Below are 115343 nucleotides of genomic sequence, written 5' to 3' on the forward strand. Positions count from 1 at the left end.
CGGCCAAGACGGCGAGGCCGAGCACCTGAAGATCGAAAAGCCTGACATCAAGGGCGACAAGGCGATGGTCGTCGTCAAGTTCATCAACGGCGTACCCGTGACCTTGTACTACAGACTCGTTCACCAGGCCGACGGCTGGAAGGTCGACGACATCGAGGACAAGGGCGCGCAGTTTCCCTGGAAGATCAGCACCATCTTTGCCGATGCGAAATAGCGGCTCGGGCGCCACGCAGATGTGCATCGCAGCTTGAAGTCAGAGCGCCGATCAGTCATGTCGTTCGCCACGCTGGATGCCGCCGGTCAGCCGTGCGATATCATGGCGCCAAACCAAGGAGGCCGCGATGGCTTTGGACCCGATCAAAGTTCTGAACGACTACGCCATGGCCGATTGCTCGGTCCAGTTCTGGGTTCCGGGCGCGACGGCCGTGCAATTCCGTGGTCTGAAGGCGGCCGTCAGATACGCCAAGGAAAATGCCGGTCGCTGGAACGAAGTCGAGATCACCGTTCACCTGCCGCAGGAAGACATCGTCTACGCGACGGACAAGGTCCACCGCCTGATAGACGCCCTACGCCCGCCCCGTCGCCCGAAATCCTAGCAATTTCTCCAGATCGCGTTGGCGAGGCTCGATAGCCTGGTAGACGATAGGCATGTTTATTCGGGTAGGCCGACGAAGCTGTGAGTCTGATGACGCCTCCTCAGCGATGTTGTGGGACAGCGCTTGATCCCGTCCGCTCGTTTAAAAACGCAAATTCGAGGAGCGTAAAAGGGCGTCATGAAGTCTAATAAAAGGCCAGGGTCAGCCTAAATAATATGCGTTTTGCGGAGTGCGTGATTTTTTAGGCATAAATCTACAATAAATCGTGTGGCTTGCGACAATCGCTCTCATCGGCAACATCGCTAAGCTTCCCTCCGTCGAGTGCAGAACACTGCACCACTCACAAGAACGGAGCGGGAAATGATGAAGCTGAAAAATGGGAGCCGTAATGCGCTGAAGCCATGGCTGGGCCTGTGCATCATGGCGCAGTTGTTTGTAGCGACGGCGACCGGCGCAACGCTGGTTTCAATGGGAAGTGCCGAGGCGGCTTCCGCGACGCCTGCCGCCTGCGCCGATCTGCAAGCCAAATACCCGGCTCTGAAAGGCAAAACGCTCGTCAATGCCATCAATCCCCATACGCCCGGCTACGAGACGATCGACCCCAACAATCCGGACGCCTATATCGGCTTCGACGTCGATTTCGGCGAAGCCATCGGTGATTGCCTCGGCTTCAAGCTGACTTACAAGCCGGTGACATTTGCCGCGCTGCTGACCACGGTTCAGGCCGGCCAGGCTGATATCGTCATCTCCGACATCTACGCAACGAAAGACCGCGCCAAGGCCGCCGACTTCGTTACCTACCTGAAGGTCGTCGACGGCGTGCTCGTCGCCAAGGACAATCCGAAGAAGATCACCGGCATCAACATCTCGCTGTGCGGCGCGGTTGCGGCTGAAAACACCGGCTATGTCGAGGTGCCGCTCATCCAGGCGCTGGAAGCAGACTGCAAGGCTGCCGGCAAGCCGGCGCCTGAAATCCAGCTCTACGACAATAACGACAATTGCATCCAGGCAATCCTCGCTGGTCGTGCCGATACCTACATCAACGATGCCAACACCGTCGACGGTGCGGTCAAGGCCTATCCGGACAAGCTCAGCAAGGCCACCGCAGTGACGCTGCCGTATTCGGTCGGCATCGCTGTGCCGCGCAACAATGTCGCATTTCGCGATGCTGTCGTTGCGGCCGTGACGGAGATCCAGAAGTCGGGCCTGCAGCTCGAACTGATGAAGAAGTGGAGCCTGCCGGCAGACCAGATCGAAGCGCCTTCGCTCATTCTGGCCGACTAATGCACCTTCTCCCGGCCGGGCTCATACGCCCGGCCGCTTTTCCCTGGACATTGCGAAGGCCATCATGGATCTTTTCCTCCACTATCTCAGCCAGCCCTACCTCATGACCGGGATCGTCTACACCCTCCTGATCACGGTTTTCGGTCTCGCCGGCGGCTTGGTCATGGGCCTTCTTCTGGCCGGCATGCAATTGAGCCGGTTTCGCGCCCTCTCGCTGCTTTCCCGCACCTACGCCATCATTTTCCGTGGCACGCCGCTCATTTTGCAGATGATCTTCTGCTACAACGTCTTGCCGATGATCGGCATCAAGCTGACGGCCATTGAGGCTGCCAGCCTTGCCCTTGCTCTCAACGAAGCGCCGTTTATCGCCGAAATCATCAGGGCGAATGTCATCGGCGTCGATCGCGGTCAGGTGAGTGCCGCGCAGGCCCTGGGCATGACGCCAGGTGCCATCATGTGGCGCGTGATTGCACCGCAGGCGATGCGGTCGATGGTGCCGGCGCTCGGCAACGAAGCCGTCAGCGCGCTGAAGAATTCGTCGCTCGCCTCTGTCGTCTCCGTGCAGGAACTGACGCTTCGAAGCACACAGCTGGCGTCTGCAACGTTCGACTTCTTTTCGATCTTCTGCGCCTCCGGGCTGATGTATCTCATATTGACCGGCGCGATTGCGATCATCCAGATTGTCGTCGAAATGCTCCTGGATCTCGATCGCCCGAAACCCAAGGAACAGATAGCACGGTTTTTCCGCGCGCTATCCCCGGGCCGCGCTGTGATAGCCACTACCGCGACGCCCGCTGTTGTCGGCACGGATATCCCGGCAGCGGAATGCGATCCGCTGCCGCCGGCCTCGCCGAAAGTGACGGCAGCGGCGCGCGGCATCGATCGACAGGCCCGCGCCGCACGGCTGGCCGGAAACCAGGTCGCGGTGGACGTGCGCGGCCTGCACAAGGCCTATGGCCCGAATGTTGTCCTCGACGGCATCAATCTGACGGTCAAGGCCGGCGAAGTCGTGGCCCTGCTCGGACCAAGCGGCTCCGGCAAGAGCACCTTGCTTCGCTGCATCAACCGTCTCGAAGGCTGGGAGGAGGGCTCCATCGACGTCGGGGGTCGGTCGCTGGCGTTGAATGAAAACGGCAGGGCCCTGTCGCCACGGGCAATCGCGCAGATGCGCGCCAGTGTCGGCGTCGGCATGGTGTTCCAGCAATTCAATTTGTTCGCCCATCTTACGGCCAGGGAGAATGTCGCCGATCCGCTGCAATGGGTTCAGCGGCTTTCCCGCCTCGACGCAAATCGTCGGGCCGAAGCGCTGCTGCAGAGAGTGGGCCTGTCGCACCGGGCCGATGCCCTGCCGCGCCATCTGTCCGGCGGCCAGCAACAGCGTGTCGCCATTGCCCGTGCCGTTGCTCCCGGTCCGACCGTCCTTCTGCTGGACGAGCCAACCTCGGCACTCGATCCGGAACTGGTCAACGAAGTGCTCGAAGTCATCCGTCGTCTTGCGGTCGAAGACGGCCTGGCGATGATCATCTCCACCCATCAGCTGCGTTTTGCTGCCGAAGTCGCAGATCGCGTCGTCTTTCTCTCTGGCGGCTCCATCGTCGAGGAAGGGCCGGCCGAGGAAATACTGAACAGGCCCCGGCATCCGTTGACGGCGCGCTTCCTTAGCAAAATGGAAGGCGAATGAACCTGCGGTTCCTGCATTCCAGTCTGTATTCTCAAAGAGGTCTTCCATGACGAACCACCATTTGCCAGCGACGTCTTCCACCGTTCACTGGGGCTATTTCAGCAAGACGCTCGCCCCCGTGCTGACGCTGAAATCCCATGACCGCGCCACGATCGAAACCATTACTCACCATGCCAATGATGACTTTGATCGCATGATTGCAGGGGACGCTGCGGCAGAAGAGATTTTTCGCTGGACGAGCGAGGAGAAGACCATGGGCCGTCGTGGCGCAGGTGCTACCGAGGGTCCCTTCACCCATGGTGCCGGTGAAGGCCTCGGCGTGCATCTGCTGACGGGTCCGATCGCCATCGAGGGTGCGGAGCCCGGCGATGTGATCGAAGTCCGGATCCTGAATGCCTATCCACGACCCAGCGCCAACCCCGCCTATGAAGGCCGCTATTTCGGCTCCAACCCATCGGCAAACTGGGGCTTTCAGTACAATGATTTGGTCGAGGAGCCGAAGCAGCGGGAAGTGGTGACGATCTACGAGCTCGACATGAAGGAGCCCGCCACCGTCTCGGCCGTATACTCTTACCTTTGGACACCGCAGACCGATCCGGATGGCATCGTCCATGCGACGATCGACTATCCCGGCGTCAGGGTGGACCACAATACCGTTGTCAAGAAGGACGGGGTTCTCGCAGGTATCAAGGTGCCGGCTCGCCTGCATTTCGGCACGATGGGGCTGGCCCCGGCCGAAGCCGATTTCGTCAGCACGATCCCGCCAAATTATACCGGCGGCAACATGGATGATTGGCGGATCACCTCAGGGGCACGGATGTACTATCCGGTCGCGGTGCCCGGCGGCCTGTTCTCCGTGGGCGATGCCCATGCCTCACAGGGCGATAGCGAGTTGAGCGGCACGGCGGTCGAGATCTCGCTGACGGGAGAGTTCGAGTTCATCCTGCACAAAAAGGCAGACCTGCCTGGCACCGTGCTCGAGGGACTGAACCATCCGCTGCTGGAGAACGACGACGTCTGGTCGGTCTACGGTTTCAGCTATGCCAATTATCTGTCCGAACTCGGTCCCGATCACCAGCAGGAAATCCTGAAACGGTCCAGCCTAGATCTCGCGATGCGCGATGCCTTTCGCAAGCTCCGCCGTTTCCTGATGACCGTGCACAATCTGTCGGAAGACGAGGCAATTTCGCTGATGTCGGTGGCTGCGGATTTCTCGGTGACGCAGGTCGTCGATGCCAATTGGGGGATCACCGGTTCGATCCGGAAATGCGTGTTCGCCGGCAAATGACGAGCAGGCTGGCATTCTCTTCTTCGCATGTGCAATATGGATCCGAAGGGATCCAGGCGGGGGCTGTTGCAGACCCTGCCGCCACTGCAGATCAAGGGATGACCATTAGGCAATTTCTCAGCGAAGCCTATCCGACACGCTCTCGTAAAGGGGCGTGGCAGGATATCCTGTCCGAGTTCGGCCTTAGATCCGATGCTGCCGATCAGGGGCTGGAGAGCTTTGCCACTGCCTCGCTGAGGGGCGACCGTCAGTCGTTGCTCCTGGCGCGACTGACCGCCGGCGACCAGACGTTGTCACCGCTTGCCCGGCGACCCGGCGGCCCGATTGCACTGATCTCCCTCGACGAAAGCCTTGAGATGCGGCTCGGCAGCGAGACGCTGTTGATCGAGGCTGGCAGTCTGGTGATCGTGCCGGCTGTCGGCGAGTGGCAGCTATGCCTTCGCAAGAGCGCCCGGATGATCGTTCTTTCCATTGCGGACAGCCTGTTTCCCGGCCACAAGGCCGGCCTGCAGACCTTGAAGGCGCCGCGGCATTACGTGGCCACCGGGCTTGCGGCAATCTTCATAAAGACTATCGAGGCGGCCGCTGGCGAGATGGATAGCGTTTCGGAGTCGGAGTGGCGCTCGCTCGAAGGCGCCATCGCGGATCTGTTCGTTGCCCTCGTGCTGCAGGCGGAGACATCCGACGCCGCCGCAAGTCCCGGTTCTGCGGCGCTATTTCATCGCGTCACGCTGGGTATCGAGCGCCATCTCCACGAGCCGGAATTGACCGCACTGCGCATTGCCCGCCTCGAAGGCATTTCCGAGCGCTACCTGCAGAAGCTGTTCTTGCAGAACGGCGAAAGCGTCAGCAACTATATTCGTGAACGCCGCCTCCAGCGTGCGAGGGCAGCGCTAGTCGCCCCCGGCGAGATCCGTCTGCCGATTGCCGAAATCGCCTATAGCTGCGGTTTCGGAGATGCAGCCAATTTCAACCGTCTGTTCAAGGAGCGCTTCAGCTTGCCGCCTGGCGCATTTCGCAGCCGGCACGTTGAGCAGCTGGCTGCCAACACGAATGCAGAGCAGCGCGGCTGGCCGTTGAGCGCACTGGTCGCCAAGCGGCTCCAGCAGCGATCGATCGCCACGGGCGATGCATTGGCCGATAGCGATGGCAGCGAGGGCGAGACCGGCTCATCCGTGCGTCACGTTCTTGCCGCCTCTGCTGCGACCGTGCACTGGGGCTATTTCAGCCGGGCGCTACCGGCTGTCCTCGAGATCCGCTCGGGCGATACCGTTGAAATCCAGACGTTGACGCAGCACGCCTCAGACGCGCCTGAATTTATGATCGACGGGGATGCGGCGGCCGAGGACGTGTTTTACTGGACCGCCCAGAGAAAGTCAGTAGATCGCCGCGGTGCAGGTCCGATCGACGCCTCAATTTACGGCCGCGGTGCCGGCGAGGGCTTCGGGGTCCATATCTGCACGGGCCCGATCTATGTGAAGGACGCGGAGCCGGGCGACGTCATCGAGGTTCGCATCAATTCGATTGCGCCGCGTCCGTCCAACAGCCCAGGCTATGAAGGTCGGGCTTTCGGCAGCAGCGTCGCCGCTTGGTGGGGTTATCATTATAACGAGTTCATTCAGGAGCCCAAGGCGCGGGAAAACATCACGATCTATGAAGTCTTTTCAGACGAAGGCTACGCCGAGGCGCTCTATTCCTATCGCTGGCAGCCGCAGACCGATCCCTTCGGGGTCGTTCACCGAACCTATGATTATCCGGGCGTTCCGGTCGATCGAAGCTCGGTCGAGATGTGCTCGCCTGTTCTGGAGGGCGTCCGCATCCCGCTCAGGCCGCATTTCGGCGTGATCGCAGTGGCACCACGCGAGGCGGAGCTGGTCGATTCCGTGCCACCCTCCTATTTCGGCGGCAATCTCGACAATTGGCGGCTCGGCCAAGGATCCGCCGTCTACCTGCCGGTATCGGTGCCGGGTGCGCTGCTGTCGATCGGCGATCCCCATGCGGCGCAGGGCGATGGCGAACTCGGCGGGACAGCCATCGAGTGCTCGATGACCGGCGACGTCACCGTCATCCTGCACAAGAAAGGCGAGCTTTTTGTTGAGTTGAGCTATCCCTTGCTCGAAACGCCGACGGAATGGATTTTGATCGGTTTCAGCCACCCGAACTATCTCGCGGAATTCGGCAAGAAGGGACAGGGAGAGGTCTACGCCAACTCTTCGCTCGATCTGGCCATGAAGGACGCGTTCCGAAAGGCCCGGCGTTTTCTCATGGAAAGCAAGGGACTTACGGAAGACGAGGCGATCGCCTTGATGTCTGCAGCGGTCGATTTCGGCGTGACGCAGGTTGTCGACGGCAACTGGGGTGTCCATGCAATCATCAGGAAATCCCTCTTCAAGTTATAAATTTCAAAGTCTTCAAGGATAAAGGAAATCGATCATGCAGTTTCACATGATAGCCGGCGGCCCCAAGCCCGTTGCACCGTTCAGCCATGCCGTCGAAGTCGATGGCACGGTGTATGTCACAGGGCAGATGCCCGACACGCCGGAAACCCCCGGCCAGCTACCGGAGGGCATCGAAGCCCAGACGCGCAACGTCATGGCTAATCTGCTCACCGTCCTCTCCGGCCTCGGCCTCGGTATGGAGCACATTGCGATGGCGCGCATCTACCTGACGCATTTTGACGACGACTATGCCGCCATGAACGAGGTTTATCGCAGCTATTTTCCGGAAGGCCGCCTTCCCGCCAGAACATGCGTTGGCGTGACAGGCCTCGCCTACAACGCCCGCATCGAGATCGACCTCGTCGCCAAGCGGCCGTCTTGATCGGATAGCGCAGGAGACTGGGGTAGGGGACACTTACATGTGACGCAACGGGGTGACAGGTCATTTCAATCGCTTGATTGGAATGAAACTTGCACCTGTATCGCTCACCGGGTGCCGACCGCCTTGATCGGGCACTAATATTGACGGGAAGAGATTCTATGAAATTTTCGATTGCGATGGCTTTTGTGGGCCTGATGGCGGCGGCGCCTGTTTGCCATGCGCAGGATGGTGCATTGGCTGCCATCAGGCAAGCTGGTGTGCTCAAGGTAGGTACGACGGGCGACTATAAGCCGTTCAGCTACAAGGGTGCGGATGGCGCGCTTATTGGCGCCGATATTTCCATGGCAAAGGACCTAGCGGCAAGCCTCGGCGTCAATGTGGAATTCGTGACTACCACCTGGAAAACCATGCTGGACGACTTCAAGGCGGGGCAGTTCGACATTGCGGTGGGCGGCATTACCGTCAATCCGGCACGCGCCGAAGTGGGTGACTTTTCATTGCCAAACGTCAGCGACGGCAAGCGACCCATCGCTCGTTGCGCGGACAAGGACAAATACACGACGATCGAAGCCATCGACCAGCCTTCGGTGAGGGTGATCGTCAATGCCGGCGGCACCAATGACAAATTCGCCCATGAGCACTTTACCAAAGCCGCGATTGACGTTCTTCCCGACAACAAAATGATTTTCGATGAGATTGCTGCCGGCAAGGCCGATGTAATGGTAACGGACGGAATTGAAGCCGACCTGCAATCGAAATTGCACACCGGCGTCCTTTGCCCGGCGGCAGTCAAGGAGCCTTTCACGCACTTTCAAAACGCCTATTTGTTGCGCAAAGATCCTGAGTTGAAGGCGGCTGTCGATGCTTTTGTAAACAAGGAACTGGCGAGCGGAGCATGGAAGCAGAAACTCGACGCCGCCATGTAAGGTGAGGCGATGCAAGTTCGCCTCACCGTCTCTGTGTCCTACGAAGACGATGGGGTCCAGTTCCGGGCTTTCTCAAAAAGCCGGCCGTAGACTTGCTGGCCTCGGCGAAACACGTCGAGGCGGAAGAATTCGTTGGGGGCGTGCAGGTTCTCGTCGCCGTGGGAAAAGCCGAGCATCACCGCATGTAGCCCGAGAATGTCGACAAACGGAGAGAATGCCGGGATCGAGCCGCCGGCCCAGATGCGGTAGGGGGGCTTGCCATAGACTTCCTCGAGCACCTCCCCGGCCAGTGTGCTTGCCGGGTGGTCGTCCGGAATGCTGAAAGCGCGGGCTTCCCGCTCGGTCGTGCAGAACTCCACCGAAACCCCCGGCGGGCAATGGGCTTCGACATGCCTGCGGATCGCCTCCAGAAGTTTCTCCGACGATTGTGCATGCACGATCCGGCAGGTGAGCTTGGCGCTGGCCGAGGCAGGCAGCACAGTTTTTGCGCCTTCACCCTGCCAGCCGGATGTCAAGCCGTTCACATCCAGCATAGGCCTTGCACCGATGCGCTCGAGCACGGAGTAGCCTGGCTCCCCGTGGGTCGAAGGGGCGCCCGTTGCGTCGAGATAGTCCTGTTCGTCGTAGGGCAACAGGGCTATCGCGCTGCGCATTTCTTCCGTCAGGGGAACGACGTCATCGTAGAAGCCTTCGATCGTCACCAGTCCATCCGGTGATTTCATCGTTGCCAGGATCTGCGCCAGCGCTATGGCCGGGTTGGCTATCCCGCCGCCGTGTAAGCCGGAATGCTGGTCTGCTTTCGGTCCGGTGACCTTGATTTCAAAAGCCAGCGTTCCCTTCATCGCCTGCATGATCTGCGGCTGGTCCGGTGCCCACTGCAGGCCGTCGGCCGAAAACGCCATGTCGGCCTTGAGGCGCGCCGCATTCTCCGCGATGAACGCCCGCAGTGATGCCGAGCCGACCTCTTCCTCGCCTTCGAAGAGGAATTTCACGTTCACCGGCAGGGTGTTGGCGGTCTTCAGCATGGCTTCGACCGCGAGGATCGGGGTCAGCATGCCACCCTTGTCGTCCGATACGCCACGTCCCCACAGCTTGCCGTCTCTCAGCGCCGGCTCGAAGGGAGGGCTGTCCCAGAGATCCAGCGGTTCTGCAGGCTGCACGTCGAAATGACCGTAGATCAACACGGTCGGCCTTCCCGGACCCGCATCCAGCCATTCGCCATAGACGACGGGGTGCCCTCTGGTCGGCATCACCTCCGCCTTTTCGACACCTGCCGCCTTGAGGCGGAAGACGACCCATTCGGCCGCGCGGTGGACATCGCCCCGGTTTTCCGGCTTGGCCGAAACGGACGGAATGCGGACGAACTCCATGAGCTCGTCGATAAAACGAGACTGCTCTTGATCGAGGTATGACGACCATTCCATCATTTTTGCTCCACCTTCACATATGCCTGTCATTTTCTCGTCAGCCGGGGAGTGTGCATCAACTGCGCATCGCGCGCCCAGCTGGATCGTAAGGCGAGTTTGGAATGATCCGTGCCGCGCGGGGCTGCCCGACGACGTGGACGACAAGCTCCGTGCCTTCGGCTGCAAACTGCCGATCGACGAGGGCAAGGGCGATGCTCTTTCCAAGTGTATGGGCGTAGCCGCCGGAGGTGATGTAGCCGATCAGGCTGTCTTCCTTCCAGACCGGTTCGTAGCCGCTGGCATCGGCATCGGTTGCGTCGACTTCCAGCGTGACGAGCACCCTGGCAGCTCCACCGGCGTTACGTTCCGCCAGCGCCGCCTCCCGGCCGACGAAATCACCCTTGTCGAAAGCTATGAACCGCTCCAGCCCGGTCATTGCAGGCGTATAGGCCTGGGTAAATTCGCGCGACCAGATGCCGAAGCTTTTTTCCAGACGCAGGGCATTTGTCGCGCCATAGCCGATCTCGCGAAGGCCGGCATCCTTGCCAGCGTCCAGCAGGATACTGCGGAGCGTGGCGTGTTCGAAGGCTCGGCAGTTGATCTCGTAGCCCAGTTCGCCGGTGATCGACAGCCTTGCCACCCGGGCCCGAATAAGGCCGATATCGATCGTGTCGCAGCCCATGAAAGGCAGCGCGGAGCCCGAAATATCCTGATGGGTGAGACTTTGCAGGATCTCCCGGGAGGCCGGACCGGATAGTGCGAAACCGGTGACGTCGTCCGAGATGTCATCGACGGTGACGTCGCCTGAAAGATGGGTCTCGAACCAGCGCATGTGCCACTGTCTGAGGTAATACGAGCCCATGATCCACCAGCTGCCATCGCCCCAGTTGAACAGCGTCAGGTCGCCCTTCAGCTTGCCGCCTTCCGAGAGCATCGGTGCAAGCCTTGCCTGCCCCGGTTTGGGCAGGCGACATGCGAAGGTCCTGTCGAGCCAGGCCTGCGCGCCCGGACCCGATACGCGGTAGCGGGAGAAAGCAGACGTATCCAGGAGCCCCGCTTTCTGACGGACCGCGGCGACTTCGGCGCCGATGATCGTATCTGCGTTGGAGCGCTTGAGGCTTGGCTTTTCGACGAAGTCGGGGTCGGCGAAATAAAGCGGGATTTCAAGGCCCCAGCTGCTGCCCCAGCGGGCGCCGGCCGCAGTCATCGCGTCGAACGCAGGTGGCGTGCGCAACGGTCTTCCGGCCGGCAATTGCTCGTTCGGATAGCTCATGACGAAGCGGCGCGAGTAGAACTGTCCTGTCGTCTGGCGAATATATTCGCGGTTGGAGGCGAAATCGCCGTACCGGGCGATATCCATGCCAAAAATGTCCGCCTCGGGCTCGCCGTGCACCATCCACTCGGCCAGCGACTTGCCGACGCCGCCGCCCTGCAGGAAGCCCGCCATCACACCGCAGGCAACCCAGTAGTTCGGCACGCCGCGCACCGGCCCGACAAGCGGGTTGCCGTCCGGAGAAAAGGTGAAGGCGCCGTTGACCCATCGCTTGATGCCTGCCGTCTGCAGGCACGGGAAACGCTCGAAGCCGAGTGTCAGCTCGCTGGCAATGCGGTCCGTATCCTCCTGAATAAGCTCAATACCGAAATCCCATGGCGCGCCATCCATGTTCCAGTGCCGGTAGTCGGTCTCGTATATCCCCAGCAGCAGGCCTTTCTGCTCCTGTCGCATGTAGGTGAAGCCTTCGAGATCGACGATCATCGGCAGCTCGTGGTCGAGAGCTGCAATTTCCGGGATAGACTCCGTGACCAGATAGTGATGCTCCATCGGCGTCACCGGCAGGTCGATGCCAGCCATGCGGCCGATCTGCTTGGCCCAGAGGCCGCCTGCATTCACGACATGCTCGGCGATCACGGTTCCTTTTTCCGTGACGACGTTCCAGGATTTGTCGGGACGTTGCGTCAGTTCCAGCACCCGGTTGTGCTCGATGATCGTGGCGCCGCGTTTTTTGGCGCTGCGTGCATAGGCATGCACGACGCCTGACGGGTCGATATGCCCCTCGCGTCCGGCATACAGGCCACCCAGCACGCCCTCGATACTGACGATCGGGCAAAGCTTTTTGATCTCTTCGGGACCGACTAGATGGACGTCGGATATGCCCATGGTCTGGAAGACGCGGTAGGTGGATTGCAGCCATTCCCAGCGTTCGGGAGCGGACGCAATAGAGATGCCTCCGGTCATGTGCATGCCGATATTCTGGCCCGATTCAGCCTCTATCTCCGACAGAAGGTCGATTGTGTAGGATTGCAGCGCGGCGATATTGGGATCCGCATTGAGGGCGTGAAAGCCACCCGCCGCATGCCAGCTCGAGCCCGCCGTCAGTACGTTCCGCTCGAAGAGCGCCACATCCGTCCAGCCGAGTTTCGCCAGATGATAAGCAACGGAGGCGCCGACGACCCCGCCACCGATGATGGCAACTCGGTAGTGGCTTTTCATGGGGCGGGTCCTTTCCATGCTGGCGGGCAACGTTCTCGATTGCCAATCTGCCAATAATGGACACTAATGTCTATGACTTTTCAAGGCTTGTATCTCTCTCTGCCTAGCCGCTGGGCCGCTTACACGTCCGGGTGAAAGCGTCGTGCGAACCGCCTGAAGGCTTCCATTTCATCCTCCGTCAAATGCTGTCCGCTGAACGCCAGGACATAGGATTCCACATGGGTAAACCTGACCTTCATGCTCTCCGGAACATCGAGCGCATAGTGACCGATCTGCGTGAAATAGAGGACCCGTGCCCTGACAAGAGCTTCCTTGGCGGGATAGCCGTGGCGAATGAACATCTTCTGCAACGCGTCTACGCGCTGATCGTCTGCCTGTACCACCACGGCGTTTACGGACGAGGAGCGCTTAGCCCAAAACCGCACCGCCATATCGAGCTGGAAGTCGAAAAGGCTGGCGTCAACCCAGCATTCGAAGACGTTGAGGATTGCCTGCGTTATCGTGTCTGCCGGTCGCATGGCGCGCTCGATGATCGGGCCCGTGTTCTTGCGGAGCCAAAGATCGAGCATCTGGGCGTGAAGGTCCTTGGTGTTCTTGAAGAAGAAATAGAAGCTCGAGCGGGATACGCCGAGTGTCTTGGCGATTATCTGGACCTTGACGCGGTCTATCCCGTCGCTGATCAGCGCCTGGATGGACAGGTCGAGCCAGTCTTCCTTTGTCGTGCGGCCAACCCTCTCCGGGGCATCGGCCTTCACCTTGGTGTTGCTGCTGCTCATGCCTGCACCCGTAGTTTAATCTTCGCTCATTATCAAATAGCCCATGCGCCGGGTAAAGTTCTGGCAAAATGGAGGATTGACGAGCCATTATAATGGACATTAGTGTCTATGGAAGCCGCTCGTCTAGGGATGATCCGTCTGTTGCGGACTTTATCGAAAAAAGGGGATGCCGAATGACGTCGAAATTTGGAAATGAAAACCGGGATCCCCTTTCGACGGTTCAGTCTGCCGAAGGCGTGACCAGGCGTACCGTCTTGCAGGGTTCGCTCGCAGGCGCCGCATTGATGTTTGCGGGCAGCGGCGCATTTGCACAGGCTGCAACACCCAAGACCGGCGGCCATCTGAAGATCGCTATGAACGGCGGCGCGTCGACCGATGCACTCGACCCGGCAAGCTACATCAGCGCCCTGCAATTTGTGCTGGCCCGCAGCTGGGGCGATACCCTGGTCGAAACCGACCCGGCGACCGGCAAGGCCATTCCGGCTCTGGCTGAATCATGGGAGACGACCGATGGCGGAACGACGTGGTCCTTCAAGATCCGGAAGAACGTGCGCTTTCACAATGGCGATGCGCTGAAAGTCGAGGATGTCGTCGAGACGCTGCGCCGCCACAGCGACAAAGCCTCCAAATCGGGCGCGCTCGGCTATGTCAGCAGCATCAAGTCTGTAGAGGCTTCGGGCGAGAATGTCGTCGTGACGCTGACCGAGCAGAACCGCGACCTGCCGCTGATCTTCAGCGTCTACAACCTCGTCATCCAGCCGAACGGTGGCAGGGACGATCCGAATGCCGGTATCGGTACCGGCCCGTTCAAGATCGTCCGCAACAATCCCGGCGTTCAAATCCTGCTTGAGAAGAACAAGGACGACTGGCATCCCAACCGTGGCTGGGTCGACAGCGTTGAGATCCTGGCGATCGCCGACGTATCGGCGCGAACGGCCGCATTGGCATCAGGGCAGGTCCATTTCATCAATGCAATCAACCCCAATACGATCCAGCTGCTGGGGCGAATGAAGAATATCACCATTCACAACACGCCCGGGCGCAGCCACTATACGCTGCCCATGCTGGTGGACCAGAAACCGTTCGACAACGTCGATCTTCGCCTTGCCCTCAAATACGCCATCGATCGCCAGTTTCTGCTGAAGCAGGTCCTTGGTGGATACGGCACGCTCGGCAACGACTTTCCTGTGAATGCTGCCTTCGACATGTTTCCCAGCGACATTCCGCAGCGTGAATTCGATCCGGAGAAGGCTGCCTTCCACTACAAGAAGTCCGGTTTCGACGGGGCCGTTCCAATCTATGCTGCCGACGTCATGCAGGGCGGCGTCGATATGGCGGTCATCCTCCGGGATGGCGCGGCGAAGGCCGGCATCAAGGTCGCCGTCAACCGCGTTCCGACGGACGGCTACTGGAGCGGCGTCTGGCGCAACAAGCCTTTCTGCGTCTCGTTCTTCGGAACGCGCCTGACGCAGGACCTGATCTATTCGCTCGAATTCTATTCGAAATCAGCAAGCAACGAGTCGAAGTTCGACAATGCGAAATTCGACACGCTGCTACTGGCCGCACGGGCCGAGGCAGACGAAGCGAAGCGCAAGGAGATGTACCGTGATATGGCACTCCTCGTGCGCGACGAGTCGGGTTCGATCATTCCCGTGTTCAACAACTACCTGAATGCATCGAGCCCCGCCCTGAAGGGCTTCGTACCGGATGTCGGCAACGATCTCAGCAACGGATACATCGCATCACGCGTCTGGCTGGAGAGCTGAGACGACCGGCGTGATCGTTGTCTGATTGATTGTCGTGCCAACCATCTATCGCGCAATACTTCCGCGTTCGGCTCACCGGACGACGAATTTCCATTGCTGTGGCTTTCCGCGAGTCGCACGAAAAAAAGATTGACCTGATAGCAGATGTCAGACCAATCTGTCGGCAACGAGGGAAACGAACGTTTGCTGACACCTTTGCCTACTCAGGATCGAACGCGCCAGGTTATCGATGCGCTGTCCGATTTCATCGAGAAAACCAACCTTCAGTCCGGCGACCAACTGCCGACCGAGCGCGAGATGATGGGTGCCCTGTCGGTTGGTCGCTCGACCATTCGCGAGGTCATGACCCATTTCCAGGCGCTCGGTGTCGTGGAGACGCGCAAGGGGAGTGGAACCTATCTGCTGAAGCCGGTTTCCAAGGCAACGATCCATATGCCGCTCTCCATGGACACCACGCATTTGCGCGACGTCCTGTTGCAGACGCTCGAGGTTCGGCGCGGCATCGAATGCGAAGCGGGAATGGTGGCTGCAAGGAAGCGCACTCCGGAAGATCTTGCGATCATCGAGGAAAAGCTCGACGAGATGGAGCGCGTCCACATCGCCAAGGGCGCCTCCGGCCCCGAAGACCTGGCGTTTCACCTCGCCGTCTATGACGCCACCCACAATCCCCTGTTCAAGCAGTTGCTGGAGCAGATGCGTGGCACCTTCGAGCGCTTCTGGACCCATCCTTTTGATCGGGAAGACTTTGCGCGGCGGTCGTTTCCGTTCCATCGCACCCTGTTCAACGCCATCGTGGCGCAGGATCCGGAGGCGGCGCGCTGCGAAACACTGAAGATTCTCGACGTCGTCGAGGAAGACATCAAGGAAATGTCAAAATGACCGAAGAACTCGGGCCATTCGATCTCGCATCGCTGATTACCGCCCATGACGAAGGCAACTATGCCGAAGCGGTGGTGCCTCCGATCTTTCAGACGTCGCTTTTCACCTTCTCCGATTACGACGACATGATCGCCTGCTATCGCGGCGAAAAGGTCCGGCCAATCTATACCCGCGGCCTTAATCCGACGGTTCGGATGTTCGAGGAGATGCTGGCCAAGCTCGAGGCGGCCGAGGATGCGCTCGGCTTTGCCAGCGGCATGTCGGCGATCTCGTCCGCCGTGCTCACCTTCGTCGAACCGGGCGACCGGATCGTCGCCGTCAAGCACATCTATCCCGATGCCTTTCGCCTGTTCGGCACGATCCTCAAGCGCATGAAGGTCGAGGTAACCTATGTCGATGGTCGCGACGAGGAGGCCGTCGCAAAGGCGCTTCCGGGCGCCAAGGTATTCTACATGGAAAGCCCGACCAGTTGGGTGATGGAAGCCCACGACGTCGGCGCCCTTGCAACGCTTGCCAGGCAGCACGGTGTCGTTTCGATGATCGACAACAGCTGGGCCAGCCCCTTTTTCCAGCAGCCGCTGACGCTGGGCGTCGATCTGGTCATTCATTCCGCCTCCAAATATCTCGGCGGCCATAGCGATGTCGTGGCTGGCGTTGTCGCGGGCTCGAAGGCGCTGATCGCAAGGATAAAGGCCGAAGCCTACCCCTATCTCGGTGGCAAGCTTTCTCCTTTCGATGCCTGGTTGCTCATCCGCGGCATGCGCACATTGCCGCTGCGCATGAAGGCGCACGAAACCGCAGGCATGACGATCGCCAGACGGCTGCAGAACCTCGACGTCGTCGAGGAGGTCTGCCATCCCGGCCTTGCCAACCGATTGCCGGCAGGCCTTAACGGCACGTCCGGCCTGTTCTCTTTCATTTTCCGCGAGGGCGTCGATATCCGGGCCTTCTCCGACCATCTCAGGCTTTTCAAGCTGGGCGTGAGCTGGGGTGGCCACGAGAGCCTCATCGTCCCCGGCGAAGTCGTCCTGCAGCAGAAGGCCCAGCCCAATTCCGCGCACACCTTCGGGATCAGCGCGCGGTCCGTACGCCTGCATGTCGGTCTCGAAGGAACCGAGGCCTTGTGGAGAGATATCGAGGAAGCAATCGCTGCAGCCTCATAAGAGCATCAACAGGAAGAAAAACCGAAAAGGGGGAATAAGTATGAAAAGACTGATAACAGCAGCACTCTTTACCGCGATGATGGCGGGAACTGCGTTCGCCGATACGACACTCAAGCTCGTCGAAGTCATCACCAGCCCCGAGCGTACCGAGACGCTCAAATCGCTCGTTGGCAAGTTCGAAGCGGCCAACCCCGGTACCAAGGTCGATATCATTTCGCTGCCCTGGAACGAAGCCTTCCAGAAATTCGCAACGATGGTCTCGGCCGGCGATACGCCAGATGTCATGGAAATGCCGGATACCTGGCTGTCGCTCTATGGCAATAACGGTATGCTCGAAAGCCTCGAGCCCTATCTGGCGAAATGGGAGCACACCAAGGAACTGACGCCACGTGCGCTGGAACTCGGCCGGGACGTCAAGAACACGGCCTATATGCTACCCTACGGCTTCTACCTGCGCGCCATGTTCTACAACAAGAAGCTGTTGGCACAGGCCGGCATTTCCGAGCCACCGAAGACCATGGACGACTTCGTCAAAGCCTCCGCGGCAGTCTCGAAGATCCCCGGAAAATACGGCTACTGCATGCGCGGCGGCCCCGGCGGCCTCAATGGCTGGATGATCTTTGCGGCCTCCATGGCCGGCGACAACACCTATTTCAAGCCGGACGGCACTTCGACCATGAACAGCGAAGGCTGGGCCAAGGGCATCGAGTGGATGGTCGATCTCTACAAGAAGGGATATGCGCCCAAGGACAGCGTCAACTGGGGCTTCAACGAGGTCGTCGCCGGCTTCTATTCGGGCACCTGCGCCTTCCTCGACCAGGATCCGGATGCACTGATCGCCGTTGCCGAGCGCATGAGCAAGGACGATTTCGGCGTCGCGCCCTTGCCGAAGGGACCGTCCGGCAAGTCTTTCCCGACGATCGGCTATGCCGGCTGGTCGATGTTTGCGACAACTGAGAACAAGGACCTGTCCTGGAAGCTGATCGCCACACTCGAGGGCCAGGAAGGTAATCTCGAATGGAACAAGAAAATCGGCGCTCTGCCGGCCTATACATCGGCAGAGAAGGATCCGTTCTATGCAGGTGACCAGTTCAAGGGCTGGTTCGAGGAACTGGCCGACAAGAACACCGTTCCCACCGTCATGCCGACCTATCTGGAGGACTTTGCCTTCTTCAAGGATTCGCTGGCCATCAAGACATCGCAGCAGGCTTTGCTGGGCGATATCTCCGCCAAGGATCTTGCCGATCAGTGGGCCGACTATCTGACCAAAGCGCAGCAGAAATTTCTCTCCAAGAAATAGGGCTTGATGCGGCGACGGAGCAATCCGTCGCCGTTTCGCACCTCCTGTTGCCAGCCGCATTGCCGCTGCAAACCTGAACGGACCTTTGGCCGATGACCATGACCGCCTATACCGATGACAGGCGTCGAGACCGCAGGCCCTGGAAAAAGCGGCTCGCCGATGCTTCGGAACCCTATCTCTACAGTGCACCGGCACTGATCCTGATCGTCGCCGTCATGCTGGTGCCGCTGGTGATTGGCGTCTCCTATGCCTTCCGGGATGTCCAACTGCTGAAACCGTTTTCCGGCGGCTTCATCGGCCTCGATCACTTTCGCGATCTTTCCAAAGATGCAGCCTTTTATGGCGCGCTGAGAAACACCCTGTGGTGGACAGGCGCATCGGTCGTCCTGCAATTTGCCTTCGGGCTGATCCTTGCCCTGCTGCTGGACAAGCCATTCTGGGGGCGTGGCCTCGTCCAGGCCCTGGTTTTCCTGCCCTGGGCCGTGCCTTCCTTTCTGGCCGGTCTCAACTGGGCCTGGCTCTTCAATCCGGTGATCGGACCGATCCCGCATTGGCTGTTCGCACTCGGCCTGATGGATCAACCCGACAACATCCTGTCCAACCCGCATTATGCGATGTGGGGGCCGATCGTTGCCAATGTCTGGTGGGGGATTCCGTTTTTCGCGATCACGCTTCTGGCCGCGCTGCAGGCAATCCCGCGCGATCTCTATGAGGCGGCCTCCATTGATGGCGCCAGCTGGTTCCAGCGGTTCCGATCGATCACGCTTCCTTTCCTGGCACCGACCATCGCCATCACTGTCTTGCTGCGAACGGTCTGGGTCTCCAATTTCGCTGACCTCATCGTCGTCATGACCGGCGGCGGCCCTGCCGATCGCACCCAGATCGTCGCCAGCTATATCTTCACCCAGGCCTTCAAGCGGCTGGATTTTGGTTATGCGTCGGCCATCGCGCTGGTGTTGCTGGTGCTGTTGCTCGCCTATTCTATGGTGATCATCCTGCTCCGGCAGACATTGCTGAACAAGGACTAGACCCATGAGACGATCTATCCTGCCCGTCATCGCCCATCGGCTGGCGATCCTCGTCTACATCGTATTCGCCCTGTTTCCGCTGTTCTGGCTGTTGAAAGTCTCGCTCACGCCGAACGACCTCCTCTATACCGAGGGCGTGCGGATGTGGCCTTCGCGCACGACCTGGGAGCACTACGCGTTCGTGCTGGAGCACAGCGATTTTCCGACGTTCTTCAAAAACAGCGTGATCGTCTCGGCCTCTACCGCCATCGCCGTGACGATCTGCGCGTCATTGGCCGGCTATGCGCTGTCCCGCTTCGATTTTCGGGGCAAATACTGGATCGTGGCGCTCATGCTGCTGACGCAGATGTTTCCGCTGGTCATGCTGGTGGCGCCGATCTTCAAGATCCTCTCGCCTCTGCACCTGACAAACAGCCTGACCGGCCTGGTAATTGTCTACACGGCGTTCAACGTGCCCTTCGCGACCTTCCTGATGCAGTCGTTCTTCGACGGCATTCCCAGAGAGCTCGAAGAAGCCGCGATGATCGACGGCGCAACGCAATTCATCGCCTTCCGGCAGATCATCCTGCCGCTGACCTTGCCCGGCATTGCGGCAACGCTCGGCTTCGTTTTCACCGCAGCCTGGAGCGAGCTGCTATTTGCCCTTATGCTGATCAACGGCAACCAGGCGGCCACCTTCCCGGTCGGGCTCCTGACCTTCGTTTCCAAATTCTCGGTCGATTTCGGGCAGATGATGGCGGCGGGCGTCATGGCACTCATTCCGGCCGGGCTGTTCTTCCTGCTCATTCAACGTTACCTCGTCCAGGGCCTGACGGCCGGCGCGGTCAAGGGATAGTCACCATGGCATCGATCGATATCCAGAACGTCAGGAAGGCCTATGGCCATGTGCAGGTGCTGCACGACGTAGACCTGCAGATCGAGGACGGCGAATTTATCGTGCTGGTAGGTCCGTCCGGATGCGGAAAGTCCACGCTGCTGCGCATGATCGCCGGTCTCGAGGACGTCACCGGCGGTGAAATCCGGATCGCAGGTCGCCGGGTCAACGAATTGCACCCGAAGGACCGCGACATCGCCATGGTGTTCCAGTCCTATGCTCTCTACCCGCACATGAATGTTGCGGGCAACATGAGCTACAGCCTGAAAATCCGGAAGATCGCCAAGGAGAAAATCGCCGCCGCGGTTTCGCTGGCCTCCTCGAAGCTGGGTCTCGATCCGCTCCTCGAGCGACGCCCCAAGGCACTGTCCGGCGGACAGAGGCAGCGTGTCGCCATGGGTCGGGCAATCGTGCGGGAGCCAAAGGCCTTTCTGTTCGATGAGCCGCTTTCCAACCTCGATGCGCGTCTGCGCGAACAGATGCGTGCCGAAATCAAGAAATTGCACGCCGATCTGAAGGCGACTTCGATTTACGTCACCCACGACCAGATCGAGGCGATGACGCTGGCGGACCGGATCGTCGCCATGCATGGAGGCGTTGTGCAGCAGGTTGGAAGCCCGCTCGAACTCTATGATCGCCCCGCCAATCTTTTCGTCGCAGGTTTCATCGGCTCTCCCGGCATGAATTTTCTGGAGGCCACCTATGACGGGCACCAGATGATCCTCGAGGACGGTACCGAAGTTCCGCTCGCCTCGACACCAATCGTCAAGACCGGCGAAAAGGCAACGCTCGGCATCCGCCCGGAACACGTGGTCGTGACACGGGATGGATCTGGTATCGGTGCCGACGTGGAACTGATAGAGCCGACCGGTTTCGGCATCATCCTGCACCTCAAGCTGCACGGCCTGCCGTTCAAGATCTTCACGCTCGATCGTGAAACCATGTCGATGGGCCCGAAAGTCTCCGTCGCCTTCCCCTCACAGCATCTGCATGTGTTCGACGGCGAAGGAAACAGGGCGACCTGATCCGGTGTTGCCCGAAAGCGCGACAACGTGCTCCCGTGTCAGCGACTTAAAGTGCGATCCCGCTGATGCGATCGAAAACGTAAACCTGGTCAGGGTTGATGTTGACGTTGAGCGCGGCGCCGTAGCTGACAGGGAACTCACCATCCACAACGGCTGTCATTTGTTGGCCGGCAATCTCGAACAAGACATGTGTCTGCGCGCCGGTCGGTTCCACGAGCAGGGTCCGACCGCTGAGTGGTGATCCGTTTCCTGCCGGGTTCAGGTTCTCCGGACGCAAGCCGATCGTAACCTCCTGTCCCGACGTGACCCGCCTCCCGGCGGCAATGCGCAGCGGGGTCCCGTCCTTCAGTCGTACGACCGGATAGCCCCCCATGCCCTCTACCACGCCGTCGAGCACATTCATGGCAGGCGAGCCGATAAAACCCGCGACGAACAGGTTGGCGGGGGTCCGATAGAGTTCCAGGGGCGTGCCGTGTTGCTCTATCCTGCCTTGGTTGAGCACGACGATCCGGTCGGCAAGCGTCATGGCTTCGATCTGGTCATGGGTGACGTAGATGGACGTTGTCTGGACCTTCTGATGGAGCGTCTTGATCTCGGCGCGCATCTGGACGCGGAGTTTGGCGTCGAGATTGGACAGGGGCTCGTCGAACAGGAATACGGAGGGATTTCGCACGACGGCCCGTCCCATTGCTACCCGCTGGCGCTGGCCGCCGGAGAGTTGGGCCGGTTTCCTCTCCAAAAGCGCGGTAAGACCGAGCATCCGTGCCGCCTCGTTGACGCGCTGGTCGATCACGGCCTTCGGCTGCCCTGACAATTTGAGATTGAATGCCATGTTCTGCGCGACCGTCATGTGCGGATAGAGCGCGTATGACTGGAACACCATGGCAATGTTGCGCTCGCGGGGCGTCAGCGCATTGACGATGTCGCCACCGATCAGCACGTCGCCGCCGGTAACCTCTTCCAGCCCGGCGATCATCCTCAGCAGTGTCGACTTGCCACAACCGGATGGACCGACCAGAGCAATGAATTCGCCGTCGCTGACTGACAGCGAGATGTCATGAATGACATCGAGCGCACCATAGGATTTGCGGAGGTTCTGAAGTTCGACGGATGCCATGCTTTGGATGCTCCAGTTGCGCCTGTCAGGACTTCACCGCACCGGCTGTCAGGCCGGCGATGATGTGTTTTTGCGCGAGGAAGAAGACGATGATGGTCGGCAGGATGGTCAGCGTGATGAAGGCCAGCACCAGTTGCCACTGTGTCCCGAACTCGCCGCGATAGACCATGATCCCGAGTGGCCAGGGATAGATCGATTCCGAGTTCAGCATGATCAGCGGCAGGATGTAGCTATTCCAGCTGCCGACGAAGGAAATGATGCTGACAGTGGCGATGATCGGTCGCGAAAGCGGAAGGGTGATGTACCAGAAGAAGCGCATGTAGCCGCAACCGTCGACCAGCGCTGCCTGGAACAATTCCTCAGGCAGGTTTTTGAAATAATTGCGCAGAAGGAGGATGCTCATTCCAAGTCCGAAGGCGACCTGTGGCAGGACGACGCCCCAGTAGGTATTGAGCAGGCCAAGATCGCGGATGCGGATGAACAGTGGCAGTATGGCGGTTGCCGCCGGGAACATCAGGCCGATCAGGAAGTAATTCAGGAGGAAATCCGAGCCGAAGAAGCGCACGTGGGCAAAGGTGAAGGCGGCCATCGCCGAGACGCTGACGGTCAGGAACACCGTCAGCAGGGCGATGATCAGCGAATTCATCATCTGACGCCAGTAGCGGTCGCCAAACAGGATGTCGGTGTAGTTTTCGACATGCCACTCCGCCGGCAGGCCGAACGGATTGACCCTGAGGTCGCCGAGCGACTTGAAGCCGCCGAGCGCGGTTGTCAGCAGGGGCACGAGGACGATAGCCGCGATGATGGTCAGCGACAGGTACAGGTAGGCCCTGGTGCCGGGGCTGATGCGAATGGATGTGGCCATATCAGTCATTGCGCATAAATATCCGTTTGTAACCGAAGGCGAGGGTGACGCAGATCACGAACAGCACCACCCCGACGGCGCTGCCGAGGCCCACCTGCATCCGGGTGACGCCGAAATTGAAGAGGAAAGTTACCATCGTCTGGGTCGAGTTGAACGGTCCGCCGCCCGTTAGCGGCATGATCAGGTCGAAGAGTTGCAGCGAGCCGACGATCGCGAAAAACACGGAAAGACGCAGTGTGGAGGCAAGCAGTGGCAGCGTCACATAACGGAATTTCTGCCAGCCCGTCGCGCCGTCGATCTCGGCGGCTTCCAGAATGCTTTTGTCGAGCGATTGCAGCCCGGCGATGAACAACATCATGTGAAAGCCGAAATACTTCCAGACGATGACTGCCAGGACAGCGTAGATCGCCAGGTCCTTGTCGGCGAGCACATAGGGCGTCGCGACGCCGAACAGGTGCGCCAGCGACGCGAACAGGCCATAATCGCCATCGTAGACAAAGCGCCAGATCAGGCCGGCGGCCACCTCGGCGAGCACGTAGGGCAGAAAGAAAATCAGCCGGAACATCACCACGCCGGCAATTCTGTTGGCGAGCATCGTCGACAGCCAGATCGCCAGCGGAATCTGCACGATGATCGAAACGACAATGATCAACGCGTTGTTTTTCAGAGATGTCAGAAAGGCCTGGTTGTTGAACAGGACCTGGAAATTCCGCAGGCCGACAAAATCCGTCGGTGCGCCGTAGCCACTCCATTTATAAAGGCTGTACCAAGCCGCTTCGCCCATCGGCAGGATGACAAAGATCGTGAAAAGCAGCAGGGCAGGCGGCAGGAAGATGAGCAGCACCGGCAGGCGGCCGTGGTTTGCCGAACTCTTTCGCCGTACGGCAGACTTGGGCCGTGCCGCCGCACTGGCGGTCGATGTCACGCTGATATCAGTCATGGGGATTGCCTGTCTCGAGATTCGAGGTTGCGGCCGGCGGCGGGCAATGCGTGCTGCCGCCGGACACAGGCTTCAGAGTTGATCCTGCTCGAAAGCCTCCTGGATCTGCGCAGCTCCATCCTTCGGCGTCAGCTGGCCGGAGACAATGCCAACGGAGACATCGTTGACCACACGACCTACGGACGGCCCAAGATCCTGGTCGAAGAAGTTCTGGTGCCAAGTGGTATGGGCGAGTTGTTCGGCGGACTGCCTCATCAGCGGATTGGTGACCCCATCCTCGGCGCCGACTGCCACGGGAATGATCATGCCGGCCTTCGCCATCACCCGCTGGTTGTCGGCATTGTTGAGATAGGCCAGGAAATCCAGCGCTTCCGGGGGCGCTTTTTTCGATACTGCCCACGCATTCAGTCCCCCGAGCGTATCCGTCGCGGCACCAGCGCCGCCCGTTACTGCCGGAAACGCAAAGCGACCGATATTGTCGCTGGCAAGGCCTTTGCCGTCGCCAGCATTGGTGCGCTGGTTGGATTCTGTATTCTCGAAGCCAAGGATCATCGCCGCCTTGCCGTCGGCGAATACGCCAAGGGTCTGCGGCCATGTCGCGCCGAGATAGCCTGGCTGGAACGGTTCGAGTTTGCCGAGATCGGCAAGCTGCTCGCCGGCCTTTATGACGGCGGGATCGTTGAAACCTTCACCCTGACCGGTCTTGGCGGCGTCGAACACCTTCTGGCCGCCGTCGCGCATCACGAGGTAGCTCCAGTAGAAGTGGATCGGCCACTTTTCGCCGCCGCCGCCGGCGATCGGCACGATACCGGCAGCCTTAATCTTCTTGACCGCTGCCAGATAGTCTTCCCAACTCTTGATGGCGGTCGCGTCGACGCCGGCTTTGGCGAACAGCGCCTTGTTGTAGTAGAACGACACCGTGCCGAGCTTGAAGGGTACGGCGCTGATTTTACCGTCGAAGGTCAGGCCCTCGACGGCGGCAGGATTGAAGCTCTTCAGCCACGCGCCATCATTGGCCTTCATTGCAGCGGTCAGATCCAGCAGGGCGCCAGTTGCCATCTGCTGCTTCAAGACGCCACCACCCCAGCTATAGAAAAAATCCGGGGCGTCGCTCGATTGCAGCAGCGTCGGCAGCTTGGCCTTGAACGCTTCGTTTTCCAGGAACTGCATCTGGATTTTGACGCCGGGATGCTGGGTCTCATAGGTATCGGCTATCTTACGCCAGATGGCGACATAGCCAGGATCAAGCTCGAGGTGCAGCCATTTGACGGTGGTATCGGCCATCGCGCTGGCCGCACCGAGCATGATGGCAAGTCCGGTGGTAGCGACAAGCATAGCTGTCCGCTTACCGCGAAGGGCTTTCGCCCCGACGATCTGAAACATCATTTCTCCTCCCAAGGGAATGACAAGTCCTCACCATTTTTCCCTTATGCGGATTAAGTCATCGGAAAATTGCACAGTTGTCAATCGCTAAACTTGTTTTTTAGGCAGCAAGGCTTGACAGTCTTTAACGTGGGGTCTCTATTTAATTCATGATCCGGCCTAAATTCCACGGTGGGATAGTTGGTCCAACAGGTTGCTTTGTCTCAATGAAAACTGCCGACCCAGAGCTGATGCGGGCGATCAACCGTTTCAGTATTCTCGATACGATCCGGCGCGCGGGGCCAATCGCGCGGATCGAAATCAGCGAACTCACGCAATTGTCGACGACCACGGTGTCCGCCATCACGGCAGCCCTGCTGGACGATGGTCTGATCCTGGCGCGACACGAGGGCGATCTTCGCAATCCCGCAGCGCGAGGTCGCCCGAGGGTGGCGCTGGAGCTCAATCCGGCTGCCGCGCGCGTCGTGGGCGCAAAGATTGCTGCCGATCGGATGATCTTCGTGGTGACTGATTTTTGCGGCGAGGTGCTGTCGAGACAGACGATGGCGCTGCGCGTCGATCGGCAGCCGATCAGCGTCATTGCCGACCTTATCGATGATGGGGTCCGTCGTTGCGTTATCGATGCGGATCTGTCGATCCATGATATCGATCTCGTCTGCCTGGGTTTGCCCGGGCTTATCGAACACCGCACCGGGCATGTCCGCACCAGCCCGATTTTTCGCGAAACCGGCGTCGATTTCGCCCGGGAAATGTCCGAGCGGCTGGGCACGACAACGATCGTCGAGAGCGATGCCCATGCCATAACCCTAGCGCATCACTGGTTTGGACACGCCCGCGAGCTCGATGACGTCGTCGTGGTTTCGCTGGAGAAAACTCTCGGTCTCGGCGTCCTGCATGGTGGCCAGCTGTTTCGTGGCGCTGGCGGTCTCAGCCACAATCTCGGCGATCTCGTCATTGGCATGGGATCGGAAGGCGCCATCCGTCTCTCCAGCCAGGCGGGGGAGAACGCCATCTTCGGTGCACATTCGAGTGGCGGCCGCTTTGCTGAAGCCGTCCGGCTTGGGCGCGGCATGGCGCACGCGCAGACACTCATTGCTGGCGAGGACAATGGACTGATCATCGCCGCCACACGCGCGGGCGAGGCTTGCGGCATGGCCGTCGCCAATATCGTCACGTTGTTCGCACCGCCCCGCGTCATCGTCGTCGGATCGACACTCGCACTGGGAGCGCCGTTTCTCGATAGCCTGCGTCATGCCTATGCGGCGGCCATTCCGCCCTCCATCCGGGGCGTCGCCGAACTTGTTTTCGACCAATCGACCGATGAGACCTGGGCCCAGGGAGCAGCGGTCGTGGCACTTCGCGAACTCTACGAATCGCCTTGGAGCACGACAGGGCCCGCGCCGGCGCACTAACCCACAAAAACTCGAACCGGTCTTGGAGGAGGCAATTATGGAAAAAGTTGGAATCGGCATTATCGGCTGCGGGAATATATCCGGCGCCTACCTGAAAGCCATGAGATCGTTCCCCATTCTCGATATCAAAGGCGTGGCGGACCTCAATCGCGACCTGGCAGAGGCAAAGGCTGCGGAGTTCGGCCTGAAAGCCGTCGACATAGCAGAGCTTTTCGCGGATCCGTCAGTTGAGATCATCGTCAATCTGACCATCCCGAAGGCCCATGTCGCCGTCGCCCTGCAAGCGCTCGATGCTGGAAAACACACCTATTCGGAAAAACCGCTCGGCATCAACTTCATCGAGGGCAAGCGCCTCGCGGATGCTGCCGCAGCGAAGGGTCTGAGGATCGGTGCTGCGCCGGACACATTCCTCGGCGGCGGCCACCAGACGGCGCGCGCCATCATCGATGAGGGTGCCATCGGCCAGCCGGTCGGCGGTACCGCGACCTTCATGTGCCCCGGCCACGAGCGCTGGCATCCAAACCCGGATTTCTATTACGAGGTCGGCGGTGGCCCCATGCTCGATATGGGACCCTACTACATCACCGATCTCGTCAATCTGCTCGGTCCGGTCTCGCAGGTGGCAGGCTTTGCCACGACCCCGCGCAAGGAGCGCATCATCACCAGCGCGCCGCGCAACGGCCAGCATATCCCCGTGCATGTCGCGACCCATGTCGCCGGCGTCATGGCTTTTGCCAATGGCGCCGTCGTGCAGATCGGCATGAGCTTCGATGTCGCTGGCCACAAGCATGTTCCGATCGAAATCTACGGGACGGAAGGTACGCTTCTCGTGCCCGATCCGAACCACTTCGGCGGATCGGTGGAATATTTGAAGAAGGGCGGCGAGTTCGAGACCCGCGAGGTTACAGAACCTTATGCCGACGGCAACTACCGCTCGCTCGGGGTTGCCGACATGGCATATGCCATCCGCTCAAACCGACCGCACCGCGCCAGCGGAAGCCTGGCGCTGCATGTGCTGGAGGTGATGGAAGCCTTCCAGACCGCATCCGATACCGGCCGTACGGTCAGCATCGCCACGGAGACCGGGCGTCCCGCTCCCCTGTCCGAATCCCTTGTGGACGGGCTGATCGGGCAATGAAACAGGAGAACAGTACAATGCGCGAAGCACTTATCGTCTGGGGCGGCTGGAGTGGTCACGAGCCGCAGGAATGTGCCCATATCGTCCGCGACATTCTGGAAGAGGATGGTTTCAAGGTCTATCTGGAAAACAGCACGGAAGCGTTTGCCGATCCATCCATCCACGACCTGAGCCTGATCGTGCCGATCGTCACGATGTCGAAGATCGAGAAGGAGGAGGTAAAGAACCTGGCCGCCGCCGTCGAGAGCGGCGTCGGTATCGCCGGTTATCACGGCGGCGCCGGTGACAGCTTTCGCGATAGCGTCGACTACCAGTTCATTGTCGGCGGCCAGTGGGTGGCCCATCCCGGCAACATCATCGATTACACCGTCAATATCACCAAGCCAGACGACGCGATCATGGAGGGGATCGAGGACTTTCCTTACACCTCCGAGCAATACTACATGCATGTCGACCCATCGAACGAGGTGTTGGCAACGACCACCTTTACCGGCGAGCATGCCTACTGGATCAACGGTGTTGTTATGCCGGTCGCCTGGAAACGCCACTATGGCAAAGGCCGGGTCTTCTATTCGTCGCTCGGGCACCAGGCCAAGGAGTTTTCGGTGCCGCAGATGAGAACGATTTTCCATCGCGGCATGAATTGGGCGGCGAGGTGATTGGCGGATTGAATACCGCACTATGGCGCTCGGGCGAGCGCCATAGTGAAAGTTGACATGGCGCCCACTGCGAACAAGCGAACCGGGTTTGACGGTGAATCTCATCCAATCTGTCAAACGCCGGCACTAAACTCCTACACCTGCCTTGCGCGGTGGCGGCGACCTTTGCCTATGTCTGGCAGGAAGACGGTGAGGAGGCCTAGCAGGGGCAGGTAGGAGCAGATGCTGTAGACGTAGGCGATGCCCTTATGGTCGGCGACAATGCCGAGCCCGGCCGCGCCGATGCCGCCGATCCCGAAGGCGAAGCCGAAGAACAGTCCGGCGATCGTGCCCACACGTCCGGGTACCAGTTCCTGCGCAAAGACGATGATCGCGGAAAATGCCGAGGCGAGGATGACGCCGATGATGACTGTGAGCACCACCGTGACCTCATAGTTGGCATAGGGGAGTGCGAGGGTGAACGGCAAGGTGCCGAGGATGGAGAACCAGATCACAAACTTGGTGCCGAACCAATCGACGGCAGGCCCGCCTGCAACCGTGCCGACTGCAACCGCGCCGAGGAATACGAACAGCAGGATCTGCGCGTGCTGGACCGAAACGCCAAAGCGGTCGATCATATAGAACGTGTAGTAGCTCGACAGGCTGCTCATGTAGATGAATTTCGAAAAGACCAGGAATACCAAAACGATAATCGACTTGACGATGGTCGCGCGCGGCAGGGCGACGACGGCTGCGACCACCTTGCGCTTTGCATTGGCAATCCGGTGGCGGGAATACCAGACGCCGACGCGCCACAGGACGATCATGCCGAGCAGGGCCACCAGCGAGAACCAGGCCACGCTGATCTGTCCGCGAGGCAGGACGATGAAGGCTGCCAGCAGCGGTCCCATGGCCGAGCCGAAATTGCCGCCGACCTGAAACAGCGATTGCGCCAGCCCGTGACGTCCGCCGGAGGCCAGCCGCGCCACGCGCGAGGATTCGGGGTGGAACACGGCAGACCCCAGCCCGACCACGCCGGCACCGACAAGCAGCACCCAGTAGGCATGGGCAAACGCCAGCAGCAGCAGACCGACCAGCGTAAAGCCCATTCCGACGGTCAGCGAATAGGGCAGCGGGCGCTTATCGGTATAGATGCCGATGAGCGGCTGTAGCAGTGAAGCCGTTACCTGGAAGACCAGTCCGAGGAAGCCGATCTGGGTGAAATCGAGCCCGTAGCTATCCTTGATCATCGGATAGAGTGCCGGGATGAGCGACTGCATCGTATCGTTGAGCATATGGCAGAAGCTGACGGCCATGATGATGCCGAAAACAGTTTCCTCGGCCGTCGGCACTGCTGCGCTCGCGGTTGTATCGGTCATGTCAGCCTCCCCTTTGTCCACTTGAGGTTGATCAAGTAGCGCCGGGTCAGGGCTGTCTCAAGCCGGGTTGTGCCTCTATCCGTCGCGTCCAGGCAATTCCTGCAAAAGTGCCTGGCGATTTTTGCGTCCGGCAAGCGTAAAAACAAAGAGATAGAGCTTTTCACGTCTCCGTGAAAACGGAATTGCCCTAATATTTCTTTTTGCGACCGGGGACCTTGTTGCCGCGCGGCCCGGTCTGCACCGGCGTGTTCTGGACATTTTCCTCGGAAAGCTTGCGCCATCGATCCAGCCGCTCGGCCGAAAGCGTGCCTTCCTTGACTGCCTTCTGGACAGCGCAACCGGGCTCGTGCGCGTGGGTGCAATCGCGGAACCGGCAGAAGGGTGCCAGATCGGTAATCTCGGCGAACAGCGTTTCGATGCCGAAGGAGGCGTCGCTGACATAGAGCGTCCGCATGCCGGGCGTATCGATCACCCAGCCGCCACCGGCGATGGCGTGCAGCGAGCGGGAGGTGGTGGTGTGACGGCCCTTGGCATCCTGTTCGCGAATGCCACCGGTCTCCTGGGTCTGTTCCCGATCCGGCCCCGCCAGCGTATTGACGAGGGTCGACTTGCCGACGCCGGAAGAACCGACCAGCGCCACCGTACGGCCAGCACCGCACCACGGTGCCAGCGCACCGACTGCATCCGGAGAGCGGCCGTTGAGCACGACGACGGCGAGATCGCGCTGCAGCGCCTGCGCCTGCTGCCTGTAGCTCTCGGCGTCATCCACAGTATCTGCCTTGGTGAGCAGGATAACAGGCTCGGTGCCCGCCTGGTTGGCAAGCGCCAGGTAGCGCTCGAGCCGCGAGGGATTGAAGTCGGCATTGCAGGAAGTGACGATGAACAGGGTGTCCACGTTAGCGGCAGCCAGCTGATTGTCCTTGCCTTCCGTGCGGCGCTGCAGCAGCGCCTTGCGGTCCAGGCGGCGGACGACGAGATCGGTGTCGTGTTCCGCAAGCACCCAGTCGCCGACAGCGAACTCGCCGGTATTGGCGTGCGGTCCGAGAACGAGCTGCTCCGGACCATGCTCGGATATGGCAGCGAGACGTGTGCGGTGAACGCCGGAAATGCGGCGCGGTTCAAGACCGGCGTCGGCATCCTCGATCTGCGATTGGAAAAACTCAGACCAGCCGAGTGCGGCAAGCGATGCTGTATCCGTCACAGGTTGCCCCCGGGGCTTGGCGTTGAAGTCATCGGCCAGCTCCTCTTCGATACGGGCATGGACGCTGATAGCAGACCGGTCGCTGAGAGGGCAATCACTTTGGCGGCTACAGTGGCCATAACTATTCGACGACCGCCACTTGCGGCCATTGCTTCAGCGCCTGCCTGCCGCCTTCTGTCAGAGCGTAAACGCCTTTTTCCACCCGCTCGAACCAACCGTAGACGTTGCGAAGCAGGATCGTTCCCGCCTGCGGTGCTACCAGTTTCATATCCTTCGGTCGGAGAGGCCCCGCCTCGAGCGCTGCGGCGATCGCAAGTGCCTGCTGGCGGTAGGCGGTCATGACGGGAATTTTGGTCGAGCCGCCGAGCATTGGGTCGCCGCGCCGCCGTTGGTGCTCCCGTACCAGCCGCGAGCGCCGCTTGGAATTGGTCCGTGGCATCGGCGTTACCGACCGGACGATGACGCTGACGACGCCTGTATCCGAGACTCCCAGCATGCCGAAGCCCAGCCGTCGGCAGAGATCGCGATAGCGACTGTCGGATTCGCGACCCTTGCCCTTGGCCGAAATGCGGGCGGCAATCCAGACCTCGTCGCAGACGGACGCCCGATCGACGGCTTGCAGGACGAGTTCGAGGTTGAACGTCAGCTTCAGTTCGCAGATGACGACGATGTCGGGGTCGTCGTCGCTAAGCCCCACCACGTCGCAGCCGCCGATCTCGCCTTTGACCCGGTAGCCGGCATTTTCCAGAAAGGCCTTCACGGGAAGATAAAGCGTTTTTTCCAAGCTGGGTCCGACCTAGGTGATTCTATCTCTCTTCTTTTGCAATGCCATGGCTGGCTTCGCAATGCCTACGGAGGCCGATGCCGCCTTGCGATGCGCTGCTAGCTGAGATAGCGCGCTTCGAGGAGATCCAGCTCGTGAACCAGTTTCCGGCCGGTCGCGCTGCCGAGTTCGCGGGCGCGGACCTTGCGGAAAATCTCACTGCGTTCTGCCCGGACTGCCGCCAGCCGCAACTGCATTTCGATCTTGGCGATCTCGCGTGACGTCGAGCCCGCATCTTCGGTCCCTGTATGGATTTCCAGCCGCCGCCGATAGAATTCGGTGACCCGGGCCGCGGCCTCGACATAGAGGTCCGTGTCGTCCCGACCCTTGGCTAGGCGGTGCTGGACCTCCTCGACTTCCTTCATGGCGACCTGCGCCGCAGCCGTTCGGGCGGCATCTTCGTCTTCCTCGTGTTTGGTTTCCTTTGGCAGCTCGAGGTTCCGCAGCAGGGGTGGCAGGAACAGCGTGGCGGCAATCAGCGAAAAGATAATCACCCCCATCGCCAGAAAGATCGCGAGGTCCCGGCCGGGAAAGATCGTTCCGTCGTTCATCGTCAGGGGCAGGGTCAGGACGCCCGCCAGCGTCAGCGCGCCACGAACGCCGGCCACGGAAAAGGCCGCGACGATACGCCAGTTGGGCGAATCATGACGCCTCTTGTCCCGCAGCAGCGTTAATTGCAGCGACACCCAGACCCAGACGAAACGCAGGCTGGCAAGACCGACTGTCAGCGCGAAGACATAGGCGAGCAGCCACCACGGATTCTCGTGGCCCGTCAGCCTGACCGTTTCCTCGGCGCGCGACAGGATGCCTGGCAATTGCTCGCCAAGGAGGACGAAGATGGTGCCGTTCAGGGCAAAGGCGACCATGTCCCAGACGGTGCTGCGGCGGACGCGGGTGACGGCCATTGCCTGGCCCGAATTTTCCGCAAAGCTCATCGTAACTCCGGCCGAAACGGCAGCCAGAATGCCGGAGCAATGAAAATGCTCGGCCAGCAGGTAGCAAGCGAATGGAATGAGCAGGCTTACAAGGATCTGGGATCCGCTTTCTTCGCCATAGTGCTGTGAAAGCCGGGTGCTGACCGCATTTATCGACCACGTCACCGCGATGCCGATCAGCACCCCGCCAATCGCCACCCACAGAAAATTCAACGTTGCATCATAGATCGAAAACGTGCCGGTCAGGGCGGCAGCAATGGCAAAGCGCAGGCATACAAGGCCGGATGCGTCGTTGAGAAGCGATTCGCCCTCGAGAATATGCATCATGCGCGGCGGGATTTTCACGCGTTTCGCAATCGCCGAAACCGCGATCGGATCGGTAGGAGAAACGACCGCTGCCAGCGCGAAGCAGACTGCCATCGGCATGGCCGGGATCAGCCAATGGACGAATAGCCCTACGCCAAGCACCGTGAAGACGACCAGCCCGAGCGCCAGTTCAAGAACTATGTTGCGGTCCCGTATCAATTCCTCGCGCGGAATGCGCCAGCCGTCGAGAAACAGCAGCGGCGGCAGGAACAGCAGGAAGAAAATGTCCGGTTCCAGCGTGACGCTGAGATTTGCAGACAGGCCGATCGCTGCTCCGAGCACGATCTGGATCAGCGGCAAAGGCAGCGTTATCGGGATAACCCGGGACACAAGGCCGCTGACGACGATGGCCAGCAACAAAACGAGGGCTGTGGTGATGACGTCCAAGTGATGCTCGTCCTTCGGTTCTGCGCAATTCACGTCGGGACGAACAAAAACAACGAATGCAACTGCATTGCAATTCGCCGGCGCCGGAATCCTGCAACTAATTCGTCAGCACCCGTTCCGCCGCCCGCGAGATCAGGCTGCCTCGATGGCCGCCAGCGGCTCGTCGTATCGCATCAGCCGGGCGGCATTGCCGAGCACCAGCAGGGTGCTGACATTGTGCAGGATGGCCGCCACCAGGGCGCCCTCCGTGCCGAGAAGACCGAGGGCTGCAAGGATGACGATGGCGACCGTCCAGCCGAGGCCGATGACGACATTTGTCTGCAAGGTCTGGCGGCAAAGGCGGCTGAGGCGGACAGACGTGCCGAGCCTGCGCAGATCGCTGCCGATCAGGATGATATCCGCCGAGGCAAGCGCGATGTCCGATCCGCCGACCCCCATCGCCACGCCGACCACGCCAGCCTTCAATGCAAGCGAATCGTTGATGCCATCGCCGACGACCATCGGCCGGAAGCCGCTGCTGATTTCGCGCGACACCCGCGTCAGCTTGTCTTCCGGCAGTGCCTGCGCCGCAACATCGGTGATGCCGACTTCGGCTGCCAGGGTGTCTGCCACCGACTGACGGTCGCCTGTCAGCAGCAATTGCCGGGCTAGGCCAAGGTCGCGCAGATCGGCCATCGCCACGGAGGCCTCCGGCTTGATGGTGTCCGACAGCAGCAGCCAGCAGGCAAAGCGTCCATCGAGCGACAGGCCGGCTATCGGGCCGTCGTGATCGGGCGGCGGGGGTGCTGCGACCGAAAGTCGGGTAAACAATTCCGTCCGGCCGAGTGCTGCTTCGCCGCCTTCCGTCATCGCCACGACACCGAGCCCCTGGACCTCGCGCAGGCCGGTCAGCGGCAGGTAGCTTGCCTGCGGCACGAGCGAGGCGAGGGCGCGACTGACAGGGTGGCTGCTGGCAGCGCCGAGCGAGGCGGCAAGAGCCAGCAGGACCGGTCGTTCCGCGTCGCTAACGGCATTCATTTGCTGCAAACGCAGTTGCCCGTAGGTCAGTGTTCCCGTCTTGTCGATTACCACCGATGTCAGGTCGGCCAGTTCCTCGAGGAAGGCAGAGCCGCGAATGAGGATGCCGTGCCTTGCCGCCACCGCAATGCCGGCAACGGCTGTGGCCGGAGCGGACAGGACGAGGGCGCAAGGGCAGGCCGCAACCAGCACGGCAAGCATGGTCTGGTCGTCATAGGTGAGGAACCAGGCCAGGGCAGCAATCATCAGCACGAGTGAAAGATACTGATAGGCATAGCGCTCGAGCAGCCTCGTGATCGGCGGCTTGGCATTTTCGGCGCGTTGCATCAGGGCGATGACCTTGCCGAGGGTCGACTGCTCGCCGGTGCGCGTCACTTCGAGGCGTAGCAATCCATCGAGATTGATTGCACCGCCGAAGATGTCCATGCCGAGACTGACTTCGACAGGCACCGCTTCGCCGGTGATCGGCGCGGTGTCGAGACTGGCCTGGCCCTCGATGACGCGGCCATCCGCCGGAACGCGGTCGCCGGCCCTGACTTCCACGATATCGCCGGGTTTCAACGACGCATTGTCGATCTCCTCGATGTTGCCATCGGCCGTGACCCGGCGGGCGAGGCTGCGGGTCAGCTGCGCCAGCGCGTCCATCGCCTCCTTCGATCCAATGACGCTTCGCTCCTCCAGCACATGGCCGAAGATCATGATGATCGGCAGCAATGCTGCGGTCAGAAGGTCGCCCGTGGCCCAGGCGGCGAGCATCGCCAGCGCGATCAGCTGGTCGGTGATGCCGTGCAGGCTTGGACGGCGCAGGCTGTGCCATGCCGAACGGATGACAGGCACGGAGACAATGATCGATGCTGCGGCAAACAGCAGCTGGCCGATGCCGGCCTCGTCGGGCAGGAGCCATCGCCAGCCGAGGCCCAGCACCAGCAGCCCGACGGCAACCATGGCCTGGAGGAGCTGGAAACCGGCGCTTTTCTTTTCGTTCGCCGTCAGCAGGCCGGTGCTGAAGACATGGCTGTGCGCGTGCGAATGCCCGTGGCCATGATGCGAATGTCCGGCTGCCTCGCTCATTTTTCCACTCCCTGCAGAATAAGGCGGGCATCGTCGCGCGGATCGACGGTGACGACGGAGCCCGCCTGCGACAGGATGGTTGCGACCCTTGCGCGGTAGAGGCGCTGCAGCAGGCCGGGGTCGCTGTTGCTGCCTTGCGTGGTCGCAAGACCGGTGATCGTGGCTGTGTCGGTGCGGGCTTTACCCACCCGCTCGGTTGCCTGCGCCTGGGCCAGCTTGACGACGAGATCGGCGGCCTGCGCAGCCGCCTGGTTCTGCTTGGCGGCATCGTTGCGCGCCGCAGCGATGGCCTGCTCCGCCTGCTGGCTGGCGGTCAGCACGCCGTCGAAGGCTGCAACGGCTGAAGCTGGCAATGACGACTGGACGTCTGCACGTTCAACCTCGATGCCAAGCCCGAGGCCCTGCGTTGCCAGCGCGCGAAGGCCGTCGTTGATGCCGATGACCAGGTCGGCCCGCAGCCGTTCGCGCCTCTCGGCAACCCCGCTGTCGGCGGCGACCAGCTCGGGTCTGGCGACAAGGATGCTGTCGAGATCGCGGGAGGCACAGACCATCACCGCGCTGCGTGTTGCAAGCCGGTCCAGCGCCGGTATCACATGAGCGCCCTGAAGGACGTAGGCGACAGGATCGGTGACGCGATAGAAGACCCTCACGTCGAGATGAACGGCGCTGGCATCGGCGGTCAGCAGATAGCCCGATCCGGCCTCCGCATCGCTCTGGAGACCTGTATTTGAAGTCACGAGGTCGGCTGTCGGTGACCTCAGCAGACCTTCGACCTTGCGCTCAATCACCTGTGCAGCATCGGGTACCAGCGAAACCCGCTCGAAAGGCTGTGGCCAGGCGAGCGTCAGGCCGGCGTTCTGGACGCGGTTCAAGGCGCCGAAACGCATCACGACAGCGCGGCTCTGGGGCGGGATCTGGCGGATATTGGATGTCGCCCAGGAGATCGCGGCTATCAGCATGATGCCGAACATCGCCATGAAGGCGAGCCGCACGGCCTGTATATGCGGCGCCGCTTTGGTGTTTCGCATGCCGGACATGTCACTTCTTCCCGGGGTCTGGCGAAGTCGGCGGCGGGGCGGGTGGAGCCGAGAGCGGCGGTCCGTCTATCAGGGCCCGGAACGGCGCAGCATCGGTGCGCAGGATCAGCCGCGTGTTGGCGTTAACGATCGTTCCCAGCGTATCCAGTGATCGGAGCATCTCGTAGAGTTCGGGCGCGGTCTTGTACGCCGCCCCGTAGATCTCGGCAGCCTCGACACGGGACCTGGCTTCGATGCCGGCGGCCTTGACCGAGGCGTCGGCCTGCAGCACCCGTGCGTCCCGTTCCGCTGCAGAGCGGATTTCTGCTGCCTGTCGCTTGCCGACCGCAGCCCGCTCGGTTGCTATCGTTTCACGCTCGGCGCGCATCCGGTCGACGGTCGCATCCAGCGTGACCGATGGCAGCGTCAGGCGCTCGATACCGACCTCGACGACGCGTACGCCATAAGTATCCAGCAATGATTGGGCAATCTGGTCTTTCAGCCGCGATTCCAGGGCCGAAATCTGTAGCTTTGAAGGATCCGGGTTTATCAGCGCCGAGAGGTCGTAGTTGGCAGCCACCGTTTCGAGCGACGAACCGAGAAAGGTGCGGATCTGGGCTGCGGCCTGATCGGGCTGGTTCTCTACCGAGCGGACGAAGCGCTTTACGTCTTCCGCATCCGGCGGGACCTGCCAGATCGCGTAGACCTCGGCAATCACGCGCAACCCGTCCCTGGTGCCGACATCCTGCAGCCCGCTCGAGGTGGACTTGGTGCGGAGGTCGACATCGATCGTCGTTTCGAAGGGGAGGGGATAGCGCAACGCCAAACCCGGCTCGATCAGGACGCGGGTCGGATTTCCGAAGCGGGTGATGATCGTGGCTGCGCCGGAGCGAACCTGGACGACGCAGGCCGCTGCGACCACGATCAGCGCCAGTCCGATGGCGAGCACGACCCGATACCACCGGAAGTGCATGGCGTCGCTACCATGCTCATGATGGTCGTGGTGGTGATCGTGATCTTCGTGCTGATGCACATGGGTCATGGCTCGACCTCGTCGTTTCCTGCGGGGGCGCTGGCCTTGGGGGCTGCGTCCGGGTCAATCGGCATCGTCATGCTTCTGAGATCGATGGTCGGCGCCATCAGCCCGCCGATGCGATGGTCGAGGATCAGCGCCTTGGCCTGGCCCAGCCCCGATGTCAGCTGGGTGAAATAGGCCTCGTCGAGGAAGACCTGGCCAACGTTGCGGTAAGCGGTCTGCTCGGCCTCGAACCGCAGCCTGGCGACGTCTGCGGCAGCAACGCTTTCACGCGCCGTGGCGGTGGCCTTGTCGCGCCCGAGGCTGGCGATGCGCTGCGCCTCGTTGGCCGATTGGGCGGCAAAACCGCGCTCGCGGGCGACCAGCGCCTGTGCGGTGATCTCGGCGGCCTGGACGGCGTGGTAGGCATTTGCGGCGCCTGCCGGAGGGTGAATGGCTTCGACCACCACCGCCAGCACTTCTATGCCGCTCTGAAGACGATCGAGGTCAGTCCGGATGGCGGTGGCAATTTCGTCCGCCATTTCCAGCCGGCCTGAGCCCAGCACATCGTCGAGGGTCCGCCCGGCGAAATCCTGCACCAGCACGCGGCTGGCCGTCGCCTCCATCAGTGCCGGGATATCGGCCGTGTGATAGGCGGCGTCGAGCGCTGCCCGGTCGGACAGGCCGATACGGTAGACGAAGCGCACGTCCATGTTGACGATCTGGAAGCTCTGCTTGCCCTCGGACCGGCTGGCGATGATCTGCGACTTCTCGCTGATATGGGTTCCATCCCACAGCCTGTTGGCACTCGCCGGTGCCGGTCCCTCGGCATCGGGCGGCGATGGATCGCTGCCGTCGCTGACAACGGAGGTTGCGAGTTCGTGGACAATGCCGTTTTCGACAGCCACGGTCCGTCCGAAGGGCCAGGGCAGCCCGACATGCAGGCCGGGATGGATGACCGCGATGGGTCTTCCGAAACGCTCGTAGATGCCGCGCCCGCTCATCGGCACCGCAGTGACGCCACTGAGAAGCCAGCCGACGACAGCAATCGCCAGCGCGACGGCGGGGAAAGTCCTGCCGATGAAGGTCAATGCCCAGATCTGCCGCAGATCGATGCCATGCCGGCTGCGCAATTCCGCCTGCAACGCTGTCAGCGGGCGTGGCGGCCAGCGCAAGATGCCGGCAAATAGGCTTTCGGCAAGCAATTGCGGCGGCCGTTCATCGCTCTGCGGGCCGAACATCGCAACGACGGCGCGCACGAGAAACTCGAGTGCCACCAGTATCGACAGGCAGGCAAGCAGGGCCGGCACCTTGATGGCCCAGAGATAGCCGGAGCCCGCCAGCAGCAGGGAAAATGCCGAGAGCGACAGTGTGACGATCGGCAGCCGGGCGAGGAGCATCAGTGATTGGGCTTCGGGCCATTCGTCGGCATCGGCGGCGGCAAAGCCACGCTCGACCACCAGCAGTCCGAAGGCGACAACCAGGCAGAGGCCGCTGATTGTGTAGGCCATGGGGCCGAGGAAAAGCGGCTGGGCGACCCAGGAAAGGTTATCGAAGGCAACGAGCATCGAAAAGATAGCAAGGGCTGCAAGCGAAGCTGCGCGTGCACCGAGGCGGTTGATGGAGGCGGCCGCGAGCATGGCGATCTTGCCGCTGAGACGCTCGACACGATCCTGCGATGAGCCGTCGCCGGGCTCTGTCGTGTTCCATGGTCGTAACAGCAGGTTGCGAAGATGCTGCGCCCATGCCGGTGCCGGCAGGCTCGAAAGGCCGGCCTTTCGCCGACGCCAATCGGACACCTCGATGGCGGATCGCAGCCCGGTCGCAAAGAGCATCAGGGCTGCGGCGTTACAGCCAAAGAAGGTCGGCCAGATCGATGCAGGGGTAAATGCGCCGGTTGCCCAGCTGGCAATGAGGAAGACGGCCGCAGCAAGCCATGCCCGTCCGGTATGCGTCGAGAGAGCAACGACCTGAATTGCAGCGCGCTGATATCGCGGGGATGTGTCCGGATCGCTGTCCGGGCTACCGAAGGATTTGTTCATCTGCACTGTTCGAGCATGACGCCGTGTGTATCTGAAGACATTGGACCGGCAGGATGACCCGATCGGCGGCCAGATTACTAGGCGCCTTCCGACCCCGATGCTAGAGCCTGTCGCGTGTAGCGCTTCAATTTCGCGGCAGTAAGCTCGATGCGAAGCCACATTCCCCCATGGCGGGTGCAAGGGATAAACCGTTCGCCCGACAAACGGGACATGCGCGCGAGTGTTGCCCGCATGTCCCTTACATGCCGGTCAGGCGGCGAGCATGCCGTGGGGATCGAGCACGAATTTCTGTGCGGCGCCCTGATCAAAACTCTCGTATCCCTGCGCCGCCTCTTCGAGCGATATGATCTTCGCGTTGACGATATCGGCGATGGGCAGTCGGTCGTGCAGGATCGCCTGCATCAGCTGCCTGTTGTACTTGATGACCGGCGTCTGGCCTGTGTGGAAGGACTGCGCCTTCGCCCAGCCTAGTCCGAACCGCATCGACAGGTTGCCGAGCTTGGCGGCGCTATCGACGGCGCCGGGGTCTTCCGTGACGTAAAGCCCGGGAATGCCGATGGAGCCGGCAGCGCGGGTGATTTCCATCATCTGGTTGAGGACGATGGCCGGCTGTTCGCCGCCAGCATGCCCGCGCGCTTCGAAACCGACCGCGTCGATCGCGCTGTCAACCTCGTTGCTGCCGGTCACCTCGGCGATCATGTCGCCCAGCCTGTCGCTGGCCGACAGATCGATCGGCTCGAAGCCGACCTTGGCGGCGTGCGCCAGCCTCTCCTTGTTGAAATCGCCGATCATCACGACGGCGGCGCCGAGAATACGCGCAGAGGCTGCGGCTGCGAGGCCAACCGGTCCGGCACCGGCAACATAGACGGTCGAGCCGACCCCGACGCCCGCCTTGACGGCACCGTGAAATCCGGTCGGCAGAATGTCGGACAACATTGTGAGGTCACGGATCTTGGCCATGGCCTTGTCACGGTCCGGAAACTTCAGAAGGTTGAAGTCGGCATAGGGGATCGTCACGTAACGGGCCTGCCCGCCGATCCAGCCGCCCATGTCGACGTAGCCGTAGGCGCCGCCGGCGCGCGCCGGATTGACCGTCAGGCAGACACCGGTGTCCTGCGACTTGCAGCAGCGGCAGCGGCCGCAGGCGACGTTGAAGGGCACTGAAACGATGTCGCCGATCTCGAGCATTTCGACATCGATGCCCTTCTCGATGATCTCGCCAGTGATTTCATGGCCGAGAACCAGCCCGGGCAGGGCCGTCGTGCGGCCGCGTACCATATGCTGGTCGGAGCCGCAGATATTGGTCGAGATGACCTTCAGGATGACGCCATGCTCGATCCGCCGGCCATTCGGCGCCTCGAGTTTGGGGTCGTCGATATCCCTGACCTCGACCTTGCCGGGGTTCAGATAGACCACGCCTCTGTTCTTGCTCATGATGATCTCCTCCATTGTTTGCCTGATCGACTCCTCTCGATGCAGGCAAGTGATCGTAGCGCGATTTTCGTCCATTGGGTTGCCAATGTTCAAGGTCGCGTGGACATTATTCCATCGAACGGGGGCCAGCGGGTCACCGGCCTGCGACGTCGGCTGTCTTGCACAGGGCAAGTCACGCAATTTAGCGTCATGCCGAAATGCACGATCTCTCACCGCGCAGGCCCGTCATCTGCTACCGTCGCGTCAGCATCGGCCTTGGGTCGACAACGGAGCATGTCGAACATGGCGTCACCCAGCATTCTCCTGACGTTCAACGCGGGCTCGTCGTCCGTCAAGATCGGCATTTTCGAGATCGAAGAGGCAACCGCCAGTATGATCGGCAAGGCCGTCATCGACCTCAGGGCAAAACCGCTGGTGTTCGAGGTCAGTCAGGGCCCCGAGCCCTTCGAGGCCGAAATGGAAAGTACGGTGACGGCCGACTTGCACGAGGTCATCGACGAAGCCTTCAAAATCCTGGCCGGCCATTTCGAGATGGATGCCATGGTTGCCGCCGGCCACCGCGTCGTGCATGGCGGCGACAGGTTCCTCGAGGCCGTCAAACTCGACGACAGCGTCATCGATGCCATCGAGGCATTGACGCCGCTGGCACCCTTGCACCAGCCTGAGGCACTGCGTTTCATCCGCGCTGTCAAGCATCTGCGGCCGGATCTGGCGCAGTTTGCCTCGTTCGATACAGCCTTCCACGGCACGCAGGATGAGCTTGTTCGACGCCTCGCCATTCCGCGCGCGCTGCATGACGAGGGCATCAAGCGCTACGGATTTCACGGTCTATCCTACAAATTCGTGGCTGCGGAGCTTTCCCGTCGTGCCGAAAAGCCGGTCGGCAAAACCGTAATCGCCCATCTCGGCAGTGGCGCCAGCCTCTGCGCGCTGGAAGAGGGGATCAGCCGAGATTGCAGCATGGGCTTTTCCACCCTCGACGGCATTCCCATGGCAACGCGGCCCGGATGGCTGGACGTGGGGGTCGTGCTGCATCTGATCGGCCAGAAGAAGATGGCCTATGCCGAGGTCGAGGACCTGCTCTATCATCGATCCGGCCTGCTCGGTGTGTCCGGCACCAGCGCCGATACGCGGGCGCTGTTGGAGGACGACCGGCCTGAGGCAGCCGAAGCCATCGATCTCTTTACGCTGAGGATCGCCGGCGAGATCTGCAGGATGGCCTCGACACTCGGTGGTGTCGATACGCTGGTGTTCACGGCTGGGATCGGCGAGCATCAACCGGCCATCCGGGCAAAAGTCGTTACGCGTCTTGCCTGGCTCGGAGCGCTGATCGATGAGTCGGCCAATGCAGAGAACGCGTTCGTCATCAGCAAAGCCGAAAGCCGGATCGCAATCCATGTCGTGGCCACCAACGAGGAGCAGGTGATCGCCGACGAAGCCTTGTCGATAATAGGCCAAATTTGATCCATGTCAGATTACTGACGTCTGGTTGCGTTAGGGTCGCGGACGAAGCCTGGCCGTGTGGGCCGGCGGTTACACCGCTTCGGTCGCCACTGTCAGGCATGTGCACAATCGACATGAGGGATCACGATGGACGGGAACACAAAGTCGGTAGCAATGCCGCTCAGTGCCGAAGAACTTCACCGCATGGATGCCTGGTGGCGGGCGGCGAACTACCTCAACATCGGTCAGATCTACCTGTCCGCAAATCCCCTGCTGCGCGAAAAGCTGACAGTGGATCATATCAAGCCGCGGCTGCTCGGCCACTGGGGAACGTCGCCCGGCCTCAACCTGATCTATGTCCACCTCAATCGGCTGATCAAGAAATACGATCTGGATACGATCTATATGGCGGGCCCCGGCCATGGGGGTCCTGCCTTGATTGCCAACGTCTGGCTGGAAGGCAGCTATACGGAGTTCTATCCTGATATTACCCGCGACGAAGCAGGCATGCTGCGGCTCTTCCGGCAGTTCTCGACACCGGGTGGCGTGCCGAGCCATGTCAGCGTTCCGACTCCAGGCTCGATCCACGAGGGCGGTGAACTCGGCTATGTGCTGGTGCACGCTTTTGGCGCCGTCATGGACAATCCGGCCCTGCTGGTCGCGGCCGTCGTCGGCGATGGCGAAGCCGAGACCGGGCCGCTTGCGGGCAGCTGGAAGAGCATCGATTTCATCAATCCCACCCGTGACGGCGCGGTGCTGCCGATCCTGCATCTCAATGGCTACAAGATTTCCGGCCCGACGGTCTGGGCCAGGCACAGCGACGAGGACCTGACCAAATTCTTCGAGGGCCAGGGTTACAAGCCCTATTTCGTCGAGGGCGACGTCCCCGAAAAAGTCCACCAGGCCTTTGCCTCGGTGCTCGAGACTGCAGTGCTGGAGATCCGCGAGATCCAGTCGAGAGCACGCAGCGGTGCCTCGCATGGGCGACCGCAATGGCCCGTCATCGTCCTGCGGACGCCAAAAGGCTGGACGGGGCCCAAGATCGTCGACGGCCTCCAGATCGAAGGCACGTTCCGCGCCCATCAGGTGCCGGTTTCCGATGTCCTGACCAAGCCCGAGCATCTTCAAATCCTCGATGATTGGCTTCGCAGCTACAAGCCGGAGGAGTTGTTCGACGGCGCCGGACGCTTCCGCGCGGAATTTGCCGATCTGGCACCCGCCGGCAATCGCCGCATGGGCTCCAACCCCAACGCCAACGGCGGCCTGCTGACGGTGCCGTTGAAGCTACGGGATTTCGAGAACTATCAGTTCAAGTTCGAGGAGCGTGCCCGCCAACGCATCGGCTCTACCAGCGTTCTCGGCAACTATCTGCGCGATATCTACGAGGACAACCCGCATAATTTCCGGCTGTTCTGCCCCGACGAGACCAATTCGAACCGGCTTGGCGCCATCTTCGACATTTCCGACCGATGCCTGATCAGCGATATCCTGCCCGGTGACGATCACGTGTCGCATGATGGGCGGGTGATGGAAGTCCTCAGCGAGCACTGCTGCCACGGCTGGCTGGAGGGCTACACGCTGACCGGCCGTCACGGCCTGTTTGCGACCTACGAAGCCTTCGCAATGATCGTCGATTCCATGTCGATGCAGCACGGCAAGTGGCTCGAACACGCAAAGAGGGTGCCATGGCGCGCCGACGTTCCGTCGCTCAATTACCTGCTGACCTCCACCTGCTGGCGCAACGATCATAACGGTTTCAGCCATCAGGGCCCCGGCTTCATCGATACCGTCATCCACCGCAAGCCGACCGTGGCGCGTGTCTATCTGCCGGCCGATGCCAATTGCCTGCTGTCGGTTGCCGATCATTGCCTCAGAAGCGTCAACTACCTGAACCTGATCGTCATCGACAAGCAGCCGCAGTTGCAATGGCTGACGATGGACGAAGCCAAGGTCCATTGTGCCAAGGGCGCCAGCGTCTGGGACATGTACAGCAAGCAGCCGGACGAACCGGATGTCGTGCTGGCCTGCGCCGGCGACATCCCGACGCAGGAGACGATAGCCGCTGCCTGGATGCTCCGGAAACACGCGCCCGGCCTCAAGGTGCGCGTTGTCAACGTGGTCGACCTGATGCGGTTGTCACCGGCAGACCGCCATCCCCATGGCATGACGGATGCCGATTTCACTGACATCTTCACGCAGACGGCGCCGGTCATCTTCACGTTCCACGGCTATCCCGGCGTCATCCACGATCTGCTGCACGGACGTGACGCCCATGATCGCTTCCATGTTCGCGGTTATCTCGAGGAGGGCACGACGACGACGCCGTTCGACATGGTGGTGCTAAACAGGATCAGCAGGCTGCATCTTTGCCTGGATGTCCTGCGCTATGTGCCGGGCGCGCTGATCGAGCATGGAGAAATTGCGACCCTCTGCACCGACATGCTCGAAGAGCACGATCGCTATATCCGCGCGCACTTTGACGACCTGCCCGAGATCAAGGACTGGGTCTGGTCGGACTAGCAAGCGTCAAGATGATGGCAGCGAATGATCGTCGTGCTCATTCGCTGCCGTCGTCACGGCCGCTGAACACGTAGCCGATGCCGCGCACCGACTTGATGATTTCCGGCTTTTTCGGATCGCGCTCGATCTTCTTGCGGAGACGGGCGATCTGGGCGTCGATCGTCCGGTCGAAGGCCTCGAGATTTCGACCCCGGGTCATGTCCATGAGGGCCTGTCGCGTCAGGACCCGGCGGGGGCTTTTGGCCAGAACCGCGAGCATATCGAACTCACCCGTCGTCAGCTCGATGTTAGCATGGTCGCTCGAGGACAGGATGCGCCGGTCGATATCCAGTGTAAAGCCGTCGAAACGGATCATCTCCCTAGCCTCTGCCGGGGCTGCCGGCGTTGGACGGCGGCGGCGCAGGATCGTCCGGACGCGGGCAAGGACTTCCCGCAGGTGAAAAGGTTTAGCGATGTAATCGTCGGCGCCTATCTCCAGTCCGACGATCCGGTCGATGACATCGTCCCGGCCGGTCAGCATGATGATCGGAATGTCGGAGCCGGCCCGGATATCCCGCGCCAGCGTCAGTCCATCGTCGCCGGGCAGCACGAGGTCGAGAAGTATCGCGTCGAATGCCACCGTCGTCATGGCGCGCTTCATCGATTTGCCGTCGTGGGCGACGGTTACCCCGTAGCCTTCTTCTTCGAAATACCGCTGCAGCATCTGGCAAATTCGCGGGTCGTCATCGACGACAAGTATATGAATTTTCGAAATCAAATCATCAGGCATAGCGTCGCCGATCGTAAACGCGGGGCGGCTGTTACAGTCCGTTACAATTTGGCACTGTTTATCACAGCGGCATCGTTCCTACGTAACGGGCAACGCGTCAATTGCTCTGGTGAAATGAACAGAGGTTTGACCCATGTTTTCGGAAAGTGCTCATCATCTTTCGACCAACGTAGTCCGAATGAAGCCGGGCGGCCCCTCGACGCTTTCCTCCGCCTTCCAGTGGCGGCCCCAGGAGATTCTGGATGCAGGCGATGCTCTGTTCTGGGAGGGTGACAAGGCGAGCCATATTTTCGAGGTGACCGAGGGTCTGTTTCGCGTCTGCAAGATCATTGCCGATGGCCGTCGCATCATCACCGGATTTCTCTTCCCCGGCGACATCATCGGCCTCTCGTTTCGCAATCTCTATCTATATACGGCCGAGGCCGTGACATCGGCGAGGGTACGCCGCTGTTCGCGGCTCCATTTCCAGCAAGCGATCAGCGAGGACGCCGGCCTGCAGCCGAAGCTGTTTGCGAAGTTGTGCGAAGAAATGGCGGCAGCCCAGGATCACATGGTTCTGCTCGGGCGGAAATCGGCCGAGGAGCGCCTTTGCAGCTTTTTCCTGATGCTCGCCCGCCGGCACGAGCGCGCCGCAGAGCCCAGAATGACGGTCGACCTGCCGATGAGCCGCCAGGACATAGCCGACTTCCTCGGCCTGACAATCGAGACTGTTTCGCGCAACATCACCAGACTGACGATTGCCGGCGTCATCAGTCCGGTTGGCAGGCACAGCATTGAAGTGAGGTTGAACAGGCTTTCCTTGCTTGCGGGAGATTGCGATGCAGACAATAACAACACACCGGATGACAAGAGACGCCAGTTGGCCAATTGCTGACCGTCGGGATAGAGGCATGATAGACAGTTTCACGGCACATCGCGGTTCCGACGATCTGGGAAAAGGCGAGATCGAGCGCATCCTCGACGGCGCGACCATCATCGTCCACGGACTGGATGGGGTCGTTACCCGCTGGACCGGCGGATGCGAGGAGCTATACGGCTGGAAGCGCGAGGAGGCGCTCGGCCGGCTTGTCCATGATCTGCTGGCGACGGAATTTGCAGTGCCGGCTGACGAGGTGCAACGTGACCTCCTCGCCAACGGCGTGTGGACCGGCGAAGTCAGGCAGAGGCGCAAGGACGGACAGGTGCTTCATGTCGCAAGTCGCTGCGTGATCGCCGTGCGGGAGGGCGACGGCACGCGCGTCATCTTCCAGACCAACAACGACGTCACGGCCTTGCGCCATGCGCAGGGCGAGCTCGCCGGCCGGGAGGTCCATCTCAGCTCCATTCTGGAGACGGTGCCGGAGGCCATGGTGGTCATCGACGATGTCGGGAAGATCACATCTTTCAGCGCAGCTGCCGAGCGCCTTTTCGGCTATGGAGCAGCAGAAATCTGCGGGCGGAACGTTCGCGACCTGATGCCGCAGCCCGATCGCAACGCCCATGACGGATATCTGTCTCACTACATGACCACCGGCGAGCGGCGTATCATCGGCTACGGGCGTGTCGTCACCGGCCAGCGCAAGGACGGAACGCTGTTTCCGATGGAGCTCTCCGTTGGCGAGGCCATTTCGAACGGCGAGCGGATTTTCACCGGGTTCATCCGCGACCTGACCAGCCGGCACCGGATCGAGGAAGAATTGCGCCAGGCGCAGAAGATGGAAGCCGTCGGGCAGCTGACAGGCGGCCTTGCCCACGATTTTAATAATCTGCTGACCGTTATCAGCGGCAATCTCGAGATGCTGGAAGCCAAGCTGCACGACGAGCGGCAGCTGTCGCTGTTGCGCGAGGCGCAGTACGCGGCCGAGGACGGCGCGAAGCTTACGGCGCAGCTGCTTGCCTTCGGCCGAAGGCAGCCGTTGCATCCGAAGCCCGCCGATATCGGCCAGCTGGTCGGCAGCTTTTCCGACCTCCTGCGAAGGACGCTCGGCGAAACCATCGAACTGCGCACCGTCGTCTCCGGGTCTTCCAATCTGGCGCGGGTCGATACCTCGCAGCTGCAGAATGCGCTTTTGAACCTGACATTGAACGCCCGGGACGCGATGAGCGAAGGCGGGCGGCTGACGATCGAGATCAGCCGCGTCCGGCTCGATGTCGACTACGTCACCCGCTATCCCCATGTTCGCACAGGCGATTACGTGCTGATCTCGGTGGCGGACACCGGCGAGGGAATGCCTGAGGATATTCGTAAGCATGCCTTCGAGCCGTTTTTCACGACAAAGGCCATGGGTGCGGGGACAGGTCTCGGCCTCAGCATGGTCTATGGTTTTGCCAAGCAGTCGGGCGGGCATGTCGAGCTTGAGAGTATCGAGGGGTCCGGCACCAATGTGCGGATATTCCTTCCCGTCTTGCGCGATGCGCAGCCTCCCGAGATGGCCGTCGTGGCCGAGGTCGGGGATGGCCCCCGCGGCAGCGAACTCATCCTGGTCGCCGAAGACGATCCGCGCGTCCGCCGCATCGTCGTGGCGCGGCTGGAAGAGGCCGGTTACCGGGTTCTGGAGGCTGCAAACGGCCCGGATGCGCTCATCCTGTTCGAAAAGACGCCCGAGATCGCACTGATCCTCACCGATATCGCCATGCCGGGTGGCATGACGGGCGACAAGCTGGCGGAGCGTGCAAGGACGCTGCGGCCTGACGCCAAGATCCTGTTCACCTCCGGTTATGCGTCGCCGCAAATCGCCGAGGGCGAAATGTCGAACGACGCCAGCTGGCTGAAGAAGCCCTACACGGCACGCGAACTTGCAGTGCGACTGCGGGAATTGCTCGACTGATACCGGCGGGGTGCTGGACGGACGTTGTCGATGCGAATTGACAAAACGTTGACCCCTTTGCGCTAGCCTGCCAGAAACCACGCTGGAGCCGGACATGTCGATGCGCCTTTACCGTTATGCCGTGATGATCGCGTCGCTTGTGTTTCCGGGCCTCGCCGCCGCGGAGACCCAGTGGACGGCGCAACTCAACCAGTGGTCCGTCGGCTTCGACGCCGGAACGGATGCGCCCTACTGTCGGCTTCTCTGGGACAGTCACCTCGGCAAGACGGTCGAATTCCGCGCAAGCCGCGATACGACGCGCTGGCTCGTCTCCAGGGATGGCTGGTCCATCCCCGCGGCAACTGCCACCACCGTCACTATTGTCGATGGCACCCGACGCATCGTCGCGCCTGCGGCCTTCTTCGATGCCAAGACGCTGCAAGTCTGGACCAAGGATGGCAAGACCAGCGATGGTCTCATCAGGCGGCTGGTCACCGATGCGTTTCAGGGCAGGCCCGACGTGCAGCTGACGTTTTCCGGAAATGAGCCGGACTGGATCGTGCCGATGTCGCGCGTGCAGACGCTGTATCCGGAGTTCGTCCAGTGCATGGGCCGCCTGAACGGCCACACCCCCCAGCCCGCTGAGACAGCGTCAGCCCAGCCATTCTGACAAGAGACCCCGCGTATGTGCCCGGACCTCAGACGGCAAGACTGAAGCGGCTGGTTGTGTCCCATTTGTAGCGGTCGAAGATCGCTGCCGCGACGCGAACGACAGCGCGTCCTGTTGCGGTCATTGCGACGACACCTTCCTGCACACTGACCAGTCCGTCGTCGATCATCGGCTGAAGTGCGGTCAATTCGTCTGCAAAATCGTTTCCGCCAGAGATTTCGGCAAGATCGACGCGAAAATTGCACATCAGGGATTCGATGATTTGCGCCCGTACCTGATCATCAGTGTCCATCAGGCAGCCACGGATACTGGCCAGCTTCTTCTCTCCCACCGTTCGACAGTAGCGCGGATTGTCCGCCATGTTCTGGACGTATCCATCCGGAAGCCTCGATATCGCCGAGGCGCCGAAGCCGAGCAGCATTCGGCAGTCGTCGTCGGTATAGCCCTGGAAGTTGCGGTGCAGCCGCTGACCGCGGGACGCCATGGCAAGGCTGTCATCCGGCTTGGCGAAATGGTCTAGCCCGATTGCCTCATAGCCATGCCGCAGGAGTTCCGACGAGACGGTTGCTGCTTGCTCGATGCGCTCGGCCGAAGTGGGGAGGGCGCTGCCGTCGATCTGGCGCTGATTGGCCCGACGATCCGGCATATGGGCATAACCATAGCATGCGATGCGATCCGGACGGAGTTGGGCGACTGCCTGACAGGTCTGCGTCAACGAGGATCCGTCTGCAGCGGCAGGCCGTAGATAAGGTCGAAATTCAGTCGGTCGATTCCAGCGGTCCGCAGATGGGCGACGGAGGACTGCACGGTTTCGATGGGCTGGATGCGCCCGATTGCGGCCTGCACCTGCGGCGCGGTGTCCTGGACACCGAGGCTGGCCCTGTTGATGCCCATCGCACGAAGGTCGGCAGCCAGCGCTTGGTCGACATAGCGTGGGTCGAGTTCGATAGCGTGTTCGCCGGCCTCCTCGAATGTGAAGTGCCTGTGCAGGACGTCCAGCACAGATTTCATGCCGGATGCACCGAAAATGCTCGGTGTGCCACCGCCCCAATGCAGCCGGGCAACGCTGGGTCTGCCGCCGAGATGACCAGCGGCAGTTTCGATCTCCGTCTCCAGTGCCCGCCTGTAGGCGTCGATGACATCCTCGCGGTGGGTAAGCTTGGTATGGCAGCCGCAATAGAAGCAAAGCTCGCGGCAATAGGGGACGTGCAGGTAGACGGAGACCCGCTGGCCGGCGCCGACGCGCGAAAGCCAGCGGGCGTGGTCATCCGGGGTGACGGCCGCAGAGAATTCGGCGGCCGTCGGATAGGATGTGTAGCGCGGCACGGCAAGGGCTGCATAGCGCCGTACGATATCGTCGCCGCTGCTCATTTCCCGTCGCGGTCCCGGTCAGGTTTTGTGGGGACGAGCGCGAGCTGACGATCCTCGCGCATCTCGAACCACATTGCATTGAGGATCGCGAAGGAACAGGCCAGCCCGACGCCGAGGATCCAGGTGAAATACCACATATCGTTGTCTCCTTAGTAGGCGTTGGGGTTGCGACCGAGCGAGGCTGTCGTCACCGTGCCGCGCATGACGCGGAAGACGAACCCCGTGTAGATGAGAATGATCGGCAGGAAGATGATCGTGCAGACCAGCATGATGAACAGCGTCAGGTGGCTGGACGATGCGTCCCAGACCGTCAGGCTGGCTGCCGGATGGATGGAGCTTGGCAGCAGGAACGGGAAGAGCGACAGGCCGGCCGTCGAGATGATGCCGACTATGGCGATGGTCGTGCCCAGCAATGCCGTTTTCAAGGCTCCACCGGAAAGGCAGACGAGTGCCATTAGGGAGCCGAGGAAGCCAAGGGCGGGGGCCGCAATCATCCAGGGATGGGTGCCGTAGTTGCTGAGCCAGCCGCCCGAGACGAGGACGACCGTCTTCGACAGCGGATTTGAAGGGCCAAGCGCATCCTGGACGCTGGATACGACATAGCCATCCATGCCAATGCCAACCCAGAGACCGCCCATGGCAAAGAGCCCAATGCTTGCCAGCGCCGCAGCACGACCATAGAGGCGTGCTCGCTCTGCAACCTGGCCCTCTGTCCTCAGCGTGATGAGCGCTGCGCCATGCGCAACCAGCATCGAGACGCTGAGCAGGCCCGCGAGGAGAGCGAAGGGACGCAGCAGTGCGAAGAAGTTGCCGGTGTAGCTGGCGCGCAGGGTTCCGTCGAGGTCGAAGGGGACGCCAAGCAGTACATTGCCGACGGCCACGCCGAAGATCAGCGCCGGTACGAAGCCGCCGATGAACAGAGCCCAGTCCCAGGTTGCCCGCCACTTCGGATCTTTCATCTTGCCGCGGAACTTGAAGGCGACCGGACGCAGGATGAGTGCCAGAAGAATAGCGATCATGGCGAGATAGAAGCCGGAGAAGGAGACGGCATAGAGGGCCGGCCAGGCGGCGAAGATGGCGCCGCCACCCAGCACCAGCCAGACCTGGTTGCCTTCCCAGGTCGGGCCGAGAAGGTTGATGACGACGCGCCGCTCTTCGTCCGTGCGGGCGACGAAGGGGAGCAGGGCGCCGACGCCGAGATCGTTGCCGCCCATGATGGCAAAGCCCATCAACAGGATGCCGAGCAGGGCCCACCAGATCATTCGCAGTATTTCATAGTCGAGGGGAATCGTGTTCATCATCGTTCTCTCTGCGCTTGAGGTTAGGCGGCCGCGCTTTTAGGCATCTGAATTGGTTCGGCGGATCCGTCGAGCATGGCGTAGTCTCCCGGACCGGCCTTGATGGTCTTCAGCATCAGGATGATCATGACGACCAGGAGGGCGGTGTAGAGGACCAGGAAGAAGCCGAGGCTGATCAGCATGTCGATCACGCTGAGACCCGAGGCGGCATAGAATGTCGGCAGCACACCCTCGATAGCCCAGGGCTGACGGCCATATTCCGCCACCAGCCAGCCGGATTCGATAGCGAGCCAAGGGACCGGCATGCTCCAGAGCGCGATCCTGAGCAGCGTCCTGTTGTTCCCAAGCTTGTGGAGGCTGCTGAGCACAAAAGCGGTGGCGAAGAACACGATCATGTAGAGACCGAGCGCCACCATGATACGGAACGTCCAGAACAGCGTGCCGACATCGGGGATAGTGTCGCGGGCGGCCTGGTCTATCTGTTGAGGCGTGGCATTGACGATGTCCTCGCGGTAGCGCTTGAGCAGCAGGGCATAGCCGAGATCCGGCCAGTTCTTGGCAAAGGCTGCCCGTGCGGCCTGGTCCTTCGGATCCTTGCGGATCGCGTCGAGATCGGCGGACGCCAGCAGGCCGTTGCGGATACGCTCTTTGGCATGGTCGACCAGGGGCAGGATGCCCTGGACTTCGGTATTGAGGCTACGCGTCGTCATGAGCCCCAGCACCCAGGGGATCTTGACCTCGAAGCGGTTGCCGTCCTTGCCGGGTATCGCGAACAGGGTGAGGCCGGCCGGTGCAGGCTCGGTGTGCCACATCGCCTCAATGGCGGCGATCTTCATCTTCTGGTGTTCGGTCGCGACATAGCCGCTTTCGTCACCGAGCACGACGACCGACAAGGCCGAGGCGATGCCGAAGCTGGCGGCGACGGCCATGGAGCGCTTGGCCAGGTCGAGGTGGCGACCGCGCAGCATGAACCAGGCGCTGACAGCCATGACGAACATGGCCCCCGTTGTATAGCCGGCACTGACGGTATGAACGAATTTTGCCTGTGCCACCGGATTGAACAGCACGGCGGCGAAATCGGACACTTCCATGCGCATCGTGTCTGGGTTGAAGGTGGAGCCGACCGGGTTCTGCATCCAGCCGTTGGCGATCAGGATCCACAGGGCGGAAAAATTGGCGCCGAGCGCGACAAGCCAGGTGACGACCAGATGGCCGGCCTTCGGCAGACGGTCCCAGCCGAAGAAGAAGAGGCCGATAAAGGTTGCCTCCAGGAAGAAGGCCATCAGCCCCTCGATGGCAAGCGGCGCACCGAAGACGTCGCCGACATAGTGGCTGTAATAGCTCCAGTTCATGCCGAACTGGAACTCCATGACGATGCCTGTTGCGACGCCCATGGCGAAGTTGATGCCGAACAGGGTGCCCCAGAAGAGCGTCATGCGCCGCCAGACTTCACGGCCAGTCATCACGTAGACGCTTTCCATGATCGCCATGAGGACGGACAGTCCCAGCGTCAGCGGGACAAAGAGAAAATGGTAAAGTGCGGTCGCCGCAAATTGCAGGCGTGCCAAATCCACAACGGTGAAGTCGATCATGCGCGCGTTCCTATCAGTGTGCCGGCCGGATGCCGGGCCTGCAGGTTGCTACGACGCGCCCGGAGGACACGCATTGATTTATGTCAATGCCTCTCCCCGGCGGCTCGGGCACTGACTGTGCCAGTGAAAAACGGCATGGCCTTCGCAGGATAGTGAACCTGCAGCGGCGGTTGAGGGCAGCGATGACGGCAGAACACGGTATCAATCAGCGACGGTGGTTATCCCGGCTGCAACGGCATGGCGGCAAGGCCATGATGGTTGCCTGCGCCCTGCCGTTGTTATCCGGGATGCTGCTGGTGGGGCAGGTCCTGCTGCTTTCCCAGATCCTCGGTCGGGTGATCGTGTCGCGGCAGTCTGTTACGGAGGTGCTTCCGGCTATCGGCTTGTTCATCGGCATCTTCATCGCGCGGATCGGGCTGGGGCTCGGCGCCGAGAGCGCCGGCATCGTTGCCGCCGAACGTATCAAGCTGCATCTGCGCCGACTGCTGCATCGCCATATTCTCGATCAGCGGCCGGACTGGATGGCGCGACGTTCTTCGGGGGCACTCAGTTCCGCAGTCATCGACCAGACGGATGCGCTGGATGGCTATTTCGCCCGGTTTTTCCCGGCGATGATCCAGGCGGCTGTGCTGCCCATCGTCTTTGCCATGGCCGTCATGCCGGTCGACTGGATCGTGGCACTGTTGTTCCTGCTGACTGCGCCGCTCATTCCCATCTTCATGGCACTGGTCGGATGGGGCGCTCAGGCAGCCACCGATGCCCAGGCGCAGGCGATGTCCCGATTGTCCGGTTTTTTCGCCGACCGGCTGCGCGGTATCGTGACGCTCAAACTCTTCGGCAGGGCCGAGAGCGAGACGACGAAGGTGCTGGATGCCAGCCATGACCTGCGGCTGCGGACCTTGCGCGTGCTGCGCATCGCGTTCCTTTCGTCGGCGGTGCTGGAATTCTTTGCCGCGATCGGCGTCGCCGGCGTCGCCCTCTATGTCGGCCTCAGCTATCTCGGCTTCGTCCATATCAGGGCGGCGCCTTTTACGCTGCAGGCAGGTTTGTTCTGTCTGCTGATGGCGCCCGAGGTCTATCAGCCCCTGCGGTTGCTCGCTGCCCACTATCACGACCGGCAATCCGCCAAGGCGGCCATCGTCGAGATCGCCGCGCTGTTCGGGGGGCTCCCGGAAAACGCCGTCGAAACATCCAGTCAGCCGGCCTCGATGCCGTTGAGGGGAGGGGCGATCGCTGTTGTCGTTTCCCATCTCGGGCTCGCCACCCCGGACGGCGGGCGGCGGCTGCTTGAAAATGCCACCCTGTCTCTCACCGCCGGCAGCCATACGGCGCTTCTCGGCGAGAGCGGCATTGGAAAGTCGACTTTGCTGGAAGCCATCGTCGGGCTCAGAGCCTTCGAGGGACGCATCTGTCTTGAGGGACATGAGCTGCAGTCTATCGACCCCGCCGGGCAGCGCAGCGCAGTGGCCTTCCTCGGACAGCGGCCCATGTTGTTTGCGGGGACAATCGCCGATAACATCCGCTTCGGCGCGCGACTTGCAAGCGAAAGCAACCTTGCCCGCGCGGCAGAGCTCGCGGGTGTCCTCGAATTCAGCAACGCACTGCCCGCCGGGCTCAACACGACAATCGGCGCGGGAGGGCGGGGCGTGTCCGGCGGCGAGGCGCAGCGGATCGCGCTGGCACGGATTTTCCTGCGCGACCCCGGCCTGATTGTCATGGATGAGCCGACCGCGCATCTCGACCGCGAGACCGAAAGCCGCGTTCTCGACGCGCTGCAGGTCTTTGCACGCGGCCGGACCCTGCTGGTCGCTACCCATTCGGTCGCCGTAGCCGAGCGTTTCTCCCATGTATTCCGCATCGCCGGCGGCGATATCGTGCCGGTCGTAAAGCCAAGGCCGAAGGTATTGCCCGCGTTCGAGGAGAATGCCGCATGATAGCCCTCCTGTCCTTCCTGCCGCTGTTTCGCACCCGGGCACCGCGGTTCGGCCTGGCCTTCGGCCTCGGTGCGCTGACGCTCGTGGCCGGCATGGCACTGCTTGGCATCTCCGGATGGTTCCTGACGGCGGCAGCCCTGACGACGGCGGCCGCGAGTTTCAACCTGTTCGGGCCTTCATCGCTTATCCGAGGCTTTTCGCTGATCCGCATTGGTGCCCGCTACGGAGAAAAGCTCGTCGGTCACGATGCCACGCTGTGGTTGCTTGCCGATCTCCGGGGGTGGCTCTTTTCGCGGCTGGTGCCTCGCATGCCGCTCAAGGACACCGGTGTCACCCACGGCGACCTCGTCAGCCGGCTTACGGCAGACATAGACACGCTCGACACGGCGTTTCTGGTAGCCATCGGCCCGGTGCTGACGGCGCTTGCGCTCGGGGCGACGATGAGTGCGATCCTCGGCTGGTACATTCCCGCAGCGGCAGTGGTCTATGCGGTGACGCTTGCAAGTGCGACCCTGGTGGTGCCAGCCGTCCTCGTTGGAGTGACGCGGGCGCAGGGGCGGTCCGTGATTGCGGCATCAGCTGCAGCCCGCAGCGCCGCCCTGCAAAGCATGGACGGGCTGGCGGACTTCATCGTCTTCGACCAGACCGCCATGGCAGAGAAGCAGTTCGACGACGCGGCGCGCGCCGTAGGATCGGCGCGGCGACGTCTCGCGTTACGGGGAAGCATTGCCAGCGCCATGGTCCAGCTTCTGGCCGGCACGGCGCTGGTCGGGGTGCTGTGGTTCGGCATCCAGAGCTTTCAGCGTGGCGATATCGGCGGCCCGCTGCTGGTCGGTCTGCTGCTGGCGACGCTTGCAAGCTTCGAGGCGACCGGTGCAATCGTTCGTAGCGTCTCGCGCCTGAGCGCCTCTATTGCTGCGGCCGAACAGATACGGGCCGTCGCCGACAGCCCGCCTGCGGTGGTTGATCCCGAGCGACCGGTGCCAATGCCGGAAGGCAACGACATCGTCTTCCACGGCGTACGTTTCGGGCATCATGCGGACGGGACGATCCTGGTGGATGTCAATTTTAAGGTCGCCGCAGGGTCCCGCGTCGTGATCCTCGGTGCCAGCGGCTCCGGCAAGTCGACGTTGATGGCGTTGTTGCTTCGCCTCTTCGATCCGCGGGCAGGCACGATCACGCTCGGCGATGTCGATCTTCGTGCGCTCAGGCAAGAGGAGTTGCATCAGCGCATCGCGCTTCTGACCCAGGATACGCAAGTCTTCATGGGAAGCCTGCGCGATAATCTGCTGATGGGTGATCCCGGCGCAAGCAGCGAGCGTCTCTGGCACATGCTCGACGCGGTCCGCCTCGGCGACGTCGTCCGGCTGCTGCCGGGCCAGCTGGATGGCTATGTCGGCGAGAAGGGCTGGACACTGTCCGCCGGACAGGCGCGTCGCCTCTGTCTTGCGCGCGCGCTGCTCTCGAAAGCCAAAATCCTCGTCCTGGACGAACCGACTTCCAACCTCGATCCGGAGACAGAACGCGCCTTTTTCGAGGATCTCGGCGAACTCTCGACGGGAAAGACGGTCATCCTTGCCACCCATGCAAAGCCACCGTCGGGCATATTCGACCAGTGTTACGTCATGGCGGCAGGAAAACTGGTTGTATCTGGCGCAACGGTCACAGAGGGGTCGATGACAAACAGGCGTTGAAATGTCCCACTTTGGAGCATCGCCATTCACTGTTAAGGACGAGTTCACCAAAATCCACTGAAGCGCTCAGAGCTCAATAAGCGAGTGAAACATTAGTAATATATAACACGTTTACATTGTGGCAGGTCGGTAGCACTCGCTAACAATCCGTCTCAACAGGAAGCGCGCGCTCCTCGATCTAGTTCCGCCGGTGGCACCCGCCACAGGCTAAACCAACGAGGATGATTATCATGCAAAATCTCAGAAAGAGTATTTCGCTTGCCGTTCTTCTATCTGCGGCAATGCTGGCGACATCCCTACAGGCCCAACAGGCCGGGGGCAACCGTGGAGGACTCGGCCTCGGCGGCGGCGTATCACTCGGCGGAGGCCGTGGATTGGGCGTCGGGGTCGGCGCTTCCGTCGGCGGTGCCGGCGGCATCAATGCCGGTGTCGGTGCGAATGTCGGCGGCTCCAACGGTGTGAATGCGGGGGTCGGCGCAAACGTTGGCGGCTCCAATGGTGTCAATGCCGGAGCTGGAGCATCGGTCGGCGGGGCTCAGGGCGTGAATGCCGGAGCCGGAGCATCGGTAGGCGGGGCTCAGGGCGTGAATGCGGGTGCGACTGCCTCGATTGGTGGCTCGAGCGGTGTCAACGCTGGCGCAGGGGCGTCGGTAGGCGGTTCCGGTGGCATCAACGCGGGTGTGGGTGCGTCGCTTGGCGGCGGCAATGGAGTTAGTGCCGGCGTCGGTGCGTCCGTTGGTGGATCCAGAGGCGTAGATGGCGGCAGCACGGGATCGGTCGGCGGCGGCACCGGATCTACTGGCGGTGGCGGGTCCGGCATCGGTGGCAGCGGCACCAGCGGGCTTGGTTTCGGATCCGGGAATGCTTCAGGCACCGGATCGAGCTCCGGCTCGGGTTCGGGTCTGGGCGGTCGTGCGGCAACCCGCCGCGCTGCGATCGCATACCAGCAGATGTCGCCAAGTCAGCAGAAGTTGGTCCTCACCCGCTGCAAGACCCTCGGAGCCGGAAATGCCGATCCCGGTCTGGCTGCTCTCTGCAAGCTTCTGAAGCAAATCGCTGCACGCTAGGCTTCCCGAGATCTTAAACCTGCAAAGGGCTGGATAGTTAAAACAGGACGGCGCTCTGTGTGAAAACAGGGCGCCGTTTTTGTGACTGGCAACCGTCATCAGTCACGCTCGACCCAAGGTGCGGAGGGTACTGAGCTTTATCCCCGCCCTATGAACGGCATGCTCGACGCCATGATGGTGATGAACTGGACGTTGGCGTCGAGGCTCATCTTCGCCATGTTGAGGACGGTGGCGCCCACGGTTGCGACATTCATGGTTGGTTCGACGGCAATCGTGCCATCCGCCTGCGGGACGCCCTTGGCCATGCGCGTCGTCATATCCGTGGCGGCGTTGCCGATATCGATCTGCGAGGCGACGATATTGTGGATGCGCCCATCAAGGCTGATCGATTTGGTAAGGCCGGTCACAGCGTGCTTCGAGGCCGTATAGGGTGCCGAGCCCGGCCGCGGCGTATGGGCCGAGATCGAGCCGTTGTTGATGATGCGTCCGCCCTGTGGCGTCTGGTCCCGCATCATGCGGTAGGCCCGGTTGGCACAGAGGAACATGCCGTTGATGTTGACGGAAACGACGGACTGCCATTGCTCGAAGGTCACGTCGCCGAAATTCGTCGTGGGCGCACCGATGCCGGCATTGTTGAACAGCACGTCCAGCCGCCCAGCCTTCGCCTCCAGTTCGGCAAAGAGCGCGTCCACCGACGCCGGGTCGGTGACGTCCGTCGGAATGATCAACGGTATGCCCGCCATGGCCAGAGAGGCTGTTTCTTCCAGCGGCTCCGCACGGCGACCGGCGAGCGCAACGACGTAGCCATCCCCCAGGAGCGCCAGCGCTACTGCTCTTCCGATCCCCGAACCTGCGCCCGTGACAACTGCAACCCGGCCATCCATCATGCTTTCATCCTGTAAACGATGCGGTATGTGTCATGTTAGCTCAAAGGCCCGCCGGCGCATAATCGTTTGCGGTAAACAGGTGGTGGTGTACCCGGCCTGTGAACATCTTCAGAAGTTCGCCGCTGACCTCGCGGCTGTGGTAGCGGACATCCGAGCGAAGTGCGGCATCGACGGCATCCATGTCGGGGTAGCGAACTGCAAGAGCCATCGCATAGACCGGCGCACCTTCATCGCGATCGAAGCCATCGAGGACTCGAACCTCCTCGGCGCCCGGGAACTGCGTCCAGAGCGGCACCAGTTTCTCCTTCACGAAGGCACGGAATTCGGCCTCCTTGCCGGCATGGATTTCGCCTTCGAACAAAGCATATCGAACGATCATCGACTTTTCCAAATTGATTGATGTGATGGCCCAAGTCCGCCTGTGGCCGGAGCGCGGGGCGCAGGCATCGGCCGCGCCCCGCATGGCGGTGTTATTTTGCCCAGATAGCCTTGTAGTGATCCCGGTATCCGTTGTCGGGATCGAAGCTGTTCTTCGGGCCGCCGTCGAATTCGACATTGGCTGTCGTGACGACATGCAGCGGCGAAACATAGCCGGACCATGCGACACCGGCAAAGGCGCGGTTCAACTCGTCGACCAGTTGCCATCCCTGCAGGGTGAGCGGCTCGGCGACCGTGACTGCCTGGTACTGCTTGGCACGAATGCGCTGATAGGCGCTTTCGGAGCCGTCGCCGGCGGCGACATTCACCGGCTTGCCGTCACCCTCGATGCCGGCCGATGCCAGCGAGGGACCCATGAAGTCGAAATAAAGGTCGTTGATCGCCAGCGAGTGCGTCCACTTCTCCCCATATTTCTGCAGCAGCGATGTCGTCAGCTGCGGCATGCGCTGCGAGGTCTCGGCGATCGGCGTATCGACATATTCGAGCACGGTGCCGCCGAGGCTCTCGATTTCCTTCTTCATCCGGTCGGCCTTGGCGATGGCAATCGCATAGGTGCTGTCCGTGAAGATGACGACGCCGGGTTTGCCGCCTGCATCGACGAATGCCCAGTCGGCCGCAGCCTTGGAGACTTCCATGGCATCGGTGGTGACATTGGCGAACACGCCGACTTCCGGGACGGGACCGACATTCGATGCCGCATGCCAGGAGACCATCGGAATGCCGGCAGCCTTTGCCTGCTCCATCGCCGGCTTCTGCTCGATGGCGTCGAAACCGTCGATGATGATGCCATCCGGCTTCAGCGCCATCGCCTGGCCGAAGGCTGCAGTCCGGCCGCCGATCGAGCCAGCACCATCGAGCGCGGTCACTTTCCAGCCGAGCGATCCTGCCGCTTCCTGGACGCCGTTGACGACGCCGAGAATGCCGCCGTTCTTCATGTCGCCGGCAAGGATGACGATCGACTTGCCGGCAGCGCCCTTGGGCCCGGTGGTCGGGCCATCCCATGCACTCGCCTTGGACGCATATTTGTCGACGACCGCTTTCGCATCGGACATAGGGTCGGCAAGGGCCGGCAGGCTGGTCATCAGGGCGAGGGCTGCGACCGTCGCCTGCAACATCGTTCTACGATTCATGTTCACTCCTCCATTTTGGTTTTGATGTACCGGTGTTGATCCCGGCGTAGTCTACTTGGGCGCGGGCGTGATCCTCCTCACGGCGCCGCGCTTGCGCTGGGCGTAACCGGCTATGCCGATGGCAATAAGCAGGGTGACCCCGTTGAAGAGCGGCTCGATGAAGAAGGAGCCGCCGAATTGCTGGATGCCGGATATCCCGACAGCGAGAATGATGACGCCGATCAGCGTCCCCCAGACATTGACGCGTCCGGGCTTGATCGTCGTCGAGCCGAGGAAGGCGCCGACGAGGGCCGGCAGCAGATATTCGAGCCCGACGCTCGCCTGGCCGATGCGCAGCTTCGAGGCCAGAAGCACGCCGGTGAGTGCCGCCAGCAGTCCCGACGTCACGAAGGCACCGATCACGAACTTGCGCACCGGAATGCCATTGAGGGCTGCGGCCTTCGGGTTGGCGCCGATTGCATAGAGATAGCGGCCGACCGGCAGGTATTCGAGCACGACCCACATGCAGATGGCGATGCCGAGGACGTAGAAGCCAGTGATCGGCAGGCCGAACAGCATCGTTCCGTTCAGTGCATAAAAGCCGTGCGGCAGGACGCCGACGACCTGGCGGCCGCCGGTGTGCCAAAGCGCCAGCGCATAGAGGACGGTGCCTGTTCCAAGCGTCGCGATGAAGCTGTCAATCTTGGCGACTTCCACCAGCAGCCCGTTCAGGAAACCCGTGATGGTGCCGAGCGCCAGCACGATGAGGACGGCTACCGGCCAGGGAAGGCCGTAGGCGGTCTGAAGACTAATGGCGAGGATGTGCCAGAGCACGATGCCGTAACCGACGGTCAGGTCTATGCGGCCCGACGCCATCGGAATCATCGCGGCCAGCGACAGCAGCGCGATGATAGCCTTGTCCGACACGATGGAGCGAACGTTCAGAAGCGTCGGGAAGGTCGCCGGCAGCAGCAGGGAGAACAGCAGGATCAGCACGACGGTCAGGATCACCAGTCCGTAGACGGGGATCAGCCGGCCAATCTTCTGGCTGGTCGATAATCCGGCCAATTCGCCCTTCGTCGGCTCCAGCGCGGTTGATTCAATGGATTGCATGGCTTTCCTCCTGAATGTTCATGCTGCTTCGGACGCGGACGCAGCCGTGATGACCGCTTCCGTCGTCAGCGCATTGCCGGCCAGTTCGCTGACGATCCTGCCGCGCGAAAAGACAAGGGCTCTGTGGCAGATGTGGGCGATTTCCTCGAAATCGGTGGAGACGACGACGACGGCAAGCCCGGCATCCAGCGCCTGGGTGATAAGGCGGTAGATATCGGCACGGGCGCCGACATCGACGCCAGCGGTCGGATCTTCGGCAACCAGCAACTTACGCCCGGTCGCCAGCCAGCGGGCGACGACGACCTTCTGCTGATTGCCGCCGGATAGAGCTTCGACAGGCAAGTCGGGATCGTTGGGTCGCAGGCCGACGGAACGACCGATGGCCGAGGCTAGATCGGCTTCGCGTCGCGGGGAGAGAAAGGACAGCAATCCCCGGCCCGATGCACCGGGATTGAGGTAGGTGTTTTCGCGCACCGATAACGGCATGGCGACCGATTCCTCCGTCCGGTCGCGGGCGATCAGGCCGATTCCGGATGCCATGGCGCTTCGGGGGCTCGACAGGTCGGGTGTCTGGTCATGCAGCAGCACGCTGCCGGCAAAACCCTCGCAGCCGAAGAGCGCGCGGCCGATCAACTCCTGTCCGGCGCCGCGCAATCCCACCAGCCCGAGCAATTCGCCCTCGCGGATATCGAAGGACACCGGGCTGGTGCCGGCGCAGGCGAGGTCGCGAACCTTGACGATCGCCTTGCCGGCGACGGCCGGCTTCTTGGCAAACAGGTCGTGATTGCTGCGGCCGATAATCATCGTCACGAGCTCGTCCGGCGTTGTGTCGGCGACAGCCTTCTGGCCGACCATCTTGCCATCTCGAAGGACAGCGACGCGGTCGGCAATGCGGAAAATCTCGTCCAGCCGGTGCGAAACGTAGATCATTCCGACGCCGCGCTCCTTGAGAGGCCGGATGGCGTCGAACAGCCGCTCGACCTCGTCTGCCGGCAGGCTTGCCGTGGGTTCGTCGAGCACAAGGACGTCGGCTTCGACGGCAAGGGCGCGGGCAATCGCCACGAGGGACTTTTCCGTCCGGCTGAGGGAAGAGACCCGGGTCGTCGGATCGAAGTGGCAGCCCACCAGTTTCAGAGCATCCTCGGCGCGCGCCTGGGTTCGCTTCCAGTCGATCAGTCCGCGACGCATGGAGAACCCTTGCGCCAGGCCCATGTTCTCGCCGACCGTCATCCACTCGATCAGGCCGAGATCCTGGTGGATGAAGGCGACCGGCTGGCGTTGGTTGGGCCGCGACGGACGGTGATGATAGCTTTCGCCACGAAAGAGGATGTCGCCGGTGTCGGGCTTGTAGATGCCGGCGAGAGTCTTGATCAGCGTCGACTTGCCGGCGCCGTTCTCGCCAAGCAGGGCCAGGATCTCGCCTTCGCGCAGATCGAAGGAGACGTCACAGAGCGCTTGGGTTCCGCCAAACGTCTTGGTGATCGTCTGGAACTCCAGTAGCTTTTTTTTCGCTTCCACCGATGCTCCTCCCAAAGCCACGCGTATGCAGAGTTTTATGTTATCGATAACATCAATAGCCGGTCAAGCGAAAATCCATCCTCGACGGAAAACGTCCTGCGGCGTGGAAATTTACGGTGCGGCGGAGAAGCCGTCGAGCAGGCGCATCATCTCTGCGGAGTCGCGGCTGCCGAGACCGGCGGCACACAGCAGCCGGTGGATCTCCACCACAGCGCCCGTCATCGGAAGGGGTGTTTTCGTCTTCAGTGCGAAGGCCTGCAGCGAATCCAGGTCTTTCAACATGTTGTCGATCCGCCCGGTCGGCGAGAAATCCCGCTGGGCAAACTTGCCCATGAATTCCTGCAGGATACGGCTGTCCGCCCTGCCGCCCGCCAACGCCGCAGGGATTGCCGCCGGATCGACGCCGCCGGCTTCGGCGAGCTTCACAGCCTCCGCGACGGCCTGGAAAAGCACCGCACAGAAAAGCTGGTTGATGAGTTTCGTCGTCTGGCCGGCCCCCGTTCCGCCCATCAGCGTATAGTTGGCAGCCAGATGCTGCATGACGACGCGGGCCCGCTCGAAATCTGGCTCGCTGCCGCCCGCCATGATCGTCAGCCGTCCCGATAGTGCGCCCGGCACCCCTCCGGACAGCGGGCAGTCTACCCAGCCCATGCCTGTCTCGTCTCGCAGTCGGGTTGCTATCGAGGTCGTCTCGGCGGGGTCGATGGACGACATGTCGATCACCAGCTTGTCGGCACTGGCGGCAGTAGCCACGCCGGCATCGCCGAACACGACGGACCGGACGATGTCGGCGTGGTTGAGGCTGAGAATGCAGAACGCGCTCGTCTCGATGGCGGCCCGGACAGACTTTGCGGGCGTTGCGCCCTTGTCTGCAAGGGTCGCGACTTTCTCAGGATCGAGATCGAAAACAGATGTCGGATGACCTGTCTCGAGCAGGCGGGTGGCGATCGCCGTTCCCATGATGCCGGCGCCGATCACTGCAACGCTTGCCCTGTCCCTATCCATCACGTCCTCCTTCGCAATCCAAAGTCGTTGCCTCTAGAGGCGATACCTCACCTCAAAGGCAAGTGGTGATGCCGCCATCGACATAGAGCGTGTGGCCGTTGACGAAGGAAGAGCTTTTGCCGGAGAGGAAAACGGCAGCGCCGATCAGTTCGTCGACATCGCCCCAGCGCCCGGCCGGCGTGCGCTTTTCGAGCCACGATGTAAACTCCGGATTGTCGACCAGCGCCTGGTTCAGCGGTGTCTTGAAGTAGCCGGGGGCAATGGCGTTGATCTGCAGGCCATGCTTCGCCCAGTCGGCGCACATCCCTCTCGTCAGGTTGCGCACCGCGCCCTTGGTGGCGGTGTAAGGCGCGATGCCGGGCCTTGCCAGCTCGCTCTGGACCGAAGCGATATTGATGATCTTGCCCTCTTTGCGCGCGATCATGCCCTTGGCGACCGCCTGGCCCACGTAGAAGACGCTGGAAATGTTGGTTGCCAACAGAAGCTCCCACTTGTCGGCCGGAAACTCTTCCAGTGGCGAGCGAAACTGCATGCCGGCGTTGTTGATCAGGATGTCGATGGCGCCGATGCCAGCCTCGATGTCCGCAACGCCCTGATCGGTCGCATCCTTTTTAGTGACGTCGAAGACGGACGCATGGGCAACAAAGCCCTTTGCCCTCAGGGTTTCGACGGCGGCAGCCACTGCCGATGAAGTCCGGCCGTTGATCACCACCTCCGCGCCATAGGTCGCGAGGCCCTCGGCCAGGGCGTATCCGATGCCTTGGCTGGACCCGGTAATCAGCGCGCGCCGGCCGGTCAGATCGAACAGGTTCCTCATCTCGTCTCCTTCAATTCTTGCGGTCATCTGGAAATGTTTAGCATCGTCAGGGCAGAAATCATCCCTTGACATGACCAACCGAACTATATGTTATCGATAACATAATCAATCGACAAATCACGGGAGAGAAGACATGCCGAAGGCAGATATCCTGATGACCGGCGTGTATCCGGATTGGGACATGACGGCGCTGGAGGAAAACTATGTCGTACATCGTCTGTGGGAGGCCAAAGACAGGCAAGCCCTTTTGCAAGCTGTCGGCAAGGACATACGCGCCATCGCCACGAAGGGAGAACTCGGCGCGTCCGCCGAACTTATGGCGGCGTTGCCGAACCTCGAGATCGTGTCGTGCTACGGCGTCGGCACCGACGCCATCGATCTTTCCTATGCCCGCGACCGCGGCATTCGCGTCACCAATACACCCGATGTCCTGACCGATGACGTCGCCGATATTGCCATCGGATTGCTGCTGGCCGCAGCCAGGCGTATCGCCCAGGCAGACGTGTTCGTGCGCGCCGGCTACTGGCGCAACGGCGCGATGCCTCTGGTGACGCGAGTGTCCGGCAAGAAGCTCGGTCTCGTCGGCATGGGGCGCATCGGCCAGGCCATCGCCAGGCGCGGCGCAGCCTTCGGTTGCGATATCGCATACTTTTCCCGCAGCCAGCGCCCGGACGTCGCCTTCGCGTTCGAACCGGACCTGATCGCGCTGGCGAAATGGGCCGATTTCCTGGTGATCATCGTTCCCGGTGGGGAGGCTACCCGAAATCTGGTCGATGGCGCGGTGCTGGTAGCCCTCGGAGCTCAAGGGATACTGGTCAACGTCTCAAGGGGTTCAACCGTCGATGAGGCGGCGTTGATTGCTGCCTTGCAGGAAAAAACCATACAGGCCGCGGGCCTTGATGTGTTCTGGAACGAGCCCGACATCGACGCGCGTTTTATGACGCTCGACAATGTCGTCCTGCATCCGCATCATGGATCCGGTACAGTGGAAACGCGGCAGGCGATGGGCCAACTCGTTCGCGACAATCTCGCGGCGCATTTCTCCGGCGCAGCACTGCCCACCCCGGTTGTTTGAGGCCTACTCCCATTGTTTGAGGTAAGACCATGAAAGCACTTGTCATTCATGCCGCCAAGGATCTTCGGATCGAGGAAATACAGGCGGGATTGCCGGGGCCGGGACAGGTGGGCATTGCCATCCAGGCCGGCGGCATCTGCGGTTCGGACCTGCACTATTACAATCACGGCGGCTTCGGCACTGTGCGGCTGCGCGAACCGATGATCCTCGGGCATGAGATTGCCGGCACCATCAACGCCATCGGCGAAGGAGTGACTGATCTCTCTGTCGGCGACCGCGTCGCCGTTTCGCCCAGCAGACCTTGCAATCATTGCCGGTATTGCCTGAAAGGTCAGCAAAACCAGTGCCTCAACATGCAGTTCTACGGCAGCGCGATGCCGATGCCGCATATCCAGGGTGGCTTTCGCCAGCAGCTGGTGGCGGAAAGCTGGCAGTGCCACAAGGTCAGGGACGGCGTTTCCATCGAGGAAGCGGCCTTCGCCGAGCCGTTCGCGGTCGTCCTGCATGCGGTCAACCGCGCAGGTTCGCTGCTGGGCAAGCGCGTGCTGGTGACCGGGTGCGGGCCGATAGGCGCGCTCGCGATCATTGCGGCACGGGCACACGGCGCCCGCGAAATCGTCGTTACCGATGTCGTCGACAATGTTCTCAATCTGGCGCAGACCATCGGTGCGGACCGGACGATCAATGTCGCTTCCAACCCGCAAGATCTGTCCGCCTATGGCGTCGACAAGGGATATTTCGACGTGATGTTCGAAGCGTCCGGCAATGAACGGGCGGTCAGGGCAGGGCTGGAGGCGTTGGCGCCGCGCGCCGTGTTGGTCCAGCTCGGCCTCGGCGGCGATATCTCGCTGCCGCAGAACATGATCGTCGCCAAGGAAATCGAGATACGCGGGACCTTCCGGTTCCATGAGGAGTTCGCGCTGGCGGTCGATCTGATCAACAGCGGGCGGGTCGACCTAAAGCCATTGCTGACGGCAGTTTTTCCGATAGAGGATGCAGTGGCAGCCTTCGAGGCGGCGAACGATCGCAGCAAGGCCATGAAGGTGCAGATCGCCTTCTAGATTTGCCTCAGGCGCTTTCGCGCAACACGACGCGGCAGCTGGTGAGGGTGATCTCGTCGCCCTTCGGCTCTCCGCCCTGGATGGCTTCGAGCAGCTTTGCCGCCGCCTGGCTGCCGATGCCATAGCAATCGGCATTGATCGTGGTGATGCGCGGGTGGCAGATCGACGAGATCTCGTAGTCACCGAAGCCGGCGATAGCGATATCTTCCGGCACGCGCATGCCGCGGCGCTGGCATTCCATCATCGCACCGAAGGCCGACAGGTCGGAAACGCACAGCACGACCTCGGTGTCGGGCCAGCTTTCGAGCATGCTGACGATCGCCTGCGCGCCCTGCTGCATGGTGATCGGTGGGACGCCGAAGGAGATCACGCGGCCGGGCCCGAGTCCTAGTTCCTCGACGGTTTTCAGGAAGCCGCTGCGCCGCTGGCTGCCACGCGTGTCGCGCGCCGTGGTGCCGCCGATATAGCCGAACTTGCGGTAACCCTTGTCGGCCAGTGCCCGCACGAGCATCGACATGGCCTCGCCATTCGAGAAGCCGACGACATGGCCGAGAGGCTTTTCGGGTATCTCCCAGGTCTCGACGACCGGGATATTGGCATTTTCCAGCATGCGCCTCGCGCGTATCGTGTGCGATCCACCGGTCAATATGATGCCTTCCGGCCGCCGCCGCAGCATCGCCTCGATCAGCTTTTCTTCCTTGTCCGCCGCATAGTCTGTGTAGCCGAGAAGCAGCTGCAGGCCGGTATTTTCGAGCGCGTCGGTGATGCCCCTGGCGGTGTCGGAAAAGTTGGAATTGTTGATCGATGGCACCAGCGCCGCAATGAAGCCGGTGCGCCGGGACGACAGGCTGCCGGCCGACTGGTCAAGCACGTAGCCGAGTGCATCGACGGCATCCATGATCCGCTTGCGCGTTTCCTCGGAGACGCTGGCATCCTGCCGAAAAGCCCGCGAGACTGTCATCGCGGAAACGCCGACATATTTGGCGACCTCAGCCATCGTCAGCTTCTGGATGTCTCGCGGCGCGCCGTTCGGCCTGCCCCCGGCTGGTTTTTTCACTGTGTCCCCATACGTATCGGTTGCCCAAAACACCGCGCGGCTTCGAGCAAGGTTCAACAATAAAGTTATCGCTACCATCGCACAATCGCAAAGTTTCGCACTCTCGCACTGCGCGTATCGCCAAAGGGCTCTCTCTGAGCGTCTTATGTTACCGGTCGCAAACTAATTTGATCCTAGCAACATCAGGGTCTTGGCTGAACGGGAGAAAATGATATCGATAACCGAAATGCAGATGGAGGTGACGATGTTTGGTGAAATCGAAGGCAGCGGCTTTGAAGTTCTCGATCCTCGTTTCGAGGCCTGCTTTGTCGGCCATGCGCGGGTCGAGCGGCTCTGGACTGGAGGCCGCTGGCTGGAGGGCCCGGCCTGGTTTGCGCCCGGACGCTACCTTGTGTTCTCCGACATCCCGAACAATCGGATGATGCGCTACGATGAAACCAGCGGTCAGACATCCGTGTTCTGGTCGCCCTCGAACAATTCCAACGGCAATACCGTCGACAATGAAGGCCGGCTCGTCACCTGCGAGCATTTGACACGGCGGGTCACCCGGACGGATTTCGACGGCAAAATCACTGTCATCGCCGATCAGGTTGACGGCAAGCGTCTGAATTCTCCGAACGACGTGACCGTGAAGTCGGACGGCACAATCTGGTTTACAGATCCGACGTACGGCATCCTGACCGACTACGAGGGAGATTATGGCGAGGAGGAGATCGGCGGTTGCCACGTCTACTGCCACGATCCGCGGACGGGAACGCGTCGTGTCGCCGCCGATTTCGTCAAGCCGAACGGGCTGGCTTTCTCGCCGGACGAATCCATTCTCTACGTTTCGGATACCGGCGTTTCGCATCTCAGCGGCGGGCCGCGTCATATCCGCAAACTAGCCGTATCCGCCGACGGCAGGCTCGAAAACATCGGCGTTTTTGCCGAGTGCACGTCAGGGCTGTTCGATGGCTTCCGGGTCGATCGCAAGGGTCGCATCTGGGCCAGTGCCAGCGACGGCGTTCACGTCTACGATCCCGACGGCACCCTGATCGGCAAGGTCCGGATCCCCGAAGGCGTATCCAACCTCACCTTCGGCGGTCCGAAAGGCAATCGGCTGTTCATCACCGGAACGACCTCGCTATACGCGGTGTATGTGACGGCGAACGGAGCGAAACTAGGCTGACGTTATGCATGGTATCGTCACGTTCCGAGATGGTGGTAGGCACGCTTGTAGTAGCCAGCGCCTTTACCGCGGATAGCCTTCACCGGCGGCCTCGATTAACGCCTGCCTCTGCCAGAAAGTGCCCGGCGGCCACAAGGCCGCCGAAGCATCGTCATTTTACGCTTAGCTCGCGCCATTTGCCTTGGCTATGAAGTCCGTAAGGTGCGGAACGTAGTCTTCCGCCCCGGCACCGCCATTAGCCATAGCCACGGCGAACGAGTTCTTCACCGCGCTCGACATTGTAGTGGTGACGGTCGCGGCATTTGCCATCGATTCCACGTAGCGCATGTCTTTGTAGGCATTGCTGAGAGTGAACTTGTGGGCTTCCCGGTTGCCTTCCAGCGCATAGCCCATGAAGGTCTGATAGAAGCCGCAGTCCATGCGTCCGCCGCGGATCACCTGGTCGAATGTCTCTATCGAGATGCCGACTTTTTTCGACAGCGCCAGGGCCTCGGAATAGAGCGCGGCATAGCCGAGCGAGATAAAATTGTTCAGGAGCTTCATCCGATGGCCGTCGGCGACGCCGCCGATGTGGACGATCTTCCCCGCCCATGTCGAGATCACCGGCTTGATGCGCTCAAAAACCGCCGCGTCTGCGCCGACCATGCAATCGAGAGTACCCGCCCACGCTTCTTTCGGCGTGCGGCTCAAGGGGGCATCGGCATAGAGAACGCCGATCTCGGCCATCTCTGCGGCCAGCGTCTGCGTCACCGTGGGCTCGCCGGTCGAGCAATCGATGATGACGGTCCCGGCGGCAAGTCCGGGTTTCATTGCCGCGACAGCTGCGGCAACTTCCGGCGAGCCGGTCAGGCAAAGAAAGACGATAGTGGAGTGACGGGCCAGTTCCTCGAGGGACTTTGCCTCGGTGGCTCCCCTTGAAACCAGATCATCGACCGGCACTCGGTTGCGATGGGCGACGACCTGCAGCGGGTAGCCCTTTTCAACGATATTCTTTGCCATGCCATGGCCCATCAGCCCGGTGCCGACAAACCCGATGGTCTCAGTGGTATTGCTCATTTTACTCTCTCCCTGAACGTAGATGGTCGGCAATCATGACAAATTGAATTTGCTGCGGAGCTCGTCTACCTGCTGTGGCGTCAGCGCGCGCAACACGTGGTTTTGCAGCATCAGGAACAGCTTGGCTGTTTCCTCGAGTTCCTCGGTCGCATACTGGGCGTTGGCAAGCGAAGTTCCGGCGACGACAGGACCGTGATTTGCCAGAAGCACCGCGTGATGCTTGCCGGCCAGCGCCTTCACGGCGTGCGCTAATTCCGGATCTCCCGGCGCGAAATAGGGCACCAGCGGCAAGCGGCCGATGCGCATCACATAATATGCCGTCAGCGCTGGAAGCACATCGTTGGGATCGACGTCGGCAAGGATGCTGACGGCTGTGGCATGGCTCGAATGCAGGTGGACGACGGCTGCCGCTTCTGACCGTTCGTCATACATCGAAAAATGCAGGACGGCTTCCTTGGTCGGCTTTTCTCCCGACAAGAGCTGGCGGGATGCGTCGAAATGTGAAAGCCGATCTGGCTCGAGATTTCCCAGCGAGGCGTTCGTCGGCGTCATCAACCATCCGCCATCGGCAAGGCGCACCGAGATGTTTCCGCTTGAGCCGGCAGTCAGGCCGCGATTGAACAGCGAGGCGCCGACGCGGCAGATATCGTCGCGCGCTTTGTTGATCTCACGCATTCCCGTGCTCCGCTCGTAACAGATGCCATGCCTTCAGAAAGAAATCCTCGGTACCGAAGTTTCCCGATTTCAGCGCCAATGCCAAGTCCGGGCCGTTGATGCTGCGGGTCCAGGGGACGCCGGGATCGATCTCCGGCCCGATCTCGAGCATCGCCACCTGCAGCCCAGCAACGATAGCACCGGATGTTTCGCCACCGGCAACCAGAAACTTCGTAAATCCTCTGTTCTTCAAATGGGTTGCGACTTCGGCCAGCGTCGTTTCGACCAATGCGCCGGATTGGTGCCTGCCCATCGATGCCTGAATGTCTGCAAGGGCGGCCGGATCTGCGCTCGAATACATAAGCACCGGCGCAGAGCTGTCCTGCGCAAGAGCCCAGTCTGCTATCTCCGAAGCCGTCTGCCTACCGTCCGAAATTGCGTTTACATCGAGCGCTAGCGTCGGCATGCCGCTGTGTCGCGCCGCCTCGATCTGGCCGCGGGTTGCGACCGAGCAGGATCCTGCCAGAATGGCTGCCCGACCCGCTGGCGCCGCCATTTGCACTTGTTCCTGCCGACGTGCGACGCGGCCCTTGGCAACGAGATCTTCCGCAAGGCCCAAGCCGATGCCTGAGCCGCCTGTTACAAGCCGCATATCCGCACACGCTTGTCCGATGGCATGCAGATCGGTGTCTGCAAGGGTGTCCACGATCACGATCCGGCGCCCGGCTACTTTTTCTGCTGCGAAAGCCCCTGATATCGCGTCCTGTCCGGACCTTAAGATATTGATATCGACCAGTCCTACGGCCAGCGACGTCTGACGGCCCAGCACCCGCACGATATTTGCGTCGGTCATCGGATTGAGCGGATGATCCTTCAGGGGGCTGTCCGACAGCAGCTGATCTCCGACGAAGAGGTGGCCTTTGTAGACGGTCCGGCCTGCTGCCGGAAAGGATGGACAGGCGATTGTGAAATCGACATCGAGGAGCGTCATCAGCGCTTCTGTGACCGGCCCGATATTTCCCTCGTCCGTGCTGTCGAAGGTCGAGCAGTATTTGAATAGAAACTTTTCCGCCCCCGCAGCAAGCAGGGCTCGGGCTGCGGCGCAAGACATATCAACCGCTTCATCGGCTGGAATCGATCGCGACTTGAGGGCAATGACGACAGCATCGGCATTGGGAAACTTTTCATCTGGCGCGGGCACGCCGATGCGCTGCACCGTTCGCAGACCCGCGCGCGAAAGCATCAGGCAGAGATCGGTAGCACCGGTAATGTCGTCCGCAATTGCGCCTATCAGCACGTTCGTTCCTCATTATGCCAGCCGGTATACTGCTCCCAGGGTGTGAGCGAGGATGCATCCGACGGTAGCATCGAATTTCCTCCGCGCCGTCCCTTTCGCGCTCGACCGTGTTGTTGCTTCAGCGCAAAAAGCCCTTGCATTGCTTTTCCGACGCGCGCTAACTGTGTTTATGGCAACGCTATCATTTGAATTTGACGAGCACAAGCGCGTGTTTAATCCTGCGGTATCGGCCGCACTCCATTCGGCAAGGAAGCTCAGATGACGACAAAACCTCAACAGACTGCCTGCGTGATCGGGTTGGGATCCATGGGGTTCGGGATAGCGGCCTCTCTTCTTCGCGGCGGCTTCGATGTCGTCGGCTGCGATGTCAGTGCGGACGCGATGGCGCGGTTCGAGGCGCTCGGTGGAAGGGTTGCTGGACTGCCGATCGATGCCGGGCGGGACGCGCAGATCGTGATTTCGGTCGTGGTCAATGCGGCGCAGACAGAGGCTGTCCTGTTCGGGGAGAATGGCGCCGTGACCGAAATGGGCAAGGGCGGTACCGTTTTGTCCTGCGCAACCATGTCGCCGGAGGCTGCGCGGGATTTTGAGCGTCGCGCGCAAGCTCTTGAATTGCTTTACATCGATGCACCGATCAGCGGGGGCGCGACGCGTGCTGCTGCTGGTGAACTGACGATCATGGCATCCGGTGCGCCAGAGGCATTCGTCTCGGCACGTCCCGCCCTTGAATGTATTGCCACCAAGGTCTACGAACTCGGCGACGCTGCGGGGGTCGGTGCTGCGTTCAAGATCGTCAACCAGTTGCTGGCCGGCGTGCACATCGCCGCTGCCTGCGAGGCCGTGACCTTCGCGAAGGCCATGGACCTGGATATTGCCAAGGTTTACGAGGTTATCTCGGCCTCCGCCGGCAATTCCTGGATGTTTGAGAACAGGGTTCCGCATATCCTGGAGGGCGATTACCGTCCGCGCAGTGCTGTCGATATCTTCACCAAGGATCTCGGCATCGTCTCGGATATCGCCCGCAATCTCAAATTTCCCACGCCCATAGCATCGACTGCCCTGCAGATGTTCGTCATGACGGCTGCCGCCGGCATGGGGCGCGACGACGATGCATCGATCGCGCGTATGATCGCGAACCTGACTGGGCTCGATCTTCCCGGCCTGGAGGCCTGATATGCCACGTTTTGCGGCCAATTTGACCATGATGTTCACAGAAGTTGGCTTCCTCGACCGTTTCGCCGCTGCTGCTGCGGCAGGGTTCGATGCGGTGGAGTATCTGTTCCCATACGATTTCGACCCGGTCGATATTGCCGAGCGATTGCATCGTCTCAAGCTCTCGCAAGCGCTTTTCAATTTGCCGCCGGGCGATTGGGCATCGGGCGAAAGAGGCCTCGCAGCGCTGCCAGAGCGAACGGATGAATTTCGCGCGTCTGTCGCGACCGCGCTCCGATATGCTGCGGCAACAGGCGTCAAGCGGTTGCACGTGATGAGCGGGCTGGCCGAGCGGTCGGACCCGGCCGCCGTCGCCGCCTATCGCCAGTCAATCGCCTACGCATGCGACAAGGCGGGCGAGACCGGGCTGGATATCGTCCTGGAGCCGATCAACGGGCGCGACATGCCCGGATATTTCCTCAATAATTTCAATTTCGCAGCGGATTTGATCGCAGATCTTGGATATCCGAACCTGAAATTGCAGTTCGATATCTACCATCGCCAGATCATCCATGGCGACGTGCTCTCTGGGCTGCGAACGATGATGCCCATCATAGGCCACGTTCAGACCGCATCGGTGCCCCTACGCCACGAGCCTGGAACGGGAGAGCTCGACGACTTTACCGTCCTGCGTGAACTCGATCGGCTGGGATATGACGGTTTTGTCGGCTGCGAGTACCGCCCGGCACGCGGCACGATCGAAGGCCTCGGATGGCTGGCGATCTTTCGCCAATAGGGATGCAGTCAATTAATAGCCGACATGCTGACTAACAGCGCTGCGATTCAACAGAGAAATTCTGTACGTTTCAGGCACTGGCAGACGCGGGGAATGACCGCGCGCACTTCCACCTTGACCGCATAACGCCGATAAATTCGTTCCATCTTACATAAAATCGAAAACGAGCTTGACAGATGGCGGAATTGGCAGAAGTTATGGCAGCGCTGTCATAAACATTTCAATGCAGTCTTTGAATAGCTGGCCTTGCATACCCCATCACCGCCGAAAGCATCTGGAGGTTGCGATCTGCGGTGACGATAGACAAACGGATATGCTGACAGCTCACGCGAGCAGCGGCGATAGGAGGAGATTTTATGTCCGGACTCGTCAATGACGAACCGTCGCCCCGTAACTCGTCATCGGGCTTTCTTGCCCAGTTGGCGAAATTGCGTCATGTGCGAGAGGTCAACGTGCTCGTCGCCCTCGTGGTAGTCGGCGCGCTGATCAGCCTCTACACGCCATATTTCCTGACGACCAATAATCTGATGGGCGTGTTTCGCGCATTCTCGCTGACGGCGATCATGAGCATCGGGATGGTTATGGTCATCATCACCGGCGGCATCGATCTATCGGTCGGCTCGGCAATGGGTCTCGCCTCGCTGGTGACCGCCCTGTGCTTCGAAGCCGGTTTCTCGACCGGCGGCAGTGTTGCTGCCGGCCTTTCGGTCGGCGTGGTGTTCGGGTTTATCAATGGCGCGCTGATCACCATGATCGGGCTGCCGCCGTTTATTGCGACACTCGGGACGCTCAGCATCGGGCGCGGCCTCATGTACATGATCACCCACGGCGTTCCTGTCACGCCGACACCGCCCGATGCGTTCTCCATCCTCGGCCAGGGCTATCTCGGCCCGGTGCCGGTGCCCGTCGTGATCATGCTGGTTCTCATGGCGATATTCGCGCTGATCATGCGCCGTACGCGTTTCGGTCGGCATATCTACGCGACAGGTGGCAACGAAAATGCGGCGCGCCTGAGCGGCGTGAAGGTCGATCGGGTAAAACTGGCGGTCTACGTGCTGTCTTCGACCATCGCGGCGGCGGCCGGCGTCATTGCATTCTCCAGGTACCTGTCCGCCGAACCTGCGTCCGGCTTTGGATCCGAGCTCGATGTGATCGCTGCTGCCGCAATCGGCGGCGCCAGCCTTGCCGGTGGGGTCGGCAGCGTCTCTGGCGCCGTCATCGGTGCGGCACTGGTCGGCGTCATCGCCAACGGTGTCGTCCTGCTCAACATCAATACCTATGCCCAGCAGGCCATCACCGGCGGCGTGATCCTCATTGCCGTGAGTCTGGACGTCTTGAGAAATCGGCTCTCCGGAGGTCGCGGATAACGCGAAGGCTGCAAGTTTCAATGAAGATACCCGGCGGAGGACGTACGGGTGAGGAGGAGAAGGAAGATGAACGAGTTCAAAAAAGCAGTGTTTGCCGCATTGGTATCGATGACGGCGGTCGGCGGCGCGGTGGCGCAGGACATTACCATCGCCGTGGTCCCGAAAGTGGCGGTGCCGTTTTTCGACGACTGTAACAAGGGCGCCCAGGAGGCGGCCGAGGCTGCAGGCGTCGACTACCAGTGGGTTGTTCCGCAGAACACCCAAGGGTCGACACAGGTCAAGATCATAGAAGATCTCATCGCCCGCCATGTCAGCGGTATCGCCGTTTCGGTCAACGAGCCGAAGTCGGTGGAGGGCATCATCAAGCAGGCAATGGCGGCCGGCATCAAAGTCCTGACCTTCGATAGCGACAGCGCCAAGAGCGGCCGCAGCATGTATATCGGCACGATCAACAAGCAGGCCGGCGTTACCATGGGTAAATCCATGGGCGAAGCGCTCGGCGGCAAGGGCGAGGTCGCCATCGTCACCGGCCAGCTCGGCGCCTCCAATCTCAACGAGCGGATCGACGGCGTCAAGGAAGCGCTGAAGGCGTTTCCCGATATCAAAGTCGTCGCTACCGAGGGCACCGAAGACGACCTCGCAAAGGCCGTCTCGGTGACGGAGGCGTTGCTGCGCGGAAACCCCAAACTGGCCGGCATTATCGGCGTCAGCCAGGTCGGCGGCCCCGCCGCTGCCAAGGTCCTGGCAGAGCAGGAATTCTCCGATCGCAAGGCCGGCGTTAAGGTCTACGCCTTCGACGATCTGCCCGACACGATCAAGGGCGTCAAAAACGGTTACATCGCCGGTATCATGGTCCAGCGTCCCGTCACCATGGGCAAGCTTGCCGTCGAGCACCTTGTCGCCCAGATCAAGGGAACGGAAACCGAAAGCAAGGATGTCGACACCGGCGTGACGGTTGTCAACGCCTCCAACATCGGCAGCTACACGAAGTAGGCGTCAAGGCCGACGGCGCCGGAACGGGCGCCGTCGGCAGCATCCTCATGTGGAGATTATCATGACGCCTTTTCTCGAAATGCGCGGCATCTCGAAGACTTTTCCCGGTGTCCACGCCCTTAAAAACGTCGATCTCTCGCTGAGCAGCGGTGAAGTCCATGTGCTCGCCGGAGAAAATGGCGCGGGAAAAAGTACCCTGATGAAGATCATGACGGGCGTCTACCGCGCCGATCCGGGCGGCTCGATCCGTGTCGACGGGCAGGAGGTAACGATCAGCGACCCCGTCCACGCACGGTCGCTGGGCATCAGCATCATCTACCAGGAGCTTGCGGTGGTGAATAATCTCACCGTGGCCGAAAACATCTTTCTAGCCCGCGAGCCTCTCGGTCCCGGCGGTCTCATCGATACGCGCAGGATGAACGCCGAAACACTGGCGGTGCTCGCCGAGCTGGAAATGACCATCGAGCCGACGACGCGTGTCGGCAATCTCAGCATCGGCCAGAAACAGATGGTCGAGATCGCGCGGGCGATCTCGTATCGCTCGAAATTGATCATCATGGACGAGCCGACCGCATCGCTCAGCCATCACGAAGCGTCCACCCTGATGCGGGTGGTCCGGAAGCTCGTCGCGCAGCAGATCGGTATCGTCTATATCTCGCATCGCATGGACGAGATTTTCGAGATTGCCGATCGGGTCACGGTCTTGCGTGACGGCCAGACGGTCGATACGCGGCCGATTGCCGAAATGACCCGTGAGTTGCTGGTGCGCAAGATGGTCGATCGCGACCTGTCGCAGCTGTTCGGCGAGCATCAGTCCTACGCCACATCCGACATCTTGCTTTCCGTCCGCGGACTGGGGCTGAAGAGCAGGACTCCACATGGTGCCAAGTTGCAGGATATTTCCTTCGACCTGCACAAGGGCGAGATCTTGGGCTTCTTCGGGCTCGTCGGGTCCGGTCGTACTGAAATCATGGAGATGATCTTTGGCTGGCGTCCGCGCGTCGGCGATGTGATGATAGAAGGTGCTACGGTGACGATCCGCGATCCCGCCGATGCCATCGATCTCGGTATCGGCTTCGTTTCGGAAGACCGCAAGGAACTGGGGCTCGTGCTCGGCATGTCGGTGCGTGAAAATTTCAGTCTCACGCACCTGTCCGACTATTGTACGCTGGATGTCGTCAACCAGAAGCGGGAGACCAGCGCCTGCGCTGCGTTCATCCGCTCTCTCGGTATCAAGACGCCGTCGACGGAGCAAAAGGTGCTGAATCTTTCCGGGGGAAACCAGCAGAAGGTGGTCATCGCCAAATGGGTGGCGCGACATCCGCGTATCCTGATTGTCGACGAGCCGACGCGCGGCATCGACATCGGTGCGAAATCCGAGGTTCACACGCTTCTCAACAGCCTTGCAAAGCAGGGGATTGCGATCATCGTCGTCTCCTCCGACTTGCCGGAGATCCTGGCCATCAGCGACCGGATCGTCGTGCTGAAGGAGGGCCGCATCACCGGCAAGATCGAGCGCAGCGAGGCGACGCAGGAGCGCATCATGCTCGCCGCAACAGCTTGACGAATTGGGTTCGGCGCACATTTTTCAACGAAAAGGAGATCTAGAAAATGACCAAGCGCATTGTGTTTACAGGTGGTACGGGGAAGGCCGGTCGTCACGCCGTTCCCTACCTGCTGGAAAAGGGATATTCCATTCTCAATGTCGACCTGAAGCCTCTCGACCTGCCGGGCGTGAATACGCTGATTACCGACATCACCGACAGCGGCCAGGTGTTCAACGCGTTGACCACGCATTTCGGTTTTGATGGCTACGACGATGGCGCACCGCCGTCTGCCCCCGACGCCGTCGTTCATTTCGCCGCTATTCCCCGGGTCATGATCGAGCCAGACAACAAGACGTTTTCCGCCAACGTCATCGGAACCTACAACGTCATCGAAGCGGCCATGAAACTTGGTGTCCGCAAGGTCATCATCGCTTCGAGCGAGACCACTTATGGCGTCTGCTTTGCCGAAGGTGACAAGGATTTTCACAGTTTCCCGCTGGAAGAAGACTACGACAGCGACCCGATGGACAGCTACGGCCTGTCGAAGGTCGTCAACGAGAAGACGGCACGGGCCTTTTCGATGCGCTACAACGCCGACATCTACGCCCTGCGCATCGGCAACGTCATCGAGCCCCATGAGTATTCCAACTTTCCGGCCTACCTCGACAACCCGATGTCGCGCAAACGCAACGCCTGGAGCTATATCGACGCCCGCGATCTCGGCGAGATTGTTCATCTCTGCATCGAGAAGGACGGCCTCGGCTATCAGGTCTTCAACGCGGTCAACGACACCATTACCGCCGACCTGCCGACTTCGGAGTTCCTCGCCAAATACTGCCCGCAAACTCCCGTAAAGCGTGAGATGGGAAGAGATGAAGCGCCGATTTCCAATCGCAAGGCTCGCGAAGTCCTCGGTTTCCGGGAAGCGCATCCGTGGAAGAACTATGTGAAGCGCTGAACTAATCCGGCCGGGGCTGATTTGCATTTTCAGCCCCGGCCAAATACCGTGCGAACAAGGAGCATGATGGTCGCTCGATTGGCCAATCCTGACCATGGCCGAAACGGGAATACGCATAATGACAACACGGCGCCGCCTTCCCGACAGAAAGTCCAAGATAACCCTGCGTGAAGTTGCGCTGCGGGCCGATGTGAGCGAATCGACCGTATCCCGCATCATGCGCAACCAGTCGCTGGTCGCCGATGCGACGCGCGAAAAGGTCATGGAAACCGTACGGGCGCTCGGATATGTGCCGAACCGGATCGCAGGCTCGCTTGCGTCGCTTAACTCCCATCTGATTGGCGTAGTCATTCCCTCGCTGTCGAATATCGTCTTTCCGGAAGTCATCCAGGGCGTGCACGAGGCTCTGAAATCCTCGGATTTCCAGGCCGTCATCAGCACCACGGAATATGATATCGACCGGGAAGAGGTGATGGTGCGTGGCCTTCTGGCCTGGAAGCCGGCTGCGATCCTCATTGCGGGTTTCGATCACACCATGGCGACGCGACGGATGCTGGACCAGAGCGGCGTGCGCGTCGTCGAACTGATGGATATAGACAGCGCGCCGATCGACATCGCCGTTGGCATGTCGCACCGCAAGGCGGGTCACGCGATAGGGCAGCATCTGATCGCGCGGGGCTACCGTCATTTCGGCTACGTGGGTCACGACTGGGCAGCGGACCGCCGCGCACGGCTGCGCTACGATGGGCTAAGGGAGGCCTTGGCGGAGGCTGGCCTGTCGATCGAGGCGCATGCGATTGCGGATGGTCCAAGTTCGGTCGGCACCGGTCGCGATCAGACCAAAAACCTTTGCGCGACGTCTTCCAAGATCGATGTGGCAGTCTATTCCAATGACGACATGGCCGTAGGAGGGGTTTTCCATTGCCTGAGCGCCGGCATTTCGCTGCCCGACGACATGGCGATCTTCGGCTTCAACGGCCTCGAAATTGGCCGCGAACTGCCGCAGCCGCTCTCGACGCTGCGCTCCAACCGTTTCATGATCGGCAAGAAGGCGATCGAGGCTATCCTGGAATCGCCGGAGCGATGCACCCGTCCGGTTGTCATCGACACAGGCTTTGAGATTTTCTCCGGCGCCACGGCGTGAAACGGGAAATCGCAGCGGCACGCTTGGTCCCCTTACCACACGCGAAATTCCTGGCGCACTCAACCTTCTAGTCAAGTTAACTCGATGTAAATCAGGATACTTTAGCGGTTTTTTGGTTCGGTCCGGTGAGCCATGATGGCCTGCTTCTAGTGTTTCAGTTTGCTCAAATGCACGAGCGACTGCCATGAGAGTTTGTCCATGTCCCTCCTCGAGAACCTGAAGATAAAAACAAAGATCCTGGCAATCGTTCTTCCCATCTGTGCCATCGGCATCGGCGGAGCACTGGTGCTCGCCAACAGTTTCCAGTCTGCAGATGCAAGCTACAGCGACTTTATCGACAAGGATAACGGTGCCCTGATCGGCATGGCAAGATCGAGCCAGCGCCTTGTCGCTATCGGTTACGATGCCTATCAGATCGTCAATTACGACGCCTCTTCCCCGCAGTTTGCGGCTGCGAAGGCTGATTTCGACGAGAGCTCCATCCGTCTGATTGCTCGCCTCGAGGAAACCAAGAAACTCATCCCGGATCAGGCAGCGGAGATCGAAAGGTTTCACCAGCAATATTCGGAGATACTGAAGACCGCCACGGCGGCGGTGAACTTCGGTGCCGCCAATCGCGACAAGGAAGCTCTTGCCCAGATGGCCCTCGTCGATGGCGAGATCGCTGCTACCGTCAAGGATGTCCGCAACTGGATCGATGCGACCACCAAGCGGGTGTCCTCCAGGTCGTCACAGCTCTCGGATCTGACGGCCAGCACAATATTTTACACCATAGCAATACTCGGCGGCGTCTTCGCACTTGCCATCGCCGGCGCACTCTTCATTTCGTCGCGCGGCATCACCACGCCGATCGAGAAATTGCGTGCCCGCATGAACGCGCTTGCCAACGGCGAGACGAAGGCTGACATCGACGGCGCCGGGCGCGGCGATGAAGTCGGACAGATGGCCGCCGCCGTCGTCGTGTTCCGCGACAATGCCCTGGAACGCATCCGTCTTGAAGCCGAAGCCGACGACAATCGCAGCGGTTCCGAGAAGGAGCGTGCGGCGCGCGAGGCACAAAAGGCCAAGGAAGCAGCAGACACCAGGTTTGCTGTCGATCAGCTTGCCAATGGCCTCGTACGTCTGGCAGACGGCGACGTCGCCTATCGCCTGACACAGCCTTTCGTCGCTGACCTCGACGCTCTTCGCCTGAACTTCAACGACTCAGTCACCAAGCTTCAGGATGCGCTTGTCGCGGTCGAGCACAACGCACGCGGCATCGATTCAGGTGCCAACGAAATCCGCTCGGCGGCAGACGATCTGTCGCGCCGCACGGAACAGCAGGCCGCTTCTGTCGAGGAGACGGCGGCAGCGCTTGAAGAAATCACCACTGCGGTCAAGGATTCAACGCGTCGCGCCGAAGAAGCGGGCTCTCTCGTCGCGCGTGCCCGTGCCGGTGCCGAGAAGTCGGGCGAAGTCGTTCGCAATGCCGTCACTGCGATGCAGCAGATCGAGAAGTCTTCGGGTGAAATCAGCAATATCATCGGTGTAATCGATGAGATTGCCTTCCAGACCAACCTGCTGGCCCTCAACGCTGGCGTCGAGGCTGCCAGAGCAGGTGAAGCCGGCAAGGGTTTCGCGGTCGTCGCCCAGGAAGTCAGAGAACTGGCCCAGCGTTCTGCCAAGGCAGCCAAGGAAATCAAGGCCCTCATCGTCTCGTCGAGCGCGCAGGTGCAGACAGGCGTCAAGCTGGTGGCCGAGACCGGTAGCTCGCTCGAGACGATCGTAACAGAGGTCCAGGAGATCAACCTCCACGTTTCCGCCATCGTCGAAGCCGCGCGCGAACAGTCTGTCGGTCTTCAGGAGATCAACACTGCGGTCAACGCGATGGACCAGGGAACACAGCAGAATGCCGCGATGGTCGAGCAATCCACCGCTGCCAGCCACACGCTTGCCAAGGAAGCAGCGTCCCTCAATGAATTGCTGTCCCGCTTCAAACTCGGCAAGCAGACGGGAAGCATGAGCACGCTGCCGCAAGCGGCATCGAGAGCTTCGCGACCTGTCGCATCGCCGGCGCGCGCGCTCGGCAACACATTGCGCAGCGCCTACAACGGCTCGGCTGCCGTCAAGGAATGGGAAGACTTCTGATCCCCGCCCAATCGAGTGCCGTGCCATCGATCGGCGCGGCACTCAGCGTTGCTTGCCCGCCTCAATGCCGGAAACGACGTGAATTCCGCTGCGTTGAGCTACAATGGAACACCGATTTTTGCGGTTACCCGAGGATTGTCAAAGCTGATCGACAGCCCAAATCGGACAGGTCCTGTAGAACAAAAATCTTTCGCCTTGCAAGATATTTGGCCAGCCAATTTGCGGAACCTTTGATTTCGAAACCCATTGTTTTGCCGAGATCGCGATTGTGTCAGCTGGACACGACGGAGATGGTGAACACGGGGATTTTTCCAGTTTCTTTCCGTGGCCAACGAAACGGCAGCCGAGCGCCCAATCCGTCCAGTCGCGATCTCTCCATTCTCCAATAAGAGGCATTCCGTAGCCATTGGCACATCCCCTCAGCAGACTTGTCATATTGCTTCACGGGATGGGCGGTGCAGGGTCCCAGATGATGCCAGCCGTGGGACCTTGGCGGCAAGTGCTGCAGAACACGAGGTTTGTTGCGCCTGATGCTCCCTTTCCTTCGGCGAATGGTGGACACCAATGGTTCCGAGCGGATGGACAGGAATTGCGACCCGATCACATCGCTTTCGTCAGGGAAGCGTTTGACCGCTTGATCGAAGGTATCGTCACACGCGAAGGCTTTGACGACGCACTGGACAAGGTAGCTTTCGTAGGTGTTTCACAGGGCTCAATCATGGCGCTGGATGCGGTAGCATCGGGGAGGTGGAAAGTCGGAGCTGTCGTTACTTTTGCCGCGTTGTTGCCGCTGCGGCCGATCCCCACGGAAAATGCTGTCGCAATCCTTATGATCCACGGGCAAAATGACCTTAGGATACCTGCAGCAGCTTCAAAGGCCGCCGCCGGGCAGTTAAGAGCGGCGGGCTTTGAGGTTGAGCTCGAAATCTTGCCAGGAGTCGGTCACACCGTTTCATCCCATGGTGCAGCGAAGGCCCTGGCCTTTCTCAAGAAGCGTTTCGCCTGAGGTCAACCAATCAGATCATTATCGACCCACCAGTTACAGGCACCACAGCTCCGGTCATGTAGCTGCCTAGGCCGGAGGCCAGTAGTACATAGGCTCCGGCGAGCTCGGCAGGCTGACCTGCCCTAGCCAGCGGCATCTTTTCGCCGAACACTTTAGCCTTCTCTTGAGGCAGGGTCGACGGAATGAGCGGTGTCCAGATCGGACCGGGAGCGACGGCATTTACGCGGATTGCCTTTTCAGCAAGCATCTGCGCAAGCCCTGCTGTGAAGTTGGATATCGCGCCTTTCGTGGCTGCATAGGCAAGCAGCTCGGGCGACGGCTGCCGAGACTGGATCGAGGTCGTGTTGATGATGGCGCTGCCTTCCCTCATATGGGGAGCTGCGGCCTTGCACAGGAAGAACATTGCGTGGATGTTCGTCTGGAAGGTTTCCAGCCATTCGTCGGTGCTGATTTCATCCATCGATTCGCGTGAGCGCTGGAAGGCAGCGTTGTTGACCAATACGTCCAGGCGACCGAACTCGCGAACAGTCTTCTCAACCAGACTCTTGCAATGATCCTCGCTTTTGATGTCGCCAGGGAGAAGGATCGCTCGCTGTCCAGCCTTGCGTACCCATCCGGCGGTCTCCTCCGCATCCTCATCCTCGCTGAGATAGGAAATGGCGACGTCGGCGCCCTCACGGGCGAAAGCGATGGCAACCGCTCGCCCTATGCCGGAATCTCCACCCGTGATCAGTGCGACTTTTCCGACAAGCTGTCCGGCACCGCGATAGGATTTCTCGCCGTGATCCGGCAAGGGGTCCATGAGCTTCGTCAAGCCAGGGGGCTTCTGTTGGGGAGCAGGATAGGAAGGAGTGGGGCGGGATTCGTCAGACATGGATCAAATTCCTCTTACATTGTACGTGGGACAAACGGGCGTGACGCGATATCGTGTCACGCCGCATGGGTCACGCGGTCAGGACCACTTTGATGCAACCGTCTTTCTTGTCCCGGAAGGTCTCGTAGAGGGCGGGGCCATCTTCGAGCTTCGCCCGGTGGGTGATGATGAAGGTTGGATCGATCTCGCCTTCCTCGATGCGGCGCAGAAGATCGAGGGAATAGCGGTTGACGTGCGTCTGGCCAGTCCGGATTGTGAGGCCCTTGTTCATTGCGGCTCCAAAGGGAATCTTGTCGAGGAAGCCACCGTAGACGCCCGGGACAGAAACGATGCCACCAGGACGGCAGGCCATGATTGCCGTGCGCAAAGTATGGGGACGATCCGTTCCCATCAGCGTTGCTGCCTTCACCTTGTCGATGACGGCATCGAAAGAGGCGGTCGCATGCGATTCCGCGCCGACCGCGTCAATGCATTTGTCGGCGCCGTGGCCGCCTGTCATGTCTTTGATGCGATCGGGTATTGTGCCATCGACCTCGTCGAAATTGATGATTTCTGCTCCGGCGAGTTGGGCCAGCGCCAAACGTTCCGGAACATTGTCGATGGCGATAACCCGTTGGGCACCCTGCATCAGGGCACTCTTGATGCAGAACTGGCCGACGGGGCCGCAGCCCCATATGGCGACGATGTCGGTCGGCTCAATCTCGCAGTTGGCTGCGGCCATCCAGCCAGTCGGAAAGATATCCCCGAGGAACAGCGCCTGTTCGTCAGTCATGCCGTTCGGGATAACGATCGGCGAAACGTCTGCATAGGGCACGCGAACGTATTCGGCCTGACCTCCTGCATACGCTCCAGTCAGATGGGAATAGCCGAAGAGACCAGCAGTCGGGTAGCCGAATGCTTTGGTAGCGTTGTCTGCAGTTCGATTGCTCCGTTCGCAGACTGACCAGTTGCCCTTCAGGCACTGCGAGCACTCGCCGCAGCAGATCGTGAATGGAACGACGACGCGGTCGCCGACCTTGAGTTTCTTGTTGTCGCGGCCAACTTCGACGACTTCGCCCATGAACTCGTGCCCAAGGATGTCGCCTTTCTCCATGAACGGGATATAGCCGTCCATCAGATGCAGGTCAGAGCCACAGATCGCGCAAGCGGTCATCTTGATGATAACATCCCTGCCATCCTCGATCTGGGGATCGGGAACGCTATCGCAGCGAATGTCGCCTTTGCCATGCCAGCATAGTGCTTTCATCGTAAATCTCCTTAAAAGGGGTTCATTTATTGGCAGCGGTGCCGAGAGCACGCACATCCGTAACAGCGACCAGCACGAGGGCGAGGATGCCCAATGCGTAGTTGGGCCAGCGGCTCCCCGCCGGGAAATCGAGTAGCCGGGGTGTGAGCAGCATCGCCAGTCCGAACACGGCATCCAGCAGCAGATGAAAGCGGATGCGGAGGTAGCGGACCAGTCCAAGCTCGTAGTCGGTGAGGGCGCTGTACAGAATGACCGACGACCCGATTACGACAAGCGTCCCCGTCTGCAACCCCTGCAAGCCCAGGGCAAACGGCAGCACAATCACCAGCAGTCCGACCAGATAGTCAAGTACGCCGTGAAACATCGTCGGCAGGAAGCGCATGTCATGTCACCTTGGTTGTCGTGCAAGCACTAGGAAACCTAGACGCGTCCTGTCGGTTCCATGCGTGCGTGCAAAGGGGCGCAGACCACGACCGAGCTTCGGCACGCTCAGGCTCGGGATACGTCAGCAAGCGCAATAAAGAGATGCTTGGCCGGCATGGTGTTATAACGGCCGCCAAGGCCGCAGACGATGCCTTTGATAACGAGCACATGGTAGTGGTGACCGGCATCCGTGCCGTAGAAACGGGTCGGAGCAATGGCGCCTGTCGGCTGCTTCTTGGCACGGACTGCTTCATAGGCGGCGTTGATGGACGTGACAATGTGCGAACCCGGTGAGACCTCCAAGGTTTGCAATAGCGGACGACCTTCGTCTATTCCGGTACTGGCTTGCCGTTCAGGCCCTGAAACGTTCTTCCAGCCTGCGCAATTCGCGATAGAGATCGGCGAGCACGCCCTCCCGCACTAGGCGCACCGCCTCGCCTCAAATTCCTTGGTAAAATTCTTCTGTTTCGGCATTTTCGGTTTCCTCTCAGTTGAAGAAAACCTCTCCACTTTCCGATGCCAGTCCATGGGGGCCCATGTGGCTTAAATCTGAAATGCCTGCATTGTCATGTATCCTTTCAATGTCTCGTGCGGTGACAAAACGGTCATCGCCGCGGCGGCGCCGAGTTCGGGACGATTGATCGCATCGGGAGCATGGCTCACGGGCTCGGCGCAAAAAACCGAACGATTTTCCGGCAGGTAGACATGAAGATGCCTCAAGGCGCCGCCTGCGCTGAGATCGACGGCCATTCGCCTGGAAGGCCATTCAATGCGCGCTTTCTTCGGGTTCCAGCCGGTAAAACACCGATCAATCGACCCGGTTCGCTCCAGTGGCTGCGGCGATGCCTCGTCGAAGGCAGGCTGCGGCTCCAGATCATAAACAGGTAGGCCAAGGTCATCCTGACGATAGGCTCCAGTCGACCTGAAAGTAAGTGTCGTTCCCGTCGGCCTGGGAAACCAGGGATGGAGACCGAAGCCGAAGGGCAGCGGCGAAGCTCCGAGGTTCTGCAGTTCAAGTACGATTGTAATACCAGCGGGAGATAAGGACATGTTCTGGGTGATTGAAAAATGCCACGGATAGCCAACGGCCTCCGGCTTGCAGCCGATAAGGACGGCATCGGTGCTTTGCCTTAACACCTGCCAGTCAAAATCCCGGGCAAAACCATGACACGCCATGTTCGACCGGGGGCGGTTCATCGGAAATTGGACGTCCTCGCCCTCAAAGCAAAAACGACCGCCATGTATGCGATTTGCGAATGGAGCCATCAGGAAGCACCCAGCGTTCATCGCATCCTGTGGCCGCTCAAGCGGCTCAAGAATCGTTAGCCACTTTCCGTTTCGATTCTTCCAGTCCGCGCGCAGCACAGTTCCGCCGTATTCGGGCGAGACAACCATTCGGTATCCAAACGCATTCAGTTCCAATGCCATGACGGCTCCCTTCGTTGCCGAGCCAGCCTCGAAAATCTCGGTGACTTTCGCCAAGCCGATGGAAAGATAGCGTGAAACGCGGCGCACCACGCTAAGCCAAGAGCACTGATTCCAGCGTCGAGATATCTTAGCTTATAATATGTATATGGATGAATTTTGCAAAGACATCATACAACAATCTAACCTGTCGCAAACCCAGATTGTGCCTGTACTCCCGTGGCGGCTAGGCCGCCCATCGAAACCCATGGCCCAGCCTGGCCATGTCGAGGCCGGATCTCAATATCTGCCACTTTTCAAGGGTTGCAAGGCGGGGTGAAGAAGTCGCTGCATAGCTGGGGAATGTAGCGCATGTAAGAAATCGGCCAAGGCCGCGCTCGACTGTTGTCCTCAATTTAGAGTTTTAGATCAATGTCATGACACTCGCGTCCAATAGCGCCACGCCGGTCCGCACAAGAGTTCGTGGCCCCGGCGATGAAGGTATCACGGGCAATTTTCTTATCGCAGCATCGAAGCAGATGCGGCTTCGGACAATGCTGAATGGCCGCTGTCCGGCATCTCCGTATCCCAGGGCAGGCGCCTCCTGCGGAACAGCGCGATGCTGTGTCAACCGCTCTGCAGGTGGCAAAAATATCGGGAAGATAATCATTCTCGCGAGCTCTCTAACATTGATGCCATACAAATTCCTTGTGTCGTTTTGTAAATTTCTTTAAGTCGTATGGTGAGTTTGCGACGTTCTCCTCGAAACTTTACCGAGGCGAGATGCGGGAGGTTTGAATGCCAGGGAAATATCTTAAGGCACTGCTCTTCGGATGCACCGTCTTCTACGCCGTGATCGGTGACGCCGAGGCGCAGTCGATCAGCGTCTGGTCCAGGCAGACCGATGAATCGCTCAGTGTGCTGAAAGCCCTGACCGATGCCTTCACTGCGGATACCGGTATCAAGGTAGAGACGTTCAACACCGGCACCGACTTCGAGCAGCGCCTAGCGCGTGCTGCGGCTGGTCGTACTCTCCCGGACGTCGTCCTCAACGATACCACTGCCATGGGCCAGATGCGGCAGATGGGCATCCTCAAGCAGGTCGATCTGACCAAAATTACCGGCAGTCAGGATGTCGCCGCTGCCGCTTGGGATGGCGCCAAGGCAAGCGATGGCCAGTTCTATTCGGTGCCGATTTCGGCGCAGTCGTTTGCCATGTTCATCCGCAAGGACTGGCGCGAAAAGTTGCACATGCCGCAGCCAAAGACGTGGGATGACGTCCGCAAGCTGGCTGAGGCCTTCACCACGCAGGATCCCGACGGCAATGGCAAGGCAGACACGTTTGGCATGGCGATCCCCGGATCGACTACGCGCGGGTATGCCAGCTGGTTCATCAGCAGCTTCATCTGGCAAGCCGGCGGCAACTTCGTAAAGCAGGCGCCAGATGGGTTCATTCCGACGCTCAATACACCGCAGGTGGCGAAGGCGCTGACATTCGTGCGCGGCATGATTTGTGACAAAATCGCTCAGCCTGGTGCCATCAATGCTAACACTGGCGACACCCTGCAGACTTTCCGGTCCGGGCAGACCGGTATTTTCATTTCCGGCCCATACCACATTCCGCAGCTCGATGCGGAGCCCGGGAAGGACGTTGTCGAGGTGGTGATGTTGCCCGCAGGGCCTGGTGGAATTGCGTCCCTAGCCGAAGGCACCAGCGCATATATGCTGAAAAGCGTAAAGGACGAGGACGCGGCCAACAAGTTCCTGGCCTTCCTCATCTCGCCGAAAGGCCAGGAGATCGCAATGGCGCAGGGTTCCGGTCGCACGCCCATCGTAAGGCTTCCGGTCAACACCAAGGTCGATGTCAATGCGGTGCGCAAGGACCCGCGCTGGATGGTGTTCAAGGAAACGTTCGACAAATATGCCCACTACATGCCGCCGGTGCCGAACTGGACGGCGCTCCGTACGCTCACCGGTGAAGGCTTCAACGGGATATTGGCGAAGTGCAATGCCGATGTGCCGACAGAACTTGAAGCTTTGAACAAGCAGGTCGCGACGGAATTGAGCGGGCAAAATGCCCTGTCCGCTTCCAAACAATAAAACACTTTCCCTTGCGCAGGCTGCAACGGCCAAAGCGCGGGGATCGAGCCCTTCCGTGAGGTGAACATGTCCGCTACGCTGCAGACCTCCGCTGTCGCGCAAGACGCGCGCAAAATCGCGCCGCGCCGCCGTGAGAGACGACGCCTACTTTCATCACTGACTCCGTGGCTGTTCCTGGCGCCTGCGCTGATCGTCTTTGCGTGGTTCAAGTTTTATCCGATGGTGTCGGGCTTTGCGATGTCGTTCTACGACGTTCAGTTCTATTCCGAGAGTAAATGGGTCGGACTCAACAATTTCTACCGTGCGTTCCACGACCTTGCCCTGCGGGAAGCTCTCATTCACACGACGATCTATGTGGTTGTGGCAACGCTGGCGTCATCACTGATCGCATTCTTCATGGCCCTGGTGCTGGAAGGCCCTGCAGGTCATCTCGCCTTTATCCGCACCGCGATCTTCTTGCCCGCCATCACCAGTGTCGCCATCATCGCGGAAATCTGGCGCATCCTGTTCAATTCGGCCGATTATGGGTTGGCAAATTCCTTTTTGCACCTGATCGGTGTCGCCCCGCAGGGATTTCTCAGTGATCCGGACCAGGCACTCTGGGTGTTAATCCTGATGAGCATCTGGAAGAGCGCTCCCTACGACATGGTCATTTTCATTGCCGGATTGGTCGGCGTGAACCGTGAGCTCTACGACGCAGCAAGCGTCGACGGCGCCAGCGCATGGCGCAAGCTCTGGCATGTGACGCTGCCAGGCATCATCCCATCGATCTCGGTGGTGCTGATGCTGTCTTTCATCCGCGGCTTCCGGGTCTTTGCCGAGGTCTATGCCACGACCGGCGGCGGTCCCGCCGGCTCCACCTCAACGATAATGACGCATATATACAGGGTTGGCTTTGAAGACCTGAACTACGGTTACGCCTCGGCCGTCTCGCTCATGCTGCTGGTGTTCACCGTCCTGCTGACCCTGCTGCATCTGAAAATCAAATCCAAGCTCACCGCTTAACGAGGCAGTCGATGAAAACCCCTGTTTTGCTTAGTCTGGTTCGGTACGCGCTCTATGCGATCCTGATAATCGTTTTCGTCTTCCCCTTCTGGGGTGCGCTGGTCACCGCCTTTAGCGGCGTCAGTCTCAAGCCAGGAGAATTGACGTTGATCCCGCAGAAGCCGACGCTCGAGAATTTCCGCATTGCCTTCTTCGATATGAAAGTCTGGCGCTACCTGACGAATTCGGTGATCGTCGTGGTCGTCGGAACGGCGCTTCAGCTCATGGTCAGCGCGCTTGCCGCCTATGCTCTGGCCCGCAAGAAATTCCGCGGAGCAGCGGTCGTCAGCCTTCTCCTGCTGTGCACGCTGATGCTACCGGAAGAGGTTATCGCCATTCCGCTTTACCTTGTGATGCAGAAAGAGCTGCCGATCGTCCACGTATCCATCTACAACACTTACTTCGCGATGATCCTGCCCGTCGTCGGCTGGGCCTTCTCGATTTTCATGCTGACAGAGTTCATGCGGGCCATTCCTCTTGAACTGGAAGAGGCAGCGCGCATCGACGGTGCAAGCGAATGGCAGATCTTTTTCCGCGTCATCCTGCCCTTGGTACGCCCAGCGCTAGGAACCGTTCTGATCTTCGGCTTCATCATGATCTGGGACCAGTATTTGCTGCCATTGATCGCGGTGAACGACAAGGACCTGATGACACTTCCCGTAGCACTGGCATCGCTGCGCGTGGATGACACGATCACGCCGAACATCCTCGTCGCCGCAACGCTCGTTGCAATGGCGCCCAGCGTCATCGTCTACCTCCTGCTTCAGAGGCAATTCAATCGCGGCATCCTGGCTGGTGCGGTCAAAGGCTAACCGTGCGCAGGGGCGTCGAAATCATTTAGGAGGAAAAAATATGGGTGCGGTTTCCCTCAGGAACGTTTCCAAGTCGTTTGGTGCCGTGGACGTCATCAAGGATGTGTCCATAGATATCGCGGCCGGCGAATTCTGCGTGCTGATCGGACCGAGCGGCTCGGGAAAGTCGACGTTGCTGCGCATCATTGCAGGGCTCGAGGAGGCAAGCAGCGGCACGATAGAAATCGGCGACCGGGACGTGACGGATCTGGAGCCGAAACAGCGCGATATCGCCATGGTGTTCCAGAGCTATGCACTCTATCCGCAGATGACGGTGCGCGAGAACATGAGCTTTGCGCTGCGCCTTGCGAGGCGTCCGAAGGAGGAGATCAGGCAGAAAATCGATGAGGTTGCGCAGATGCTTGACCTCGGAAAACTGCTGGATCGGCTGCCGAAGGAACTTTCGGGTGGTCAGCGCCAGCGGGTTGCCATGGGCCGGGCCATCGTCCGCAATCCAGCTGTCTTTCTCTTCGACGAGCCGCTGTCGAACCTCGACGCCAAGCTGCGGAGCCAGGTTCGCGGTGAAATCCGCGACCTGCACCATAAGTCGAACACCACCTCCGTCTACGTGACGCACGATCAGGTGGAGGCGATGACCATGGGGCAGAAGATCGTCGTGCTGCGGGACGGACGGGTCGAGCAGTCGGGAACCCCGCTCGAGCTTTACGATCTGCCGGACAGCATATTCGTCGCAAGCTTCATCGGTTCTCCGGCAATCAACCTGATAAAGGCCAGGGTCAGCAACGACGCGAAAAGCTTGCTGCTCCCCAATGGCCAAAGTCATCTGCCCATTCCGGGAAATTACTCCGACGCCGGCGGGCGCGATGTCGTGGTCGGCGTCAGGCCGGAATACCTGGAGATCGTTCAGCCAGGCACCGACGGTGCTCTGCCGGCCACCGTCCACGCCGTCGAGACGACCGGCTCCGATACGACCGTCATCTGCGACAGCCCCGTTGGCCAGATCCTTGTATCCTCCAAGAGCCGCAGTCATCTGCATATGGGTGACGACGTTGGCTTGAGCATCGCCAACGGCAAGGCCGTGCTATTCGACAGCCAGACCGAACGTCGCCTTGTGCCCCAGGCGTCGGCCGCATAGGGGCGGGTTCCATGAAACGGATTGAAGCAGCATGACAACTCATGGCCTGCCTGTTTACGTGGCTGAGCGGGTTGCCCGGCCGGGCTGCACCATCGCCGAAACGCCCGTCTGGGAGCCGGAAGAGGCGCGGGTGACGTGGGTCGATGCACCGGGTTCCACGCTCTACCGGATGACCTATCCCGACGCCGCGGTGGAGCGGATTGATCTGTCGCTGCGGGTGGGCGCCCTCGCCTTGCGCCAAGGGGGCGGCTTCATCGCTTCGACGGAACGCGGCTTTGCGACCCTCGACATCATCGACGGAAAGGCAAAATTCGAATTTGGCAAAGGGCCGGATCTGGCGCCGGATTGGCGGATGAACGATGGCGCCTGTGATCGCCAGGGACGGTTCTGGTCCGGCTCGATGGCGCCCGTCACGTCAGCTCCTGGGGCGTTTGGCACGCTTTTCAGCATCGGAGAGCAGAGCGAGGTCGTCGAAAGAGGCGGGCAATTCCGTTCTCAGAATGGTCTTGCCTGGAGCCCGGACGGCCGGACGATGTACGTCTCGGACTCCAATCCTCTCAAATCATACGTCACGGTCCACGACTTCGACCCCGATAGCGGCAACTTCTCAAAAGGGCGGCTGTTCGCAGACACCACGTCGCTTGGCGGCCGACCTGACGGTGCCGCGATCGATGTCGACGGTTGCTACTGGATCGCCGCGAGCGATGGTGGTCGCGTGGTACGCATGACGCCTCAGGGACGAGTGGACGCAGAAATCCGCCTTGATGTTCCCAACCCGACGAACATCTGCTTCATCGGCGAGGACTTGAGAACCGCGTTCCTGACTACGCTTAGGGCAGGCGGAGTAGGGCAAGGCGGCGACGTCTACATCGTGCGCCTTCCCTACCAGGGACTGGCCGAACCCCGCTATCGGCCTGGGTCGCCCAGCGCCATATCCGACACGCCGCCGGGATAACCCTGCCGTTCCTCAGGCAAGCCCGCCTTTACCTTTTAGATTCCAATCGGAGAAACGCAGATGTATCTCGGAACACAGATCCCGGCCCGCAATGACGACGACTACCGCGTCATGAAACAGCTCGGCGCAAGCAATATCTCGGCGACGCCACCTGGCGACTGGCGAAAATGGGATCGGCCTGTTCTCGAAGCTTTCCGCGATAAGATCGAGAGTTTTGGACTGACGCTCGACATGACACAATTGCCGATGCCATCGACCCGGGTGGACCAAGACGTTCCTTGCAAGGACATCATGCTCGCCGGTCCGGATCGCGATCAGCAGATCGATGGCATTTGCCGCCTTATAGAAAGCTGCGCCGTCGCCGGCATTCCGTCCGTGCGCTACAATTTCAACTATATCGGCATCCCGCGCACGCCGATGGAGCCAGGCCGGGGCGGCTACATGGCTGAAGCCTTTCGGCTGGATCTCGCCAATCCCGATGAGCCGACGCCCCAAGGTATCGGGACGATCGACGAGGACACTATCTGGGAGCGCGTCGATTATTTCCTGGCGCGGGTCGTGCCAGTCGCGCAGTCCGCCAATGTCCGCCTTGCTTGCCATCCACACGATCCGGCAACCCCGCCCGGCTACATGGGCGTCACTCGCGTCCTCGGTTCCGTCGAGGGAATGAAACGCTTCGTGGGGATGCACGAGAGCCCCGTTCACGGCCTGAACTTCTGCATCGGTACGCTCGGCGAGATGGTCGAGGATGTATCGCAGGTCCCCGCCATCACAAGATGGTTCGGCGAGCGGGGCAAGATCATGAACGTGCACTTCCGCAACATTGTCGGCAAGCGCTACTCCTTCCGCGAAAGCTTCCCCGAAGATGGCGACATCGACATGCCTGCCGTGATCGATGCGCTGCGTGATACCGGCTACCAATACATGGTGATGCCAGATCACGCTCCGACGCTGTCCGGAGACAACCAGCAGCAGGTCGCGTTTGCCTTTTGCTACGGCTACATCGCCGCACTGTTGCAGACGCGTTGCTGATTGACCCGGCGGTTTCGGGAACCGGGATCGCCACCGATGTTACTCCGTAGAAGCCAGCAGGTCATCCCCATGTCCACCTCCTCCCATATCCGTCTTTCGCCCCAACCGGATGAGATTACGGGGACGTTGCAATCCCTGTTCGATACCCATGAGGGACCGTTGCACATCGTGCTCGAGCCCGGCATTCATCACTGCGGCGGCCTTAGGCTACGCTCGCATCTGACGATCGAGATCGTAGACGGTGCCGAACTGCAGTTCATCCCGAACTACGATGCCTATGAGAACACCTTGGTTGCCATCGTGGCTGAGGAAAGCGACCGGGCGATGATGGCAGCGGTTGGCGCTACCGACATCGCGCTGATCGGTGGCGGGCGGATCTTTTGCGCCGGTTCGACGAAATTTTCCGTTGGGGAAGATGCCGACATGGGGACTCTGGTCGCCTCCCGCTACAGGCCGCGCATCCTCGTGCTGGATCGCTGCCGGAATATCCGCATCGAAGGGCTACACATCGACGATTCGCCAATGTGGACGATGCATTTTGCCGGATGCGAAGACATCGAGGTGAGGGGTGTCCAGGTCGACAACGACCGCCGTATGCCCAACACGGATGGCATCGTCATCGACGGTTGCCGCAACGTCCGAATCGTCGACAGTGTCTTCAGAACAGCCGACGATGGCATCGTGCTAAAGACCACCCGGCGCGAGGACGGCTCGCTGACCGGTCCATGCGAGGATGTCAGCGTCAGGAACTGCATCGTCGAAAGCCGCTCCTGCGCGCTCAAACTCGGCACCGAAAGCTTTTCCCCGTTCCGCAACATATCCTTCGAGGATGTCCGCATCGAAAAGTCGAACCGCGGGCTTGGTATCTTTTCGCGCGATGGCGGCGTGGTGGATGGCATCCGCTTCGTCCGTATCTCGATCGATTGCCACGAAACGCCGGCTGGCTTCTGGGGGTCTGGCGAGGCGATCACGATCAACGTTCTCCACCGTCGTCCGGAAGAGTTTCCAGCCGGCAACGTCAGCAATGTGCTGATCGAGGATGTCAGCGGGGTGATGCAAGGCGCCATCAACATCGTCGCCGAACAGCAGGGCGGGATCTCCAACGTCACCCTTCGCCGGATCTCGCTCGAACAGCAACCCGGGCCTTTGAAGACAGGCCTTTGCTACGATATCCGTCCGACGATCGAGGACCGTTTCGATCGCTTCCCGATTGGAGACACGAGCGCCGGCCGCGTCAACGCATGGCGCTTCGATGCCGACGGCAAGATCATCGGCCTCGTCACGTATCCGAACGGTATGCCCGGCCTTTTCGCCAGCGGCGTGATCGACCTGGTAATGGAAGACATAGAGATCGCCCGTCCCAATCCGCTACCGGAGGGCTGGAACAGCCAAACTCTTCTGCTGACCAATGTAACCAGTGTGAGCGAACGGCAATAAAGCGTCCGTTCGCCGTCAGCGTCCGGTTTGTTACCCTTGTCAGTCCATGCAGCAGACTTGCCGCGACGTATTTTCAGTTGTAGGCGACAGGCAGGACCAATCCCCTTCGATGGTCACCAGACCGTTGTGGTTTGCCTCGCTGGATATGCCCAGACGATAAAGTTTGTGCTCGGATGTCTGCACCTGCGCGACAATATCGTTCTCCCCGCACTGGAATGCCATGACGCGTCCCTGGCGCTGATAGGCTTTGCCTGCAGGCAATGCCTTGTGGCCAGCAGCCTGCAGGATATCGTTCTCGTCATCATTCATGTTGCTTTCGTCGTCGAAGCAAATCGCTCCAGATAGTATTCGGCAGCGGCTTGAATTCACTGATCGGTCAGACGAAAGGCGCCCGTAAATATCGAGGCATCCGCCAAGCTGAAGGGGATCGTCTTGGGTTTTGCGTTTGATTCAATATGTCAACGGGGAACCATATTTTTTTTAACCTAAAACTGTTGTTTCTCAACGCGTTAATATTTGATTCGCCGTCTGCATGTAGCAACCCCCTGAAGACAGGGGTGGGCGATGATTATAAAATCGGTTGGTAGCGGAATCTCCGAAAGCAACTTTTCTCAGCGAATCATTTTGTCGATGGCAAGCGTCGTGGTGGTTGCGATCGCTGTGGTTCTCGGCTGCGTTATCTTCTCTGCAGCTGGGCAAAATCGACTTGAAGTCGAAGCTTCCACAAAACTCGCAACTACGGCCTTGCAGGTAAAAGCGCGAGAGGTCGCTCGCAATCTGAAGGACTACGCCGTCTGGGACGACGTCTACAAAAACCTGCACGAGAAGATTGACACTGATTGGGCAGGAACCGACGGCAATATAGGGGCCAATGTATACACCGGACTTGGCTACGAATTGGGCTTCGTTGTCGACCCCGAGGGCAAGACAGTTTACGCCGTCGTTGAGGGCAAGCCCCAGACCGTTGATGCCTTCACGGTGATGCCGACCGGGCTGCGTGACCTCCTGCATGTGGCTTCGATACAGGCCGAACCTGTGACCGGGATGATCAAGACGGGCGATGATGTTTTTATAGTCGCCGCGACAGGGATTTTGCCCCCGACCATCGACCGCAGCAAGGTTGCTCCCAAAGATCTTTCGATGATCGTTTTTGCCAAAAAGCTTGACCACAAATTTCTGCAACACGTGGGCGACGACTATCTTCTCAACAATCTCGACTTCACCGCAACGCCGGTCGGTGCCGAGGCTTCTATTCCGCTGGTATCGCAGGATCACGTCTACCTTGGCTCCATCAAATGGGCGCCTGCAAAGCCCGGCTATCTTCTTCTCCGGTTTATTCTTCCGCCACTTGCAATCGCCCTTATCATTTTGGCTGCTTTTGCCATCTTCGTTGTCGGAAATGCGCGCAGATCTACGAAAGCGTTGGAACAGTCAGCGAAAACCGTCGAGGCTTATGCTCAGACGTTGCGAGAAAGTGAAGCACGGTTCCGTGACGTGGCTGAAGCCTCTTCTGACTGGATATGGGAAAGCGATTCCGATCTGCGGCTAATGTATTTTTCGGCACGGTTTACCGAGGTCACGGGCGTGGCTGCGACCAACGTTCTCGGCAAAACCCTGAAGCAGTTTTTCTCCAGTGACGTGCACTCGGACGGTTGGCGCAGGCTCATTGACGGCACGCAAGAGCACAGCTCGTTTCGCGATCTCAGATGCTGCTACCGAGATGCCGCCGGCCGTATCCGAATGTGCCGGCTTGCTGGCAGGCCGATCGTCTCCGAATCAGGCCAGTTTCAGGGATATAGAGGTACTGCTACCGATATTACCGAGGAAGTAGAGGCGCAGGAGCGAGCAGCCCACCTTGCCCATCACGACGCTCTCACAGGACTTCCGAATCGAGTGCTATTTCGCGATCGATTGAACGTCGCCATTGCCAGTCACCGGGAAGAAACGGCGAGAATAGCCGTGATTTGTCTCGACCTCGATCATTTCAAAGAGGTCAATGATACACTTGGCCACGGTGCTGGCGATGTTCTCCTCCAACAGCTTTCCGGGCGTCTGACAAGCTGCGTGCGTCGAAGCGACACGGTCGCCCGTCTCGGCGGCGATGAATTTGCGATCATCCAAGTCGGCGTCAATCAACCCCATGAGGCTGAGCAGCTAAGCCGTAGGCTCATCAATGCCGTCAAAGAGCCTTTTTCCATAGATGGTCAGGAATTACACATTGGCGTCAGCATCGGGATAGCAATTGCCGATCTCGCCGATGGCGATCCGGAACGCCTTTTAAAGAATGCCGATATTGCCCTCTACCGGGCCAAACAAGCTGGTCGTGCGACGTACAAAATATTCGAGCCAAAAATGGACATGGAACTTCAAGCTCGTAAGGCGCTCGAACATGATCTGCGCCAGGCTGTGCTCAAAAATGAGCTGGAAGTCCATTACCAACCGCTCATCGATCTGGAAACGCGGACTATAACGGGTGTTGAGGCACTCGTCCGTTGGCGTCATCCGACCAGAGGCCTGGTATCTCCAGCGGATTTCATTCCGCTTGCAGAAGAAACGGGCCTTATCATTCCGATCGGAGTTTGGGTTCTAGAAACGGCATGCACCCAGGCCGTAGAGTGGCCGAATTTGCGCGTCGCCGTCAACCTTTCACCTGTCCAATTCCGTAGTCGCGAACTCATCGAGACAGTGGAAGACGTTTTGCGCAGGACCGGACTGCCGGCAGAGCGTCTTGAGCTGGAAATTACCGAGAGCGTGCTGATAAACGACGCCAATGCGGCACTCAGCATTTTGAACGCCCTCAAAACGCTTGGTGTGAAAATCGCGATGGATGACTTCGGGACCGGCTACTCGTCGTTGGGTTATCTGAATTCATTCCCGTTCGACAAGATCAAGATCGACAAGTCGTTTATAGGCGACATGAACGCGCAGGAAAAGTCTGGTGCAATCGTGAGATCCGTTATCAGCCTCGGCCAGAGCCTCAATATGATCACGACGGCTGAGGGTGTCGAGACGATCGAACAAGCGAACTTCTTGACCGAAGAAGGCTGCGACCAGCTTCAAGGCTTTTATTTCAGCAAACCTGTGACAGCTGTGGAACTCAGTCGGTTTCTCGAAAACTGGACAGGCTTCGAATCTGGTCCGCTGATAGCCGCAGCCTGACACCAACCAAAATCAAAAAAAACAGGGTCTATCTCCATGAGCGTGCTTCGAGCTTCGTCCGTCATTGACGTGTCAGACACTTCTCCATGCCATCTGCAGGCGAAAATCCACGATAACCTGTCAGCATTTAATCGTCAGCGGAGACAGGAACCGCCGCTTCGGGTATTTGCCGATGTCGATGATGTCATTGCGAGGCTCCAGCCTAGCGAGCCCGTCTTTTGTCTGGAGCCCGCCAAGCTGCTAGCATCTGCCCAGAGCTTTGAAGACTTTCCTGGTCGGTCACTCTTTGCGGTCAAGTGCAATCCCCACCCTTTGGTGCTGCAAACGCTCTTTGCAGCAGGTATTACCGATTTCGACGTTGCATCGCTTGATGAAATCCGATTGGTCGATGGCATGTTTGGGATTGGCGCGGGCCAGTTTTTCAACAACCCGGCAAAGACGCGGCCTGCGATCAAGGCCGCCAGCCAGCTCCACGGAATTCGATTCTATACCGCAGATTGCATTGATGAGATTGAAAAAATTATCCACGAAGTCGGCAGCCGAGATGATTTGATCATTGCCGTCAGACTGGCTACCAAGCCCGCTGATGCACGATACATCCTTTCGACAAAGTTTGGCGCACAACCAGCGGAAGCCAAGTTGATGTTGGAGCACATCAACAAAAAGGGCATCCAGGCTGGTATATCTTTCCACGTCGGTTCTCAATGCCTTGCGCCAACCGCCTTTGCCGATGCTGTGGAATTGGCAGCCAAGGTTGCTCGATCAGCCGGCGTGGAGCTAAGCGTTCTGAATGTCGGCGGCGGCTTTCCCGCAGCCTATCCCGGTGACGATGTCGCGGGAAGAGAGGTATACTTCGGTCATCTGATGCGATCGATCAGGGAAGCTTGTCTGCCGCGGGCATGTATGGTCCTCTGCGAACCTGGGAGAGCGTTGGTTGCCGACGCGGGGAAGACGATCGTGCAGGTAGTCATGCGCCGCGGGCGCAACATTTTTATCAATGACGGCATCTTCGGGACATTGCAGGAATTGGGGCATCCCAAAGAGCGGCGTCCTGTTCGACTGATCCGCAACGGCGGGTCGTGTATTTCTAAAAACGCCGAATTCAAAGTTTATGGTCCAACATGTGACAGCAATGATGTGCTCGGCGCAGCTTTCTGTCTGCCGGATGACGTTCAGGAAGGCGACTGGATCGAAATAGCCATGATGGGTGCATATAGTCTTTCGATGCGCACGCATTTTAATGGATTTTTTACCAGCAACATCGTTTCACTTGGGAATTGAGCTGAAAGCGGAATTTCGACAATGAACGATCGTGCCGGGCGAGTGCGCGCTTCTTTGCTCGGAGCGCTCGGCGTTGTCCTGTGGGCCAGTGAAACGAGTCTCGTGACTTACACGACGGCGATCCCACCACTCGAAACGGTGGCGATCGCTTTCTTCTTTGCCAGCACCTTGTCGCCATTCGTCTGGCTGATCACAAAAAGCTCGCCATTGGTGGCCTTCAGGCAACCCCCTTCCGTTTGGCTTTTGACGGTTGGGTCGCTTGTTGCTTACCACGCCTGTATTTACTATGCGACACAAAGGGCGCCGCCTGCGTCCGCCGCCCTATTGCAGGGAACCACCCCCTTGATGATCGTCATTGGCTCGGCGCTTTTGCCAGGCGAGCGGCTCAGGTGGTTTCACATCATCGGCGTCATCATGGGGTTGGCAGGCGTGCTGCGACTTATCAATACCGGTGCTAGTGAAAGCGTTATCGACGGCAGTTTCTACCTAAGCGTCGTAGGGATTGCGGCTGCACTCTGGGGTTTATACTCGCTTGTGTCCCGAGCTCTTCCTGAAGTGCCATCCTCCGCTCTGGGAATGTTTTATATCGTGTCCGCTATCGTGTCGTTTGCCGGGCATTTGGCAATGGAAAGCTGGGTGCAGCCGACGCCGAGCGCTTTGATGGCGATGGCGGCGCTTGGAATCTTCCCAATGGGGCTGGCCATCTATTTTTGGGACTATGGGTTGAAGCGCGGAGACATTCAGGCGCTCGGTGCTTTTTCCTACGTCGAACCATTAATCGGCGCTGGGCTTGCGGCTTTTTTCGCCAATGGAGTGTTGGATCTTTCGCTGTTTTGGTCTGGACTATTGGTGGTCGGCGGGGCGGGTTGCGCGAGTGCGAGCCTCTGGCTTCGGCCGAAAATCAAAGGTTCGATCCCTGTTTTGCCTGATCTCTGCCATCATGTCAGCGACGGTTCCAACCTTCAGGAAGGCCAGCGTTGTTTCCAACCTGGCTCACACCTGGTGCCTACGGGGAACGCGAATGAGCTTCGCCTGTCATTGGCCATCCTAGAAGGAATTATCGACCAGTGGGGCGAAGAACTCGATGCAGGTTCCGGTACGGCGCCCTATGTCTCCCAAGCCGTGAGACGGGCATCGTGAAACAACACTACTATTCAGTTACTTGAATATCCGTAATGTCGCCGTGTGCCGCTGGCAAAGCTGCCCCATTCTCGGCGACGGCCGTCGGACTTGCCGTGCTATCACCAACAAGGGTGCTCAGGCGCTAGCCCGTGAAACTGCAACTCCCGACATCCGGCATCATTCTTGCATGATTCCAAGCCTTCGCGAAAATCGGAAAGGACCCGCCATCATGCAGACTGAAATCATGCGACCGGAAGCAGCCGGAGATGTTGCGCTGTCCGTCAGGCAACTGACCGTCAGTCTCCCGAAGAACATGGAGCGCGCCCATGCGGTGAGCGATATTTCCTTCGATCTGAGGTCCGGGGAAATTCTCTGCATCATCGGCGAGTCCGGGTCAGGAAAGTCGGTGACGGCCAATGCTATCATGGGGCTGTTGTCGCCGGCCATCACGGTCACCCATGGTAGCATCTGGTTCAAAGGGCAGGACCTGATCCAGGCGAATGAAAAGACTTTACGGGCGCTGCGTGGCCGCGCCGTCTCGATCATTTTTCAAGATCCGCTTTCGGCGCTCAATCCGCTGATGACGATCGGCGATCAGATCGCCGAGGTGATGGAAGCGCACAAGGTGGGGACGCCGGAAAGCCGAGCTGCCAAGGTTCTCGGTCTTCTCGATGAGGTCGGCCTTCCCGACCCGGGCCTGATTCAGCATCAGTATCCGTTCCGTCTCTCCGGCGGACAGCGCCAGCGTGTCATGATCGCCATGGCACTAGCGCTCGATCCCGACGTCTTGATCGCGGATGAGCCGACAACGGCGCTGGATGTCACGACACAGGCGCAGATTCTCGAACTGATCCGCAAGATCCAGCGCCGGAAGAACATGAGCGTGATGTTCATCACCCATGATTTCGGCGTCGTGGCAGAGATTGCCGATCGGGTGATCGTCATGGAGAAAGGACATCTTGTGGAACAGGGGGCCGCCGATGTCGTCTTGAACGCGCCCGAGCATCCCTACACCAAACGCCTCATTGCCGCCGTTCCGCGCATGACCGCGCAGGATCGGCAGGGAGCAGCGGATACGCCCGTCGTGCTTGAGGTATCTCATCTCAGCAAGACCTACCACACGTCCGGCGGGTTCTTTACCAAGGGAAGAACCGTGCGCGCCGTCAACGATGTCAGTTTTTCGATCCGCAAGGCGCGAACCCTCGGCATCGTCGGCGAATCCGGTTCCGGAAAGTCCTCGCTCGGCCGCGTTCTGCTGAAGCTGATGGCATCGGATAGCGGCCAGATCCTGTTCGACGGTCGCGATATCGCGCCGATGTCGAACGACACATTCCGCTCGATCCGGCCCTATATCCAGATGATTTTCCAGGATCCGTTTGCATCCCTCAATCCACGTCATACCATCGGCAGGGTCCTGACCGTCGGACCTGTGGCGCACGGGATGTCCATTTTGGAGGCCAAGGCGAAGGCGTTTCGGACGTTGAAGTTGGTCGGGTTGGACGAGGGCGCCTATGACAGATTCCCGCATGAATTTTCCGGCGGCCAGCGTCAGCGGATCGGCATCGCCAGGGCGCTGATGTTCGACCCTGTGCTGCTGGTGGCCGATGAAGCCGTATCGGCCCTCGACGTGTCGATCCAGGCGCAGATTCTCGAGTTACTGACGCGCATTCAGAAAGAGACAAAGGTGGCGATGATCTTCATCACCCATGATCTGAGGGTCGCGAGCCTGATCTGCGACGAGGTCGCCGTCATGTACAGGGGGGAAATCGTCGAGCACGGGCCACCCTCACAGATCTTTCGCGCGCCGGGCCACGATTATACCCGCAAGCTTGTCTCGGCAATCCCCGGTGCGGAGTGGGAACCGGCTGCCTGACGCGGCCGTGACCTGACCTGCACAGTGAGCCGTCCTGAACCCGTGTCAGGGCGGTTTTTTTGTCGTTTTGCCTCGGATGAATATATCTATCCGCCTAATAAATAGGCAGGGTGTAGCAGTGAATAAAAATTCGGCGAATACATCAAAAAATAGTTGCATTTATCCACTATCTGGCAAATCATAGTCCTCGGAAGACTACCCTTAATTATCGCCTCCCAAGATCGTAATAACTGCCCTTGTGAGAAAAGGCAGGGTGGTACCACTTTGTTTTTTAAGGCTTTTGACTGTGCCAGAACGACGAAAGACGCCACCCGTTTCGCTTGAGGACATCGATCTCGATGTGCTGGAAGATACGCTGAGCTTCTACATCCGCACGGTCAATATTGCAGTCTCGCGCGATCTGGATGAGCGCCTTGAGGGATACGATGTCGCCAAGGGGACCGGAAAGATCACCACCTTGCTCATGGTCGACAGTCATCCGGGAATTCGCCCGTCCGTGATCGCCCAACTCATTCTCAAGGATCGCTCCGCCATGGGCCGCCTTGTCGAGCAGATGGAAAGCCAGGGGCTCCTGACCCGCGAGACGTCGGTAGACGACAATCGCGCACAGGAACTTTACATCACAGGAAAGGGCGCCGAGCTGGCTGTCGAGGTGCGCGCCATCGTTACCCGGCAATCGAAAGACTTCTTCGACTTCGTGCCGGAGGGCGACCAGCAACTGCTGATGGACATTCTGCGCAGAACCTACCGGCGGATCGCCGGCCTGTCCTGATCGTTGTTTTGGAGGATTATGCCATGATGGCAGAGCGTGTAGCGTTGATATCGGGTGCCAATCGTGGCATCGGCGCGGCTGTGGCGGTTTTTCTGCACGAACAGGGATGGCGCCTGTCGCTTGGCATGCGCACACCGTCGCAGCCTGCCTGGGCCGATCCACGGCGCGTTCATGTCCAAGCCTACGATGCATTTGACGAAACTGCCGAGCAGACCTGGGTCAATGCGGCCATCGACCGTTTCGGCCGCATCGATGCCATCGTCGCCAATGCCGGGATCATGATTCCGAAATCGGTCATAGAGGCCGACGAGGTGGACATCGACGCGATGCTTGCTGTCAACGTCAAGGCGCCGCGCCGGCTTGCCCGGGCTGCATGGCCGGCTCTTAGCGAGAGTGGCTGGGGCAGGGTGATTATTCTCGGTTCGTTGTCCGGCAAGCGCGTGAAGTCGGCCGGTGCCGGTTCGTATTCGATCTCCAAGTTTGCAGCTGTTGCCCTTGCCCACGGCATCCGCCATGCGGGCTTCGATCTCGGCATCCGCGCTACCGCCGTCTGCCCGGGTTTTGTTGCCACAGACATGGCGCTAAGTATCAGCGATCGCATCGCCGAAACGATGACCGACCCGCGTGATCTTGCCCGCATCATATCCATGCTGCTGGACCTGCCGAACGAGGCCAGTGTCGCCGAATTCAACATCAATTGCCAGCTCGAGGAATCCTACTGAAATGCCCGGACCCTATGTCGTTCCCGTCCACGGCGATGCCGACCTGCCTGCCGAAGTGGATGTCGTCGTTATCGGCGGCGGCATCATCGGCACGTCCACTGCGCTCGAACTTGCCGAGCGCGGCCTGCGCGTTGCCCTTTGCGAAAAGGGGGGCATCGGTCACGAGCAGTCGAGCCGCAACTGGGGCTGGGTGCGTATTTCCAGGCGAGATCCGCGCGAAGTGCCGCTGATGGCGGAAGCCCTGCGGCTGTGGAGCAATCTCGACCAGAGGATTGGTCGTTCCACAGGCTACAAACGTGCTGGCATCCTGTTCACCTGCGCCAGCGATCAGGAGTTTGCCGATCACGAGCGCTGGAACCGCAACCTCGAAGGTTACCAGCTTGACTCCAGGATGCTGAGTGCCGGAGAATTCCGGTCGATGTTCCCGAATGCGGATATGAACATCAAGGGTGCGCTCTACACCTCCGCAGACGGACGTGCCGAACCGCAGGTCGCAGCCCCCGCGGTTGCCGAAGCCGCCCGCGACAAGGGAGCGACGATCCTGACGGAATGCGCAGTGCGCGGCATCGAAACGTCCGGCGGGCGGATCTCCGGCGTTGTGACCGAGCGTGGCCCGATCGCATGTTCGGCAGTGGTGCTTGCCGGCGGGGCATGGTCCAGCCTGTTTTCCGGAAATTTTGGGATCGACCTGCCGCAGTTGAAGGTGATGAACTCGGTCCTGCGGACAAAGCCGCTGGAAGGTGGGCCGGAGCAGGCTATCTGGTCGCAGGGTTTTGCCGTGCGCAAGCGGCAGGATGGCGGCTATACGATTGCCTCCGGACACGAGAACGTCGTCGATATCGTGCCGAAATCCTTCCGCTATGCCCGCGACTTCATGCCTGCCTTTGGAAAGGAATGGCGCTCGCTCAAATTCCGGCTGGGCGGGCGCTTCCTCGACGAGGCCCGTATCCCCAATCGCTGGGCCATGGATGAGGCAAGCCCGTTCGAATACAATCGCGTGCTTGACCCGAAGCCCGCCAATAAGCTTTCCGATCTGGCGCTGGCCAACCTCAAGAAGGCATTTCCGGTCTTCGAAAAGGCAGAGATTGCCCAGCGTTGGGCGGGCTATATCGATGTGACGCCGGATGCCGTCCCGGTAATCTCAGCGGTCGATCAGATCCCCGGCTTCCATATCGCGACCGGTTTTTCCGGCCATGGCTTCGGCATCGGTCCTGCCGCAGGCAAGTTAATGGCCGACATCGTTACCAGCCGAACGCCGGTGGTCGATCCCAGGGATTTTCGCTTTTCCCGCTTTTCCGACGGTTCGAAGATCGAGCTGATCAGCGGTTTCTAATTCTGCCCGGCAAAGAAGGCAGATGACATGACGTGCCGAAAAACAAAGTGGAACAGTGACTGAAAATCAAAGGGGAAAGCCGATGTCTGACGAAACCAAGCCTGCAGTTTTCAACCCGACGCGCCGCCAGGCGCTCACCATGATGGCTTTGGCCGGTGCATCCGGCTTGATCATGCCCGGCCTTCTCGGCCGAGACCAGGCCCTTGCCGCGACGCCGCCGGCAAAGCCGACCGGCCAGATGATCGTCGGCTTTTCACAGGAACCGACCGTCTTCAATCCACATATGCTGCATATCGAAGTCGACGAAGGTATCCATTTCAGCCTGTTCGACCCGCTTTTCGCCATTGATCCCCAAGGCAAGTTCACGCCAGCGCTGGCCGTCGAGGTTCCCAGCGTCGAAAATGGCGGCATCTCTGCCGATGGGCTTTCCTGGAAGGTCAAGCTGCGCGACGATGTCAAGTGGCATGACGGGTCGCCTTTCACTGCCGAAGACGTCAAGTTCACATTGGAACTGATGGTCGATCCAGCGTTTCTCAGCTGGCGCAAGACCGGCCATGAATTGGTACGGGACCTGACTGTCGTCTCGCCGACCGAAATTACGTGGAAGATGGAAAAGCCGTTCGCACCTTATCCCTCGATCCTCGCCTCGACCTTCATAGTGCCCAAGCACATCCTCGGCGCAGAGAAGGACAAGAATACCGCACCGTTCAACCATGCGCCCGTCGGCACCGGTCCGTTCAAGTGGGTGGAGCGGGTCCCAGGCGATCATATCACCCTTGAAGCCAATACCGGCTATTTCGGTGACGGCCCCTACCTCGAACGCATCATCTACAAATACATTCCTGACCTGACGGTTCTCTACACCCAGTTCAAGACCGGCGATATCGACGTCGCGGGCCTGCAGTGGATCACGCCGGATCACTATGAAGAAGCCAAGGCGCTGGATGGCAAGACCGTGCTCGTCGTGCCGGGCTCGACAGTCGAATCGGTAACCTTCAACATGGAGAGGCCCCAGTTCAAGGATCTCGCGGTCCGACAGGCGCTCTATCATGCGCTGGACAAGGCGACGATCATCGACACGCTCTATTATGGCCTGCCGACACCCACTGAAAGCTATATGCCGCAGCAAACTTTCTATGCCAATCCGGATCTGCCCAAGCATGAATACGATCCCGAAAAGGCCAAGAAACTTCTGGACGATGCAGGCTGGGTGCCCGGCAGCGACGGCATCCGCGCTAAGAACGGCGTCAAGCTTTCCTTCTCGAATTCGACCACGGCCGGCAATCATATCCGCGAACAGGTGCAGCAGTTCATGCAGCAGTCCTTCAAGGATCTCGGCATAGAGATGACGATCTCCAATCTGCCACCCGCCGTCATGTGGGGCGAATACTGGACCAGTTCGAAGTTCGACAGCGTCGTTGTCGGGCTCGACTTCCTGACAGGCGCCGATCCCGATACGTCTGACTATTTCAAGTCGACATCGATCGTTGCCAAAGGCGGCTCTGGCCAGAACACCTGGCAATATGCCAATCCCGAGGTCGACAAGCTGCTGACCGAGGGCGGCCAGACGTTCGTGCCGGAGGACCGCAAGAAGATCTACCTTAAGATCCAGGACATCATACGCGCCGATCTGCCGTTGCTGCCCATCTTCCAGTACGCCACGGTCCGTGGCTACAAGAAGGGCGCCGAGGGTATCGCCTACAACGTCAACGTCCGTATCGACAGCTGGAACCCGGGGAGCTGGTACTGGGCGTCCTGACGCCGATCCCTTATCCGCCCTCTCCTTTTGCGGGAGGGGGCGAAAGAGGCATTCGACGTCCGGGACCGCGCGTCCCGCAATTATCGGAGAGACCGCGATGCTGCACTATCTTCTGGGCCGTTTATGGCAGAGCCTCATCCTTTTGGTTCTGGTGTCGATGATCGGCTTCGCCGTCCTCAATCTTGCGCCCGGCGGGCCGTTGTCGCAATATGCGCTTACCCCCGGGATGACCAAGGAAACGCTCGATCGCATCTCCGAGCAGATGGGCCTGAACCGGCCGCTGCCGATCCAGTATATCGACTGGCTCTGGCATCTTCTACAGGGTGACTGGGGTCGCTCCTATCGTGACAGCCAGCCGGTGCTCGGCATCATCACCGGGCATCTCTTTGCCACGCTGCTGCTGATGGGCTCATCGACCGTGTTGTCGATTGCCGTCGGGACCTGGGTGGGTATCAAGGGCGCGACCAAGCGCTATTCGATCTTCGATTATTCCGCCACCGTGGGTGCCATGGTCGCCCTGTCGATCCCGACATTCTGGTTCGGACTTGTCGCGATCTATCTGTTTGCCCTCAAATTGCGGTGGCTGCCAGCGGGCAACATGTACACGATCGGCAATGGCTCGGTCAGTGACTACGCCATCCACCTCATCATGCCCACGGTGGTTCTGGCGCTCGTCAACGTCGCCGTCTGGAGCCGCTACATGCGCACCGCAACGCTTGACGTCATCAACCAGGATTTTGTCCGCACCGCAAAAGCCAAGGGGCTATCGGAGCGGCGTGTCCTCATGAAGCACGTCATCGGCAATGCACTCCTGCCGATGATCACCCTGGCGGGGTTGCAGCTTCCAACCATTCTCGGCGGCGCGCTGGTGACCGAGACGGTCTTCACATGGCCAGGCATGGGGCGGCTGTTTCTGGATAGCCTTGGGTACAACGACTATCCGGTTGTCATGGGCCTCCTGATGTTTTCTGCGATCCTCGTGCTGTTCGGCAGTCTCATCGCCGATCTCCTCGTTGCCTTCGTCGACCCGCGCATTCGGCTGAGTTAGGAAAAAGATCATGTCCGCAATCGCTTCCATACCCGGCTCCGGCAAATCCCATTGGTGGCAAAGCCGCACCTTCCGTCGGTTCGCGCGCCACAGGCTTGCCATGATCGGCCTGATCATGATCACGCTGCTGACGCTCGCCTGCGTCATCGGTCCCTACCTGCTGCCGTTCAACGAACTCTATATCGACCTGCGCGCCCGCTTTGCCCCACCGCTGACCGGCTACCACATCTTCGGAACCGATCCGCTTGGTCGCGATCTCGCTGCCCGCCTGTTCATGGCCGGACGCATTTCGCTGCTCGTCGGTTTTTTCGCCATGGTGCTCAGCACGATCTTCGGCACCGTCATCGGTGTCTGCGCCGGCTACTACGGCGGACGTATCGGCGCGGCGCTGATGCGGTTCGTCGATGCCTTCCTGTCGTTTCCCAGTATCTTCCTGCTTCTGGCGCTGGCAGCCTTCATCAAGCCCAGCCCGTTCATGATCACCGTCATCATCGCAGTCACCAGCTGGATGGAGATCGCGCGTATCGTCGAAGCCGAGGTGCGCTCGCTGCGCGAACGGGATTTCGTGCTGGCCGCCCGGATGCTCGGCCTTTCCAACAGCTGGATCATGTTTCGCGAACTCCTGCCGAACGCCATCGGCCCGATCATCGTCGCTGCTACCCTTACAGTCGCGCGTGCCATCCTGCTCGAAGCCTATGTCAGTTTCCTCGGCTACGGCATCCAGCCGCCGCTACCGAGCTGGGGCAATATGCTGAACGGTGCGCAGCAATATCTCGACCGCGCCCCGTGGCTCGCGATCGTACCGGGCGTGGCGATCACACTGGCGGTAACAAGCTTCAACTTCATCGGGGATGGTCTGCGCGATGCACTCGACGCGCGCAGCGATTCAAACTGAAGGGGAGCGGCATGACCCGGTTTTCTCCGTTCAAGACGACCTTATGGTACGACACCGCAACGCCCGCCGTCGAAACGAAAGAGCTGGAGGGTACGGTCAAAGCCGATGTCTGCATCGTTGGCGGGGGCTACACCGGGCTGACCACGGCGCTCGACTTGGCGAGCGACGGCATCAGCGTGGTGCTTCTGGAGAGGGAAGAGATCGGCTTTGGTGGTTCCGGTCGCAACGCCGGTCATTGCACGCCGACGTTCACGCACTACAGCCTGCCGGAGTTGCGCCGCATGCTCGGCGAGCCCTGGGCAGAAAGGCTGATCGCCAGGCAGACCCGCGCCAACGACCGCGTATCCGGCATGATCGAGCGCTACCAGATCCAGTGCGAATGGCAGCAGCACGGCTATGTCATGGGTGCTGCCTATCCCGGCATGATGAAGACAATCGAAGAAAAGGTGCGCACTTACAACGCAGTCGGCGCGAACACCCGCGTCCTGGACAAAGACGAGGTGTCGACGATTACCGGTAGCCCGCGCTTTCACGGCGGCTGGCTGCACGAGGAGGCAGGGCATCTCAATCCTCTCGGTTATTCCCGCGGCCTTGCCCGCGCGGTCATCCAGGAGGGCGGAATTATCCATACGCAATCGCCGGTGACCGGTTGCGAGCGCGACGGAACCGCCTGGGCGATCCGCACACCCAAGGGAAAAGTGGTTGCCGACAAGGTGATTTTCGCCACCGGCGCCTATACGGTTGGCGGATGGCCAAAGCTCGACCAGACCTTCAGAATCCAGAAGGTCTTCGTCGCGGCAACGCAGCCGCTATCGGAAGACGAGCGCCGCTCGATCCTGCCACGCAATACCACCGTCCATGACGGTCGCGGCGATATCTATGTCTACAAGTACAACGCCGAAGGACGGATCGTCGCGTCGATGTTTCCGATGGGTCGGCGCGGTCGCGATATGGAGTATACCCGCAGGGTTATGAGCGACCGGCTGAAATGGCTGCATCCGCAGATCAGGCAGGAGATCCCGGTGGGAGTATTTCTGGTTTGGCGAACTCGACATGCAATACCGAACCGTCCCGCGCCTTTACGACCTGGCACCGGGCGTCGTGGCGCTGACCGGCCTTTCGGGTCGTGGCGTGCCGACCGGCAGCATGCTGGGCGGCATCCTCTCGGACTGGGCAAAAGGCGTTCCGCAGTCAGATCTTTCGCTCAAGGTTGAGCCTCTGACGACGGCATCTCTCTATATGAAATACGGACCGCCGCTGACCCTGCGATACTACCGTGTTGCCGATTGGATCAAGACGAAACTTGCAGGCGCCGCCCTGCCGCCGCATGCCTGATCCGATGCGCACCGCTGGCTTGCGGATAGCGCTGGAAAGAGCAACCCATGCCGTTACTGGCGACGACGTCGCTCACAATATCAATTTCACGTCGGTAATTTAGCGCATGGGCGCGAATCTGGCAGTCTAAAGCCGTCGCAGTGCTGCCATTCTGGACCGCGATGGCGCAGTGGGGCGCTCAAAGCCGTCCTCAGCCGCGGGCCCGCTTTGCGCAAAGTCGTGAAGGTCACATTGCAGATCGTCAAGCGAACAGACAAGGCAAAAGGTTTCGAAGAGCTGCCGCGTAGGTGGTCGTGGAGCATTTCGAGTCAGGTCTCTCAGACAAGGCGGCAACAACCGAACGACGAAATTGACATTTGGCAATTATCAAAAATTGTAGGTTTTAAGTCGCCTTTTAGTTGATATCTATTGTTAATGACGGTTGCATTACCTCTAGCTAATACTTTGGTTGGCGGAACTCATCTGCTGGCACCGTGGAGGGAAACATGAAAAGCAACTGCACTTTGTTCTACACAACTTTTTCCATGTTGGTGCTGCTGGCGGGAACGACATCTGCGCAGACGTCAAGTTCACAATTCAACGTGCAGATGACGATCACATCCGACTGCCAGATCACCTCCGCAGGCAACATGGACTTCGGTTCGACGGGCGTGATCGGCTCCAACAAAGACGCCACCAGTGCCATCGTCGTCCAGTGCACTAGTGGCACTGCCTATAACATTGGCCTGGACACAGGCCGCGGTGTCGGGGCAACGGTCACCACGCGCTACATGACCGGGCCTGCCACTGCAAAGCTCGGCTATTCGCTGTTCACGGATACCGGCCGCACCACCACTTGGGGCAATACCGTCAGCACCAATACAATGAGTGCAACAGGCACTGGCTCCACCCAGTCTTATACGGTCTATGGGCGTGTACCGCCGCAGGCTACGCCGGCGCCCGGCGCCTATACCGACATCGTCGCCGTCACCCTCACATATTGATCGAGGAGAAACCTCATGCGTTCTATTGCCTTCGCCTTGGCGATGACGGCGGCTATCGGCTGCGCGTCGATAGTCTCGGCCGCGTCGCTCCGGGTCGCGCCTGTAGTCATCGACCTGACCGCACCGACGTCCAGCTCCCACATCACGCTCTGGAACGATGCGGCCAAGCCGATCAACGTCCAGGTCCGCATCTTCAAGTGGGACCAGGCCACAGGGGCGGACGTCCTCATGCCCGCGCAGGACGTGATGGTGAGCCCGCCGATTACCAGCATGAAGCCGGGGGCCCAGAACCTCGTGCGCATCGTACGTACGTCGAAAGCGCCGGTCAGCGGCGAGGAAAGCTATCGCCTGGTGGTGGACGAACTGCCGACAGCTGGTCCGCAGGCAGCCACCGTCGTCATGGTGGTGCGTCATTCCATCCCTGTGTTTTTCTCCCAGGATCAGGTCTCCGCTCCGTCCGTTGAATGGGACATCAAGCCTTCGGTGGGTGGTTATCAAGTGACTGCGATCAATCGCGGCCAGCGGCGTTTCAAGGTGGCCAATCTCAGCCTGAAGACCGGGACAGCGACCATTGGCAGGCGCGACGGCCTCGTCGGCTATGTGTTGGGAGGATCGAGCGTCAGCTGGTTTGTGGCCGGCAAGAAGACAGCCGCGGCTTTGACTGTGTCGGGCGAAAACGAGGGCGGTAGCTTCAATGCCAAGACGAAACTCATGGGTGGCTGACCCCTGCCTTGTTTTCGCTGCTGGCCTCGTATTGCTTTCCTTCAGTGACCAAGGCTTTGGACGCGATAGACGCGTAACGTTACCCGCTATTGCACAAGAGACGGCGCGTGAACTCCAGCTCGAAGTGCTGGTCAACGGCAAGCCCAGTGGCCTCATCGCGGCGGTGAGACAGCTTTCTGGCGGTCGCTTGGCGATCCAGCCGGAGCAACTGCAAAATTGCGGCATAGCGCCGGCGCGGGAAGCGGCCTTACCCGATGGCTGGCTCGACATTGCAAAGCTGCCGGGCGTTACCTTCGACTACGATGAGGCGAAGCAGACACTCGCCTTCACCGCCGCGCTACACAGTCTCGCCACGCTCAAGATCACGTCCGGAGAGACAGGGGGATCGGGTCGCCGGTCACCAAAAAGCGCAATCGGCGGGCTCGTCAACTACACCCTCTATGCTTCCACTGAGACCGAGAAGGTTGGCAATCCCTGGAGCTTCAGCGGTCTCTCGGGCGCTTTCGAGGCCCGCATGTTCAGCCCTCTGGGGCTCCTGACATCGTCCCAGCTCGTAGCGTTCTCGCCCAACGACATCTACTCCGGCGCACGGCTGGAGACGGCCTGGTCCTACGACGACCAGGAAAGCATGATGAGTTATCAAGTCGGCGACATCATCACCGGCGGTCTCGGCTGGAGCCGGCCGGTTCGGATGAGCGGCGTCCAGATACAGCGCAACTTCGGCCTGCGGCCGGATCTGGTCACCATGCCTCTTCCTGGGATGTCAGGTTCGGCCGCAGTTCCCTCAACTGTCGACGTTTATGTCAATAATACGCACCGTCTGTCGCAAGACGTGCCGGCCGGCCCCTTCGCCATCTCCGATGTCCCTGTGTTGACGGGAAACGGAACGGCGAGGCTCGTTGTGCGCGATGCCCTGGGACGTCAGACCGTGACGGAAACACCGTTCTACGCCTCCGCCGATCTGCTGGCTTCCAAACTGTTCGACTACTCCGCAGAGTTCGGTTTTGCCCGCCGACAGTATGGCGTTCAGTCCTTCGCCTACGACGATCGCCCGATGGGCTCTGCCACCGGACGGTTAGGTGTCGCCGACTGGCTGACGCTGGAAGGCCATGGCGAGGCTGGCGAGAACTTCTGGACCGCCGGTCTAGGCACTACGGCCGGTCTCGGAAGATACGGGATCGTCAACCTATCCGGCGCCATGAGCCAAGGCGACGGCAATGGCTACTTGGCATCGGCAAGCGTCGAGACGGCGTTCTGGGGAATGCAGTTGCGGGCCAGCACGCAACGCACCTTCGGCGATTATGTGGATATTGCTGCGGTCACCGCCGATGACGTGAGTTTGCCCGGCAGCGTTGGCAACTTCGCCCGCAGCGGCGGGCCAGCGCGCGGCCTTGACCAGGTCAACCTATCGATGCCCCTGAGCTTCGATCCCACGGTTCTCAACCTCAGCCTCACCCATGTGGAAACGGCCCGGGGAGACCGGTCGAGAATCGCCGGCCTGACGGCAAGCCGTCAGATCGGCGGGCGCGGCAATGCCTTTGTCACGGCGTATACGGACGTCGAGCGCAGCAACTCCTACGGCATTTTCGGTGGGTTGAGCTGGTCGTTCGGAGGTGGTGCCCGCGCTTCGACGGGGGTGACCGCAGACGGCTACGGGGCATCCGTCGTTGCGGAAACGGCTGGACGCCGTGAGCTGCAGAACGGCACGTTGGACTGGCGCGCAGGCGCTTCCGCAGGAAGTAGAAACACCCGATCGGTCGGCGCAACCTATAGCGGTGCGGCGGGCAATGCGGCCGTGACTGTACAGCAGGTCGGCAGCGACCTCAATCTGCGAGGGCAACTCGATGGTGCCGTGGTGGTTGCCGGGGGCGACGTTTTCCTGACGGACAGGGTGGATGACGGCCT

General features: G+C 60.3%; 95 protein-coding genes and 3 pseudogenes (2 of these 98 cut by a window edge). 60 read left to right on the top strand and 38 right to left on the bottom strand.

Annotation, left to right across the window (positions count from 1 at the left end; genetic code table 11):
* From PR017_RS27255 to PR017_RS27290, 8 genes are all read left to right on the top strand, one after another.
* Positions 1–214, top strand: the final stretch of a protein-coding gene (locus PR017_RS27255; RefSeq protein ID WP_111218548.1) for a YqhG/Tai3 family protein. It extends 251 nt beyond the left edge of the window; only the last 214 of its 465 coding nucleotides appear in the window; its start codon lies beyond the left edge, outside the window; the stop codon is at positions 212–214.
* Positions 215–341: 127 nt separating this feature from the next.
* Positions 342–596: a hypothetical protein gene (locus PR017_RS27260; RefSeq protein ID WP_111218717.1), complete on the top strand. Its 255-nt coding sequence runs from the start codon at positions 342–344 to the stop codon at positions 594–596.
* Between the two features lie 420 nt (positions 597–1016).
* Positions 1017–1880, top strand: coding sequence for an ABC transporter substrate-binding protein (locus PR017_RS27265; RefSeq protein ID WP_164498234.1), 864 nt, complete (start codon positions 1017–1019; stop codon positions 1878–1880).
* 64 nt (positions 1881–1944) lie between these two features.
* Positions 1945–3561, top strand: a complete 1617-nt coding sequence (locus PR017_RS27270; RefSeq protein ID WP_111218544.1) for an amino acid ABC transporter permease/ATP-binding protein — start codon at positions 1945–1947, stop codon at positions 3559–3561.
* Between the two features lie 46 nt (positions 3562–3607).
* Positions 3608–4849, top strand: a complete 1242-nt coding sequence (locus PR017_RS27275) for an acetamidase/formamidase family protein (RefSeq protein ID WP_111218542.1) — start codon at positions 3608–3610, stop codon at positions 4847–4849.
* A 98-nt stretch (positions 4850–4947) separates the two neighbouring features.
* Positions 4948–7248 (top strand): acetamidase/formamidase family protein, encoded by a 2301-nt coding sequence (locus PR017_RS27280; RefSeq protein ID WP_111218715.1) that lies wholly within the window; start codon positions 4948–4950, stop codon positions 7246–7248.
* Between the two features lie 34 nt (positions 7249–7282).
* Positions 7283–7669 (top strand): RidA family protein, encoded by a 387-nt coding sequence (locus tag PR017_RS27285; RefSeq protein WP_111218540.1) that lies wholly within the window; start codon positions 7283–7285, stop codon positions 7667–7669.
* Positions 7670–7827: 158 nt separating this feature from the next.
* Positions 7828–8595, top strand: coding sequence for a transporter substrate-binding domain-containing protein (locus tag PR017_RS27290; protein WP_111218538.1), 768 nt, complete (start codon positions 7828–7830; stop codon positions 8593–8595).
* A gap of 38 nt (positions 8596–8633) precedes the next feature.
* On the opposite strand, the gene PR017_RS27295 is transcribed toward PR017_RS27290, so the two are convergent.
* From PR017_RS27295 to PR017_RS27305, 3 genes are all read right to left on the bottom strand, one after another.
* A complete protein-coding gene (locus PR017_RS27295) occupies positions 8634–10022 on the bottom strand; it encodes a dipeptidase (RefSeq protein ID WP_206423137.1) in 1389 nt (462 codons plus the stop codon).
* A 55-nt stretch (positions 10023–10077) separates the two neighbouring features.
* Positions 10078–12492: a GcvT family protein gene (locus PR017_RS27300; RefSeq protein ID WP_111218536.1), complete on the bottom strand. Its 2415-nt coding sequence runs from the start codon at positions 12490–12492 to the stop codon at positions 10078–10080.
* A 119-nt stretch (positions 12493–12611) separates the two neighbouring features.
* Positions 12612–13268 carry a TetR/AcrR family transcriptional regulator gene (locus PR017_RS27305; protein WP_111218534.1) on the bottom strand — a complete coding sequence of 219 codons (657 nt, stop codon included), beginning with the start codon at positions 13266–13268 and terminating at the stop codon, positions 12612–12614.
* Between the two features lie 173 nt (positions 13269–13441).
* On the opposite strand from PR017_RS27305, the gene PR017_RS27310 reads away from it, so the two are divergent.
* The 7 genes from PR017_RS27310 (at position 13442) to PR017_RS27340 (ending at position 21303) form a co-directional block, all read left to right on the top strand.
* A complete protein-coding gene (locus PR017_RS27310; RefSeq protein ID WP_111218532.1) occupies positions 13442–15034 on the top strand; it encodes an ABC transporter substrate-binding protein in 1593 nt (530 codons plus the stop codon).
* Between the two features lie 144 nt (positions 15035–15178).
* The gene (locus PR017_RS27315; protein ID WP_111218530.1) at positions 15179–15913 is read left to right on the top strand and encodes a FadR/GntR family transcriptional regulator; all 735 of its coding nucleotides are present in this window, start codon (positions 15179–15181) and stop codon (positions 15911–15913) included.
* Positions 15910–17076 carry a PLP-dependent transferase gene (locus PR017_RS27320; RefSeq protein ID WP_111218528.1) on the top strand — a complete coding sequence of 389 codons (1167 nt, stop codon included), beginning with the start codon at positions 15910–15912 and terminating at the stop codon, positions 17074–17076. The genes PR017_RS27315 and PR017_RS27320 overlap by 4 nt, the downstream gene beginning before the upstream one ends.
* Positions 17077–17116: 40 nt before the next feature.
* Positions 17117–18376: an ABC transporter substrate-binding protein gene (locus PR017_RS27325; protein WP_111218526.1), complete on the top strand. Its 1260-nt coding sequence runs from the start codon at positions 17117–17119 to the stop codon at positions 18374–18376.
* 92 nt (positions 18377–18468) lie between these two features.
* A complete protein-coding gene (locus PR017_RS27330) occupies positions 18469–19404 on the top strand; it encodes a carbohydrate ABC transporter permease (protein ID WP_111218524.1) in 936 nt (311 codons plus the stop codon).
* A 4-nt stretch (positions 19405–19408) separates the two neighbouring features.
* The gene (locus PR017_RS27335; protein WP_111218522.1) at positions 19409–20239 is read left to right on the top strand and encodes a carbohydrate ABC transporter permease; all 831 of its coding nucleotides are present in this window, start codon (positions 19409–19411) and stop codon (positions 20237–20239) included.
* A gap of 5 nt (positions 20240–20244) precedes the next feature.
* Positions 20245–21303, top strand: coding sequence for an ABC transporter ATP-binding protein (locus tag PR017_RS27340; RefSeq protein ID WP_111218520.1), 1059 nt, complete (start codon positions 20245–20247; stop codon positions 21301–21303).
* Between the two features lie 46 nt (positions 21304–21349).
* On the opposite strand, the gene PR017_RS27345 is transcribed toward PR017_RS27340, so the two are convergent.
* From PR017_RS27345 to PR017_RS27360, 4 genes are all read right to left on the bottom strand, one after another.
* The gene (locus PR017_RS27345; RefSeq protein WP_111218518.1) at positions 21350–22420 is read right to left on the bottom strand and encodes an ABC transporter ATP-binding protein; all 1071 of its coding nucleotides are present in this window, start codon (positions 22418–22420) and stop codon (positions 21350–21352) included.
* A gap of 25 nt (positions 22421–22445) precedes the next feature.
* Positions 22446–23294 (bottom strand): carbohydrate ABC transporter permease, encoded by an 849-nt coding sequence (locus PR017_RS27350; RefSeq protein WP_111218516.1) that lies wholly within the window; start codon positions 23292–23294, stop codon positions 22446–22448.
* Positions 23287–24225 carry a carbohydrate ABC transporter permease gene (locus PR017_RS27355; protein ID WP_111218514.1) on the bottom strand — a complete coding sequence of 313 codons (939 nt, stop codon included), beginning with the start codon at positions 24223–24225 and terminating at the stop codon, positions 23287–23289. The genes PR017_RS27350 and PR017_RS27355 overlap by 8 nt, the downstream gene beginning before the upstream one ends.
* A 72-nt stretch (positions 24226–24297) precedes the next feature.
* On the bottom strand, positions 24298–25608 hold the full coding sequence (locus tag PR017_RS27360; protein ID WP_111218711.1) for an ABC transporter substrate-binding protein: 1311 nt from the start codon (positions 25606–25608) through the stop codon (positions 24298–24300).
* Between the two features lie 206 nt (positions 25609–25814).
* Between PR017_RS27360 and PR017_RS27365 the strand changes: the two genes are divergently transcribed.
* The 3 genes from PR017_RS27365 to PR017_RS27375 are packed head-to-tail and all read left to right on the top strand — an operon-like array spanning position 25815 to position 28817.
* Positions 25815–27020: an ROK family transcriptional regulator gene (locus tag PR017_RS27365; protein ID WP_111218512.1), complete on the top strand. Its 1206-nt coding sequence runs from the start codon at positions 25815–25817 to the stop codon at positions 27018–27020.
* Positions 27021–27057: 37 nt separating this feature from the next.
* Positions 27058–28158 (top strand): Gfo/Idh/MocA family protein, encoded by a 1101-nt coding sequence (locus tag PR017_RS27370; protein ID WP_111218510.1) that lies wholly within the window; start codon positions 27058–27060, stop codon positions 28156–28158.
* 17 nt (positions 28159–28175) lie between these two features.
* A complete protein-coding gene (locus PR017_RS27375; RefSeq protein WP_111218508.1) occupies positions 28176–28817 on the top strand; it encodes a ThuA domain-containing protein in 642 nt (213 codons plus the stop codon).
* Between the two features lie 134 nt (positions 28818–28951).
* Here the strand turns inward: PR017_RS27375 and PR017_RS27380 are convergent, their stop codons facing one another.
* The 9 genes from PR017_RS27380 to fdhA form a co-directional block, all read right to left on the bottom strand.
* The gene (locus PR017_RS27380; protein ID WP_111218506.1) at positions 28952–30175 is read right to left on the bottom strand and encodes an MFS transporter; all 1224 of its coding nucleotides are present in this window, start codon (positions 30173–30175) and stop codon (positions 28952–28954) included.
* Positions 30176–30362: 187 nt separating this feature from the next.
* Complete coding sequence (gene rsgA, locus PR017_RS27385; RefSeq protein ID WP_240538934.1) at positions 30363–31376, bottom strand: ribosome small subunit-dependent GTPase A; 1014 nt, start codon at positions 31374–31376, stop codon at positions 30363–30365.
* Between the two features lie 121 nt (positions 31377–31497).
* Complete coding sequence (locus tag PR017_RS27390) at positions 31498–32160, bottom strand: DUF2161 domain-containing phosphodiesterase (RefSeq protein WP_111218502.1); 663 nt, start codon at positions 32158–32160, stop codon at positions 31498–31500.
* A gap of 98 nt (positions 32161–32258) precedes the next feature.
* The gene (locus tag PR017_RS27395; RefSeq protein ID WP_111218500.1) at positions 32259–33887 is read right to left on the bottom strand and encodes a Na+/H+ antiporter; all 1629 of its coding nucleotides are present in this window, start codon (positions 33885–33887) and stop codon (positions 32259–32261) included.
* A gap of 132 nt (positions 33888–34019) precedes the next feature.
* A complete protein-coding gene (locus PR017_RS27400) occupies positions 34020–35975 on the bottom strand; it encodes a heavy metal translocating P-type ATPase (protein WP_111218498.1) in 1956 nt (651 codons plus the stop codon).
* Positions 35972–37012 (bottom strand): SPFH domain-containing protein, encoded by a 1041-nt coding sequence (locus PR017_RS27405; protein ID WP_111218496.1) that lies wholly within the window; start codon positions 37010–37012, stop codon positions 35972–35974. Before PR017_RS27405 ends, PR017_RS27400 begins: the two co-directional genes overlap by 4 nt.
* 1 nt (position 37013) lies before the next feature.
* Entirely contained in the window at positions 37014–38033 is a 1020-nt protein-coding gene (locus PR017_RS27410; protein ID WP_111218494.1) for an SPFH domain-containing protein, read from the bottom strand.
* A complete protein-coding gene (hflK, locus tag PR017_RS27415; protein WP_111218492.1) occupies positions 38030–40048 on the bottom strand; it encodes a protease modulator HflK in 2019 nt (672 codons plus the stop codon). The genes PR017_RS27410 and hflK overlap by 4 nt, the downstream gene beginning before the upstream one ends.
* 249 nt (positions 40049–40297) lie before the next feature.
* Positions 40298–41482 carry a formaldehyde dehydrogenase, glutathione-independent gene (gene fdhA, locus PR017_RS27420; RefSeq protein WP_111218709.1) on the bottom strand — a complete coding sequence of 395 codons (1185 nt, stop codon included), beginning with the start codon at positions 41480–41482 and terminating at the stop codon, positions 40298–40300.
* Between the two features lie 282 nt (positions 41483–41764).
* On the opposite strand from fdhA, the gene PR017_RS27425 reads away from it, so the two are divergent.
* Together PR017_RS27425 and PR017_RS27430 are read left to right on the top strand one after the other, a co-directional pair.
* Positions 41765–42946 (top strand): acetate/propionate family kinase, encoded by a 1182-nt coding sequence (locus PR017_RS27425; RefSeq protein ID WP_111218707.1) that lies wholly within the window; start codon positions 41765–41767, stop codon positions 42944–42946.
* A gap of 126 nt (positions 42947–43072) precedes the next feature.
* A complete protein-coding gene (locus PR017_RS27430; RefSeq protein WP_111218490.1) occupies positions 43073–45445 on the top strand; it encodes a phosphoketolase family protein in 2373 nt (790 codons plus the stop codon).
* A 37-nt stretch (positions 45446–45482) separates the two neighbouring features.
* Here PR017_RS27430 and PR017_RS27435 read toward each other — a convergent pair whose 3' ends face one another.
* Positions 45483–46214, bottom strand: a complete 732-nt coding sequence (locus PR017_RS27435; protein ID WP_111218488.1) for a response regulator — start codon at positions 46212–46214, stop codon at positions 45483–45485.
* A 133-nt stretch (positions 46215–46347) separates the two neighbouring features.
* Between PR017_RS27435 and PR017_RS27440 the strand changes: the two genes are divergently transcribed.
* The 3 genes from PR017_RS27440 to PR017_RS27450 all read left to right on the top strand — a co-directional run bounded on the left by PR017_RS27440 (position 46348) and on the right by PR017_RS27450 (position 49670).
* Positions 46348–47088: a helix-turn-helix domain-containing protein gene (locus PR017_RS27440; protein ID WP_240538933.1), complete on the top strand. Its 741-nt coding sequence runs from the start codon at positions 46348–46350 to the stop codon at positions 47086–47088.
* 16 nt (positions 47089–47104) lie between these two features.
* Positions 47105–49021 (top strand): hybrid sensor histidine kinase/response regulator, encoded by a 1917-nt coding sequence (locus PR017_RS27445; RefSeq protein WP_111218484.1) that lies wholly within the window; start codon positions 47105–47107, stop codon positions 49019–49021.
* A gap of 94 nt (positions 49022–49115) precedes the next feature.
* Positions 49116–49670, top strand: coding sequence for a hypothetical protein (locus PR017_RS27450; protein WP_111218482.1), 555 nt, complete (start codon positions 49116–49118; stop codon positions 49668–49670).
* A gap of 28 nt (positions 49671–49698) precedes the next feature.
* Here PR017_RS27450 and hemN read toward each other — a convergent pair.
* The 4 genes and pseudogenes from hemN to PR017_RS27475 form a co-directional block, all read right to left on the bottom strand.
* Positions 49699–51041, bottom strand: a pseudogene (gene hemN, locus PR017_RS28385) (oxygen-independent coproporphyrinogen III oxidase).
* Entirely contained in the window at positions 51038–51178 is a 141-nt protein-coding gene (gene cydX, locus PR017_RS27465) for a cytochrome bd-I oxidase subunit CydX (RefSeq protein ID WP_111218480.1), read from the bottom strand. The pseudogene hemN and the gene cydX overlap by 4 nt, the downstream one beginning before the upstream one ends.
* A 12-nt stretch (positions 51179–51190) precedes the next feature.
* Positions 51191–52339 (bottom strand): cytochrome d ubiquinol oxidase subunit II, encoded by a 1149-nt coding sequence (gene cydB, locus PR017_RS27470; RefSeq protein WP_111218478.1) that lies wholly within the window; start codon positions 52337–52339, stop codon positions 51191–51193.
* A gap of 23 nt (positions 52340–52362) precedes the next feature.
* Positions 52363–53931 (bottom strand): cytochrome ubiquinol oxidase subunit I, encoded by a 1569-nt coding sequence (locus PR017_RS27475; RefSeq protein ID WP_111218476.1) that lies wholly within the window; start codon positions 53929–53931, stop codon positions 52363–52365.
* Between the two features lie 182 nt (positions 53932–54113).
* Here PR017_RS27475 and cydD point away from each other — a divergent pair, with 182 nt between their 5' ends.
* The 3 genes from cydD (at position 54114) to PR017_RS27490 (ending at position 58626) form a co-directional block, all read left to right on the top strand.
* Positions 54114–55865 (top strand): thiol reductant ABC exporter subunit CydD, encoded by a 1752-nt coding sequence (cydD, locus tag PR017_RS27480; protein ID WP_111218474.1) that lies wholly within the window; start codon positions 54114–54116, stop codon positions 55863–55865.
* Positions 55862–57559: a thiol reductant ABC exporter subunit CydC gene (cydC, locus tag PR017_RS27485; RefSeq protein ID WP_111218472.1), complete on the top strand. Its 1698-nt coding sequence runs from the start codon at positions 55862–55864 to the stop codon at positions 57557–57559. The genes cydD and cydC overlap by 4 nt, the downstream gene beginning before the upstream one ends.
* 230 nt (positions 57560–57789) lie before the next feature.
* The gene (locus tag PR017_RS27490) at positions 57790–58626 is read left to right on the top strand and encodes a hypothetical protein (RefSeq protein WP_111218705.1); all 837 of its coding nucleotides are present in this window, start codon (positions 57790–57792) and stop codon (positions 58624–58626) included.
* Positions 58627–58763: 137 nt separating this feature from the next.
* Here PR017_RS27490 and PR017_RS27495 read toward each other — a convergent pair whose 3' ends face one another.
* The 7 genes from PR017_RS27495 to PR017_RS27525 all read right to left on the bottom strand — a co-directional run bounded on the left by PR017_RS27495 (position 58764) and on the right by PR017_RS27525 (position 65513).
* Positions 58764–59510 carry an SDR family oxidoreductase gene (locus PR017_RS27495; protein WP_111218470.1) on the bottom strand — a complete coding sequence of 249 codons (747 nt, stop codon included), beginning with the start codon at positions 59508–59510 and terminating at the stop codon, positions 58764–58766.
* 43 nt (positions 59511–59553) lie between these two features.
* Positions 59554–59892 carry a hypothetical protein gene (locus PR017_RS27500; protein ID WP_111218703.1) on the bottom strand — a complete coding sequence of 113 codons (339 nt, stop codon included), beginning with the start codon at positions 59890–59892 and terminating at the stop codon, positions 59554–59556.
* 91 nt (positions 59893–59983) lie between these two features.
* A complete protein-coding gene (locus tag PR017_RS27505; RefSeq protein ID WP_111218468.1) occupies positions 59984–61081 on the bottom strand; it encodes an ABC transporter substrate-binding protein in 1098 nt (365 codons plus the stop codon).
* 51 nt (positions 61082–61132) lie between these two features.
* Entirely contained in the window at positions 61133–62173 is a 1041-nt protein-coding gene (locus tag PR017_RS27510; protein WP_111218466.1) for an ABC transporter permease, read from the bottom strand.
* An 18-nt stretch (positions 62174–62191) separates the two neighbouring features.
* A complete protein-coding gene (locus tag PR017_RS27515; protein ID WP_111218464.1) occupies positions 62192–63691 on the bottom strand; it encodes a sugar ABC transporter ATP-binding protein in 1500 nt (499 codons plus the stop codon).
* A gap of 111 nt (positions 63692–63802) precedes the next feature.
* Positions 63803–64699, bottom strand: a complete 897-nt coding sequence (locus tag PR017_RS27520) for an NAD(P)-dependent oxidoreductase (RefSeq protein WP_111218462.1) — start codon at positions 64697–64699, stop codon at positions 63803–63805.
* Positions 64700–64748: 49 nt separating this feature from the next.
* On the bottom strand, positions 64749–65513 hold the full coding sequence (locus tag PR017_RS27525; protein WP_111218460.1) for an SDR family oxidoreductase: 765 nt from the start codon (positions 65511–65513) through the stop codon (positions 64749–64751).
* Positions 65514–65646: 133 nt separating this feature from the next.
* Here PR017_RS27525 and PR017_RS27530 point away from each other — a divergent pair, with 133 nt between their 5' ends.
* A complete protein-coding gene (locus tag PR017_RS27530; RefSeq protein ID WP_111218458.1) occupies positions 65647–66588 on the top strand; it encodes a 2-hydroxyacid dehydrogenase in 942 nt (313 codons plus the stop codon).
* Positions 66589–66617: 29 nt separating this feature from the next.
* Complete coding sequence (locus tag PR017_RS27535; protein ID WP_111218456.1) at positions 66618–67649, top strand: L-idonate 5-dehydrogenase; 1032 nt, start codon at positions 66618–66620, stop codon at positions 67647–67649.
* Positions 67650–67656: 7 nt separating this feature from the next.
* Here the strand turns inward: PR017_RS27535 and PR017_RS27540 are convergent, their stop codons facing one another.
* The gene (locus tag PR017_RS27540) at positions 67657–68646 is read right to left on the bottom strand and encodes a LacI family DNA-binding transcriptional regulator (RefSeq protein ID WP_111218701.1); all 990 of its coding nucleotides are present in this window, start codon (positions 68644–68646) and stop codon (positions 67657–67659) included.
* A 304-nt stretch (positions 68647–68950) separates the two neighbouring features.
* Between PR017_RS27540 and PR017_RS27545 the strand changes: the two genes are divergently transcribed.
* Positions 68951–69874: an SMP-30/gluconolactonase/LRE family protein gene (locus PR017_RS27545; RefSeq protein WP_111218699.1), complete on the top strand. Its 924-nt coding sequence runs from the start codon at positions 68951–68953 to the stop codon at positions 69872–69874.
* A 162-nt stretch (positions 69875–70036) separates the two neighbouring features.
* On the opposite strand, the gene PR017_RS27550 is transcribed toward PR017_RS27545, so the two are convergent.
* The 3 genes from PR017_RS27550 to otnK are packed head-to-tail and all read right to left on the bottom strand — an operon-like array spanning position 70037 to position 72881.
* Positions 70037–70930 (bottom strand): NAD(P)-dependent oxidoreductase, encoded by an 894-nt coding sequence (locus PR017_RS27550; protein WP_111218454.1) that lies wholly within the window; start codon positions 70928–70930, stop codon positions 70037–70039.
* Between the two features lie 33 nt (positions 70931–70963).
* The gene (gene otnC, locus PR017_RS27555; protein WP_111218452.1) at positions 70964–71605 is read right to left on the bottom strand and encodes a 3-oxo-tetronate 4-phosphate decarboxylase; all 642 of its coding nucleotides are present in this window, start codon (positions 71603–71605) and stop codon (positions 70964–70966) included.
* On the bottom strand, positions 71598–72881 hold the full coding sequence (otnK, locus tag PR017_RS27560) for a 3-oxo-tetronate kinase (RefSeq protein WP_111218450.1): 1284 nt from the start codon (positions 72879–72881) through the stop codon (positions 71598–71600). The genes otnC and otnK overlap by 8 nt, the downstream gene beginning before the upstream one ends.
* Positions 72882–73139: 258 nt before the next feature.
* Here otnK and ltnD point away from each other — a divergent pair, with 258 nt between their 5' ends.
* The 9 genes from ltnD to PR017_RS27605 all read left to right on the top strand — a co-directional run bounded on the left by ltnD (position 73140) and on the right by PR017_RS27605 (position 83971).
* Entirely contained in the window at positions 73140–74054 is a 915-nt protein-coding gene (ltnD, locus tag PR017_RS27565; protein ID WP_111218448.1) for an L-threonate dehydrogenase, read from the top strand.
* A 1-nt stretch (position 74055) separates the two neighbouring features.
* A complete protein-coding gene (otnI, locus tag PR017_RS27570; protein WP_111218446.1) occupies positions 74056–74829 on the top strand; it encodes a 2-oxo-tetronate isomerase in 774 nt (257 codons plus the stop codon).
* A 356-nt stretch (positions 74830–75185) separates the two neighbouring features.
* The gene (locus PR017_RS27575) at positions 75186–76196 is read left to right on the top strand and encodes an ABC transporter permease (protein ID WP_111218444.1); all 1011 of its coding nucleotides are present in this window, start codon (positions 75186–75188) and stop codon (positions 76194–76196) included.
* A 66-nt stretch (positions 76197–76262) separates the two neighbouring features.
* Entirely contained in the window at positions 76263–77189 is a 927-nt protein-coding gene (locus tag PR017_RS27580; protein WP_111218442.1) for a sugar-binding protein, read from the top strand.
* Positions 77190–77250: 61 nt separating this feature from the next.
* Entirely contained in the window at positions 77251–78753 is a 1503-nt protein-coding gene (locus PR017_RS27585; RefSeq protein ID WP_111218440.1) for a sugar ABC transporter ATP-binding protein, read from the top strand.
* Between the two features lie 47 nt (positions 78754–78800).
* Entirely contained in the window at positions 78801–79694 is an 894-nt protein-coding gene (locus PR017_RS27590) for an NAD-dependent epimerase/dehydratase family protein (protein WP_111218438.1), read from the top strand.
* Positions 79695–79812: 118 nt separating this feature from the next.
* Positions 79813–80838 (top strand): LacI family DNA-binding transcriptional regulator, encoded by a 1026-nt coding sequence (locus tag PR017_RS27595; RefSeq protein WP_111218436.1) that lies wholly within the window; start codon positions 79813–79815, stop codon positions 80836–80838.
* A 198-nt stretch (positions 80839–81036) separates the two neighbouring features.
* Complete coding sequence (locus PR017_RS27600) at positions 81037–82965, top strand: methyl-accepting chemotaxis protein (RefSeq protein WP_111218434.1); 1929 nt, start codon at positions 81037–81039, stop codon at positions 82963–82965.
* 472 nt (positions 82966–83437) lie between these two features.
* Positions 83438–83971, top strand: coding sequence for an alpha/beta hydrolase (locus PR017_RS27605; protein WP_240538940.1), 534 nt, complete (start codon positions 83438–83440; stop codon positions 83969–83971).
* A gap of 10 nt (positions 83972–83981) precedes the next feature.
* Here the strand turns inward: PR017_RS27605 and PR017_RS27610 are convergent, their stop codons facing one another.
* From PR017_RS27610 to PR017_RS27630, 5 genes are all read right to left on the bottom strand, one after another.
* Entirely contained in the window at positions 83982–84845 is an 864-nt protein-coding gene (locus PR017_RS27610) for an SDR family oxidoreductase (protein WP_111218430.1), read from the bottom strand.
* Between the two features lie 70 nt (positions 84846–84915).
* Positions 84916–86091, bottom strand: coding sequence for a zinc-dependent alcohol dehydrogenase (locus PR017_RS27615; RefSeq protein WP_111218428.1), 1176 nt, complete (start codon positions 86089–86091; stop codon positions 84916–84918).
* Between the two features lie 22 nt (positions 86092–86113).
* Positions 86114–86473: an SPW repeat domain-containing protein gene (locus PR017_RS27620; protein ID WP_111218426.1), complete on the bottom strand. Its 360-nt coding sequence runs from the start codon at positions 86471–86473 to the stop codon at positions 86114–86116.
* A gap of 107 nt (positions 86474–86580) precedes the next feature.
* A complete protein-coding gene (locus PR017_RS27625; RefSeq protein ID WP_133255564.1) occupies positions 86581–86826 on the bottom strand; it encodes a hypothetical protein in 246 nt (81 codons plus the stop codon).
* 231 nt (positions 86827–87057) lie between these two features.
* Positions 87058–87942, bottom strand: coding sequence for an aldose 1-epimerase (locus tag PR017_RS27630; protein ID WP_133255563.1), 885 nt, complete (start codon positions 87940–87942; stop codon positions 87058–87060).
* Positions 87943–88716: 774 nt separating this feature from the next.
* On the opposite strand from PR017_RS27630, the gene PR017_RS27635 reads away from it, so the two are divergent.
* From PR017_RS27635 to pglB, 7 genes are all read left to right on the top strand, one after another.
* Positions 88717–90018: an ABC transporter substrate-binding protein gene (locus tag PR017_RS27635; RefSeq protein WP_111218420.1), complete on the top strand. Its 1302-nt coding sequence runs from the start codon at positions 88717–88719 to the stop codon at positions 90016–90018.
* Positions 90019–90084: 66 nt separating this feature from the next.
* A complete protein-coding gene (locus PR017_RS27640) occupies positions 90085–91023 on the top strand; it encodes a carbohydrate ABC transporter permease (protein WP_111218419.1) in 939 nt (312 codons plus the stop codon).
* Positions 91024–91034: 11 nt separating this feature from the next.
* Complete coding sequence (locus tag PR017_RS27645) at positions 91035–91874, top strand: carbohydrate ABC transporter permease (RefSeq protein ID WP_111218417.1); 840 nt, start codon at positions 91035–91037, stop codon at positions 91872–91874.
* Between the two features lie 40 nt (positions 91875–91914).
* Positions 91915–93009: an ABC transporter ATP-binding protein gene (locus PR017_RS27650; RefSeq protein ID WP_111218415.1), complete on the top strand. Its 1095-nt coding sequence runs from the start codon at positions 91915–91917 to the stop codon at positions 93007–93009.
* 31 nt (positions 93010–93040) lie between these two features.
* Positions 93041–93964 (top strand): SMP-30/gluconolactonase/LRE family protein, encoded by a 924-nt coding sequence (locus PR017_RS27655; RefSeq protein ID WP_111218413.1) that lies wholly within the window; start codon positions 93041–93043, stop codon positions 93962–93964.
* Positions 93965–94024: 60 nt separating this feature from the next.
* On the top strand, positions 94025–94996 hold the full coding sequence (locus tag PR017_RS27660) for a mannonate dehydratase (protein ID WP_111218411.1): 972 nt from the start codon (positions 94025–94027) through the stop codon (positions 94994–94996).
* A 69-nt stretch (positions 94997–95065) separates the two neighbouring features.
* Positions 95066–96433, top strand: coding sequence for a polygalacturonase PglB (pglB, locus tag PR017_RS27665; protein ID WP_111218409.1), 1368 nt, complete (start codon positions 95066–95068; stop codon positions 96431–96433).
* 39 nt (positions 96434–96472) lie between these two features.
* On the opposite strand, the gene PR017_RS27670 is transcribed toward pglB, so the two are convergent.
* The gene (locus tag PR017_RS27670; protein ID WP_111218407.1) at positions 96473–96742 is read right to left on the bottom strand and encodes a hypothetical protein; all 270 of its coding nucleotides are present in this window, start codon (positions 96740–96742) and stop codon (positions 96473–96475) included.
* A 255-nt stretch (positions 96743–96997) separates the two neighbouring features.
* Here PR017_RS27670 and PR017_RS27675 point away from each other — a divergent pair, with 255 nt between their 5' ends.
* The 15 genes and pseudogenes from PR017_RS27675 to PR017_RS27745 all read left to right on the top strand — a co-directional run.
* Positions 96998–99592 carry a bifunctional diguanylate cyclase/phosphodiesterase gene (locus PR017_RS27675; RefSeq protein WP_111218405.1) on the top strand — a complete coding sequence of 865 codons (2595 nt, stop codon included), beginning with the start codon at positions 96998–97000 and terminating at the stop codon, positions 99590–99592.
* A gap of 36 nt (positions 99593–99628) precedes the next feature.
* The gene (locus tag PR017_RS27680) at positions 99629–100873 is read left to right on the top strand and encodes a type III PLP-dependent enzyme domain-containing protein (protein WP_111218403.1); all 1245 of its coding nucleotides are present in this window, start codon (positions 99629–99631) and stop codon (positions 100871–100873) included.
* 21 nt (positions 100874–100894) lie between these two features.
* On the top strand, positions 100895–102013 hold the full coding sequence (locus PR017_RS27685; RefSeq protein WP_111218401.1) for a DMT family transporter: 1119 nt from the start codon (positions 100895–100897) through the stop codon (positions 102011–102013).
* A gap of 211 nt (positions 102014–102224) precedes the next feature.
* Positions 102225–103868: an ABC transporter ATP-binding protein gene (locus PR017_RS27690; RefSeq protein ID WP_161959311.1), complete on the top strand. Its 1644-nt coding sequence runs from the start codon at positions 102225–102227 to the stop codon at positions 103866–103868.
* A gap of 286 nt (positions 103869–104154) precedes the next feature.
* Complete coding sequence (locus PR017_RS27695) at positions 104155–104640, top strand: MarR family winged helix-turn-helix transcriptional regulator (RefSeq protein WP_111218695.1); 486 nt, start codon at positions 104155–104157, stop codon at positions 104638–104640.
* Positions 104641–104663: 23 nt separating this feature from the next.
* Positions 104664–105362, top strand: coding sequence for an SDR family NAD(P)-dependent oxidoreductase (locus PR017_RS27700; RefSeq protein WP_111218399.1), 699 nt, complete (start codon positions 104664–104666; stop codon positions 105360–105362).
* Position 105363: 1 nt separating this feature from the next.
* Positions 105364–106695 carry an NAD(P)/FAD-dependent oxidoreductase gene (locus tag PR017_RS27705; protein WP_111218397.1) on the top strand — a complete coding sequence of 444 codons (1332 nt, stop codon included), beginning with the start codon at positions 105364–105366 and terminating at the stop codon, positions 106693–106695.
* A gap of 82 nt (positions 106696–106777) precedes the next feature.
* Positions 106778–108454, top strand: a complete 1677-nt coding sequence (locus PR017_RS27710; protein ID WP_111218395.1) for a peptide ABC transporter substrate-binding protein — start codon at positions 106778–106780, stop codon at positions 108452–108454.
* 97 nt (positions 108455–108551) lie between these two features.
* The gene (locus tag PR017_RS27715) at positions 108552–109502 is read left to right on the top strand and encodes an ABC transporter permease (protein WP_111218393.1); all 951 of its coding nucleotides are present in this window, start codon (positions 108552–108554) and stop codon (positions 109500–109502) included.
* A 10-nt stretch (positions 109503–109512) separates the two neighbouring features.
* The gene (locus PR017_RS27720) at positions 109513–110397 is read left to right on the top strand and encodes an ABC transporter permease (protein WP_111218391.1); all 885 of its coding nucleotides are present in this window, start codon (positions 109513–109515) and stop codon (positions 110395–110397) included.
* Positions 110398–110408: 11 nt separating this feature from the next.
* Positions 110409–111732, top strand: a pseudogene (locus tag PR017_RS27725) (NAD(P)/FAD-dependent oxidoreductase).
* A 139-nt stretch (positions 111733–111871) separates the two neighbouring features.
* A pseudogene (locus PR017_RS27730) lies at positions 111872–112023 on the top strand (IS5/IS1182 family transposase); the annotation flags it as partial.
* 194 nt (positions 112024–112217) lie between these two features.
* The gene (locus PR017_RS27735; protein ID WP_111218389.1) at positions 112218–112715 is read left to right on the top strand and encodes a Csu type fimbrial protein; all 498 of its coding nucleotides are present in this window, start codon (positions 112218–112220) and stop codon (positions 112713–112715) included.
* 15 nt (positions 112716–112730) lie between these two features.
* Positions 112731–113438 carry a fimbrial biogenesis chaperone gene (locus tag PR017_RS27740; protein WP_111218387.1) on the top strand — a complete coding sequence of 236 codons (708 nt, stop codon included), beginning with the start codon at positions 112731–112733 and terminating at the stop codon, positions 113436–113438.
* On the top strand, positions 113431–115343 hold the 5' portion of the coding sequence (locus PR017_RS27745; protein ID WP_161959310.1) for a fimbria/pilus outer membrane usher protein. Its footprint extends 481 nt past the window's final position; the window shows 1913 of its 2394 coding nt (coding positions 1–1913); the start codon lies at positions 113431–113433; its stop codon lies off the right edge, out of view. The genes PR017_RS27740 and PR017_RS27745 overlap by 8 nt, the downstream gene beginning before the upstream one ends.

Source organism: Rhizobium tumorigenes (assembly GCF_003240565.2).
In the GTDB taxonomy this organism is placed as follows: Bacteria; Pseudomonadota; Alphaproteobacteria; order Rhizobiales; family Rhizobiaceae; genus Rhizobium; species Rhizobium tumorigenes.

What these genes read in the sequence shown, in the direction of transcription:
- PR017_RS27325 (WP_111218526.1), top strand. Translation starts at nt 17,117, where the DNA reads ATGAAAAGACTGATAACAGCAGCACTCTTTACCGCGATGATGGCGGGA.
- PR017_RS27705 (WP_111218397.1), top strand. Translation starts at nt 105,364, where the DNA reads ATGCCCGGACCCTATGTCGTTCCCGTCCACGGCGATGCCGACCTGCCT.
- PR017_RS27505 (WP_111218468.1), bottom strand. Translation starts at nt 61,081, where the DNA reads ATGAATCGTAGAACGATGTTGCAGGCGACGGTCGCAGCCCTCGCCCTG.
- PR017_RS27335 (WP_111218522.1), top strand. Translation starts at nt 19,409, where the DNA reads ATGAGACGATCTATCCTGCCCGTCATCGCCCATCGGCTGGCGATCCTC.
- PR017_RS27740 (WP_111218387.1), top strand. Translation starts at nt 112,731, where the DNA reads ATGCGTTCTATTGCCTTCGCCTTGGCGATGACGGCGGCTATCGGCTGC.
- PR017_RS27635 (WP_111218420.1), top strand. Translation starts at nt 88,717, where the DNA reads ATGCCAGGGAAATATCTTAAGGCACTGCTCTTCGGATGCACCGTCTTC.
- PR017_RS27375 (WP_111218508.1), top strand. Translation starts at nt 28,176, where the DNA reads ATGCGCGAAGCACTTATCGTCTGGGGCGGCTGGAGTGGTCACGAGCCG.
- PR017_RS27595 (WP_111218436.1), top strand. Translation starts at nt 79,813, where the DNA reads ATGACAACACGGCGCCGCCTTCCCGACAGAAAGTCCAAGATAACCCTG.
- PR017_RS27365 (WP_111218512.1), top strand. Translation starts at nt 25,815, where the DNA reads ATGAAAACTGCCGACCCAGAGCTGATGCGGGCGATCAACCGTTTCAGT.
- PR017_RS27525 (WP_111218460.1), bottom strand. Translation starts at nt 65,513, where the DNA reads ATGAGGAACCTGTTCGATCTGACCGGCCGGCGCGCGCTGATTACCGGG.
- PR017_RS27495 (WP_111218470.1), bottom strand. Translation starts at nt 59,510, where the DNA reads ATGGATGGCCGGGTTGCAGTTGTCACGGGCGCAGGTTCGGGGATCGGA.
- hflK (WP_111218492.1), bottom strand. Translation starts at nt 40,048, where the DNA reads ATGAACAAATCCTTCGGTAGCCCGGACAGCGATCCGGACACATCCCCG.
- PR017_RS27295 (WP_206423137.1), bottom strand. Translation starts at nt 10,022, where the DNA reads ATGATGGAATGGTCGTCATACCTCGATCAAGAGCAGTCTCGTTTTATC.
- PR017_RS27360 (WP_111218711.1), bottom strand. Translation starts at nt 25,608, where the DNA reads ATGTTTCAGATCGTCGGGGCGAAAGCCCTTCGCGGTAAGCGGACAGCT.
- PR017_RS27285 (WP_111218540.1), top strand. Translation starts at nt 7,283, where the DNA reads ATGCAGTTTCACATGATAGCCGGCGGCCCCAAGCCCGTTGCACCGTTC.
- PR017_RS27410 (WP_111218494.1), bottom strand. Translation starts at nt 38,033, where the DNA reads ATGACCCATGTGCATCAGCACGAAGATCACGATCACCACCACGACCAT.
- PR017_RS27600 (WP_111218434.1), top strand. Translation starts at nt 81,037, where the DNA reads ATGTCCCTCCTCGAGAACCTGAAGATAAAAACAAAGATCCTGGCAATC.
- PR017_RS27330 (WP_111218524.1), top strand. Translation starts at nt 18,469, where the DNA reads ATGACCATGACCGCCTATACCGATGACAGGCGTCGAGACCGCAGGCCC.
- PR017_RS27535 (WP_111218456.1), top strand. Translation starts at nt 66,618, where the DNA reads ATGAAAGCACTTGTCATTCATGCCGCCAAGGATCTTCGGATCGAGGAA.
- PR017_RS27675 (WP_111218405.1), top strand. Translation starts at nt 96,998, where the DNA reads ATGATTATAAAATCGGTTGGTAGCGGAATCTCCGAAAGCAACTTTTCT.
- PR017_RS27645 (WP_111218417.1), top strand. Translation starts at nt 91,035, where the DNA reads ATGAAAACCCCTGTTTTGCTTAGTCTGGTTCGGTACGCGCTCTATGCG.
- PR017_RS27655 (WP_111218413.1), top strand. Translation starts at nt 93,041, where the DNA reads ATGACAACTCATGGCCTGCCTGTTTACGTGGCTGAGCGGGTTGCCCGG.
- PR017_RS27345 (WP_111218518.1), bottom strand. Translation starts at nt 22,420, where the DNA reads ATGGCATCCGTCGAACTTCAGAACCTCCGCAAATCCTATGGTGCGCTC.
- PR017_RS27575 (WP_111218444.1), top strand. Translation starts at nt 75,186, where the DNA reads ATGTCCGGACTCGTCAATGACGAACCGTCGCCCCGTAACTCGTCATCG.
- PR017_RS27280 (WP_111218715.1), top strand. Translation starts at nt 4,948, where the DNA reads ATGACCATTAGGCAATTTCTCAGCGAAGCCTATCCGACACGCTCTCGT.
- PR017_RS27300 (WP_111218536.1), bottom strand. Translation starts at nt 12,492, where the DNA reads ATGAAAAGCCACTACCGAGTTGCCATCATCGGTGGCGGGGTCGTCGGC.
- PR017_RS27315 (WP_111218530.1), top strand. Translation starts at nt 15,179, where the DNA reads ATGTCAGACCAATCTGTCGGCAACGAGGGAAACGAACGTTTGCTGACA.
- PR017_RS27735 (WP_111218389.1), top strand. Translation starts at nt 112,218, where the DNA reads ATGAAAAGCAACTGCACTTTGTTCTACACAACTTTTTCCATGTTGGTG.
- PR017_RS27350 (WP_111218516.1), bottom strand. Translation starts at nt 23,294, where the DNA reads ATGACTGATATGGCCACATCCATTCGCATCAGCCCCGGCACCAGGGCC.
- PR017_RS27660 (WP_111218411.1), top strand. Translation starts at nt 94,025, where the DNA reads ATGTATCTCGGAACACAGATCCCGGCCCGCAATGACGACGACTACCGC.
- ltnD (WP_111218448.1), top strand. Translation starts at nt 73,140, where the DNA reads ATGACGACAAAACCTCAACAGACTGCCTGCGTGATCGGGTTGGGATCC.
- PR017_RS27310 (WP_111218532.1), top strand. Translation starts at nt 13,442, where the DNA reads ATGACGTCGAAATTTGGAAATGAAAACCGGGATCCCCTTTCGACGGTT.
- cydC (WP_111218472.1), top strand. Translation starts at nt 55,862, where the DNA reads ATGATAGCCCTCCTGTCCTTCCTGCCGCTGTTTCGCACCCGGGCACCG.
- PR017_RS27275 (WP_111218542.1), top strand. Translation starts at nt 3,608, where the DNA reads ATGACGAACCACCATTTGCCAGCGACGTCTTCCACCGTTCACTGGGGC.
- PR017_RS27605 (WP_240538940.1), top strand. Translation starts at nt 83,438, where the DNA reads ATGCCAGCCGTGGGACCTTGGCGGCAAGTGCTGCAGAACACGAGGTTT.
- PR017_RS27710 (WP_111218395.1), top strand. Translation starts at nt 106,778, where the DNA reads ATGTCTGACGAAACCAAGCCTGCAGTTTTCAACCCGACGCGCCGCCAG.
- PR017_RS27510 (WP_111218466.1), bottom strand. Translation starts at nt 62,173, where the DNA reads ATGCAATCCATTGAATCAACCGCGCTGGAGCCGACGAAGGGCGAATTG.
- PR017_RS27475 (WP_111218476.1), bottom strand. Translation starts at nt 53,931, where the DNA reads ATGATCGACTTCACCGTTGTGGATTTGGCACGCCTGCAATTTGCGGCG.
- PR017_RS27380 (WP_111218506.1), bottom strand. Translation starts at nt 30,175, where the DNA reads ATGACCGATACAACCGCGAGCGCAGCAGTGCCGACGGCCGAGGAAACT.
- PR017_RS27530 (WP_111218458.1), top strand. Translation starts at nt 65,647, where the DNA reads ATGCCGAAGGCAGATATCCTGATGACCGGCGTGTATCCGGATTGGGAC.
- PR017_RS27260 (WP_111218717.1), top strand. Translation starts at nt 342, where the DNA reads ATGGCTTTGGACCCGATCAAAGTTCTGAACGACTACGCCATGGCCGAT.
- PR017_RS27305 (WP_111218534.1), bottom strand. Translation starts at nt 13,268, where the DNA reads ATGAGCAGCAGCAACACCAAGGTGAAGGCCGATGCCCCGGAGAGGGTT.
- PR017_RS27630 (WP_133255563.1), bottom strand. Translation starts at nt 87,942, where the DNA reads ATGGCATTGGAACTGAATGCGTTTGGATACCGAATGGTTGTCTCGCCC.
- PR017_RS27340 (WP_111218520.1), top strand. Translation starts at nt 20,245, where the DNA reads ATGGCATCGATCGATATCCAGAACGTCAGGAAGGCCTATGGCCATGTG.
- PR017_RS27715 (WP_111218393.1), top strand. Translation starts at nt 108,552, where the DNA reads ATGCTGCACTATCTTCTGGGCCGTTTATGGCAGAGCCTCATCCTTTTG.
- PR017_RS27430 (WP_111218490.1), top strand. Translation starts at nt 43,073, where the DNA reads ATGGACGGGAACACAAAGTCGGTAGCAATGCCGCTCAGTGCCGAAGAA.
- PR017_RS27590 (WP_111218438.1), top strand. Translation starts at nt 78,801, where the DNA reads ATGACCAAGCGCATTGTGTTTACAGGTGGTACGGGGAAGGCCGGTCGT.
- PR017_RS27720 (WP_111218391.1), top strand. Translation starts at nt 109,513, where the DNA reads ATGTCCGCAATCGCTTCCATACCCGGCTCCGGCAAATCCCATTGGTGG.
- PR017_RS27545 (WP_111218699.1), top strand. Translation starts at nt 68,951, where the DNA reads ATGTTTGGTGAAATCGAAGGCAGCGGCTTTGAAGTTCTCGATCCTCGT.
- PR017_RS27405 (WP_111218496.1), bottom strand. Translation starts at nt 37,012, where the DNA reads ATGTCCGGCATGCGAAACACCAAAGCGGCGCCGCATATACAGGCCGTG.
- PR017_RS27585 (WP_111218440.1), top strand. Translation starts at nt 77,251, where the DNA reads ATGACGCCTTTTCTCGAAATGCGCGGCATCTCGAAGACTTTTCCCGGT.
- PR017_RS27540 (WP_111218701.1), bottom strand. Translation starts at nt 68,646, where the DNA reads ATGGCTGAGGTCGCCAAATATGTCGGCGTTTCCGCGATGACAGTCTCG.
- pglB (WP_111218409.1), top strand. Translation starts at nt 95,066, where the DNA reads ATGTCCACCTCCTCCCATATCCGTCTTTCGCCCCAACCGGATGAGATT.
- fdhA (WP_111218709.1), bottom strand. Translation starts at nt 41,482, where the DNA reads ATGAGCAAGAACAGAGGCGTGGTCTATCTGAACCCCGGCAAGGTCGAG.
- PR017_RS27445 (WP_111218484.1), top strand. Translation starts at nt 47,105, where the DNA reads ATGATAGACAGTTTCACGGCACATCGCGGTTCCGACGATCTGGGAAAA.
- PR017_RS27440 (WP_240538933.1), top strand. Translation starts at nt 46,348, where the DNA reads ATGTTTTCGGAAAGTGCTCATCATCTTTCGACCAACGTAGTCCGAATG.
- PR017_RS27620 (WP_111218426.1), bottom strand. Translation starts at nt 86,473, where the DNA reads ATGCGCTTCCTGCCGACGATGTTTCACGGCGTACTTGACTATCTGGTC.
- PR017_RS27500 (WP_111218703.1), bottom strand. Translation starts at nt 59,892, where the DNA reads ATGATCGTTCGATATGCTTTGTTCGAAGGCGAAATCCATGCCGGCAAG.
- otnC (WP_111218452.1), bottom strand. Translation starts at nt 71,605, where the DNA reads ATGCGTGAGATCAACAAAGCGCGCGACGATATCTGCCGCGTCGGCGCC.
- PR017_RS27290 (WP_111218538.1), top strand. Translation starts at nt 7,828, where the DNA reads ATGAAATTTTCGATTGCGATGGCTTTTGTGGGCCTGATGGCGGCGGCG.
- PR017_RS27650 (WP_111218415.1), top strand. Translation starts at nt 91,915, where the DNA reads ATGGGTGCGGTTTCCCTCAGGAACGTTTCCAAGTCGTTTGGTGCCGTG.
- PR017_RS27550 (WP_111218454.1), bottom strand. Translation starts at nt 70,930, where the DNA reads ATGAGCAATACCACTGAGACCATCGGGTTTGTCGGCACCGGGCTGATG.
- PR017_RS27680 (WP_111218403.1), top strand. Translation starts at nt 99,629, where the DNA reads ATGAGCGTGCTTCGAGCTTCGTCCGTCATTGACGTGTCAGACACTTCT.
- PR017_RS27670 (WP_111218407.1), bottom strand. Translation starts at nt 96,742, where the DNA reads ATGAATGATGACGAGAACGATATCCTGCAGGCTGCTGGCCACAAGGCA.
- PR017_RS27425 (WP_111218707.1), top strand. Translation starts at nt 41,765, where the DNA reads ATGGCGTCACCCAGCATTCTCCTGACGTTCAACGCGGGCTCGTCGTCC.
- cydD (WP_111218474.1), top strand. Translation starts at nt 54,114, where the DNA reads ATGACGGCAGAACACGGTATCAATCAGCGACGGTGGTTATCCCGGCTG.
- cydX (WP_111218480.1), bottom strand. Translation starts at nt 51,178, where the DNA reads ATGTGGTATTTCACCTGGATCCTCGGCGTCGGGCTGGCCTGTTCCTTC.
- PR017_RS27610 (WP_111218430.1), bottom strand. Translation starts at nt 84,845, where the DNA reads ATGTCTGACGAATCCCGCCCCACTCCTTCCTATCCTGCTCCCCAACAG.
- PR017_RS27370 (WP_111218510.1), top strand. Translation starts at nt 27,058, where the DNA reads ATGGAAAAAGTTGGAATCGGCATTATCGGCTGCGGGAATATATCCGGC.
- PR017_RS27355 (WP_111218514.1), bottom strand. Translation starts at nt 24,225, where the DNA reads ATGACTGATATCAGCGTGACATCGACCGCCAGTGCGGCGGCACGGCCC.
- PR017_RS27490 (WP_111218705.1), top strand. Translation starts at nt 57,790, where the DNA reads ATGCAAAATCTCAGAAAGAGTATTTCGCTTGCCGTTCTTCTATCTGCG.
- cydB (WP_111218478.1), bottom strand. Translation starts at nt 52,339, where the DNA reads ATGAACACGATTCCCCTCGACTATGAAATACTGCGAATGATCTGGTGG.
- PR017_RS27435 (WP_111218488.1), bottom strand. Translation starts at nt 46,214, where the DNA reads ATGCCTGATGATTTGATTTCGAAAATTCATATACTTGTCGTCGATGAC.
- PR017_RS27400 (WP_111218498.1), bottom strand. Translation starts at nt 35,975, where the DNA reads ATGAGCGAGGCAGCCGGACATTCGCATCATGGCCACGGGCATTCGCAC.
- PR017_RS27450 (WP_111218482.1), top strand. Translation starts at nt 49,116, where the DNA reads ATGTCGATGCGCCTTTACCGTTATGCCGTGATGATCGCGTCGCTTGTG.
- PR017_RS27690 (WP_161959311.1), top strand. Translation starts at nt 102,225, where the DNA reads ATGCAGACTGAAATCATGCGACCGGAAGCAGCCGGAGATGTTGCGCTG.
- PR017_RS27640 (WP_111218419.1), top strand. Translation starts at nt 90,085, where the DNA reads ATGTCCGCTACGCTGCAGACCTCCGCTGTCGCGCAAGACGCGCGCAAA.
- otnI (WP_111218446.1), top strand. Translation starts at nt 74,056, where the DNA reads ATGCCACGTTTTGCGGCCAATTTGACCATGATGTTCACAGAAGTTGGC.
- PR017_RS27700 (WP_111218399.1), top strand. Translation starts at nt 104,664, where the DNA reads ATGATGGCAGAGCGTGTAGCGTTGATATCGGGTGCCAATCGTGGCATC.
- PR017_RS27270 (WP_111218544.1), top strand. Translation starts at nt 1,945, where the DNA reads ATGGATCTTTTCCTCCACTATCTCAGCCAGCCCTACCTCATGACCGGG.
- PR017_RS27685 (WP_111218401.1), top strand. Translation starts at nt 100,895, where the DNA reads ATGAACGATCGTGCCGGGCGAGTGCGCGCTTCTTTGCTCGGAGCGCTC.
- PR017_RS27580 (WP_111218442.1), top strand. Translation starts at nt 76,263, where the DNA reads ATGAACGAGTTCAAAAAAGCAGTGTTTGCCGCATTGGTATCGATGACG.
- PR017_RS27320 (WP_111218528.1), top strand. Translation starts at nt 15,910, where the DNA reads ATGACCGAAGAACTCGGGCCATTCGATCTCGCATCGCTGATTACCGCC.
- PR017_RS27265 (WP_164498234.1), top strand. Translation starts at nt 1,017, where the DNA reads ATGGCGCAGTTGTTTGTAGCGACGGCGACCGGCGCAACGCTGGTTTCA.
- PR017_RS27615 (WP_111218428.1), bottom strand. Translation starts at nt 86,091, where the DNA reads ATGAAAGCACTATGCTGGCATGGCAAAGGCGACATTCGCTGCGATAGC.